The following is a 112,488-nucleotide window of genomic DNA, read 5'->3' as shown; positions in this document are numbered from 1 at the left end:
GGTGGTGCAGGCGGCGGAGCCAACCATGTACTGCACTTTGTAGGTGCCGGCTGCGTAGTGGTTGTTGACGTTGACGACGTACTCGCCGGCAGCCTTGATCTGGTCAGCGGTGACACCCGGGGTGACGGTACCGGTCGTGGAAGCGGCCACCGGAGCGACGCTGGCCAGAGCGGCAGCGGCGTTGCCGTTGTTCAGGAAGGCAGCGGTGTCGTTGACGAGCTGCTTCAGGAACTGCGGGTTGTGGGCGAAGGCCCCTTCGTCGCTGGTGCTGTAGGCAACGTTCCAGAGGAGCTTGATGTTGTAGTAAGCGCCGGCCAGGTCGGCGAAGTCAGCGCTCTTGCCGGTGAAGGCGGTGTTGGCGATGAGACGCTTGGCATCGGCCGGGTTGATGCTGTAGGACCCGCTCTTGTAGCTGAAGGTGATGATCGGGGTGCCGTACTTGTTGTTGCTGCTGGCCATGTACTGGGCCAGGGTGTAGACGGCGCCGACGAAGCGGTCTTTAGCCTCGTCCACGGCGGCAGCGTTGAAGCCGGCGGCGTGGCAGGTGGCGCAGACAGTCGGCAGGGTGCCGTCAGCTTTGGCCACTTCGAAGTTGTGCTGGCGGTAGGTAGCGCTGCCGTTGGAGCCGGTCTCGGTCTTGTTGTCCATGTGGCAGGTTACGCACGGACCGGAGGTGCCGGTGCCGGCGTAGGTCACGCCGATGGCGGCATGGCCGTTGGCGGCCGAGGTGTAGGTGCTGTACTTGTTGCCGAACTTGTAGCCCATCTTGCCGTCGAGGATGGCGGCCTGGTACACGCCGTGCGGAGCGCCCAGGGCGGAACCAGCGGTAACGGTAAGGGTGGTGTACTGGGCGAAGGTACCCAGGGTGGCGAACACGGAACCGTTGGTGGCGCCGTTGCGGCCGGCGTGGCAGGAGATGCAGACGTTGGAGTTCTTGAAGTCGCGGTAAGCTGCCGACTTGATGATCTTGCCGCTCAGCTTGGAGGAGTAGTTGTAGTAAGCGGTGTACGGCTTGTTGTAAGCGCGGATGGAAGCGGGGTTCCAGCCGTTGATGTTGCCTTCCGGAAGAGCCACTTCGGCTTCGCCGGAGATGGCGCCCTTGGTGGTCACGTGGCAGGCGCGGCAGGTGATGACCTCGCCGGTGGTGTCAGCGGTGTTCTGGAAGCCCCAGGCGCGCAGATCCTGGAAGTTGGAGTTGATGAAGTTCACGAAGCCGGTGGTGGTGTGGCAACGCACGCAGCCGTCGGAAGCGCTGTTGGACGGGTTCACGCTGGCGGAGGAGAAGCCTCTGTACTTGAAGTAGGAAGCGGATTTCCAGCGGCCGTACGGATCGGCGTGCATGGTCTCGGCGTACTCACCGTTGATCTGGTTGTTGTGGCCGTGGCAGTCGGTGCAGCTGTTGTTCGGGGTCACGTAGGAAGAAGATACGTTGACGTAGACAACGCGGGTACCGGAGTACCAGCCGGTGGTGGTGGAACCGACGTTGAACTGGGTGGTCCCTTTGTAGGCGGCCTGGTTGGCGGCGGTGCTGGTGTTGGTCGCCAGCTTGTTCATGGAGTGCGGAGCCTTCATGCTGTTGTCGGCGTTGAAGATGCTGTACTGGCCGACGTGGCACTTGTCGCAGGAACCGGCAGCGGTCTTGGCATGGGTGGTTGCGTCGTAAGCCGGGAACTCAGCCTTGGTGCTGTGGGAGTCGTGGCAGTCAACGCAGGTCACCTTCATCTCGAAGTACGGATCGAGGTAGTGAGCCGACTTCTTGAAGGACTCGGTCGGAGAACCGTGGTGCGAACCGGTGTGGCAGATCATGCAGGTGTTCGCAGCGGTCGGGGTGGCCGGGTTGTGGGCGATGTCGGAGGAGTAACGGTTGAAGGTACCGGCAGCGGCCAGCTGGCCGGAGTGGCAGGTGGCGCAGCCCGGCTGGTTGGTGCTGTTGAAGTGGCACTTCTGGGTGGCGCAGGTGGCCAGCTGGTCACCGACGACAGCGCTGTCGCCGTTGTTGCGGAGGTTGGTCCAGTGCGGGCTGGTCAGGAAGCCTTCCACGTTGGCGTCAGCGTGGCACTTGGAGCAGACCACGGTGGAGCCGATGGTCATGGTCTTCTTGTCGACGGTCTGGCTGGTCCAGGCACCCGGCATGGTCTCGTGGCAGCTCACGCAGTCGACGGCTTTACGCTTGTGGTTGGAGAGGTTCCACTGGGTAGCGGTCCTCTGCACGGAAGCGGAAGCGGACATATGGCAGGTGCTGGTGCAGCCCTGCATCTGGCCGGTGTTGTCGGTGCCGGCGCCGTAGGTAAGGGAGAGCGGGCCGGTTACGTTGGCGATGGTTACCACGACCGAACCTTTGAACGGTGCGGCGGTGTTGCCCTGGCTGTCAACCATGGAGATGGCGCCGTGGGCGGTGCCGGTCACGGTGATGCCGGTGACCATGTTGTAGGGAGCCATCGGGGCGACGATCAGCTTGACGTCGGTGCCGTAGGCGACTTTCGGGTTGACCGGAAGGATGCCGTTGGCGACCAGCGGGCTGCTGGTGTTGGTGGTCACCACGTTGACCTGCTTCTTGTAGTTGGCGGTCACGTTGAACACCTTGCCGGTGACGGAGGGGTCAACAGTGTAGGTACCACCGGTAGTGGGGAAGCTCGGCTGCAGCACGCTGTTGACGTACAGGCTCGACACGTAGAAGCCGGTGGCCGGGGTCACAGTGACCGGGATCGCGGTGGTGTCGGAGAAGTTGTACATCTTCATGCCGTAGCTGGCGACGGAGTGGCCAGCGGCAGAGATGGTCCCGCCAGCGCTGCCGTTCTGGATCTGCAGCTGCCAGGTCTTGGCGGCGGAGGTGGTGGCGTTGGCGCCCACGAAGCCGGCGAAGATCTTGACGGTGTGGTCCGGAGTCTTCAGGCTGTTGTAGGTGTAAGCGCCGGAAGCCGGCACGGTCTGGGCTACGTTGTCGACGGTGACGGTCGAAATCTTGTAGCCGGCGTCCGGGGTAACGGTAACGGGAACCACCGCTGCGGTGGTGAAGCTGGTGAAGCGGATGGCGCCGACACCGGAAAGTGCGGTGTTGTTGGCCACCTTTACGCTACCACCGAGGGTGGTAGTCTTGGTCTCTACCCAGTAGGTCGAGTAGGCGGTGGCAGCCCACGCCCATACGACCGCTACCAGGGTAAGACAGACCAATGTTGCCAGTCCTTTTCTCATTTTATCTATCCCCTTTTCATAATAAGTAAGATCTCGGGTCTTCTTGCTTGCCGCCTAGGCGGCACACCATTACTTCACGTGGCAGGAGAGGCAGATGAGCGAGTTGCTCTGCTTCGCGTACAGGAAGTAGTTCGGAGCGGTCACGGTCACGCCGAGCTGGGTCCTGGTCACGCCATCGGTGAAGCCGTCCTGGGTGGCGTTCTCTTTGTTGTGAACCTCGTGGCAGGTGGCGCAGGTCATGATGTTGGTGCCGTAGAGGTTGTCGACGATCTTCTTGCCGCCGGCAGCGCGGGTCACGGTGTTGTACACGCCCTGGGTGGTGCCGGTGGTGTCGATGTCGATGGCGTAGGTGTGATCGGAGGTCACGATCTCGGTGGACTTGGTGCCGTCGGCGTTAGCGAAGCCGTTGGTGGAGTTTGCGTTACGCCATGCGGCGATCTCGTTGTAGTCGAACCCGATCGGGTGGGTGGCGGTCAGGTCTTTGCCGAGGGCGGCGCGGCCCTGGCCGAAGCCGGTGTCCACGTTGGCGATGGAGGTGGTGCCGGTGGTGTTGCCCAGGGCGGAACCGTGCTCGTCGATGGCGATGGCGCCGTCATGGCAGCTCATGCAGAGACGGCTCGGGCCGGCCAGCGGGTCGGTGATGGTGAAGGTGCCGTTGTTGGAGTTGAGCGGAGTAGCCCAGGCGTACGGGGTGTAGGTGGTGGTGTCCGGAATGGTGTGGTTCCACAGCGGAAGGTTGTAGCCACCGTCGTTGGACTGCGCGTGGTGCGGGGTGTGGCAGAACACGCAGACTCGACCCATGGAGTCGGCGGTCGGGCCGACCACCTTGGTCATGTCGTGCAGGGAGCCGTTAACCCCGGTGCCGGCCGGAAGACCGGCGAGGGCGGTCCCCGCCGCGGCGAAGGAACCGAACACTGCCACTACTGCTAATACCTTTTTCATTCGTGCTTCTCCTTTGCATTAAATTGAATGCGATTGCATTCCTCCCTTGCGGGAAATCAAGAGTGAGAACCGTGTGAACCTGTCGTTCGGTGAAAAGACCGCTTTTGAGCCCCTCCTTCCTCCTTTTTTGTTTATGTACACAGCCAGACTGTCACTAAACCGCTTTCACACCCCCTATTGAGCAACTTGCGGACCCAAAGAGTGGCACGACACCGGCGCGTCTCTTCGTGAGCGCGAATATAATGTCAGCGTCACACCCCCGAATAGAGAGCTTCATCGATCATGCATACGAACGTCATTTCACCGTCATCTTGGTCGTAAAGCGCCTTCGATGGCCCAAAACGAAAAAGCCCGCCGGGGGTCCCCCCGGCGGGCTGTGAAGCTCTCTGGTCGCTAATTTTTCTTCAGTTGATACGATTTCGTAACCACTGCGGCAAATCGCCGCCAACCGTTCCCGCCAGAAAACCGGCCACGTTACCGCGCCGTAACACCGCGCGACAGGTGGCAGGAATTGCTAATCTTTTTTCAGTTTCTCCCAGAGCACCTTCCGGGAAAGACCGAGCATCTTGGCCGCCAGCGTCTTGCGTCCGCCGGCGTAGTCGACCACCTTTTCTATATAGCGCCGCTCGAACTGGGAGACCGCCTCCTTGAGCGGACGCCCCACGGTGAACGACTCGAAGGTGGTCCCGATCACCCCCGGGGTCTGGAGCTCGGCCGGGAGATGCTGCGGGGTGACCTTCCCCCCCGCATGGAGCAGCGAGATCCTCTCGGCGATGTTGCGAAGCTCGCGGACGTTGCCGGGGTAGCTGTACTGCACCAGCATGTCGAGGGCCTCGGCGGTCAATTCGGGAAGATCGCCCGGGGCGAACTGCTCGAGAAACCTCCTCAAAAGGAGCGGGATGTCCTCCCGGCGCTCGCGAAGCGGCGGGAGACGGACGAGCACCACGTTGATGCGGTACAAGAGGTCCTCGCGGAACTCCTTTTCCCGGGCCATCTCGGAAAGGTCGCGGTTGGTGGCGCAGACCAGGCGGAAGTCGATCTCCCGGAAGGCGGTGCTCCCCACCCGGGCCACCCCCTTCTCCTGGAGCACCCGCAAAAGCTTTCCCTGCAGCTCCAGCGGGAGCTCCCCGATCTCGTCGAGGAAGAGGGTCCCCCCCTCCGCCATCTCTATGTAGCCGGGGCGCCCCTTTTCGGCGCCGGTGTAGGCCCCCTTCTCCACCCCGAAGAGCTCGCTCTCGATGAGGGTGGCGGGGATGGCGGCGCAGTTCACCGGGACGAAGGGGCCGCTGCCGCGGGGGCTTTGCCGGTGGATGGCCTCGGCGACCCGTTCCTTGCCGGTGCCGCTTTCCCCCTGCAAGAGGACCGAGGTGTTGGTGTGGGCGACCCTGGCGGCCATCTCCAGGGCGGCCAGCATGGCGGGGCTTCGGGTGATGATGTCGGAGAAGGCCTCCGGGAGCTCGTAGTGCTGGACCTCCTTCCCCTTCTTACGGAGCTCGGCGAAGCTGTCGAGCCTCAGGAAGAGGACCTCCATGGCGAACGGCTTGGTGAGGAAATCGAAGGCCCCCATCTTCATGGCGGTCACCGCGTCGTCGATGGTGCCGTAGCCGGTCATCACCAGCGAGCCGCAGTGCGGCTGGCGGGCCAGTATCTGCCGCAAGAGGTCGAGGCCGTTGACGTCGGGAAGCTTGATGTCCTGGATCACCAGGTCGAAGCTCTCCTCGCCGATGGCGGTCAGGGCGTCGGCCCCGGAGACCGCCAGCCTCACCTCGTGCCCCGCTCCCGCCAGTACCGACCTGAGCGCGCCCCCGAAGAGAGGATCGTCCTCCACCACCAATAGTTTCATGCTGCTCATCGCGCTCAACTCCTTTTCTCTTTCGTGTGCTCGACGGGAATGGTGACGGTGAAGACCGTCTCCCCCTTGCTGCTCGCCACCGTGATCTCCCCGTGGTGAAGATCGACGATGTTCTTGCAGACGGCCAGCCCGATGCCGGTCCCGGTCCCGGCCGGCTTGGTGGTATAGAATATTTCGAAGACCTTGTCCAGCTCCCCCTCGGGGATCCCCTCCCCCCGGTCCAGCACGGTCAGGCGGTACCCCTCCGGGGAGAGCGACGCGGCAAGCTCGATCACCCCGTCGGCCGGGGAGGCCACGGTGGCGTTGAGCACCAGGTTCAAGACCACCTGGTGGAGCTTCCCCTTGTCGATCTCGAGAGGGACCGGCGGCTGGCAAAGATCGCGGGCGACCAGCTCCACCCGGTACTTCTTGGTGGCCATGGTGGCGAAGGCGACCGCCTCGGAGAAGAAGAGGTCGCTGGGGACCGGGGCCAGCTCGAGGCTCCCCTTCCTGCTGAAGTCGGTCAGCTGGCGGAGGATCTTCTGGATCCTCTCCATCCCTCCCTTGAGCACCACGGCGCTCTCCTTCCCCTCGGGGGGAAGCTTCCCCTCCACCTCGTAGAGCGCAGCGGACATGGCGGCCAGGGGATTGCCGATCTCGTGGGCCACCCCGGCGACGATCTCCCCGATGGTGGCCATCTTCTCCTTGTGGATGAGCTGGCTCAACGCGCGCTCCCGCTCAAGCTCGCTGTGCCCCAGCCGCTCCACCATCCGCTGGAAGCTCGTCTGGAGAGCGCCGATCTCGTCGCGGCGGGGGGGAAAGCCGACGGGGGTGAGGGCTCCCAGGTCGATATCGGCCATGGCGGTCGCCAGCCGCACGATCGGGCGCGCCATGGCGGCCCCGATGGCGTAAAGGACGACCGATGAGGCAAGCGAGAGCGCCACGGCGAAGAGCACGATATCGAAGGTGAACGTCCTGAATTCCCGCTCGATCCTCGCGCAGGAAAAACCGACCCTCAACGCCCCCCAACTCTTGTTGCCGATCCTCAAGGGAATCCCCATGTCGAGGATGTTTTCCCCTGCAGTGTCGACCGTGTAGGCGCTGACGAAGACCTTCCCCCCGATGGCCTCTCTGGTCACCGGGTCACGGTAGACGACTCCGAGCTCTTCCACCCGGTTGTGGCTCAGGACCTTGCCGTCCTGGTCGGTAATGAAGGCAAAGACGACGGGAAAGTCGGGGTTTCTGATCACCTCCTCGACGTAGTTGTCCAAAAGGCCCGGCGCGGCCTCCATCTCCTTGAGGATCATGGTGTTGATGACCGGTCTTTGCAAGGAGGTGAGAAGAAGCCGCCCCTCGGCTTCCAGGGTGTGGTAGAGGTGTCGCCTCTCCTTGACCACCACGTGCCCTCCCCAGAGGAAAGAGAAGGCCAGCACCAGCATCACCGAGGCGATAACGAACTTGGTCTTGATGCTGTGCAAGGGGATCACCGATGGCACTCCAACCCGCATCCGTACGGTTTCCTGGAGAAGAGGGAGAGGACATTGGCGTACTCGCCCCTGGTGGCGGGCACGAAGCCGTTGACGAATTCGCGGTCCAGGCTCTTTAACACCCTGCGGTGCTGGGGGGTATCGGGCTTGAGCTTGACCAGGGCGCCGGTCACTGCGGAGATCACTTCCTTGGGTGTTCCCGGCCGGGCCAGCAGGGGGACCGAGGGAAGCTCGTCGGAGCAGGCGACGATGCGGACTCCCCTCTTCACGTTGTGCAGTGCGGTAGCCTCCCTGACGAAGCCGGCATCGTATTCACCCCTCAAAACGGCCGCCAGGGTCTCCCCGTGGGTCTTGTGGGTGCCAACAGACCTGAAGTCCGACTTCTTCATCCCCTGCTGGCTGAGAAACCGCCACGCGTAGAGGCTGCCGGAGATCGAGTGCCGATAGGCGAACGCCACCCGCTTGCCCCGCAGGTCTTGCAACGAACGTATGTGGGACTCCCAGGGGACCACCAGGCAGGAGCGGTACACCGGCCGCCCCTGGTCGTTGAGAGGCTTTACGAAGGGGATCAGGCCGTAGCCGAGGATAGCCTTGGCCAGCCCGCCATCGCCCACCGAGGCAATCTCCACCTTCCCCTCCTTGAGGAGCCGGGCGGTCTCCAGGTAATCTTCTCCCAGCACCAACTGGAAGCGGTAGGGGGTGTTGTCGGTGAGGTAATCCATGAGGGGCTGGTACTTCTCGTACATGGTGATCGGCTGCGAGTAGAGGGTGGCTCCGAAACGAACCAGCGGCTTTTCGGCATGGCAGGGGGCGACCGACAGGGCAAACACGCCGGTTAGCAGGAGGAACAAGAAAACGGGAAACCGCCTTATCATTTAATTACCCTTAATTTCTGCAAAATAATGAATCCAACAAAGTGAGACACCGTTCACGCGATCTGACGTTACGCCAGGGTAACGTTGTGGCGATTTAGCAGACACCTCACCACCCCGTGAGGAGGGCACCTCCACCCTGCCGACGGTTGTCCAACCGTTGGGGCAGGGAGGGTTTCCTCCCGGTTCAAGGACGAACGCGGACCATATCACTGCAATGTTGAAGCCAGTTTCCAGAGGGCGGAGAGTTTACGGCAGCCCCTGGAGCCGGTTGAGCCCCCGCGGCGAGGAAGCGGGGGCAACTTCCCTCTCGACAAAATGAGCCGTTTGCAATATATTCGCGTACTGTATACAATTCGGGCCGCCCGGGCAGCGCCCCGGTGGCGCATCCACCGCCAGCGACACCTACTTATAACATCATTTATCATCCCACCAAAAGGAGAAGAGAAACGATGGCAACTCCCGAATTCAAGTACCAGGAAGCCTTCCCGCTCGGGCCGGACACCACGGAATACCGCCTTATCCCCGACTCCAAGAAGTACGTGAGCGTCGCGAGCTTCGAGGGGCAGGAGATCCTCAAGGTCGCTCCTGAGGCGCTGACCGTCGCGGCCAACACCGCCATGAAGGACCTCTCCTTCAAGCTGCGCCGCGAGCACAACGAGCAGGTCGCCAAGATCCTTTCCGACCCGGAAGCTTCCATGAACGACAAGGGCGTCGCCCTCGCCTTCTTAAGGAACGCCGAAGTCGCCGCGCAGCTCGAGCTCCCGATCTGCCAGGACACCGGCACCGCCATCGTGATGGGCAAGAAGGGGCAGGCCGTCTGGACCGGCGCCAACGACGAGGAGTACCTCTCCAAGGGGGTCTACAAGACCTACACCGAGGAGAACCTCCGCTACTCCCAGACCGTCGCGCTCGACATGTACAAGGAGATCAACACCGGCACCAACCTTCCGGCCCAGATCGACCTCTACGCCACCAAGGGGGCCGAGTACAAGTTCCTCTTCATGGCCAAGGGGGGCGGAAGCGCCAACAAGACCTATCTCTACCAGGAGACCAAGGCGCTCCTTAACCCGGACAGCCTCGTCAAGTTCCTGGTGGCCAAGATGAAGACGCTCGGCACCGCGGCCTGCCCGCCGTACCACCTGGCCTTCGTCATCGGCGGCACCAGCGCCGAGACCTGCCTGAAGACCGTCAAGCTCGCCAGCGCCAAGTACCTCGACGCCCTCCCCACCACCGGCAACGAGCACGGCCAGGCCTTCCGCGACGTGGAGCTCGAGGCGAAGCTCCTCGAGGAAGCCCAGAAGAGCGGCATCGGCGCCCAGTTCGGCGGGAAGTACTTCGCCCACGACGTCCGCATCGTCCGCCTCCCGCGCCACGGCGCCTCCTGCCCGGTCGGCATGGGGGTCTCCTGCTCCGCCGACCGCAACATCAAGGCGAAGATCAACAAGGAAGGGATCTGGGTCGAGCAGATGGACGAGAACCCGGGACGCCTGATCCCCGAGCAGTACCGCGGCAAGCACGGGCACGGCGTGAGGATCAACTTGAACCAGCCGATGAAGGATATCCTGGCCGAGCTCACCAAGCACCCGGTCTCCACCCCGCTGCTCCTCTCCGGCACCATCGTGGTCGGCCGCGACATCGCCCACGCGAAGTTCAAGGAGATCCTCGACTCCGGCAAGCCGCTTCCCGATTACCTGAAGAACCACCCGATCTACTACGCCGGCCCGGCCAAGACCCCGAAAGGGAAGCCCTCCGGATCCTTCGGCCCCACCACCGCCGGCCGCATGGACTCCTACGTCGACCTCCTGCAGGCTAACGGCGGCTCCATGGTGATGATCGCCAAGGGTAACCGCAGCCAGCAGGTCACCGACGCCTGCAAGAAGCACGGCGGCTTCTACCTGGGCTCCATCGGCGGCCCGGCCGCCGTCCTGGCCGAGGAGAACATCAAGAAAGTCGAGTGCATCGACTTCCCCGAGCTCGGCATGGAAGCGGTGTGGAAGATCGAAGTCGAAGACTTCCCCGCCTTCATCCTGGTCGACGACAAAGGCAACGACTTCTTCAAGCAGTTAGGCCTCTAAGGGTCAGCCTTCGCAGCAACACGCAAAAAAGCCCCCGGCGCTTCGGCTCCGGGGGCTTTTTATTTTCCTACGTTGACCGGCAGGCAGCCTTGTTATAACATAAAGCATAACTACGTGGAGGTTTATCATGCGCGCAACCGTGACCCAGATTGGCAATTCGACCGGACTTATCCTTCCTAAGGAAGCTGCAGCCCGCCTCAAGGTCAAAAAGGGGGATACCGTCTTTTTAACCGAAACTCCCGATGGCTACAGCGTTACCCCATATGATCCCGAATTTGAAGCCCAGATGGAATCGGCCAAGCGCGGCATGTCGAAATATCGCAACGCCCTCAGGGAACTGGCCAAGTGACATGGTGCTGGCTTCTGGAGGGGGTCGTCCTTGCCCTGCACGATGAGCAGCTAGCCGAGCATGGCGGGAGTTCGGGTCTTCGAGACCGGGGATTAGTGGCATCCGCGTTGGCCCGGGCAAAAAATCGGTCAGCGTATGAGGAGCCTTCCGTTTTCGACCTGGCTGCCGCCTATGCCAATGGCATCATTCGGAACCACCCCTTCGTAGACGGCAACAAGCGCACCGGATTCCTCGCGGCTTACGTCTTTCTCGACCTGAACGGATGGGACCTGGTGGCTTCTGAAGCTGATACGGTTGCCGTTGTGCTGGCTTTGGCTGCGGGGGATATCGAGGAGACCGCTTTTGCGGATTGGCTTGAGACGAATTCAGTGCCCCAAAGGGGCTAGCAACTTCTACATCTCAAACGGCGGCATCAACCCAAAAGCCCCCGATGCATAAGGCATCGAGGGCTTTTTAGTACGTTCTGGAAGTGCTGCTACATGTACACCATGACCCGGAAGGCCATGCGGGAGTCCATGGTGGTGAAGGGGATGGTGACCCCCTTGCACTGGACGCTCATGCTCCCGTCCGCGGAGCCGGGAGGGGGAGGGGGGAATTCGTCGATGGGGCGGATGCGGCCGGAGACCACCAGCGGGAACCCGAGCGCCACGCTCCCGTACTGCTCGTGGTACTTGGTCTTGAAGACCCCGGCGATGTTGTTGGTGATCTCCCCCATCGCGTCGTTGATCGACTCCTCGTCGGCCTCCTCGATCATCAGGAGATCCTTGGCGATCTGCTCCGCCGACGCCTTTTCGCAGGAGAACAGGATGTAGCCGACCCGGTCCCCCGCCACCCCGACGATACCCACCACATCGCTTCGCAAAGGGTTGATCTTCTTCTCGACTTTTCCGGCGAAGACATCTATCCCCATGTAGCTCTTGAAGGTATCCTGGGTGGCCGACATGATAGTGAACATGATTTCTTCGAAGGTGATGCTGGCCAAGATGCCCTCCCTCTGATCCCAAGCGGGATCCCTCTCCTAGTGATGTTGTTCTTCCTGGTTGACATTGGAAATCAGAGAAACTGTGCCGGGTTGTCCGCGCAGACGATCCCTTCCAGCACGTCCAAAAGCTTCTCGTTGAAGGCTTCCTTCATCTCCTGCTTCATGAGCCCGACGGCGATCGACGAGGAAAGCGCCTTGCGGCAGGTGCGGTCGATGGTAAGGGTGCAGTAGACGTCGCAGATGGCCGCCGCCTGGGCACTGCGGGCGATGGAGGGTCCCTTCAGCCCGTGCGGGTACCCTTTGCCGTTGTTGCGTTCGTGGTGGTAGCGGACGATCCCCAGCGAGATGTCCGAGATCTTGGTGTTGGCCTTCAGGTACTGGTAGCCGTCCTCGGGGTGCCTGCGGTACGCCTCCATCTCGGCCGGGGTGAGCTTCCCCTCCTTGTTGAGGATCTCCTGGGAGACGAAGATCTTGCCGAAGTCGTGCAAGAGGGTCCCGATACCGACGTCGATCATCTCGTCGTGGGAGAGGAGGTACGCCTCGCGGTGGAGCAAGACGCAAAGGGCGGCCACCTGGAGGCTGTGCACGAAGGTGTAGTAGTTGTGCGACATCACGTTTTCCAGCGAATTGAGGCACTCCGGGTCGCTGGAGAGGTACTTCAGCAGGTTCTCGACGAGCTTCTTGCTGCGGGTGAAGTCGCTCACCTTCTCGGGATGCTCGAAGAGGTCGCCGACGAAGTTGATCGAGGTCTGGTAGATGATCTTCCCCTTGGTCGCCGCCTGCAGGGTGTCGTCCTTGAGGACCCGCTCGGCATTGGTCTCCATGTAGGTGGTGATCGCCTCCAGATCCTCGGGGCTTACGAAGAGCACCTCCACGTTGTTCCCCAGCAGGCGGGTCGCATCCTGCTGGGTGAAGTTTCTGCCGTGGCTTTTGTAAAGAATGTATTTATCGCCGCTGCGGATGTACAGGGCGACATCGGGGAAGACTTCAGGCTGAATACTCTCAATGTTTACGGGGACATACATTTCACCCATAGCCACCTCCGTCGCGCCGGCCGGCTTCGTCGCCCCCGGCATGACAGGTATAGATATCGGCATAAGAGCCGAGATCTTAAGCGTTTATCGGCGAAATCATACAGAAGGCGTATCAGATGCCGGTCAACTCCTCGATCTTGAGTTCGAGATCGTCGCCGTTCACGCGGACGACCTTGCCATCCTCATCCTCGGTCCGGATCACCCCCTCGTCGATCCACACCCTGAGCCGCTCCTCCTCTACGCCGAACTTGGCTACCGCTTCGCCGATGGTGTACCAGGTCTTGCTTACCAGCATGGCTCCCCCCTTGAGCGGTCCGCCTCGACCGCCACCGTATGGATACGCTGAGAAAGCCGGCTTTCACATGAGTAAAAGAACGGCCCTCCCTCATGGATGGATGGTATCGCTGTTACCATTCATGTCAAGGGAATCGGCGGAATAAATCCAAGGATCACGCGGATTTGGAACGGGTGAGGCAGGTGGCCTGGAAGGGGAAAACGCAAAAAGCCCCCGGAAAACGGGGGCTTTAATGAGTACATCGGGTGCGAGGGTGGGCGCTACTTCTTCAGGTACCTGTCGAGGGTCTTCTGGAAGCTCTTCTCGTTGAAGCCGCGTATCACCTCGGCGTCGTCGCCGATGACGATCACCGGCACCCCCTGGCTCTTGTACTTGCCGGTCAGCAGGTGGTAGGCCTCGGTGTCGATCTCGACGTCCCGGTTGATGAAGGGGATGTTGTTCCTGGTGAAGTACTCCTTGGCCTGTTTGCAGTGCGGGCACCAGGAGACCGAGTAGAGCACGATCTTCGGATAGCTCTGCTGGCCGGGACGGGCGGGGAGCGGAGTTTGGGAGAGGGTATTGCCGCCGTCGGCGGCCGCGAGAGCCCCGCGCGGATGGTCGGCCTGGCGGCTCACCACCTTGCCTCCCGGCGCTCCACCGTCGGCGGCCAGCGCACAGACCGACATTACAAGCGAAAGGACCAGCGGTGTCACGGATACGAAGCGCATGATTATATCTCCTACCGGGCCTTTTTGGCCTTGGCCCCCGGAAGAGCCAGCTGGCGGCGGACGAGGTTGAAGGTAAGCACCTTCGGGTTACCCGGACGCCGTACCTTGAGCATGACGGGAGTTCCCGCCTTCCCCCGCAGCCGGTGCTCGACCATCTCCTGGAAATTGCTTCCCTGGGTGGCCGCCCCGTCGATGTGGGTGATGACGTCGTTCACGTGGATGCCGGCTTGCTGGGCAGGACCGCCCTGCACCAGTTGCCTTACCACGATGGTACCATCGGCCCGGGGAGCCCCGTCAATACCGACGCCGCCGAAGTAGACGGAGGAGTTGACTCCCCAGCAGGGGGCGACAGCCAGGAAAAGGAGCACGCCCATGGCGAAAAAGGTCTTCATCATGGGTGGTAAAGGTATACGAGGGTATGAATGGTGTCAACTATGGTTTTGGCCAGCAGGCAGTTTCCGTGCTATATATAATGAATCCAAACGCATACGGAGTTGCCACTATGACAGCAAGGATCAAGGTAAAGCAGGCGCTCGAGAACGGGCGGCCCGGCCAGGAGCTGCTGGTGAAGGGTTGGGTGCGCAGCGTCAGGACCGGAAAGGGGGTCACCTTCATCGCCCTCAACGACGGTTCCTGCCAGTCGGGGATCCAGGTGGTCGTCGAGCCGGACCTTCCCAACTTCGACGAGGTAGGCCGGATGGGGACCGGGAGCGCCATTGCGGTACACGGCCTCCTCCAGGAATCGCCCGCGGCCGGGCAGGCCATGGAGCTGAAAGCGCGGCAGGTCGCGATCGTCGGGGATGCCGACCAGGATTACCCGATGCAGAAGAAGCGGCACAGCTTCGAGTATCTTAGGACCATCGCCCACCTGAGGGTGCGAAGCAACACCTTCGGCGCCGTCTTCCGGGTCCGTAGCGCACTCGCCCAGGAGGTGCACCGTTTCTTCGCCGAACGAGGCTTTCTCTACGTCCATACCCCCATCATCACCGCCAACGACTGCGAGGGGGCCGGCGAGCTCTTCCGCGTCACCACCCTCGATCTCGCCAACCCTCCCCGCGTCGGCGGCCAGGTCGACTTCGGCGAAGACTTCTTCGGCCGCGCCACCGGGCTCACGGTGAGCGGCCAGCTCGAAGGGGAGATCTTCGCCCAGGCCTTCTCGGACATCTACACCTTCGGCCCCACCTTCCGGGCCGAGAACTCCAACACCTCCCGCCATGCCGCCGAATTCTGGATGATCGAGCCGGAGATGGCCTTCGCCGATCTCTCCGACGACGCCGACCTGGCGGAAGCGTTTTTGAAGAGGCTCTGCACCTACGCCCTCGACAGCTGCGACGAGGACATGCGGTTCTTCAACGCCCAGATCGACAAGGGGCTCATCGAAAGGATCGAGGGGGTCGCCACCGCGAACTTCGCCCGCATGACCTACACCGAGGCGATCGAGCGGCTCATGAAGGCGACCGTCTCCTTCCAGTTTCCGGTGGAGTGGGGACTCGATCTGCAGTCGGAACACGAGCGCTACCTGACCGAACAGGTGGTGGGGGGTCCCGTCTTCGTCACCGATTACCCCAAGGGGATCAAGGCCTTCTACATGCGGATGAACGACGACAACCGGACCGTGGCGGCCATGGACCTGCTGGTCCCGAAGGTTGGGGAGATCATAGGCGGGAGCCAGCGCGAGGAGCGGCTCGACCGGCTGACCGGGCGGATGGCGGAGAACGGTATCGATCCCGAAAGCCTCTCCTGGTACCTCGACACGAGGAGGTGGGGCTCCACTCCCCACGCCGGTTTCGGGCTCGGTTTCGAACGGCTCATCATGTACCTGACCGGCATGGAGAACATCCGGGACGTCATCCCCTTCCCGAGAACGCCTAAGCACGCGGAATTCTAAATCCTTCCGCGCGTTTCCTGGAGGGATTCAAAGGCAAGCCCCCTTGAGCGCTACGCGAAATAGCTGTTTCACCCGGCCATTTAGCGTAGCGCTTTTTTTACCCGCCTCACATCCCACCGCAATAGTTAATCATTTCCAAGATCACCATTGTCACATTGACCCTCCATCCGCTCCCCCCGGCAACTCCAGTCGTGGCCAACATCCGTATCATGTTAACGATATGGAGCCAGACCAAGGGATAGCGGCGGGGATAGCTCAGGGCAATATGCGAATTTATCGATACAGCAGCTGCGCCGGTGGCACGCATCGAGCAAACAGGATGTCCCAATCCCCCTTAGTCGCACCTCATCTTCAAGCAGTACTCGGTACCGGCATATCTGTACATTCCCCCCGGCTTCTCCGCTGGCGGGGCTGCAATTTATTGTATTTTCAGGCAGGGGCTCATGGACACGTTCAGGAACAATCGAGGCAGGGCGGATGCCGCCCTGACCGCACTCGCCGCCGATGGCTGCTTCAGCATGGCGTTCACCTACCACCTGCTGACGCGCCAGTCATCCGGGCTCACCCTGGTGGATTTTTTGGCGATGGCCTTCATCCTGTGCGTGCTGGGCACCGCCTGCTGGATCATCCACCACGACCACTGGCACCGCGAAGCCGGCCACAAGCTCAAGGTGAAGACCCTGCGGATCAGGGAGCTCGAGGCGGGCGCCGCCATCGAGTTCGACGGCAAGCAGTACCGGGTGGACGACGTCGACCGCAGCCGGGGCGAGATCAGGATCACGCGGGTCGGCCGCCCCGGAAACATCATCGTCCAGATCGAAGGACAAAGCTGAGATATGAATAAGGAAAGGCCCCGGACAGCCAAGCTGTTCGGGGCCTTTTTAGTATCTACTCCCTCGCCCCTAAAGGGGAGAGGGGCAGCAACCTCTATCCCCTCGCCCCTTTAGGGGAGAGGGGCAGGGGTGAGGGAGGTTTTATCGAAGGCGCGAGTTCCTACTCCTCTTCCTTCGGCCAGTAGCTCCCGCCGACCAGGACGGCGGTGATCTTACCTATCTTCACCTTGGTGGTCATCTTGACCGGAATCCGCAGGGCGTCGTCGGTGATCCAGACCGTCACGTCGCCGGTGCGGGCGAAGAACCCCTCCGACCTCAGAAGCGGCTTCACCACCAGGCACTTGAATTTCCCCAGCGGTGTCTTGATCTCCTCACGCTTCACGATCTGGACTTCGGTCTTCCAAAGTTTCTTGCAGTCGTAGATATCGATGAATATCGATTTCCCCACCGTGAGATCCATCCCCCGCACGGCATAGATGCAGGAGAGGCTGTCAAAGGTTCTCGCGCTGATGGGATCGACTTTCTCGGTCTTCTTCAGGAAGTCCTTGGTCTCGACTTTCAACTGCGGAATGTCGAAAACCGCCTCCTTGTTGGTGTGGAAGCGCCCCTCGTTGATCTTCTCCCGGTAGATCTTGGGAACCACCGGGTAGTCGGAGCCTCCCCCCTTCTTCAGTATCGCTTCGGCGCGGTCGTTGACCGGGAAGAAAGGGTTCAGCCACTTGGCCGACTTGGTGGTGGACACGATGTGGACTTCGTCCCCCTTGTAGTTCACTTCCTGTACGGCGGTGGCGGCGGAGAGACCGGTCCAGCTGACGTCGTAGACGAGCCGTTCCGGTGTCGGAGAAAGGGCGGAAGCCGACGACGCGGACAGAGGAAGCAGAAAGAGGGTGCAAATGGCCAGCAGAGCGAATGTTTTCATCCGTACAGATTAGCTAAACCGGCCGTTGCTTTTCAAGGGGAAAATTAAAGATCAGGCGCCGCCGCTCTTAGTAATCATGACGACCCCGACGGCGACCAGCACGGTACCGGCCCAGCGAAGGGGGCTCACCACCTCGTGGAGGAAATACTGGGAGAGGAAGGCGACCAGGATGTAGTTGAGCGCCTGCATGGGAAGGGCGACCGAAAGATCCTCCCAGGAGAGGACGGCGAGCCAGAGGAAGAAGAAGACGGCCAGCATGCAGGTGCCGAAGACGAGCTTCGGCGAGGTGAGCGCCTGCAGGGCCACGTTGAGGATACCCTTGAGGTTCATGGTGGAGATGTCACCCACCTCCTTCATGCCACGGGCCAGCAGCAGATCCCCGATGGTCCCGGCCGTGACGGCCAGCAGCATGACGACGACGGTTTTAAGCATAGTTTTTAACCTCTCCACGGTAGTTTCTAAGCCGGATGCCGAGTTGGGCGAGCTTGCCGGTCACCTTGCTGCTGGTGAGGGCGGCCAGTTCGTCGTCGTGGCGGTAGGTGGGCATCCAGCGGTCCAGCTCTGCGCAGGGGCGGCAGCCGGGATGGAAATAGATCTCGGTCAGTCCCTCCCCCACGCTGTTCAGGGCGTTCAGTAGGTACTCTTCCGTCATCCGCCCGGAATTGAGAAGCCCCTTCACCTCTCCGGCATAGCGGATGCCGAGCCGGTCGAGCTGGGGGCGGCAGCGTTTGGCGAGCGACGCGAAGATGAAAGCGTCGGCGCATTTTCCGACCATCCGCTGGCGGTCCACCGCGAGGTTGGCGGACAGGTTCTCGCGCGACAGGCGGAAGGTGGAGATCCCGTACTTGGGCATGAGCTCGCACAGGATGTCGAAGACCACCGGGTGCATGTGGATGTTGAGGTGCCCGTCCACGTGGGAGAGCTCGATGCCGGCCTCGCGGCACTTGAGGATCTGCCCCTCGATCTCCCGGTAGAGCTTCTTCCTGAGCGGCTTGAGGAAGTAGTAGCGCATGCCGGCAAAGACCGGGTCGTTTTCGAAGGCGCCGTTGGCATCGGCGAGGGCGGGAAGGCCCTGCGCGGCGGTTACCGCCCTCCCCTGCACCAGGGTGATATGGAGCCCCACCTGCAGCCCGGGGTTCTCCTTGGCAAGTAAGACGGCCTCTTCGAAGGCCATCCCCCCCGGCATGAGCGAGGTGGAGGTGAGGATCCCCTCCTGCCAGGCGCGGATGATCCCCTTGTTGGCCCCGCTGGAAAGCCCGAAGTCGTCGGCGTTTATGATCAGCTCTTTCATGCGCTCCGCCCCTACATCTTGAGCTCTTTGCGCTTCTTCATGTACTCGAAGTACTGCGCCCCTTCCTTGAGGAGCTTCTTCCTGGTCTCGGAATCGACGATCATCTTGAAGATGCTGCGGGCGATGTACTTGGGACGGAAGTAGAACTTCTTGTAGAACATCTCGACGGCGTCGAAGATCTCCTGGTTGGAGAGCCCCGGGTAGTTGATCACGCACTTTTGATGTCCGGTGGCATCGAGGAAGCTGTCCGAGGCGATCCACCCCTCTTTCTTGGCCAGGGCGTAGAACTCGGTGCCGGGGTAGGGAGAGGCCAGCGAGACCTGGATGGAATCGAGGTCGAGCTTGATCGCGTAGTCGATGGTCTCCTTGATGGTCTCCTTGGTCTCACCGGGGAGCCCCATGATGAAGGCGCCGTGGATGGTGATCCCGAGCTTCTTGCAGTTCTTGGTGAACTCGATGGCCTGGGCCTTGGTGACCCCCTTCTTGATGTTCTTGAGGATCTGCTCGTTGCCGGACTCGTAGCCGACGATCACGTGATGGAGACCGGCGTCCCGCATCTCCTTCAGCGTCTCGTAGTCGCAGTTGGCGCGGGCGTTGATGACCCAGGAGACGTTCAAGGGCTTGATCAGGCGGGCGACGGCGATGGCGTGCTTCTTGTCGGCCGAGAAGGTGTCGTCGTCGAAGGAGATGTCCTTCACCTGGGGGAGGTTCTCCTTGATCCAGCGGACCTCCTCGTAGACGTTCTCGGGGCTCCTGGTCCTCATCTTGTGGCCGGAATAGGTCTGGGGCCAGAGGCAGAAGACGCAGCGGGCCGGGCAGCCGCGGCTCGTGTAGATCGAGACGTAGGGATGCTTTATGTGCGGGATGATGTACTCCTCGATCGGGAGGTCCCGCTTGTAGATCTGGCTGGAGAACGGCAGGCTGTCCAGGTCGGTCAGGATGGGACGCTCCTTGGTGTGGGTCACCTGGCCGTTTTTCAGGAAGCTGATCCCTTCCACCTCTTCCCAGGGCTTCCCTTCGCAGAGCTCCTTCACCGCGTAGTCGAACTCGCCGCGGCAGACGATGTCGACCGCGCCGTCGGCGAAGCGAAGGCTCTCCTCGGGAAGGATGGTGACGTGGGGGCCGGTCAATACGGTCACCGTCGAGGGCTTGCCCGCCTTGATCTTGCGGGCGGTCTCCACGTCGATGGCAAGGGTCGGGGTGGAGGTGTACATCACCACCAGGTCGTAATCCTTGGCGATCTCCAGGCAGGCGGCGAGATCGAGCCTCTGCACCGGAGCGTCAACCACCCGCGATCCCGGGATCATGCCGGCCGGGTAGGTCAGCCAGGTGGGAAACCAGAAGGAGGTTACCTCACGGGATGCCTGGTAACGGGCGCCGGCGCCTCCGTCGAAATCCTCGAAGGTGGGTGGATTGAGAAACAGCGGTTTCATTCTATTTATCCCTCCAGGGGTTGGACTTAGCGGAAAAAACAATCCGTCACAATAGAGCCTGACGTTTTTTTTGTCAAGGCCAAAGCCCCGCTCTGTTTAGCGTTGCGGCCGACCGTTAGCGTCTGCTACAGTTGCCCTTCGCGCAGATACTCCCGCTCGCCTTAGCCGAGAGCGTACCCGAAGGGCGCCCCTTAAATCCCCTCGCCCCTTTAGGGGAGAGGGTGCCCGAAGGGCGGGTGAGGGCGATTTTCGAAACCCGCAGAAAGGATACCCCTGACCTTGCCGACCTCTACCACCCCCCTATGCCTCGGCCTCGTTGCCGCCATGCCCCAGGAGGTAGCCGCCCTGCGCGCCCGCATCCCCGCCCTTCGTAAGGAGCGCGCCGGAAGCCTCAACCTCTTTCGCGGCGACTTCGCCGGCGCCTCCATCGTCCTGGCGGAATCCGGCATGGGCCCCGCCCACGCTGAGGAAGCAACCGAGCAACTCATCCGGCTCGCCTCCCCTGCCGCGATCCTGAACTACGGTTTCGGTGGCGGTGTAGTCCCCGGTCTGAAAGTAGGGGACCTGGTCCTCGCCGAACGGGTGATGATGATAGGAAAGGAAGAAGCCACCGAAGGCCCCTCCCCTGCCCCCCGATTGACGCAAGTCGTGGCCGGTGCCTCGTCGCCGCAGGGGAAACCTTTCAAGACCGGGACCTTCCTGACCGCTGCCTCCATCATGAACAAGAAGGAAGTCGGAGCCGCCTACTGCTCCGGGATTGATAACCCGGTACTGGAGATGGAAACCGCCGCCGTTCTCCGTGCTGCCGCACGGGCCGGGGTGCCGGTCGTGGCGGTGAGGGGAATCAGCGACGCGGCCGAAGAAGAGCTGGGATTCTCCCTGGATGAATTCTGCGACGCGGATCTCAACCTGCGGATCCCGCGCGTGCTCGCCTGTGTCGCCAAGAAGCCGTGGATCATCCCGCAACTGTTGCGCCTTTCGGCCAACACCAACCGGGCCGGAAAGCTCCTTGCCGAAGGAGTCGAACGCGCACTGAAGGTGCTGGCAGAGGAGCTGTTGGAGAAGTAAGCCAGTCACCCGTCTATCGACAAAACCGATTTCCGCCATGCGCATAATTAATATTAACCATTAGACATTCCCCACCACCGTCTGTTAGAATCCGCCTTCATTGAATCCCCTACATCTCTCCCCGGAGTTTCCCATCTACGTCGCCGGCATAGACATAGGCTCGCGCAGCGTCGAGTTCGTGGTGATGAACGCGGACACCTTCGAGGTGACCGAGCGTTTTCGCGGCGCCACCTCCATTGATCTTGCCTCCCAGCTTGCGGAGATCCGCGCAAACTATCAATGGGACGCCATCGCTTCCACCGGGTACGGCCGCTTCCTTTCTCAGAAAGTGCTTGGTGGCGAGGCGGCCACCGAAATCAAGGCGTATGCGACCGCCGCCCATCATTTCCACCGCGAGATCGGGACCGTGATAGATCTCGGCGGCCAGGACACCAAGGTACTCTCCATCGACCGCAACAACGGTCAGCTCCTGAAATTCGAGATGAACGACAAGTGCTCGGCCGGGACGGGAAAGTTCTTCGAGATGATGGCGGCAACGCTGGGGCTCACCCTCGATGAGCTGGTGGCCGCTGCCTTGAGGGGTGAGCGCTCCTTCGAGATCAACAGCACCTGCACCGTGTTCGCCGAATCCGAGGTCATCTCCCTTTTGACCTCCGGGAAATCGGTGGAAGACATCGCCCGTGCCGTGCACGAGTCGCTGCTGGTGAAGCTCGTCTCCCTCCTCTCCAGGATCCTGACCGCCGACTCGACCTCCGTCCTCTTCGTAGGGGGAGGCGCCAGGAACAATACGCTGGTGAAGTTCCTGGCCGACGCCCTCGCCAAAGAGGTGATCGTCCCGGAGTATCCCGACTTTTTCGGCGCGTACGGCGCCGCCATGGTAGCGAAAAACAGCCTGATGCGGCTTCGATAAGGAGGATGTAATGGACAACCTGACCCCGCTTTTCAACGACGACTTCACCGATCTGCCCCTGAAGAGGGCCCTCGCCCAGGTGCTCAAGAGCCGCGAAGCCGGCGCGAAGGTCGTGGGGGCCTACTGCTCCTATGCGCCTGTTGAGCTCGTGTGGGCCATGGGGGGAGTCCCCGCCGTACTCTGCGCCTTCTCCAACGCCTCGATCCCCAAGGCGGAGGAGACCCTCCCGGTCAACCTCTGCCCGCTCATCAAGTCGAGCTACGGTTTCATCGAACTGAAGACCTGCCCCTTCTTCGAGGTCACCGACGCCGTCGTCGGGGAGACCACCTGCGACGGTAAAAAGAAGATGTTCGAGCTCATCGAAAAGAAGCGCCCGCTGCATGTCCTCGACCTTCCCCAGTGCCCGACCAGGGAGGGAGCCGTCGAGTACTGGCGCCACTCGATCAACGGGTTCAAGAAGTTCCTGGAGACGAGTTTCGATACCGTCATAGGCAACGACGCCCTCGAAGGCGCCATCCGGGACACCAACAGGAAAAATGCCCTGGTGGAGAAGATCCTGGCCTTCGGCAGCCAGCGCCCCGCGGTCATCACCTGGCAGGAGATGTACGACGTCACCACCTATGCCATGGTGTCCAACGGGGCAGAGACCGTCGCCAAACTGGAGGAGATCGTTGCCATCCTGACCGAGCGGCGCGAGAAGAGGCTCTTCACCTCGCCGGAGGGGGCCAAACGCGTACTGGTAACCGGATGTCCGGTGGGCGGGGACGTCTTGAAGGTGCTGAAACTGGTGGACGATGAAGGGGCCGCCATTATCGGCCTGGACAGCTGCACCGGGCTCAAGGCGTTCGCGGGAAGGATAGAGGAAGGAAGCGGGGACCCGCTCATGGCAATCGCCAAGCGCTACCTGAAAATCCCTTGCGCCTGCATGACGCCCAACACGGGGAGGATGGAGGTCCTCAAGGAGCAGGTCGATCTCCTCAAACCGGACCTCGTCATCGACCTGGTACTGCAGTCCTGCCACACTTACAACGTCGAGGCGGTGAAAGTAGAGTCCCTGGTCCGCAACGACCTGGGCACCAACTACCTCAAGATCGTCACCGATTTCTCCTCCCAGGACCTGGGCCAGCTCAAGACCCGCATCGGTGCCGCCTTGGAGATGTGCTAGCCGATTCCTTTCCGCTTGACTCCGCATCCTCCCCTGAAATACTTTCCATAGTATTCCAGGGGAGGAAATGGCGCTGATCCTTCGCCCGCCCCAGCCCCTCTTCCGAATTTTCCCCTCACCTCTCTTTGACCGGACGAAAATACCCTTCGCCACGCGACGGATGCTATACGGCGGGACGCGGATACCATTCGCTGGGCGACGGATGCCATCCGGCGAGACGCGGATACCTTTCGCCGCGCGACGGATGCCATCCGGCGGGACGCGGATACCATTCGCTGCGCGGCGGATGCCATCCGGCGAGACGCGGATACCTTTCGCCGTGCGGCGGATGCTATCCGGCGAGACGCGGATACCTTTTGCTGCGCGGCGGATGCTATCCGGCCAGACGCGGATACCATTCGCTGCGCGGCGGATGCTATCCGGCGAGACGCGGATACCCTTCGCTGCGCGGCGGATGCTATCCGGCGAGACGCGGATACCTTTCGCTGCGCGACGGATGCCATCCGGCGAGACGCGGATACCATTCGCTGCGCGGCGGATGCCATCCGGCGAAACCCGGATACCTTTCGTTGCGCAACTTGCCCGATGTTGGATAGGGAAGACCGGGACTACCTGAAGATTTAGTGACGGGTGCGAAAGAAAATGGAGAAGAGGCCGGCCCCCGGTAACCGGGGAACCGGCAGTCGATAACTGCGCTGGCGGAATGCTATGTAACGATGATCCCGACGGGGTCGCTCCAGGGTCCGGTCTCGTTGTGGCCAATACTCCTCCCCCTGAAGTAGTACCAATTTGCCCTGTCCAGATTGCTGATGACTGTACGGACCTTGGTGCAGTATGCGTGATCAGCGTACGATTCGTCCCCCTGCGGTTCCCCCTTGCAGAACTGCAGCTGGTAAGAACCGGCCACGGGATCTTTATCCCAGGACACGGTCACCTCTCCTTTACCCGGTCCATTCTTCACCCTGAGAACCAAGGCAATGGCGCTGATCATCCTGTTCAAGCTCCTCTTGAGCTTGTCCTTCATCTGGTACCCGTTGTTGTGGAGCCACGAGTCGTCTTTTGATTGCCGAGCCCTGAGCACCATGTAGTCGGCGTTGATCATGATGTCCTCGACTGCGGCCGCACGGGCCTCCTCCAGTTCCTTGGTGGTAGAGACCTTCAGGGCAGCAGCATTCTCCAATTCCTTCGCGATCCTCTGTTTGTGCTGCCTGAATTCGGGCGCCCCCGGAACCCAGCCATCTTTCTCGACGCTGATCTTGGGATGAGCATCCTGCAAGGTGGCGGTATCCTCCAGGTACAACATCAGGTCCATTGGGCTCATCTCCCTGTGGTTCATGACGAATCTGTCGGACGCGTTCATGTCGTGTCTCCCCCTTTATGCTTATGATCCGCGCGTGACACCAATGACGACGGTGCCGAAGCAGCAACGTTAGTTTATATTAATCAGCATTGGAGAGATGTCAAGGGGAAGGTGGGCATGGGGACGCAGTTAGAGACCTAGCAGTTGCGACAACGGCCGCTGGTGAGCGGCCTGCTCCGCCAGCGTGTTAAGTCTTTTGTGCAACAACATAAACATGCTTTTCCGGATACTGGTCCAACTCCAGGTGCATTACGGTCAGCCCGTTGTTTATCAGCGCCGTCAGATTGCCGTTAATACCGATCGAGCTGTAGTAGAACTCTTCCTCATGCCACCGGTCCGTATGCGCACCAGTCCCATTACCGAATGTGTAGATAAGGACGCCGTTATTTTTCAGCAACTTGCACAGTTTGTCTATTACATGATGGTGCATGTTCAAAGGCAGATGGAAGATGCTATCCCAGGCGATGATGAAATCGAATATTCTGTCAGTTTCCCACGTACAGATATCCTGCAGTAGAAAAGAAGCGTCTGGATTGTTTCTACGCGCCAGATTGATCATTTCTTCAGACACATCCAGGCCTGTTACAGTAAACCCCTTCTCCTCCAGTCTCCGAACAATTCTCCCACCTGTGCCGCAGCCGACATCAAGAGCCACCCCGCCCTCGGAGGCAAATTTGAGTGCCACATCAAGCTGTCTCATCCCATAACGGGAATCCTGATGCTGCTCGTGCCACCATTGGGCAATCTTGTCATATTTGCTGCCGAGTTCCTGGGGGTTCATATCGAGTTCCTTAACGCCTGTAGGGTGACCGGCGTAGGGCGGGGACGGCGTCCGGGGCGTACTTGATATTTGAGATTTGTACCGGCCTGTCTTGGCCCGCGGGCATACTTGGGGGGGGGACGACGCGGATTTCGACTTGGGCCGGCGTCTTGCGAACCAATTGCTTGAGAAACGGCAGGAGGGATCAGTCGAAGCTTTCGGAGAAGCGTGCGGAGATTTCGCCTTTGAGGTAGGCGTCGGCTTCTTCGGCGGTGCGGTAGCTCAGGATGCGCTCGACGACTTCGCGGGCGGCCTCCATGGTGCAGCGCCTGAGGATCTTCTTGACGCGGGAGATGGAGCCGGCATTCATGGAGAGCTCGTCAAACCCCATCCCCAGAAGGACCGGCAGGAATTCGGGCTCGCCGGCCATCTCGCCGCAGATGCAGGCCTCGATCCCGGCATGATGGGCGGCATCCACCACCCGCTTCAGGGAACGGAGCACGGCCGGGTGAAGCGGTTCGTACAGCGAGGAGAGATGCTCGTTGGTACGGTCGATGGCCAGGGTGTACTGGATGAGGTCGTTGGTACCCACGCTGAAGAAATCGACCTCGGCGGCCAAGAGGTCGGCGATCATCACCGCCGACGGGATCTCGATCATGATCCCGACCTTGATCTCCTCGTCGAAGGGATGCACGCCCCTGAGCTCCTTCTTGGCCTCCTCGAAGAGGGCCTTGGCCGCCCGCACCTCGGCGATGCCTGAGACCATCGGGAAGAAGAGGCGGACCTTGCCGTAGGCGCTCGCGCGCAGGATCGCCTTGAGCTGTGCCTTGAACGCCTGCGGGTTCCTGAGCGAAAGCCTGATGGCCCTGACACCCAAGGCGGGGTTCATCTCGTCGCAGACGTTGAGATCGTTCAGGAACTTGTCGCCCCCGATGTCGAGGGTCCTGATGGTGACCGGGTGGGGCGCCATCTGCTTGACGATGGCGGAGTAGGCCTGGAACTGCTCCTCCTCGGTGGGAAGGTGGTCGCGGTTTAAGAAGAGCATCTCGGTGCGGTAGAGGCCGACCCCTTCCCCTCCGTGCTTCTTGAGGGAGGCGACCTCCTCGACCAGCTCGATGTTCCCCTTGAGCCGCATCCGGTGGCCGTCCAGGGTGACGGCGGGGAGGTCCCGCAGCTTCAAAAGCTCGCGCTCGATGTACTCGTAGCGGTGCTTGCGGTTCAGGTAATCGCGGAACTGCTCGGCGGTAGGGTTGACGATGACGACGCCGGCGGTGCCGTCGATGATGACCCGGTCGCCGTCGGCCACCTCGGCGGTGATCCGCTCCGACCCCACCACGGCGGGGATCTCAAAGGCGCGGGCCAGGATGGTGGAATGGGAGGTCTTCCCGCCGAGCTCGGTCACGAAACCGATCACCTGGGACCTGTCGATCTGGAGGATGTCGGCCGGCGAGAGGTCGTGGGCGGCCACGATGACCCGGCCGTCACCGGCCCGGGTTATCGGCTCCTGCCGCTCCCCCAACATGGTCCTCAGTACCCGCTCGACCACCGTCTCGATGTCGTTGCCGCGCTCCCGGAGGTAGTCGTCCTCGACGGTGTTGAAGAACGACTTGACGCGGTTGAGCGTCCTCTTGAGAGCCCCCTCCGCGTTGATCCCGAGCTCTTGGATGTAGTGGGTGGTCTCGCCGACCAGCGTGTTGTCGTCCAAAAGGAGCAGGTGGGCGTCGATCACGCAGAGGTGCTCGGGGCCGTGGGTGGCGGCCAGCTGGTTCCTCAGGGTGGCGAGGTCGTGCTTCGCGCGCTCGATCGCCTTGGCGAGCCGGGCCAACTCCCCCGGGATCTCGTCGGCCCGCACCGGGTGCTCGGCCACCTGCACGCGGCGGCGGTCGGTGATCCGCACCCGGCCGATGGCGATGCCACCGGAGGCGCCGATCCCCTTCAGCTCTTTGGTATCACTCCTCTCCGAACCCATTGCGAATCAGTTCCCCGATGGTGGCGAAGGCCTCGGCATCGTCCGGACCCTCCACCTTGAGCACGACGGTACTCCCCTTCCCCGCCGCGAGCATCATGATCCCCATGATGCTCTTGCCGTTGACCTCCACCCCCTCCCGCTCGATGCGGATCTCGGAGGCGAAGCGGGTCGCGGTCTTCACCAGGAGCGCAGAGGCCCTGGCGTGGAGACCGAGCTTGTTGGGAATGACGAATTCACCTTCGATCATATATCTCTCTCCGGCGGGCGCGCCGCCTCGTATCACTTTTTAAGGTAGTCTCCGGCCACCAGGATGCCCTCCCGGCCGCTCTCCAAAAGCTTGACGGCCAGGTCGTGGACCTGGACACGGCTGCGGTCCTGGGTGAAGCGGATCAGCATGGGGAGATTCACGCCGGTCACCACCTCGACCTTCCCTTCCGCGAGGAAGGAGAGGCTCATGTTGGAGGGGGTCCCCCCGAACATGTCGGTCATTATGATGGCCCCGTCGCCGGAGACCCGGGCAACCGCCTCCTTGATGGAGTCCATGACGGTGGCTGCCGATGCCTGGGGGTCGATCCCCACCGCCTCGGCAAGCTCCAGCTTGCCCACGATCATCTCCGCGGCGGCCACCAACTCGTTGGCCACCCCGGCGTGCGCTACCACGACCAGTCCTATCATCTTCTATCCCTTCTCGATGTCCCTGTGGGTTATTTTGATGTTCACGTTTCTCTGCCTGAAGTACTGGTACAGCTCCTGGGCGATGGCCACCGAGCGGTGGCGCCCCCCCGTGCAGCCGATCGATACCGACAGGTACGACTTACCCTCCCGGCGGTAACCGGGAAGAAGAAATTCCAGCATGTTCCGGAAGCGCTCCAAAAAGACCACGGTCTCCTCGTGCCCCAGAACGAAGTCCCTCACCCCCTGGTCGAGCCCGGAAAAGGGTCTCAGCGCCGGGACGAAGTAGGGGTTGGGGAGAAAGCGGACGTCCATCACCAGGTCGCTCTCCAGGGGAAGGCCGTAGCGGTAGCCGAAGGACTGGAGGTTCACCTGCATCTCCATCCCCTTCTCGCTCCCCATCACCGTGGAGATCACCACCTCTTTAAGGCGGTGGACGTTCATCTCCGAGGTGTCGAAGATGTTGGTGGCGATCCTTCTCAAGCCCGCCAGCTGGTCGCGTTCGAAGCGGATCCCCTCGGGAACCGTCCCCCCCTCGAGGGCGGGGTGGCGCCTCCTCGTCTCGGAGAAGCGCCGGATCAGCACCTCGTCGGTCGCCTCGAAGAAGAAGATCTTCAGGGTATGGCCGGCCTTGGTGATGCTCTTGAAGACCTCGTCGTACCCCTTGATGAAGTCGCGGCTCCGGATGTCCATCACCATCGCCACGTCCTTCACGCTCTCGCGCGAGTTCTCCACCAGCTCGATGAAGGTGGAGGCGAGCGAGACCGGGAGGTTGTCGAGGCAGAAGAACCCCTCGTCCTCTAAGGCCCGGACGGCGGTGGACTTGCCGGACCCGGAGAGCCCGGTGATGATCACGATGCGCATGCTATTCGACCTCGTTGCCGAGCGGCCTGAACTCCATGCGGGCCAAAAGCTTCTCGTGGAACTCGCGGGCGGAGTGGTACCCCATCCCCTTCAAGAGGAAGTTCCTGGCCGCCACCTCGATGATCGAGGTGAGGTTTCTCCCCGGGCGGACCGGGATCTTCAGGTGGGGGAGGTCGACGCCTAAGATGGTCTTCACCTGGTCGTCGATCCCCAGACGCTCGTACTCCTGGTTGGCGTCCCATTCAACCAGCTCCAGCACCATGTCGATGATCTTCTTCTCGCGGATCGAGGAGACCCCGTAGAGGTCCTTGATGTTGATGATCCCGAGTCCCCGGATCTCCATATGGTGCTGGATGGATTCTCCGGCCTGCCCCACCAGGGCGGCCGGCATCTTCTTCTTGATGTGGACCACGTCGTCGGCCACCAGACGGTGCCCGCGGATCACCAGGTCGAGGGCGCACTCGCTCTTGCCTATGCCGCTTTTGCCCAACAGCAAAACGCCCACCCCGAGGACGTCCACCAGGACGCCGTGGATGTGCGTCGAAGGAAGCAGGCTCTCCTCGAGGAACTTGGTGATGAGCGAGATGAAGGTCGAGGACTGGTGATGGGTCACCAAAAGCGGGATCCCGGCCGCCTGGGCCGACTCCTTGATGAAGGAGGGGGGATCGAGACCCTTGGTGACGATGAAGCAGGCTATCGGGTAGGAGCAGAGCTTCTCGATATGGCGGCGCCCCAGCTCTTCGGGGACCTGCGAGAGATAGGAGATCTCGGTGTTGCCCAGCACCTGGACGCGGTCGGGATGGAGGTGTTCGGTGTAGCCGGTCAGCGCCAGCCCCGGTTTCTGGATGCGGGAGGAGAAGAGCCGGTTGCCCAACCCCGCCTCTCCCCCGATGAGCTGGAGATCCAGCCCGTAGGCCTTGTCTTCCAGGAGATCCTTGATGCTCAGGCTCATTATCGTCACTGCATAAGACCTTTCAGGGAGCCGGTGGTCCGGTGAGGGGAAAGGGGGCGCGCCCGGCGCGCCCCCCTTGCGTGAGTTAGGGATTCTCGGTGGCGATCACGCCGTAGTTGCCGTCTTTCCTGCGGTAGACGACGCTGATGGTCTCGGTGGCGGCCTCGGTGTAGACCAGGAAGTCCTTGTGGAGGAGCTCCATCTGCATGACGGCCTCTTCGACCGACATCGGCTTCATCGAGAAGCTCTTGGTCTTGATGATGACCGGTTCCTTGCTCTCGTCGATGCTCTTGGCTTCGACGATGGACTTCTGGACGTTGCGCTCACGGGCCTCGGAGGGCTTGTGGGCCTTGATCCGCTCCTTGAAACGGCGGAGCTGGCGCTCGATCTTGTCGGCGACCGCGTCGAGGGAGGCGTACATGTCGTTCGATTCTTCAGCGGCCTTGATGGTGATCCCCTTGGCCGTGATGGTGACTTCGGCCAGGTGGCGGATCTTTTCGACGGTAAGGAATACCTGGACGACGATCGGCTCGTCTATATATTTCTTAACCCTCTCCAGCTTTTCCTCGGCATACCCTTTCAGGGCGTCGCTGGGCTCCATGTGCCTGAATGTGGTGGTTATCTGCATACCTCGTACCTCCCTGTATTGTAATACACGCCGTGATCCCCGCGGATTCGGGGAGCGGCGTCAGAAATGCTTTTTGCGCTCCGAGGACGACCCGATCCGGAGCATCTCGCGGTACTTGGTAACGGTCCTTCTCGCAATGACGATGTTGTGGGTACTGAGGAGCTCGGCCAGGCGCTGGTCGCTGTAGGGGCGCTTGGGATCCTCCGCATCCACCAGTTCCTTGATCTTGCTCTTGACGCTTTCGGAGGCGATGAAATCACCCTCGCCGGTGGAGATGCCGGAGTTGAAGAAGTATTTCAGCTCGAAGAGACCCTGGGGGGTCTGCATGTACTTGTTGGTGGTGACGCGGCTGATGGTCGACTCGTGCATCCCGATGTCCTCGGCGATGTCTCTAAGGACCAGAGGCTTTAGGTACTCGATGCCGCGGTCCAGGAAGTCGCGCTGGAACTTGACCAGGGACTTGGCCACCTTGAAGATGGTGCGCTGGCGCTGCTGGATGCTCTTGATGAGCCAGATGGCGGAGCGCATCTTCTCGCCGATGTACTCCTCGGCCTGCTTGTCGACCGAGCGGCTGCTCTTGGCGTCGGGGGCGTAGAGCGGGTTGATCCTCAGGTTGGGCATCCCCTCGTCGTTCAGGACCACCACGTACTCGTCGCCCACCTTGTGGACGAAGATGTCGGCCGAGATGTACTGGACGTCGTCGGAGCCGAAGAGCCGCCCGGGCTTGGGATCGAGCTCCGCGATGATCCGGGAGGCGGCCAGGATGTCGTTCACGTCCACCCCGAGCACCTTGGCGGCCTGCTTGTAGCGCCGGGCCTCCAGGTCCTTCAGGTGGTCGCGCAAAAGCGCCTCCACCAGCGTCCCCCCCATCCCGAGGCTTTGCACCTGGAGGAGGAGGCATTCGCGGAGATCGCGGGAACCGACCCCTACCGGGTCGAACTCCTGGATCCTCTTGAGGACCGACTGGGCCAGGGGGACCAGCACGCTTTCGGCGAAGGCATCGGCCGCCTCCTGCAGCTTCTCCTCGGGGGCGTCGGCGGCAAGCCCCGACCACTCCAGCACCTCCTCGGTGAAGGGAGGGACCCGGACGCAGGCGGCGGCCACGTCCTCGAGGCTCGCGCGGAGGTAGCCGTCCTCGTCGATGTTGCCGATGATCTCGGCCCCCACCACGGTCTCCCGCTCGGTGAGCCGGGTCAGTGAGAGCTGCCAGATGAGATGGTCGAAGAGGGTGGATTTCTTGGTTAACAGGTTCTCGAAGGAGGGGCGGTCCTCGTCGTCGTAGTACTGCTCCCCGGAGGAGTAGTTGTAGCCGTCGATGTAGGAGTCCCAGTCGGTCTCGCGGGTCTCCTCGCCCGCCCTCACCTCCTGGAAGTCGTTGGCGGGGCTTTCGGGCTCCAGCTCCTTCTCTCTGATCTCCAGCTGTTCCGGCTCCCGGATCTCCTCCTGGTCCAAAACCTCGTCAAGTACGGGATTTTCCTCCAGCTCCTGGCGTACTACATCCTGGAGTTCCAGCCGGGAAAGTTGAAGGAGTTTGATGGCCTGCTGCAGCTGGGGGGTCATCACCAACTGCTGACTCAATTTCATCTGCTGGCGCATCTCTATGGCCATAAGTCCTCTTTGACTGCCGAATGGATCTGAATTTCAGGTGCGGGGGACCGGATCGCGAGCCCGGAAGGCCGCCGGAAGCCCTCTGACAGCTATTATAGCCCTGCCGGAGGCGCTTAGCGAGCCGGGTTAACTCTTAGAGACGGAACTTCTCCCCCAGGTAGATCTCGCGCGCCTTCTTGCTCTGCGAGATCTGCAGCGGGTCGCCGCATTCCAGCACTTCCCCCGCGCTCATGATGTAGGCCTTGTCGCAGACCCCCAAGGTCTCCCGGACGTTGTGGTCCGAGATCAGGACGCCGAGCCCCTTTTCCTTGAGCTCGGTGATGATGTTCTGGATGTCGATCACCGCGATGGGATCGATGCCGGCGAACGGCTCGTCCAACAGGATGAAGGCCGGGTTGGTGGCCAGCGCCCGGGCGATCTCCACCCGCCGCCTTTCGCCCCCGGAAAGCGCGTACCCCTTGCTGTTGGCGATGTGCTCGACCCGGAATTCCCCGAGGAGCTCCTCGACCCGCTCCCGTCTCCTCGTGGGGGAAAGGGGCATGGTCTCCAGAACCGCCATCAGGTTGTCGCGGACGGAGAGCTTGCGAAAGACCGAGGGCTCCTGCGGCAGGTAGCTGATGCCGCGCCGGGCCCGCAGGTACATCGGGAGCTGGGTGATTTCCTCCTCGTCGAAGAGGACCCGGCCGCTATCGGGGCGGGCGAGCCCGACCACCATGTAGAAGGTGGTGGTCTTGCCGGCGCCGTTGGGGCCCAGAAGCCCCACCACCTCGCCGGAGGAGACGTGGAGGTCGACGCCGTTCACCACCCGGCGCTTGTCGAAACCCTTGACGAGCCCTTCGGTCCGGAGCGTGCTACGGTTTTTTGCCGACATTCTGCTCCCCGGGGTGAATCACCACCTCCACCCTTCTCCCCTGCCCGCCGCGCGCCACGCTCCGCTGCTGGTCGAGGTAGTAGGTGATCTCGCTGCCGGTCACCACGTCGTTCCCCTGCACCACCTTGGGGGACTGGTCGAGCACGATGGTCCGCTCCTTGGGATGGTAGACGGCGTGGCCGCCGGTCGCCTGCCGGTTTCCCTGCAGCATCCGGACGTTGCCGTAGGCCTCCACCTTGGAGAGCTCCTTGCCGTCACCCGAGTAGGTGATCACCAGCCGGTCCGCGTAGAGGGTCATGTCGCCCTGGCGGGCCACCACCTTACCCTCGAAGACCGCGGTCTTTTTCTCATTATCGGCATTGAGGGTGTCGGACTTGATAGTCAGCGGCTCTTTTGTGGCCGCCGGCGCCGCCCAAAGATGCGAGGCCGTCAGCATCAGGACCACAACCATCAGGAAAAAGGATCGCATCATTTCCCCCTCCCCGGCCGGTAGACCGCCTTGACCTCGCTCAAAAGCCGCAGCTTGCGGCTTTGTGTCAGTAACTCCATTCCCACCCCTTCAAGTTCCAGCCCCTGGTCCACCAGCCGGACCCGGTCCTCGCTTTTGATGAGCGAGCGGGCGGCCACGTAGCTGACACTGGGGGCGAAGAACTCAAGTCCTTTGCTGCTGGTCCCGTGGACCTCTCCGGTGAGGGTGAGATCCCGGGTCGAGTTGTTGTAATCGGCGCGCTGGGCGGTGACCAGCAGTTCTCCGGTCCGCTCGTTGCCGGCGACCGCGAAACGCACCCCGGTGAGCGAGGTGGTGTCGGCCTTCTTGTTGTACTCGGCGCGGTCGGCGGTGAGATCCCACCGCTTCTTCCCTTCCTTGGTCTCGGTGTAGTGGACCTTCTGCAGGGAGATGTCGACCTGCACCGGGAGCTTGGCAACCTTGACGCCGGGGAGGTCGTTTGCGCGCAATTTGAAGAGAATGAAGGCGATCATGAAAAGGGTGGCCAAAACCGAGACCACCGCGACAAATCGCCTGATTTTATTGAGTTTATCCATATTTTTGCCGAAGTATACCATCATCAAAAAGGGGTGTAAAGTCTGTTCTTCCGAGGATGGCACGATTTGGCACAAAGATTGAAGAAGGGGCTCCCGCCCTCGTGCAGCTCCCCCCTCTCTCTCCAGGAGAGAAGACCTCCCTCACCCTAACCCTCTCCCGGAGGAAGAGGGTATTTTGGGCGGGGAGGGGATCGGTTCCGTGATGGCTAGGCGAGCTGGGAGAGGTACCACTCGTAGGTGCTCTTCAGCCCCTCCTCCAGTTCCACCTGGTGGCGCCAGCCGAGCTCGTGGATGCGCGAGACGTCGCAGAGCTTTCGGGGGGTGCCGTCCGGCTTGGATGCGTCGAAGCGGATATCGCCCCGGTAGCCGACCACCTCGCCGATCTTCAGCGCCAGCTCCTTGATGGTCAACTCGACGCCGGAGCCGATGTTGACCGGCTCGTTCCCCTCGTAGTTCTGCATGAGGAAGACCGAGGCCCGGGCGACGTCGTCCACGTGGACGAACTCGCGGTAGGGGGTGCCGCTCCCCCAGACCACCACCTCGGGCTCGCCGGCCACCTTCGCCTCGTGGAACTTCCGCAAAAGCGCGGGAAGGACGTGGGAGGTGGTCAGGTCGAAGTTGTCGTTGGGGCCGTAGAGGTTGGTCGGCATGGCGCTGATGAAGCGGGTGCCGTACTGCCGGTTGTAAGACTGGCACATCTTGATCCCGGCGATCTTGGCGATGGCGTACGGCTCGTTGGTCGGCTCCAGCGGCCCGGTCAGCAGGTACTCCTCCTTGATCGGCTGGGGCGCCATCTTCGGGTAGATGCAGGTGCTCCCCAAAAGGAGAAGCTTCCTTACCCCGTTCAGGTAGGCGCTGTGGACCACGTTGTTCTGGATCATCAGGTTGTCGTAGATGAAGTCGGCCGGGTAGCTGTTGTTGGCGACGATCCCTCCCACCTTGGCGGCGGCCACCAGCACGTAATCGGGGCGCTCGGCGGCGAAGAAGGCGGCGGTGGCGGCCTGATCGCGCAGGTCAAGCTCCTTGCTCGTCCTCACCACCAGGTTACCGTACCCCTGCCCCTCCAGTTCACGCACGATGGCGGAGCCTACCAGCCCCCGGTGCCCGGCAACGAAGATCTTTCCTCCCTTATCCATTGGCCCGCATCTCCCTTTCGGCAAGCGCCAGGTCGGCGTCGGTCATCATCTCCACCAGCCCCTGGAAGGTGGTTTTCGGCTCCCACTTGAGGAGCCGCTTGGCCTTGGCGGGATCGCCGAGCAGCAGGTCGACCTCGGCCGGACGGAAGTAGCGGGGATCGATCTCGATCACCACCTTGCCGGTCTTGATGTCGATCCCCTTCTCGTGCACCCCTTCACCCTGCCACTCGAGGTGCATCCCGAGGCGGCCGAAGACCAGCTCGGCGAACTCGCGGACACTGTGGGTCTCGCCGGTGGCGACCACGTAGTCGTCGGCGGTCTCCTGCTGGAGCATGAGCCACATCGCCTCGACGTAATCGCCGGCAAAGCCCCAGTCCCTCTTGGCGTCAAGGTTCCCGAGGTAGAGGCAATTCTGGAGCCCCAGTTTGATCCTGGCCGCCGCGCGGGTGATCTTCCTCGTCACGAAGGTCTCGCCGCGGCGGGGAGACTCGTGGTTGAAGAGGATCCCGTTGCAGGCGAAGAGGTCGTAGCTCTCCCGGTAGTTCAGCGTGATGTAGTAGGCGTAGGCCTTGGCGGCTGCGTACGGGGAGCGGGGATAGAAGGGGGTAGTTTCCTTCTGCGGAGTCTCCACCACCTTTCCGTACAGCTCCGAAGAGGAAGCCTGGTAGAAGCGGGGGGAAATGCCGGTTTCCCGGATACCCTCGAGGATCCTTACCGCGCCGAGGGCGTCGACCTCGCCGGTGTATTCGGGGACGTCGAAAGAGACCCTGACGTGGCTCTGGGCGCCGAGGTTGTAGATCTCGTCCGGGCGCACCTCGCGCAGGATGCGGTTGATGGAGCTTGCGTCGTTCAGGTCACCATAGTGGAGAAAGAGCTTGGTCCCCTCCTCGTGCGGGTCGCGGTAGATGTGGTCGATGCGTCCGGTGTTGAAGGAGGAGGAGCGGCGGATCATGCCGTGAACCTGGTATCCCTTGGAGAGAAGCAGTTCGGCGAGATAGGAGCCGTCCTGCCCGGTGATGCCGGTGATGAGTGCTTTTTTCATGGTGCCTCCGGTGGCGGTCGAAATTGGATCTAACGGCAAAGTATAGGTCGGCTAGGTCGGCTCGTAATTGGCAAGTATCTTGTCTATGATGCGGCTGGTGGAGCGTCCGTCGACGAACTGGACGAGTTCCACCCGTCCGCCGCCCGCCTCCACCACCTCGCGCCCCACCACTCCGTCAAGGGTGTAGTCGCCCCCCTTGACCAGGATGTCCGGGCGAAGCGCCTCGATGACGGTGAGCGGGGTGTCCTCGTCGAAGATCACCACGTAGTCGATGCAGTCCAGGGCGGCCAGGATGTGGGCCCGCTCCGACTGCTCGATGAGCGGGCGCTTCTCCCCTTTGAGGCGGCGGACCGAGGCGTCCGAGTTGAGCCCCACGACGAGGAGATCCCCCAGCGAGCGCGCCTTCTGCAGGTACTTGACGTGCCCCACGTGGAGAAGGTCGAAGCAGCCGTTGGTGAAGACCACTTTCTTCCCGCGCCCGCGCTCGGCGGTCACCAGGTGGGCCAGCACGTCGAGGTTCTTGATCTTGGTGTCGCTGTCCGTCTGGCCGTGACCGACCTCGGCGACGATCTCGGCCGGGGAGACGGTGGAGGTCCCGAGTTTGCCGACCGCGATGCCGGCCGCGACGTTGGCGACCCAGGAGGCGTCGCCCATGGAGAGGCCGCAGGCGAGCCCCAGCGAGAGGACCGAGATGACGGTGTCGCCGGCGCCGGTCACGTCGAAGACCTCGCGGGCGACGGTCGGGATGTGGACCGCTTCACCCTTGGCCGGGAAGAGCGACATCCCCGCCTCGCTGCGGGTGATCAGGAGCGCGTCGAGCTCCAGCTTCCCAAGGAGAACATCGGCTGCCTGTTCCAGGGTTCCCTGGTCGGTGATGGCGATGCCGGAGGCGATCTCGGCTTCCTTGCGGTTGGGGGTGAGGAGGGTCGCGCCGGTGTATTTCTGGTAGTCGCTCCCCTTGGGGTCGACCACCACCGGGATACCGAGCGTCCGGCCGGCCTGGCAGATCACCGAGAGGACCGCCGGGGTGAGCACCCCTTTCAGGTAGTCGGAGACCACGATGACGTCGAAGTTGGAGCAGCAGGAGAGGAGGTAGCCGGTCATGAGCGACTCGGCCTCCGGCCCCACCGCAGACTTGGTCTCGCGGTCGATGCGGACGATCTGCTGATGGGCGGCGATGACGCGGGTCTTCTTGCTGGTCTTTCTGGCGGGGTCTTCGAAGAGCCCCTCCAGCCCGATGTTCTTCTCCTCGAAGGCGCGGCGCAAAAGCGCCCCGTTTTCGTCGGCGCCGATCACCGAGCAGACCGATACGCTGCACCCGAGCGCGGCGAGGTTGTTAACCACGTTACCGGCGCCGCCAAGGCGAAGGTCCTCGCGGGTCACCTCCACCACCTGGACCGGGGCCTCGGGCGAGATCCGTTCCGCCTTCCCCCAGAGGTACTCGTCCAGCATCAGGTCGCCGATCACCAGCGCCCGTACCGAAGAAGCTTTGTCTAAAAAGGATTCGACTTCTCTTCTATCCATGAAAAAACCTCGAAAACAAGTACTTTACCCTCGCCCCTTCAGGGGAGAGGGTGGCCGGAGGCCGGGTGAGGGTGCTTTTTGTCGGCCGGACAACCTCCCTCACCCCTGCCCCTCTCCCCTAAAGGGGCGAGGGGATATGGACTTCGCACGCAACGTGACATTGTAACAGATCGCTGTGCCAACACTAACAACGTCTGTTACTTTTTTACTCTATCGAGAATCCCTGCGGCTAAAAGCGGAATCAGTATTTCGTGGTGGCCGGTGACAGTGTAGCCGCGGCTTTCTCCGGAGGTCGGACGCTTGACCACATTGGTGAGCGGCCGGTAGTGCTGCTGCATGTCGAAGTTGGCGGTGGTGAAGTGATCAACATGGTGCCCCAGGTTCTGCGCGATGGAGAGCGCCTTCAGGAATACCTCGGGAAGGAGCACGGCGCTCCCGATGTTCAGATACACGCCACCTTCGCCGAGCTCGGAGACGACCGAGGTGAAGATCCTGAAGTCGGTGTAGCTCGCCTCCCCGATGACGGCGCCGTCGGCGCTCGGGTGCTGATGGGTGATGTCGGTCCCGATCGCCACGTGGACGGTGACCGGGATCCCGTTCTTCACGCAGGTGGCCATCAGGCTCTGCTCGCGGTAGGGGAGCTCCCGCTCAAGGATCATCCTCCCGAGAGACTCGCCGTAGCCAAGCCCTTTCTCTACGCCGGCCTTGAGGGCTTCGTTGATCTCTTTCCCGGTCTCCTCGGCCATCCCGAAGTTCCCTGCATGGAGCACCGCCCCGACGTCCTCGCTGGTGGCACCGATCAGGGCGATCTCGAAGTCATGGATGGAGCCGGAGCCGTTCAGGGCCACCGCGGTCACCACGTCCGCCTCGATGAGCGCCTTCAGGACCGGCTGGAGCCCGCACTTGATGACGTGGCCACCCATGGCCATCACCACCGGCTTTCCCTTCTCGCGGGCAGCCACCACCGAGTCGATCACCTTGTTGAGCGACTGCGCGCCCAGCTGGTTCGGCATGGCGGCCAGGAGGTCGGAGACGGTCATCCCCCCCCGCACTTCCCCGGCGAAGTCATCCTGCACGTTCACCTTGTTGTTGCGGGTCGCGATCGGGTAGGTGGTGACCCCGGAAAAATCTAGCGGTGCGTATTTCATAAGTCAAATCCTTTCCTTATCAGCTGGACGATTAGGGATTACAACCCCATCCTCACCCTGTCCCACCCCTTGAAGGGGAGGAGTTATCCCCTCGCCCCTTTAGGGGAGAGGGTGGCCGAAGGCCGGGTGAGGGTGGTTTTCTCGGCCGAACAACCGCCCTCCCCCCTGTCCCCTTTTCGCAAATCACGCGTAGGTCGCGTTGAATGGCTTCACCGTGAAACGCGACGATCGATCTTGGCCACCGGCTGAAGATGTCGCGTTTCGTTCCTCAACGCGACCTACGACTCTCACCCTGTCCCCCCCCTGAAGGGGAGGAGTTATCCCCTCGCCCCTTTAGGGGAGAGGGTGGCCGAAGGCCGGGTGAGGGTGGTTTTTCTCGGCCGAACAAACTCCCTCACCCCTGCCCCTCTCCCCTAAAGGGGCGAGGGAATAGAGGAGCGGCTAGAGTCCCTCGTACGCCTTGTAGAGGTACTGCAGATACGCCTGGGTGTCCTTCAGGGAGTCGGCGTCCTGGGCGGCGCTCCGCCCCGGGTTGGTCCGCAGGATGACCTTCTTCGCCACGTGGTCGTAGACGGTCGTCTGCTCGGCGGTCCTCAGCGCGAAACCGGTGTGGAAGTTGTAATAGGCATAGTTCTGCCGGTTCTTGTTGAAGAGGTTGTTGCTCCAGCGGAACTGCTCGTACGGGAGCCCGAGCTGGGCCAAGAGCGTCGCCGCGATGTCCGACTGCGAGGCGGTCTTGGTGAAGCGGGTCCCGCGGTACTCCTTCTTCAGCACCTCCCCGTAGAGAAGGAGCGGGATCCGGTAACGCCCCGGCTCGTAGTTGTTCCGGTTGAGCGGCAGCGGATGCCCGTGGTCGGCCACGAACACGAAGAGGGTGTTGGCGTACCACGGCTCCTTCCTGGCCCGCTCGAAGAAGGCCCTGAGGCTCTGGTCCGAGTAATGGACGGCGTTCTTGAACTTCACCGCCTCGGTGTTGCCGGGGTAAACCGGCGCCATCGGGACCTCGAACGGCTCGTGGCTGCTCAGGGTGAAGAGCGCGCTGAAGAAGGGGGTCCTTTCGGTCTTCAAGTCGTCGATCACCCGGTTGAAGAGCACGCCGTCCTGCGCCCCCCACTTGGAATCCATGTCCTTCTTGTCGAAGGACTCCCTATCGACGATCTTCTCGAACCCGGAGTGGTGCAAGAGGGCGATCATGTCGTCGAAGCGGTCGTCACCGCCGTAATGGAACTGGGTCGCGTACCCCGCCTGCTTGAGGGAGCCCCCCAGGGTGGGAAGCCGCTCCATCTTCATCGGGTGGGAGAGGATGGTCCCGTCCGGGTTGGAGGGATACCCCTGCAACACGGCGGGGAAACCGAAGGAGCTCCGGTAACCGTTGGCGTAGAAGTCGGTGCAGAGAAGCCCGCCGGCGGCCAGCTCGTCGAAGAAGGGAGCGATCCCCTTCTCGGCCCCGAGCGCACCGATCAGGTCGGCGGTCCAGCTCTCCATGATGAACAGCACGATGTTCGGGCGCTTGGTGGTCAGCACCTCCTCGGTGTCGTTGGGGACTCCTTTGCCGAACAGGCGGTCCACCCGCTGCTGCGCCTCGGCGTCCGCGAGGTAGACGTAGTTGTTCCCCTTCTTCTTCAGGTAGTACTTGATGTCGTAGATGAGGTTCCAGCTGGCGTTCAGGGCCGCGTGGTTCGCGAAGGTGTTGCTCGAGAAGTAGACGAAGCTGGGGTTCATGGCCGCCACCCCGACGCTTCCGCGGATCCCCAGGAAGATTACCCCGGCAAAGAGGACGAAGAGGGGAAGCCGCACGAGCGACCGCTGCGGGGTCCGGTGGATGGGAAGCCCGGTGCAGAAGAGCCGGTACAAAAAGCCCCCGCACCACCCGAGGATCACCGCCGCCACAACGAGCAGGAAAACGGGCGACGACGCCGCGGAGGCGTAAGCCTCGCGGGGATGCTGGAGGTAGACGAGCGCCTGTGCGTTGAGTTTGGTCCCCCAGGACTGGTAGATCTGCAGGTCGGAGATGGTCACCACCGCCACCACGGCGCTCATCAGGTAGCTGTACCACTTGATGAATTTAGCCGCCCCCCGGAAGGGGAAGAGGGAGTTGGCGAACCAGGTGAGGTACGGAATGATGGAGAGGTAACCGGCGGCGGAGAGGTCCGCGTAGGCGCCGTAGGCGAGCGTGCCGGCCAGGGTCGAGGCACCGAGGCCGGCGGCCTTTGCTTCATGGTAGCCGAGGAAGGCCAGTCGGCAGATGAGGAAGTAGGTGAGCCAGAAAAGGAGGTACCTGAAAACGAAAGAAGGGAAATCCTTGACCGGCCCGGATTTCCCGGTTGCTGCCACTTTTGTACTGACGTGCGACATCTTGCTCCTTACCTAACCGGATTAGCCACTATTTCCTACTCGGCCAACGCTCCCTCCCCTTTCAAGGGGAGGGTCGGGGTGAGGATGGGGGAAGGAGCTGGTAAAGGCACCCCATCCTCATCCTGTCCTTCTCCTTGAAGGAGAAGGTACCTATTTGCTGCTAACACTGTTCAAATACACCTGAGTTTGCTTACTTCCCGTAGTACTCGCGGTACCACTTGACGAACTTGCCGACCCCCTCCTCGATGGAGGTGGACGGCTTGAAACCGACATCCCTCATGAGATCGTCGACATCGGCGTAGGTGGCCGGAACGTCCCCCGGCTGGATGGGGAGGAGGTTCTTCTGGGCCGTCTTGCCGAGGGCATTCTCGAGCACCTCGATGAAGCGCATGAGCTCCACCGGGGAGTTGTTGCCGATGTTGTAGATCCGGTAGGGGGCGTAGCTGGTCCCGGGGTCCGGGCTCTTCCCGCTCCAGGCCGGGTTGCCGGCCGGGATCCGTTCCATCACCCGCATCACCCCTTCGACGATGTCGTCGACGTAGGTGAAGTCGCGCTGCATCTTGCCGTTGTTGAAGACGTCGATGCTCTTTCCCTCCAGGATGGCCTTGGTGAAGAGGAAGAGCGCCATGTCGGGGCGGCCCCACGGTCCGTAGACGGTGAAGAACCTGAGACCGGTGGTCGGCAGCCCGTAGAGGCTCGAGTAGGTGTGGGCCATCAGCTCGTTGGCCTTCTTGGTGGCGGCGTAGAGCGAGACGGGATGGTCCACGTTGTGGTGCACCGAGAACGGCATCTCGGTGTTGGCGCCGTAGACCGAGCTGGAGGAGGCGTAGACCAGGTGCTTCACCTTGTTGTGACGGCACCCCTCCAGGATGTTGATGAAGCCGGTGATGTTACTCTCGGTGTAGGCGTGAGGGTTCACCAGCGAGTAGCGGACGCCGGCCTGGGCGGCGAGGTTCACCACCGTCTGGAACTGCTCCTTCGCGAAGAGATCCGCCATCGCCTCGCGGTCGGCGAGATCCATCTTCACGAAACGGAAGCCGGGAAGCGGGGTGAGCTGGGAGAGCCGCGCCTCCTTGAGCCTCACGTCATAGTAGTCGTTGATGTTGTCGAGGCCGACGACCTCCACACCCCGGCCCAGAAGCCGCTTCGACAGGTGAAATCCGATGAAACCGGCGGCGCCTGTTACCAGAACCTTTCCCATAGAACCCCCTCGTCAATAAAATAAGATCGAAACGTACCGACAAACGATAGCACAGCGAGAGTTTTTCCGCCTACTTTTTAAGACCGGCAATCACCTCGACAATCCGCGGGGCGGCCATGCCGTCCCCGTAGGGATTGTGGGCGAGGCTCATGGCGCGCCAGGCCTCCTCGTCATCCAGCAGAAGCGACGTCTCGGCCACGATCCGCTCGCGGTCGGTGCCGACCAGCTTCACGGTCCCCGCCTCCACCGCCTCCGGCCGCTCGGTGGTCTGCCGCATCACCAGCACCGGTTTCCCCAAAGACGGCGCCTCCTCCTGCACGCCACCGGAATCGGTGATGATCAGGTGGGCCCGGTTCATGAGGTAGACGAAGGGGAGGTAATCGACCGGCTCGATGAGATGGACGTTGGCAAGGGTGCCGCCGCCCAGGATGCGCCGCACCGGTTCCTGGACGTTCGGGTTGAGATGCACCGGGTAGAGGATCTCCACGTCCGGGTGGGTGGTGGCGAGCTCGGCCAGCGCCCGGCAGATCTCCTCGAAACCGGCGCCGAAGTTCTCCCGGCGATGCCCGGTGACCAGGACGAGCCTCTTTTCCGGGTCGAGGAAGCCGAAGGTCTCCTCGAATTCCCGGTTAAGGAGGGGATCGTTCTCGATCTTGTGGGAGACCGACAGGAGCGCATCGACCACCGTGTTGCCGGTCACGTAGATCGAGCTCTCGGCGATCCCTTCCCGCAGGAGGTTTCGGCGCGACGTCTCGGTAGGGGCGAAATGCAGATCCGCCACCGCCCCGGTCACCCGGCGGTTGATCTCCTCGGGGAAGGGGGCGAACTTGTCCTGGGTCCTAAGCCCGGCCTCCACGTGACCTACCGGGGTGCGGAAGTAGAAGGAGGCGATGGAGGCGGCCATGGTGGTGGAGGTGTCGCCGTGCACGAGGACCAGGTCGGGGCGCTCCTTCTCGAGCACCGGCTTCAACCCCTGGAGGACCCGGCAGGTGACGTCGAAGAGGTCCTGGCCCGGCTTCATGATGTCCAGGTCGTAGTCCGGCCTGATGTCGAAAAGCGAGAGCACCTGGTCGAGCATCTGGCGGTGCTGCGCGGTCACGCAGACCACGCTCCGGATGGTTTCGGGGTGCTTTTCCAACTCCTTGACGACGGGGGCCATCTTGATGGCCTCCGGGCGGGTGCCGAAGACGGAGAGAACGGTAATCATGACTGGCGCGCCCTCACCACGTACTGAAAGACCAGCGATTCCTTGATGCGGTTGAACATCATCACGTTCAACAGCTTGATGTTCCATCCGCCGTCAATCTTGCGGGAGATCGCCTCGACGGACATGCCGTTACCGGTGAAGAGCTCCTCGACCCCCGGCAGGGTGAAGAAACGGAGATGGGTCCGGTCGAGAATGCCGGCATTGCCGTAGCGCCACTGTCCTTTCATCAATCCCCGCACTATGCGGTGGAAGCCGACGTTCGGGAGACTCGCCACGATGCAGCCGCCCGGTGCCAGCAAGGCCTTGAGCTTGCCGACCATAGCCCACGGATCGACCAGGTGCTCGAGGACGTCAGCGCAGATGATGCAGTCGAACTGGCCGGGCCGAAAGGGGAGCTCCACCTGCTCGATGTTTCCCTCAACCACCTCGTCCAGCACCGTGCGGGCCTGGGTGGCGGCGTCGTGGAAGATCTCGATGCCGCAGACTTCCTGGACCCCGGTCTGCTTGAGGTGGGCACCCAGGGCTCCAGAGCCGCATCCGACGTCCAAGACCGAACGGCAGCCCGCCGGGATCATCTCCAGGATCTCCGGCCGCAGAAGCCCGTAGTAATCGTCCCTCATACACCCTCCGTCAGATCGACACGGCAGCCGGCGAGCTTCCGCTTGAGTGATTTCAACTGGTAATCGAAGCGAAGCCGCTTCAGGACCCCCCGCGGCCGCAGGAGCTCCGCCTTCTTGAGACGGTTTTCCACCCGGTAGAGGGTCGTTTGGTCCCCTCCCGCCGCCAGCCGCTGTAGAGCCTGCGCGATCAGCTCGAGGTGGCGGTCCCGCGGATGGGTGGTGCGGTAGCGCCGGATGCCGAACTTCCTCTCCAACAGCTTCCGGTTGGCCTTGAGAAGCTTCTTGGTGGTGTCCGGCATGGCGCTGAACGAACCGCTCCCTCGGTGGTAGATGAAGACGTTTTCGTTGAGGAGCAGGGAGAACCCCGCCCGGCGGACCCGCAGGCAGTAGTCGTCGTCCTCGTAGAAGCCGAGTCCGTAGGCCTCATCCAGCACCCCTACCCGCTCCACCACGTCACGCCGGGTGGCCACGCAGAAAAAGCAGAGTCTCTCCATGGGAACGGATTCGCTTCGTCCCGCCCCAACCCAAAGCGCGCCCTGGCCGAGGATCTCCCTGGGGGGAGCGCTCTCGACCCACACTTCCTGCTCGTTGCCGGTGGCGTTGGACACCGGGCCGACGAGCCCTACGGAGGGGTCCTCACGTAGCGGCCTGAGAAGCTCGGTCAGCCACCCCCGGCCCACCTGGGTGTCGTTGTTCAAAAGCACCAGGAACTCCCCGGTGGCCAGCTTCAGTCCGTCGTTGTTCCCGCCGGCGAACCCGCGGTTCTCGCGGTTGAGGATCGGCTTGAGGCGCGGCTCGCGGCCGGCCAGCTCCCGAAGGTAGGCAGGGGTGCCGTCCGAGGAGTTGTTGTCGACCACGATCACCTCGTAGTCGGGATAATCGGTGGAGGCGAAGACGCTCTCCAGGCACGGCGCGGTGGTCTCGGAGAGCGAGTTGTAACTCACCAGGATGATGCTGGCCCGCCCCGGAATCAGCGTCGTTTCAGCCACAGAGTTCTCCATGTGCGCCTTTTCTTGGGGACCAGATCGAGCTCCCGGTCCCAGTTCGATTGACGTATCACGCCGAGGTAGTCTTCCGCCAATACCGCCTCGGTCACTCCCAGGGCAACACTCTCCTCGTACTGCTCCTTGTAGTGGAACACCTTGAAAAGAGGTTCGATCGGAACGAGGCGGATGGGGGCATAGGCGAGGATCGCCTCGCCGTACCAGAGCATCTCGCCGGGGGACAGCCCGATCAGGTCGGCGAAACTGAGGTTCCGGGGTTCGGCGTAGTTATTCGCAAGCGACTCCCAGACCGCCGCCGAGCAGATGGTCGGGATCGGGCCGTAGTTGTAGTGGCGCCCCGGGCGATTGAAGAAGCTCTGGGCCTTCACCCGGTCCTTCACGTAGTGCTCCCTGATCTTCTTCATTCCCTTGCGGGCGGCGAATTCCAGGAGATCCTTCCCCTCGTGCATAACGGTGTACGGGGTGTCGGGGTCCAGCATGAAGTCGGCGATCCCGAAGTCACGGATAAAGTAGCAATCGGAGTCGAGCATCAGGTAGTTCTTGCAGAGCTTGAGCCGCCAGAACTCGGACTTGACGATCTGCTGCATCAGCCCCCCCGAAAGCTCCTCCATGAGCTTCACGGAGTGGCGCGGGTTGGCCGAGAGGATCTCCTCGTCTGCGATGAGCGTGACGGAAAGCCCCTCCAGCTTCTCCCTGAAGAGCGGCAGGTCGGCCTCAGGCGCCGAGATGTAGAAGGTGAGCCCCTCCCGGTTGAAGCGCGCCACGCTCTCGGCCAGCACGCGGGCGCGGAGGACGTCGTTTCGGTAGGACTTGCAGTAAAGGACGAAGGTATCCATCGCCGCTACCTCCCGATGACGCTTTCGCCGAGCGCCACGATCCTGTCCACCGCATCCTCCACCGTGAAGGCGTAGGCCTCCTCGCGGTCGGGAAGCTCGTTACGCTGCCAGCGGGCCACCGTCTCGGCGAGCGCCGCCGTCACCCCGTCCACGTCCTTGGCGTTCACCGCCTGCAGCCCCCGCTCGGCGAAGATCCGCTCCAGCTGCGGATTGCGCCAAACCAGGCCGAGGATCGGCCGCTTGGTCCAGAGGTACTCGAAGAATTTGGAGGGGATGTACTCCTCGCAAAACGGGTCGCTGCCGTGGAGAAGGAGGAGCAGGTCCGAGCGCCGCATCGCCTCCAGCACCTGCTGGCGGCCGCTCTTGCCGGTGACCGGGTCGGCCTCCAACCGGCCGTGCTCGACGATGACGCCGGGGAGCGGGAAGCGCTCCAGCGCCTTCCTGGAGATGGGATCGAGCCGGGAGCCGAATACGTCGATCTGGATCAAGTCGCGGTACTCGGGCCGGCGCTCGAACAGCTTGTGGAGCGCCTCGATCACGACCGCCATGTTGCGGGTCTCGGCCAGCGAGCCGAAATGGCCGATGTGGAGCTTCTCCCTTTTGGCGTACACGGTATCGCCGAAGTCCGGCTGCCCCACGCCGGGAATGATCATCACCCCCCGCTCGCCTAACTCAGGGTTACGCTCCTTGGCGCGGGCAAGCGCCCCCTCGGTGAACCACCAGGCCGCCGAGACATGCCGGCTGATGAGCCTCTCCAGCCAGGCGGCCCAGCGGTAGGCCATGCGGGAGCCGCGCCAGTCCCCGTGGATCATCGGGTCGTGGAGCTCCGCGATCCAGGGAATCCCGAACTTCCTGGCCAGGAGGTAACCGGCCAGGTGGGCCGAATTGGCGCCGCCGGTGGAATAGATCAGCTCCGGACGATGGGTCTTCAAAAGCTCGGCACCCTTGACGTAGGCCATCACGAACCAGGACCACTGGCTCTCGAGCTGGATGAAGGCCCGCTCCAGGATGAAGAAGGGGAGAATGCCGACGGCGACCAGCGACTTCACCACCTTGTAGGCCACCTGGTTCTTGAAGTGCTTCTTCAGGATGTGGCGCAGGTCGAACTTGAGCCCCGCCGGGGAGATGGCGGGGACCTGGTGATGCTCGACCACCTGGTCGCGCACGCCGGTCTGGGCGCTCACCACCACCGGGGTGATCCCGTGCCTGATCAGGAAGGGGATCTTGTCGGTGATGGTCAGACTGGCCGCCCTGCCGTCCATGTTGAAGGCGTGGGAAATCACCAGCCACGTGCGGCCGGTCGTTTTGTCTTTGCTGCTATCGGTCAAGAGTTACTCCTCGGGGGAAATGTTCGGGGCCGCGCCATCGGCAAATAACGGTTCCAGCAGCCGTACCGCCTCCAGCACCTCGTCGACGGTGACCGCGATCAGGCAGGGACTCTCCTTTTGCCCCGTGTCGTCGCAACCCGCCAGCCCGCACGGCACGCACGGCATATCCTTCTGCATCACGATGCAGTGGCCGCTCCCGGGCTCGGCCGGGGTCCCCCACCGCTGGTCGATCCCTCCCCGGTTGTCCCAGGGGAACCAGCGCTTGGTGAAGGTGGGGCCGTAGAGGGCGACCATGGGGACTCCGACGCTGGCCGCCAGGTGGCTGATAGCGGTGTCGAGCCCGAGGTAGAGCGAGGCCCGGGACAGGAGGAAGGTCAGCTGGCTTAAGTTGAGCTCCCCCTCGACGAGCATCGGCTTGGTCTTGCAGAGGGCGGCCAGGCGGACGAGCTCCTCCTTCTCGGCCGGACTCGGCGAGCAGCTCCAGACCGGGGTGAGGCCGTAGCGCTCGTGGACCGCATCGGAAAGCTCGGCAAAGCGCTCGGAGCGCCAGTACTTGTAGATCCAGCGTGCGAACGGATGCACCACGAAGAAACGCCCCGAGATCCCGCGCTCACCGAGAAGCTGGAGCACCTTGGCCTCGTCCTCGGCGCTCCAGCAGACCTTGACCTCCAGGCGGCTGGCCGCAATGCCCAGGGTCTCGGCGATGAGGGCACAGGTGCGCGCCGTGTGCGTCTCGGTCGGCAAAAGGAGCGCCCGTTCCAAAAGGAGCTTCTTCCAGAAGTCCTTGCCGGGGGCGTTGCCGTCATAGAAGCCGACCCGCATCCGTTTCCCCGCCAAGAGCACCGCCAGGTTCCCCCGGTCGGAGGCGTTCAGGTTGATGGCGAGGTCGTAACGGCGGAAGATCGTCCCGAGGTACCCGCCGCCGCGCTTTCCCTTCTCGCGGTAGAGCACCTTCCGGACCCGCGGGTCCCGCTCCAGGTACTCGCCGGTGCCGCGGTCCACCAGCAGGTCGATGGCGGCGTCGGGATAGGCTTCGTGCAAAAGCCCGATGAGCGGCGTGGTGAGGATCACGTCGCCGATCAGGCGGATGTTCACGATCAGTATGCTCTTGGGGGCCGGGGTCATCATGCGAGAAGCTCACGGGCGTGGGAGAGGACGTCCTCCTCCCTCAGCTCCCGGATGGAAAAGTCGTTCTTGTCCAGGCTCTCCTCCCGGACTACCGAGCTCGATTTCATGATCCGGCATTTGGCCCCGGGGTAGATCCGGTGGGCCGGGGTCGGTCCGAAGAGCACCACGCAGGGGACGTTGTTGGCCCAGGCGATGTGGGTCGGTCCGGTATCCCCGCCGATCACCAGGTCGGCCTGGCTGATGGCGGCCTTCAACTGGTTGATGGTGAGCTTCGGCAAGATGGAGACGTTCGGGGAGCGCTCGGCCAGCCAGCAGGCGGTCTCGTACTCCGTTTTACTCCCGTGGCAGACCAGCACGTTCTCCCCCAGCCGCTCCGCTACCACCGCGAACTTCTCCTTCGGGTAGTTGCGCGATTCCCAGGTGGAGCCGACCACCAGGATCACGTTCTTCTTCTCCTTTACGAAGAACTTCCGGGAGGCGTCCAGGTCCTCCTCGCCGTAGAAGAGAAAGGGCTCCTTCTCCGTCAATTCCCGCTCGTCGAAGATGATGTCGAGGGCCGAGGCGGCCAGCTTGGTGTAGCGAAGGACCGTGTTCATCTCCAGCGGGAGCGAAAAGGTCCGGTCGTAGCAGAAGGTCGCCAACGGCTCCTTGGCGACGTCGCGGGCGAAGCCGGCAGTCTTCTTGCCGATTCGGCGGGCGATCAGGGCCGACTTCAGCATCCCGTGGAGGTCGATCACCATGTCGAAAGGTCCACTGTCGGCGATCTGCCGGTATTCGCCCTTCAGCTTCTCCCACGAGAAGGAACGCTTGAGCCCCTTCAGCTCCACCTTCACCACCCGGTCGAGATCCTTCTGGTGGTCGAGGATGTCGGCGAACTTGCTGTCGGCGAACCAGGTGATGGAGGAGCCGGGAAGATGGCGCCGGATCACCTGGAGGCAGGCCATGCAGAAGATGATGTCTCCCAGCGAGGAGAGTCGAACAATGGCGATTCTCACCTCTCCCCCCCTTTCCCCTGGCCGCTTCGTCCGGCGCGGTTGAGCTCCCTGAGTTTCACGTACTTGGCGAAGGTGCTGGTGGCATTGGCCACCGAGACCACCAGCCCTTCCGCGCCATCGAGGAAGCCGAGCCTGACGAGGTAGGTCTTCACGAAGGCGGCGGTCGGCCGCACGGTCAGGTCGTACCAGGACGCCACCTTGCCCCGTTCGGCGAGCTGGCGGGCGGAGAGGTCCGTGTAGCGGTTCATCTTGACCATGAGGTCGGCCAGCCCGACGAAGGAGTAGTGCAAGAGGTGCCCGTTGAGGCGCCCGATGGGGCCATCTACCGCCACCGACTCGTGGACCATCTGCTCGCCGAAACGGGCCCTTTTCCGGTCGAAGAGGCGGGTGGTGCGGTCGGGATACCAGCCGCAGTGGCGGATCTCCTTGTCTCCCAGGAAGGTCCGCCGCGGCACCTGGTAGGCAGCGGCCAGCTCGGCCCCGGAGCCAAGGAGCTCCTCGATCTCGCGGCGCAGCTCGGCGGTCACCCGCTCGTCGCAGTCGACGTTCAAGACCCAGTCGTGGCCGGCAAGCTCCACCGCCGCCTGCTTCTGCGGTCCGAAGCCTCTCCACGGGATGTCGAAGACCCGGTCGGTATAGCGGCGGGCGATCTCCCTGGTCGCATCGCTGCTCCCGGAATCGACCACCACGATCTCGTCGGCGAAGGAGAGGCTCTCCAGGCACTGCGCGATCCGGTTTTCCTCGTTGCAGGCGATCAGGATCGCAGTGAACGGGCGGCGCTCGCTCATCCCCGCCCCCCGTTGCCGCCGCCGACCAACAGTTCGCGCAGGTGCCCCGCACTGTGCTCACGCTGCAGGGCGATGCCGGCCTGGTGCGCCCGCTCGTGGTAGCCGGGGTAATCGGCAAGGATGGTGTCCACCGCGTTAAGGAGCTCTTCCGGCGCAGGCTTCGCGATTGCCACCCCCGCCTGGAAGCGCTCCACCACCCGCGCCATCCAGGTCCCGGCCAGCGTCACCACCGGAGCGCCCATGGAAAGGGCGTCGAGGGTCACCCCGCTGATGCGGTCGGCGAAATCGACCGGGTTGTACGGCTGCAGGCAGATCGCGCCGCGGAAGGTGTCGAAGTAGGCTCCCTGCGAAAGTGTCTCGGGGGTGAGCCGCAGGCTCGGATAGGCGAGGCCGGACAGGCGCTCGAGGTCGCCCTTGGTCTCGTCGTCGTACTTGTCGTAGTGGGCCGCCGAAGTCTGCATGGAGACCGGGAGATCCCTCCCCCGCGCGCGCAGCAGGGCGACCAGGTCCACCACCCGCCCGAACCCCTTGTCGGAGCGGGCCGCGCCGGCAAACAGGAGGTGCCGGAAGGGAGCGGGCTGCGGCGCCTCACCCTTGCGCGGAGTAATCGGGTACGGGACCACGTGGCAGTGGCGGAAGCCGCACCCGGCGAAGACGTCGACCACGCTCCTGGTGGGGCCCATGATCACCAGCTCCGGATGCTTCACGGCCATTTTCCGGAAGAAGGCGAGCTTCGCCTCGTCGGCGCGCACCCAGTGGAAAAAGAGGAAGAGCCGTCCGGGGGGAATCGGTCCGCGGGCCGCCTTATCGACCAGCGCGAGATCGACGCGGCCGGCGGTGGCGATGAAGACACGGCTCCCTGTCCCCAAAAGCCGCCGCAGCAGGAAGAACTCCTGCACCCTGCGGACCCGCCGGAAGAAATGACGGCGAACGGTGACCCCGGCGCTTTCGGAGAGCTCGGCGCCGCGACCGCCCCAGACGGTGATCTCCGCCGAGGCCCCGGGGGCGTCCACGACGCTCTCGAGGAAACTCCGGCAGTGACCGGCTTCGCTCGACAGGGTCGGTTCGATGATATGGAGCGCGTTCGTTTTGTCAGGCAAGCAGTCTCTCCACCGCGGCCAAGATCGCCTCCACCTTGATGCTGTCGCGGCACTGGGCATCCTTGTCGCAGCTGGTCCTGAAACAGCGGGTGCAGTGCATCGGTGACTGGATGACCACGTGGTTGGCCCCCCGGGGACCGCTCGACTTGCCGTCGCTCGCCCGGTAGAAGGAGACCGTCGGGGTCCCGACCGCGGCCGCGAGGTGCACGGGGCCGGTGTCGCCGCCGACCACCAGGTCGACCTTTTTCATCAGGGCGGTGAGCCCCTTCAGGGTGTAGCGGTCGAGCACCCGGGCGCCGGGTCCGATGCCGGCCGCGATCCGGGTGACCGCCTCCCGCTCGGTTTCGTTTCCCCAGGGAAAGAGGATGGTGGAATCGGGGAAGGAGGAAAGGACCTCCTGGCCGAGGGTGATCCAGCTCTTCTCGCTCCAGAACTTGGTCTGCCAGGTGGTGCCGTACTGGAAGAGGAAGACCAGCCCGTCCGATAAAGTCGCCAGGAGCACCTCGGCGCGGTCGTCGTCCTCGGCGGAGGTCTCGATGCTCGAGGTGAGGGTCATGCTCCGGAAGTCTTTGGCGAAGGGGACGCTGACCAGCCGCAGGTACTTTTCGGTGACGTGGTAGTCCTGTCTCCTGAGCGGAATGCGGCGGGTGGTGAAGAGGGCGTTGGCCGACTCCTGCAGGTCTACTTTTTCGAAGCCGATCCGGTCCGGGCAGCCGGTGCACCAGGTGATGATGCCGCTCTTGAGGTTCCCCTGGATGTCGAAGACCAGGTCGTAGTTCCGCTCCCGCAGGACCCCCTTCAGCGCACCGATCTCGCGCCAGGTCTCGCGGGCGAACGGCTTCTTGCGCCAGGCCTTGGTCCGCACCACGTGGAGCTGGTCCAAAAGGGGATTTCCTTCCAGGATTTCCTTGAACTGCTCCTCAACCACCCAGTCGATCTCGATTCCTGAACTGGCCTGCTTCAGGTAGTCGAGCACCGGCAGTGAGTTGATTATGTCCCCCAAGGCGGACGCCTTGACTATCAGTACGCGCATATGAATATCGAAACCTGTTCTAGGTTCTAGGTTCTAGGTTCTAGGTTCTAGGTTCTACGTTCTACGTTATTCATCACCCCCTCGCCCCTTCAGGGGGTGGCCGAAGACTCTCAACTTTTATACCCTCGCCCCTTTAGGGGAGAGGGTGGCCGAAGGCCGGGTGAGGGCAGGTTTCACCGCTCGTTGCGCTCCGCCCGCTCCCGGACCCGCCGCGCCGCGGCGACCACATCCCCGGCGGTGACCGCCGTCATGCAGCGATGGTCGGTGGGACATTCCCGCAACAGGCACGGGGCACAGTCGGTATCCTTGCGAACCACCACGCTGTTGTCGGAGAAGGGATAGGTGGTCCGGTGATCGGTCGAGCCGAAGATCGCCACCAGGGGGACGTGAAAGGCCGCCGCGATGTGCATCGGTCCCGAGTCGTTACTGATGAAGAAGTTGCAGCGGGCGATCAGCGCCATCAGCTCCCGAAGGGTGGTGGTTCCCGCCACGTTCAGACATCTCCCGCCGAGATCCTTCTCGATGGCACCGGCTATCTCCGCCTCGGACGGTCCTCCCAGCACCAGGATCTTGGCGTTCCACTCCCTCGCCAGGGCGGCCGCGGCCGCGGCGAAGCGGTCGGGATACCAGCGCTTGGCGGAGCCGTAAGCGGCGCCGGGATTGACCCCGATCAGGAAGTCGCCGGGGGCGATGCCGGCCGCGGCAAGCCTCTTCGCCGCCGCTCCCTGCTCTTCCTCGCTGACGCAGAGGAGCTGCCGGTTGGCGCTCCCCACGATACCGAAATACTCCAGCATCCGGAGGTAATTCTCCGTGTGGTGCAGCTCGCTTCCCAGCGGCCGGTGGTCGTAGCCGTGGGTGAGGAGGAATCCCCTGCCGTCGCTCTTGTTCCCCATCCGCCGGGGGATCCTCGCCAGCCAGGTGATCAGCGCCGCGTCGAAGGCGCTCTGGAGGAGGATGGCCAGGTCGAAGCGGTGGCTGCGGAGCTCGGACGCCATCTTGAGCTTGCCGGCGAAACCCGCGTGGCGCCCCTTCTTGTCGTAGACGAGGACCTCGTCCACCCACTCGTGCGCCGAAAAGAGACCGGCCACCTGCGGGGTCGCCAGCACCGTTATCCGGGCCTTGGGAAAGCTCTCGCGGATGGCCAGCAGGGCCGGGGTGTTCATCACGGCGTCGCCGATCCAGTTGGTAACCCGGACCAGGACCCGTTCAATCTTTGCGTGCTCGAGGGATCTTCTCACGACCGCTCTTTTTCCGCCTCGCCCGGGAGCAGGACCGGGATCCCCTCACGCACGGCAAACCGCAGCGAACAGGCGGGGCAGCGGAGGTGATCGTCACCTTCGGTGAGGGCACCGTGACAGTTCGGGCAGGCAAGTATTTCTAGTAAGGCTTTGGAGATTGCCATTGTCGTTCCAGTTAATCAGCGGGGGCACTGGCTTGAGAGAGAAGCCTATTGACAGGAAACTCCCATGAAAATTGCCACAGTGGCCGGATTACACATATCAGCGCATTCTGCCACAGTTGCACCGCTTTATTAAAGCAGTTTTTTCACAGCCTGATCCAGCGGCGACCAATCGTCGCTCGTCAAATTGAGCTGTGCAACCAGCACGGGAGCCAGTGAGGCGGCATGGCCTGCCAGCTTGATAGCGTCCTTCTCGGTAGTGATGAGTACCGAGGAACGGGAGGCGTCTTTGAGCCTCTTGATGGCAGCCAGCTCCTCCTCGCCGTAGGAGGTGTGATCGGGGAAGGAAAGGGCGGCGATGAGCCGCACGCCGCGGGATTCCAAGAGGTCGAAGAAGGCGGCGGGATCGGCGATCCCGGAGAAGGCGGTTATCCGGTTACCCTTAAGCGAGTCGAAATCCACCCGCTCGCCCCCCTCCAGGGGAACCATGCCGGTGAGGGTGTGATTCGTCCAGATCTTCGGCCGGTCCGGGAAGAGGTCGGGGCGAAGCTCTCCGCAGCGGGTGTAGACCACCAGGTCCGCGCGGCGGCAGGCCCCCTTCCACTCCCTAAGGAAACCGGCGGGAAGGGTGTGGCCGTCGGCAAAGGGCCTGGCCGCGTCCACGAGGAGCAGGTTTAAGTCCCGCTTTAGCCGCAGATGCTGGAAACCGTCGTCCAGGATGAAGACGTCGGGGTTGAGCTCCTTCATGGCCAGCTGACCGGCCCGGTGGCGGTTGGAGCCGATCACCACCATCAGCCCCGGCACCTTCCTGGCCAACTGACACGGCTCGTCCCCCGCCTCTTCCGGTGTGGAGAGAATATTCTTTCCGTCGGAGACGATCCTGACCGTCCCCTCGGCCGTCCCGCCATATCCGCGGGAGAGCACCGCCACCCGCAGCCCCTTCCCGATGAGCATGGAGGCCAGGTGGGCGGTCATCGGGGTCTTGCCGGTTCCCCCCAGGGTGACGTTTCCGACCGAGATCACCGGGCGGGGAAGCCGGTAGGAGCGCAGAAGGCCGACCCGGTAAGCGAGGGCCCGCACGGAAAGGAGCGCCCCGTAGGGAACGGCGGCGAGCCGCAGGGCGCCCAGCAGCAGGCGGTCTTTGGTCCCCTGGCGCTGGCCGGAGACGAGTTCCTTGAAATAGACGGAGAGATCAGCCACGTGCCCTCCCTTGGGCGGCTTCGCCACTGGCCCGCTCGTTCAGGCAGCGGTCGACCGCCGCCAGGTGGCGCTCGGTGGCACCGGAGTTGTCCTGGAGAATCTTGAGGCCCTGGGCGCCGAGGGTCTCCCGGAGCCCGGCGTCCCTGGCGAGCTTCACCACCTGCTCGGAGAGCGCGTTTGCGTCGGCGACCTTGAGGGCGGCGCCGTAGGAAAGAAAGCCGGCGGCTATCTCGCGGAAGTTCTCCATGTGGGGACCGAACAGCACGGGAACGCCGCAGGAGGCCGGCTCCAGCGGGTTGTGGCCACCGGTCGGGACCAGGCTCCCCCCCATGTAGACCAGGTCCGAGACGGAGAAGATCTTCATCAACTCGCCGACCGTGTCGAGCAGGAGGATCTCGCCGGGACGGGCGACCGGCTCGCCGGAGACGAGGGCGCTGCGGAACCGGAAGGAGAGTCCCCGCTTGCGGATCAGTTCGGCCACCCCGGCTGCCCGCTCGGGATGCCGCGGAACCAGCACCAGGAAGTTATCCCCTCCCGCGGCTAAAAGCGCCTGGTAGGCGTCGAGGACCAACTCCTCCTCGCCCGGGTGCGTACTCGCACCGGTGAAGACGAAGGTGCCGGCGGGAATCCGGTATTCCGCCTTGAGCGCGGCCGACTGGGTGGCGGAGACTTCCCGCAGGGGGATCTCGTACTTGAGGTTACCGGCCACCGCCACCTTTTCGGCGGGAGCCCCGATGGCGATGATGCGGCTGGCGTCCTGGGCGGTCTGCATGCAGAGGTGGGAGAACTTGCGGAGGACGGGAGCGAAGAACCAGGAAAGGCGCTGGTAGCGTCCGAAGGAGCGGTCGGAGATGCGGCCGTTGGCGAGCACCACCGGGATCCCGAGGCGGGCGGCGTGGTGGTTGAAGTTCGGCCAGATCTCGGTCTCCATGATCACCACCACCCGGGGCTTGAGGCGCTCGAGCATGGTGGCGACCGCGAAGGGGTAGTCGAAGGGGAAGTAGATGCAGAGGTCGGGGACCCCGCTCTTGAGGGCGACGGAGCGGCCGGTCTCGGTGCCGTTGGAAAGGACCACCCGCTTGTCGGGGTAGCGGGCCTTGAGCGCCTTCAGGAGGGGAAGGACGGCGATGGTCTCCCCCACCGAAACCGCATGGACCAGGAGCACCTCGGCGCCCCGGACCCGCTCGAGGTCGGACGCGGGAATGAAGCCGAAGCGCTCGGCGAAGGCCATTCTCCTTCCGCGGCTGACCGAGCGGTAGGCGTGGTAAAGGGCGATGACCGGTAAGAGCAGCCAGAGGAGCAGGTTGTAGAAGAATCGGATCATCCGGTTGAACCCTTCATCATTTTCACCCCCTCAGGCCGTGCGCAACCTTCCCTCACCCCTGCCCCTTGTGAACTCATCCCCTCTCCCTCCGGGAGAGGGTGGCCGAAGGCCGGGTGAGGGTAGATTTAGGGAACTTCCCTCACCCCTGCCCCTCTCCCGGAGGGCGAGGGGAAACGGTTGGAGGGGAGGGTGCCCGAAGGGCCTGCCGCACTATACCCTCGCCCCTTTAGGGGAGAGGGTGCCCGAAGGGCGGGTGAGGGAGGTTTTGATTTCGCCCGCCCCTTTTGAAGACCTATCGAGGCGATGGTGCAACTAGTTACTCAGCCGTACCTTCCTCGGCCACCACCTCTGCCGTACCCGCCGCCACCGGCGCGACTTCCTCATCGATCCCCAAGAGGTGGTAGAGCGCGATCCCGGTCAGGTAGACGATCCCCCCCGCCCACAGGACGTCGCTGGGGAAATGCCCCCCCTGCGCCATGCGGGCAACCCCCATGAAGAGGCCGTACCCGATCCCTCCCGCCAGCGCCAGCCGAGCCTTGGCGGGCGAGCGGCGCCTGAGAAGGAAATAGGGAAACATCAGGTAGAAGGCCGCCGAGGAGTGCCCGGAGGGAAACGAGTGCCCGGTGCCGGATTCGCCCCGTTCCCAGACCTGGTGATAGGAAGCCATCTCTTTCCCGTTGAAGATCTGCAGCTGGGTCGGCCGCGGCCTTCCCCAATGATCCTTGAAGACCGTGTTGACCAGGAGCCCCGGACCGATGACCAGCAAGAGCACCACGAACAGCGCCCGCTTGCGGTAGACCGCCCACCGGGCCTTGATGTATCCGGCCAGGAAGACTGCCAGCGCCACCCCGCCGCAGATGTAGGCGGGGGAGACCCCGTGCCGGTACAGGAACCGCCAGGGGTTGAGGTCCCTCCCGATCCAGATCCCGTTCTGGTAGAAACTGCTCTCGATCCGGATGTCGAGGCCGGTCATCGCGATGAGGGCGGTGCCGATTACCAGCAACGCCACCGGCACCAAGAAATCCTGCAGTTTTTCCTTACTCACCTGCCGCCTCCCATCCCTGCGTCTGCGGCATCCGTTCAGGTGCCCTTTTCCATTTCTTGTGAATCCAGTACCACTGCGACGGATGCTCGACCACGTAGGCCGCGATGAAGCCGTGCAGAGCGCTGACGTCCTCGTAGGTCGCCAGCTCGGGATCGGGATTTTGCGAGGGGTGATACTCCGGGCCTATGGTGACGATGTGGGTGTCCCCCTCCCGGTGGATGAAGGCGGGGAGCATCGGCGTGCCGGCCTTGCGCCCGATCAGGGTGGCGATCCGTCCCGCCCAGGCAGGTCGGCCGAGGAACTCGATCAGTACCCCCTCTTCGGGAGTCACCGCCTGGTCGACCAGGAGCCCAACCACCCCCTGCTTCTTAAAGAGCGAGAACATCCCGCGGATGGCCCCCTCCTTGTAGATGACCCCGTTGCCGTAGGCCTTGCGGATCCTTTCCAGGACGGCGTTCAGGTGCCGGTTGTCCTGCCGCCTGGCCACCACCGACGCCTCGTGGTAACGGGTGCCGAAGGCGAGCGCGAAGAGCTCCCAGTTGCCGGAATGGGCGGTGATGAAGACCACCCCTTTCCCCTTCTTCATCGCCTCGTGATAGTGCTCGATCCCGCGAAACTCTACCGCATCGATCAGGTCGCGCCCGCGGCCGTGGTAGATCCGGCAGTCCTCTACCACGCTGCGGCCGAGGTTCTCGAAGGTCTCGCGGGCGATCTCCTCCGGGGTGCCACCCGCCCAGCCGGGCTGGCGCTCCAGGTAGGGGAGCGCCTTCTCGATGTTGTCGATGGCGATCTCGCGCCTTCTCTTGAGGATCCGGTAGAAGAACCTCCCGAGCCCGCGCCCGAACCCCATCGCGTACCGGTGCGGGATGCGCGAGACGGCCCAGGAGACGGAGAGAAACAGCGCGGTTTCCAGGTACCAGCGGATCTCTTTCACGACGCTTCCCCCACCGTGCTAGGCCCGGAATTGCATGCCGTGCAGCCTGCTGTAGAGGCCGTCGTTGTCCAGCAGGGACTGGTGGTCGCCGACCTCGGCAATGGTGCCGTTCTCCAGTACCACGATGCGGTCGGCGTGGGTGATGGTGGAGAGGCGGTGGGCGATCACGAAGGTGGTGCGGTTTTCCATCAGGTTGTTGAGGGCCGCCTGCACCATCTGCTCGCTCTCGGTGTCGAGCGCGCTGGTGGCCTCGTCGAGGATCAGGATGGGAGCGTCCTTGAGGATCGCGCGCGCGATGCAGATCCGCTGGCGCTGCCCGCCGGAGAGCCTCACCCCGCGGTCGCCGATCGAGGTCTGGTACCCCTCGGGAAGCTGCAAGATGAAGTCGTGGGCGAAGGCCGCGCGGGCGGCCTTTTCCACCGCCTCGTCGGTGGCGTGTTCGTTGCCGTAGCGGATGTTGTTGGCGATGGTGTCGTTGAAGAGGATGGTCTCCTGGTCCACCAGGGCCACCTCGTTCATGAGACTCTTCAGGGTCACCGTCCTGATGTCGTGCCCGTCCACCAGCACGGCTCCTTCGGTCGGATCGTAGAAGCGGGTGATGAGCGACACCAGGGTAGTCTTGCCCCCACCCGACGGCCCGACCAGCGCCACCACTTCACCCTTGTTCGCCTTGAGGTCGATGCCGCGCAGCACCCAGTCGTTCTCGTAGCGGAAGGAGAGGTTGCGGAACTCCACCTCGCCGCTCACCCGTCCAAGTTCGACCGCTCCGGGGGCGTCGGCGATGTCCGGGACCTCGTCGATGATCTCGAAGACACGCTCGGCGGCCCCGAGTGCGCGCTGCATGACGTTGAATGAGTTTATGAGGCTCTTGACCGGGCGGTAGACCAGGATCATCCCGGTCAGGAAGGAGAAGAACTCGGAGGCGGTCATCTCGCCGTGCATGACGCTGCTCCCGCCGACCCAGATGACGGCCGCCACCCCGAAGGAGGAGATGAACTCGGTCAACGGCCCGGAGGTCCCCTCGTACCTCATGCTCTTGCGCATGAAATGGTAGAACTCCCGATTGGCCTCCTTGAACTGGTCGAGCTTCCTGTCCTCCAGGCCGAAGGCCTTGATCACCTTGATGCCGGAGAAGGTCTCCTGCAGGATGGCGGCCAGATCCCCCATCTTCCCCTGCCCTTGCCGGGCCATGTTCTTCATGAGCTTGCCGAGACGGGAGGCGGGGTAGACGGTCAGCGGGAGGACCAGGAAGGTGATGAGGGCGAGCTTCCAGTTGCGGTAGAAGACGATGCCAAGCAGCGCCACCGCAGAGAAACCATCGCGGAAGAGGCCGGTGATGACGCTCCCGACCCCGTCCTGCATCAGGTTTACGTCGGTCATGACGCGCGACATGAGCGACCCGGTCGGGTGTCGATGGAAAAAGCCGATGCTCAGCCGGAGGTTCTTCCGGTAGATGTCGTTCCTGACATCCTGGACGGCAAGCTGGCCGGCGGTCCGGATAAAGTAGTCGTTGGTGAAACGGCAGATCCCGCGGATGGCGTACAGGATCACCACCCCGATGGGGAGGAGCACGAAGATGTGCCGGTCCTGACCGGAGAAGATCCTTTTGAGGACCGGCTCCACCAGGTAGGTGATGGCGCCGTCGATGCCGCCGACCCCGAGAGAGCCGATGGCGGCCAGGATGATCCGCCACAGGTACGGGCGGCAATATTCAACGAGACGAGAGAACTTCCCCATATATCCTTAGCTTCCTTGCGTGTTGTCCAACATGTTGAAGGCGACCCGGGCCAGCCGGTCCAGGGCGCCGCCGCTGCCGAGTTTCACCCTCACCTCGGCGAGTTCGCCGGCCATGGTCTCCGCATAGGCGCGGTCGTCCAGGATCCTCTCGATCTCCCCCACGATGACGGGAGGTTCCGCCTCGTGCTGGATCAGCTCCCGGACGATCCGTTTCCCGGAGATGATGTTGCATAGGCCAATGTGGTCCACCTTGATGACCCGTTTCCCGATCTCGTAACTCAACGGGGCCACCTTGTAGATCAGCACCATCGGTACCCCCACCAGGGCGAGCTCGAGAGTGACCGTGCCGGAGACCGCGATGGCGGCGTCGCAGGCGCTCATCACCTCGTGGTTCCTTCCGGAAACCACCGCCACCGGGAAGTCCACCGTTGCCAGGTAGGGGGCGAGGTCCTCGCTGCGCAAGGAGGAGGCGAGCGGGAGCACGAACTGGAGGTCGCGGCGGCGCGCCTTCAGGAGTGCGGCCGACTGGAGGACGGTTGGGAGGAGTTTCTTGATGACCGAGCGGCGGCTCCCCGGGAAGAGCCCGATGGTGGTGCGGCCGGGATCGAGCCCCAAGGCGCTCCGCGCTTCCCCCCGTTCCGACGCCGGCGCGACCATGTCCAGAAGCGGGTGCCCCACGAAGGAGACCGGGATGTTGGCCTTCTCGTAGAAGGGGACCTCGAAGGGGAAAAGGACGGCCATCATGTCGACCACCTTGCCGATCCCCTTGACCCGGCCGCTTCTCCAGGCCCAGACGGTGGGGCTGACGAAGTGGAGCACCTTGACGCCGGCGCGTTTGGCCACCTTGGCGAGCCGCAGGTTGAAATCGGGATAGTCGATGAAGACGACGAGCTTGGGGCGCTCGGCGAGGATCCTGCGTTCCAGGATCTTGAATCCCCTGACGATGGTGGGAAGGTGCCCGACCACTTCGACGAGCCCCATCACCGCCATGGTGTTGGCATCCACCAGGGTCTCCACCCCGGCGCGCCGCATGCCGTCCCCCCCCATGCCGACGAAGCGAAGCGAAGGGTCGAGAGCGCGCAGACGCTCCACCAGGATGGCGCCGTACATGTCGCCCGAAGCCTCACCGGCCACCACCATCACTGTCCGAGCAGTTTCCAAAAAAGCGTTACCTTTGCCCGCCGGGGGCTCATAAGAATAATCTAAAAAAGGAACCGGCGTGTTAAAGCAGATCGAGGCCAAGGCCGGGGCGGGAAGTTCCCGCCGCCGGACCTTAGCCTCATTGTCGTTGCCATGGGAAAGTCGCCACAGGTCCCCTCCCCTTCAAGGGGAGGGACAGGGTGAGGATGGGGTTCCCCAGCCAACCGCTACCGCCCGGGTATCCCCCGCTTGGCGTTCTCGATGAAGGAGATGAAGTTCACCACCTCCGGCAGCTGCGGGACCTCGTTCTTCATCCGCTCCACCGCCTCGTTGAGTTTCAGCCCCGAGAAGGTCAGGATGCGGTAGGCCTTCTTCAGCGCGGAGACCGTCTCCTCAGAGAAGCCCCGCCTTTTCAGGCCGATCAGGTTGAGGCCGCGCAGGGAGGTATCCCTCCCCTCGCCGGTCACGATGGTGTAGGGGGGGATGTCGTTACCGACCATGGCGCCGCCGCCGATCATGACGCTCTCCCCGACCGTGCAGAACTGGTGGATCGCGCAGAGCCCTCCCAGGATGGCGTAGTCCTGGACGGTGACGTGCCCGGCCAGGGTGGCCGAGTTGGCCATCACCACGTGGGAGCCGATGTGGCAGTCGTGGGCCACGTGGCAGTAGGCCATGAAGAGGTTGCCGTCCCCTACCGTGGTCTCGCCGTCGCCGGTGACCGTCCCCAGGTGCAGGGTGGCGAACTCCCGGATGGTGTTGCCGTTGCCGATCTTCAGGTAGGTCTCCTCCCCCTTGTACTTCAGGTCCTGGGGAACGGCACCCACCGAGGCCATCTGGAAGATGGTGTTGTTTTCGCCGATCTCGGTCCACCCTTCGATGACCGCGTGGGGGCCGACCTTGGTCCCTCTCCCGATCTTCACGTTGGGACCGATCACCGCGTAGGGGCCGATTTCGACGTCTTCGGCGATCTGGGCGCCCGGATACACGATTGCAGTGCTGTGGATCATACTGTTGTTCTCCCGCCAGGCCTACTTGTCGGCCAGGGTAGCCTTGAGCTCGGCCTCGGTGACCAGGGTGTCGCCCACGTAGGTCTTCCCGGCCACGCTCCAGATACCGCGCTTGTTAAAGATGGTCTCGACCTCGATCCTGAGGGTGTCGCCCGGCTTGACCGGCTTTCTGAAACGGGCGTTGTCGATGGCCATGAAGTAGCTCACCTTCTCGTTGGCACCGTCGCCCGAGGCGAGGTAGGCCATGATGGCGGCCACCTGGGCCATGGCCTCGATGATCAGCACCCCCGGCATGACCGGGTGCCCCGGGAAGTGTCCCTGGAAAAAGGGCTCGTTCATGGTGACGTTCTTGATCGCCACACACCGCTTCCCAGCCTCCAGTTCGAGGACCTTGTCCACCATCAGGAACGGGTAACGGTGCGGCAGGATCTCCATTATTTGGACTGTATCGAGCATGCCGACTCCTAGATGTAGTTTCGCGCCTGCGACCGTCGGGTCCGGCGCGCTATCAATGAATTGAAGGTTGGCCCGGAAAGGCTACTCCTCCCCCTCCGCCGGGGCGCTCCCCGTGAGGGCCGCCACCATCTTCTCCAGTTCGGCGATCCGCTCCTCCAGCTGGTTGACCGTCTTCCTGAACTCGGGGAGCTTCGGCACCAGGCCGGAGACCCGCAGCCACTCGCGGTGCGGGATGGCCGGGATGCCGCTCATGATCTGGCCGGCATCGATGGAGTTGTGGACCCCCGACTTGGCGGCGATCATGGCGTTGTCGCCGATCCTGATATGGCCGGCCACCCCGACCTGCCCACCCATGGTGACGTGGTTCCCCACCTTGGTGCTCCCGGAGATGCCGACCTGGGAGACGATCATGCAGTTCTCACCGATGATGCAGTTGTGGCCGATCTGCACGAGGTTGTCGATCTTGGTCCCCTTGCCGATGCGGGTCACCTCGAGGGCGGCCCGGTCGATCACCGTGTTGGAGCCGATCTCGACGTCGTCCTCGATGACCACGATGCCGATCTGGGGGATCTTGTACCAGGAGTCGCCGTCGGGGGCGTAGCCGAAGCCGTCGCTCCCGATCACCGTCCCGTCGTGGATGATGACGCGGTTTCCGATCCGGCAGCGCTCGCGCACGCTCACGTTGGCCCGGATGGTGACGTCGTTTCCGACGGTAACCCCGGGGTAGAGCACCACGCCGGGATAGAGGGTGACCCGGTCGCCGAGGGTGACCCCGGGAGCGACGCAGGCGCCCGGATAGATGGTCACCCCCTCACCCATCTTGACCCCGTCCGCCACGAAGGCGCCGGGAAGGACCCCGAGGGGCGCGGCCGGAGCCGTGTAGAAGAGGGTGAGGAGCTTGGCGAAGGCTAAGTACGGGTTGGGATGGAAGATGGCGTGGTGGCCGTGGGCGTTCCCCCCCACCGGGAGGAGCACTGCCGAGGCCTTGGTGGTGGCCACCTTGGCGGCGTACTTCGGATTGGCCAGGAAGGTCAGCTGCCCCTCCCCGGCGTCGTCCAAGGTCGCCAGCCCGCCGATCTGGGTCTCGGGGTCGCCGGAAACGGTCCCCCCGAGGTACTGGGCGATCTCTGCGAGAGACTTTTTCATGCTACTTCTTTCTGGAGGCGTTGAAGGCCTTCAACACTTCGTCGGTGAGGTCGGCGGAGGGATCGAGGTAGATGATGGTCTCGCTCCTGACCAGGATGGCGGTATAGCCGCGGGAGCGGCCGTACTCCTGGGCCACCTTGACGATCTCGTCCACGATCTTGCTGGTGTACTCGTCGTTTTTCCCCTGGAGGTCCTCCTGGGCGTCCTTCAGGAAGCGCTGGTACTCCTTGAGGCGCTGCTGGTAGTCGCGCTCCTTGGCGCTTCTGGCGGACTCGTTGAGGACGATCCCCTGGCTCTCCAGCTCTCCCTTGAGCTTCTTGAGATCGGCCTCCTTGGCGGTCTTGTCGGCCTCGTACTTGGCAGCCTTCTGGCTAAGCTGCTCCTTGGCCTCCTTCCCCGCGTCCGACATCAGAAGGACCTTCTGGATGTCGACGGTCCCGATCTTGGAACCATCGGCAGCCAGGGAGGTGAGGGGAAGTGCGAGTAACAGCAGTAATGCGAAAATCAGATGTTTCATGACCTGCTCCTTGCTGGGGTATTAGAACATAGTTCCGATGGAAAATTCCAGCTTTCCGCTGGCACTGTCGATTCCGGGACGCGGGTTGATCGGGATGCCGTACTCGAGCCGCAAAGGGCCGATCGGGGAGAACCAGCGAACCCCCGCACCGTAGCTGGTGAGGACTTTGCTGAAGGTGTCCTTGATGGTGTCCTTCGAGTTGCCGGCATCGAAGAAGACGACCGCCTTGAGGCCGGCCTCCTTGAGGAGCGGGAAGGTCCACTCCAGGTTCGCCACCGCCTCGACGTTGCCCCCCAGGTAGACGAAGTCCTGGCCGGTGGTTCCCACCCCGAGTCCGTCCGTGAGGGAAACCGCGGTCACCTGCCTGGTCGTGCAGACCGTGCGGGAGGCAAAGCCGCGCAGGGAGTTGATCCCGCCCAGGTAGAACTTCTCGTCGATCGGCACGTCCTTGGAGGTGTAGGTCTGGATGTAGCCGAGCGACGCCCTCACCGAGGCCACCGTCGACCACCCCGTCGGCATGAAGAGGGTGTGGTCGGTGATGTAGCGGATGAAGTGGTTGGTCCCCCCGATACCGGCGAACTCCACGGAGAGGGAGTCCATCATCCCCGAGGAGGGATCGATGCGGTAGTCGGTGGTGTTGCGGTTGAGGCTCGCCGTGATGGAGCTCGTGGTGGTATGGGTGTCCGGCGGGAGCACCGAGCCGGAGTGGATACTCTCCAAAAGCGCCTGGGACTCGTCCAGGATCTCCTTCTCCTCGTACTTGTAGATCCAGAAAGTCCCCAGGTTGTCGGAGATCGGGTAGCCGGCCTTGATGTCGCCGCCGGTGGCCCTCCTCGTGTAGTCGACGTACTGGCGCTCGTTGCGGTAGACGTCGGCACCCACGTTCCACTTGCTGTCCAGGAAGTACGGGTCGGTCAGGCCGAGGTTGTAGGTCTTGGACTTGGAACCGAAGGCCACCGAGGCGGTCGCCTTGAGCCCTAAGCCGAGCCAGTTGGCCTGCTGTACGGAGCCCTGGCCGATGACGCCGTCGAGCGAGCTGTAGCCGGCGCCCACGCTGAAGGTACCGGTCGGCTTTTCCTTCACATCCACGTTGATGTCGAGCCTGTCGGGGGCGGAACCCTTGGCGGTGACCAGGTTGGCCTCCTCGAAGTAGCCGGTGTTCATCAGGTTCTGCTTGCTCCGCTTGAGGCCGGTGGAGCTGTAAAGCTCGCCCTCGTCGACCCTCATCTCGCGGCGGATCACCTTGTCGCGGGTCTTGGTGTTCCCGGCGATGTTCACGTGGTCGATGTGGACGAGGTGCCCCTTCTCCATGTCGAAGGTGATGTCCATGGTCTTCGTGTCGGGATGGACGCTCGTGAGCGGGGAGGCGTTTGCGAAGGCGTACCCCTTGTCGGCGTAGAAGTCGGTCAGGGCGATGACGTCGTTTCGCAGGCCGCTCCGGCTGAAGATCTCGCCGCTTTTCTCCTTGAGCTTCTTCATCAGCTGGTCGGAGCTCTCCAGGAGCTCGCCCTTCACGCCCAGGGTGCCGATCTTGTACTGCTCCCCCTCGGTGATGCCGATGAAGACCTTGAGCCCCTTCTTGTCAGGCAGGAGCTCGACTCTGGGCTCCCCCACCTTGACGTTGATGTAGCCGTTGTTCATGTAGAGGTCGGCGATCAGCGCCTGGTCGTTTTTGAGCACCTCTTCCTTGTAGGTACCGGCCCCGGTCAGCCAGGAGAGCCACCACTTCTCGCCGGTCTCCATGGTCTTCTTGAGCTTGCGGTCGGTGAAGGCATGGTTGCCGTCGAAGACGATCTGCTGGATGAGGACCTTCTCCCCCTCCTTGATCTTTACCACCACGTCGAGCTCGGTGTCGGAGCGCTTGGTGGTGGTGATGTCCACCTCGGCGAGGTAGTACCCTTCGTCGGTGTAGAGCTTCTTCACCTTCTTGACGCTCTTTTGGAGCTCCTTGTAGGAGTAGATCGCGTTCGGCTTGATCTCGAGGGCGCCCTTTACCTTGTCGACGCTCAGCTCCTTGGCCCCCTCGACCTTGATGTCGCGGACGATCGGCTTTTCCTGGACCAGGTACTCGAGCGTCAGCCCGCCCGGTACGGTCTCCACCTGGGCGGTGACGTCGCGGAAGTAGCCGAGCTTGTAGATGGCCCGCACGTCGGCGTCCACCTTGTCGCGGTCGAGCTGGTCGCCGGCCTGGACCCGCACCGCCTGCATGATGGCGGGGATCTCGATCCGGCGGTTGCCCTTGATCTTCACCGACTTGATGAGGGCGCTTTCCGCCGCCAGTTCCGTGGCCGGCGCGCTTGAGGGGGCGGCCGGAGCCGGGGCCTTGTCGGCCGGGGCCTGGTTGGAGGCGGGAGTGGCAGGCACGGAGGAACCGGCGGCCTGGGCGGCGGACGACTTCTCCGCCTCGGCCCACGAGGTGGCCGAAGAGGCCAGCACGGTTACGGCGAGCATGGCTGAAGAGATTATACGGAGCAAAGTTCCCCCAGAAAAACCAAACGTTGCAATGGCAAAAAAACTACTCGCGCCGCAGCAGGATTGCCGTCAGCGCTCCTCGACGATCCGCCCGTCCACCAGCCGGATGATCCGCTGCATCCCGGCGGCCAGCTGCTCGTTGTGGGTCACGATCACCAGGGAGATCCCGGTGCTCTGCTGGATCGAATAGAGGAGCGTGTGGACCTCCTCGCTGGTCTTCATGTCCAGGTTGCCGGTGGGCTCGTCGGCCAAAAGCAGGCGCGGCGAGCGGACCAGGGCGCGGGCGATGGCCACCCGCTGCTGCTCGCCGCCGGAGAGCTCGCCGGGACGGTGGGTGATCCGGTGGGAGAGCCCCACCTCCCCCAAGAGCTCCTTGGCCCTCGGCTCGGCCGCGGCACGCTTCTCGCCGCCGATCAGCATCGGCATCATGACGTTCTCGAGCGCCGTGAATTCCGGCAGCAGGTGGTGAAACTGGAAAACGAAACCGATGGAGCGGTTTCTGAAGGCGGCCAGCGGCTGGTCGGAGAGGTTGAAGATCTCCTGGCCGTCGAAGGTGACCTTCCCGGAGGTCGGCCGGTCGATGGTCCCCATCACGTGGAGAAGGGTGCTCTTGCCGGCCCCCGAAGGCCCGACCAGGGCGATGGTGTCGCCCCCCTTCACGTCGAGATCGATCCCCTTGAGGACCTCGACCTTGGCCCCGTTGCCGTAGGACTTGTAGAGGTCCCTGACCTCGAGGAGGTTACTCATAGCGCAGCGCCTCCGCCGGGGCCATCCGCGAGGCGGCCCACGAAGGGTAGAGGGTGGCGACGAACGAGATGACGATCGCGGTCACGCTGATCAAAAGGACGTCGGAAGGGATGACCTTGGACGGGAAGTGGTCCAGGTAGTAGATGTCCTTGCTGAAGAGCTCGAAGCCGGTCACCTTCTGGATGACCGTGACGATCGGCTCCAGGTTGAGCGCCACCAAAAGCCCCCCGAGCACGCCGATCGCCGTTCCCAACACCCCGATGATGACCCCCTCGAAGATGAAGATCCTCATGATGCTGCGGCTGGTCGCCCCCATCGACTTGAGGATGGCGATGTCGCGGGTCTTCTCCATGACCACCATGAAGAGCGTGGAGGCGATCCCGAAGGCGGCCACCAGCACGATCAGGGTGAGGATGATGAACATGACGCTCTTCTCGGTCTTGAGCGCGAAGAGGATGTTCTTGTTCATCTGCATCCAGTCCCGGGCGTGGTAGGGGGGGCCGAGCTCCTGGTCGATCCTGGCGGAGAGCTGGCCGGTCTTGTAGACGTCGCGCACCCTGAGCTGGATGCCGGTCACCACGTCCCCTATCCCCAGAAACTGCTGCGCCTCGCCGAGCGAGACGTAGGCCAGGGTGGAGTCGTACTCGAACATACCGGTGTTGAAGATCCCGACCACCTTGAAGCGGCGCATCTTGGGCATCATCCCGAGCGGCGTTATGTTCCCCATCGGCGAGATGACGTCGATGGAATCGCCCACGAAGAGCCCGAGGTTCTTGGCGAGCTCCTTGCCGATCACGAGCCCCGGCGTCTTGGCGGTCATGTCGTCCAGGGCGGAGAGGCTCCCCTCCACCATGGACTTGTGGAGGTTCGTTACCTTGGCGTCGGTGGGAACTTCGATCCCCCGGAGCACCACGCCGGAGACGTTCTTGCCGGAGGAGAGCATAACCTGGTTATAGATGAAGGGGGTGGCGGCGACCACGCCGTCCATCGACTCCACCTTCTTCAGGAGCTTCTGGTAATCCTCCATCGGCCCCTCGCTGTTGAGGATCACGATGTGGGCGTTGGTCCCCAGGATCTTGTCCTTGAGGTCCTCCTCGAAGCCGGTCATCACCGCCAAGACGATGATGAGTGCCATGACGCCAAGCGCCACGCCGGCCACCGAGATGAGGGTGATCAGCGAGATGAAGGTCGATTTGCGCTTGGCCTTGAGGTATCTAAGCCCTATGAAGAGCTCGAAGGGCATCTACTTTGCCTCTTTGCGCAGTTGCGGGAACAGGATGACGTCGCGGATGGACGGGGAGTCGGTCAGGAGCATGACCAGGCGGTCGATGCCGATCCCCTCGCCGGCGGTCGGCGGCAGCCCGTACTCAAGCGCCCGGATGTAGTCCTCGTCCATGAAGTGGGCCTCCTCGTCACCCTTGGCCTTGGCGGCCACCTGGGCGAGGAAGCGCTCCTTCTGGTCGCGCGGGTCGTTCAGCTCCGAGAAGGCGTTGGCCATCTCGCGGCCGGCGCAGAAGAATTCGAACCGGTCGACGTACTCCGGGTCGTGGTCGTTCTTACGGGAGAGCGGGGAGACCTCGGTCGGGTACGAGGTGATGAAGGTCGGCTGCATCAGCTTGGGCTCGGCGACCTCCTCGAAGATCTCGGTGATCAGCTTGCCGTAGCCGATGTCCTCGGTGAGGTCGAGGCCGATCTTCTTCGCGTAGGCATAGGCGAGGTCGCGGTCCTCGAGCGACTTGGCGTCGATGTCGCCGAAGTGGACGATGGCCTCCTTGACGGTGAAGCGCTGCCAGGGGCGCTGGAAGCTGATCGGCTGGCCGCCGTAGGTGAAGTCGAGGGTCCCGAGGACTTCCTGGGCCACGTGGCAAAGGAGCTCCTCGGTGAAGTTCATCAGGTCCTCGAAGGTGGCGTAGGCCTGGTAGAACTCCATCATGGTGAACTCGGGGTTGTGGCGGACGGAGATCCCCTCGTTCCTGAAGTTGCGGTTGATTTCGAAGACCCGCTCGAGGCCGCCGACCACCAGCCTCTTCAAATACAGTTCCGGGGCGATCCTCAGGTAGAGCTGCATGTCGAGCGCGTTGTGGTGGGTGATGAACGGCTTGGCGGTGGCGCCGCCGGGGATCGGCTGCATCATCGGGGTCTCGACCTCGAGGAAGTCGTGACGGGTCATGAATTCGCGGATGAGGGAGACGATGCGGGAGCGCTTGAAGAAGACCTCGCGCACGTCGGGGCTCACGATGAGGTCCACGTAGCGCTGGCGGTAGCGGGTCTCGACGTCGGTGAGGCCGTGGAACTTCTCCGGAAGCGGCAGAAGCGACTTGGTCAACAGGCGGACGGTGTCGCAGTTGACGGTGAGCTCCCCTTTCTGGGTGCGGAAGGGGTGGCCGGAGACGCCGATGATGTCGCCGATGTCGTAGTTCTCGAACTCGGCGAACAGCTCCTCGCCGAGGGCGTCCTTTTTCAGGTAGAGCTGGACGCGCCCTTTGCGGTCCTGGAGCTGAACGAAGGCGGCCTTGCCGAAGGAGCGGCGGGCCAGGATGCGGCCGGCCAGGACGAACCGCTGCGGGTTCTCCTCGATGACTTCCTTTTCGCCGTAGGTGTCACGGACATCGGCCGAGGTGTGCTCGGGTCTGAAATCGTTGGGATACGGGTTGATTCCCGCCTCCCAGAGTGCATCGACTTTGCGCCTTCTCTGCAACAGCAGTTCGCTCAACTCTTCCATATTTTCTTTCAACCTTTCTTCGGTATCTGGGCTGTGGAACAATCCGTCAAATTAGCCCAACAGTTTTAGCCAGTCAAGGGAAAAGGGGCTGAAACCGCCCTCCGCGCGAGGAGAGCGGCGCCCCTTTTTCCGGAGGCAAAATCACCACCCGCACGAGGTGGGGATCTCTTTACTGAGGCATGGGAATTGCCATCGGCTCCAGCAGGTAGGCGACGGCGTTGTTCGGCACCGGCAGGCCGAGCTGGCCCCAGCCGTAGTCCCCCCATCCGTACCAGGTGTTGCCGATCTTCGCGAGCGAGGTGTCACCCACGGCGAGGATATCGGTGACACCCGGGAAGTTGGCGTCTGCAACGGCATTAATCGTCGTGGCCGGCACGGCATAGGTGATGTTCAGCTCGTTGGTGCCGGTCCCGAGCTGCCCCTTGAGGTTGTATCCCCAGGCGTAAACCTTCCCCTTGTCGGTGCGGGCAAGAACGAACATGGTGCCGGCGGAGATCTGGACAACCTTGCCCATGGTGGCTGTGTTGGCAGGGTCGTTCAGCTGCCTCCCGTCCGCGGTCACCACGTGGACAGGTACGTACACCGGATCCCTGGTGGGGGTCGCGACTTTGTTCCCCAGCTGGCCATAACCGTTGAAGCCCCAACCGAGGACGTCACCGTTGTCGAGCAGAACCAGGCTGTAGCTTCCCGCCGCCGCTATTCTATACGGAATCCCGGCGACATCGCTCGGAAGAGCGACCGGCTTCGGGGTCGGTTCGAAGGTGGGTGCCGCCGCCGGTGCGACCGGGCCTTGCCCCGCCTGGCCGTAATTATTGTAGCCCCAGGCGTAGATGGTCATCTTATCGCTGCTCAAGGCCAGGGAGTGCCCGCCCCCCGCGGCGATCGCGCCGATACCGGAGAGGGTGGTTCCTGCCCCCCCCACTCCAAGCACGGGGGAAGGGGTGAGCGTCGGGTTGACGGAGGTGGAGGTGCTGTTACCCAACTCTCCATAGGTGTTATCCCCCCACGACCACACGGTATCGCCCTTAAGGGCCAGCGAGTGCACCCACCCCGCCGCCACCGCGGTCACCGGAGAGTCGGTCCCCGCAGAGTGCATGACGATCGGCAACGGCCGTGCGCTGTACGCGGTGATCCCGGTGTCCGGCACGGTCGTACCCACCCCGAGCCGGCTCTGGAAGTTGCTCCCCCAGGACCAGACCGTGTAGTTGTGGAAGGCGAGCGAGTGGTTGGCGCCGGCGGAATACCCGGAGACCGTGGTCATCCCGGTCGCCGTGGTCACCTGGTGAAAGGAGGATGACCCGTTGAGAGACCCGTCGCCCAGCTGACCGTACGCGTTGTAACCGCTGGCGACCAGGGTGCTGTGGTTCCCGAAGAGGATGGTGTGAGCGTAGAAGATGGTCTCGGTGAGGGGGATGGTCTGGGTGGACGAGCTCCCGCACCCGGTGAGGGGAAGGGAGACCAGCGCCGCAAACGCCAAGAGCAGGGCGCTTTTTATGATTTTCATGTAGGTCGGCCTCATTGGGTTAAATATCAGCGGATTTAACTATACCTAGGAGAGAAAGTCAAGGAGGGACTGGTCCATTCGACAGTTGACACTCGACACCCCTTCAAGGTAAGAATAACAATTCATTTCAAAACTTTACGGAGGCTGCGAGTCGGCATGGCAATCGAACCAAACAAGGTTATCTACTCCATGATCGGAGTGAGCAAGTTCTACGACAAGAAACCGGTCCTCAAGGATATCTATCTCTCCTATTTCTACGGCGCCAAGATCGGCGTTCTCGGCCTCAACGGCTCGGGCAAGAGCTCCCTTTTGAGGATCCTGGCCGGCGAGGACAAGGAGTTCAACGGCAAGACCATCCTCTCCCCCGGCTACACGGTCGGGATCCTGCACCAGGAGCCGCGGCTCGACGAGAGCAAGACGGTACGCCAGTGCGTGGAGGAGGGGGTCCAGGAAGTGGTGGACCTCGTTAACGAATTCAACGAGATCAACATGAAGTTCGGCGAGGAGATGACCGACGCGGAGATGGAGAAGCTCTGCGACCGCCAGGCGAAGGTTCAGGAGAAGCTCGACCACCTGGACGCCTGGGATCTCGACAGCCGGCTTGAGATGGCGATGGACGCCCTGCGCTGCCCGCCGGGCGACACGCCGGTCAACGTGCTGTCGGGCGGCGAGAAGCGCCGCGTCGCGCTCTGCCGCCTGCTTTTGCAGAAGCCGGACATCCTGCTCCTCGACGAGCCGACCAACCACCTGGATGCTGAGTCGGTGGCCTGGCTCGAGCAGCATCTGCAACGCTACGCCGGCACCATCATCGCCGTCACCCACGACCGCTACTTCCTCGACAACGTGGCCGGCTGGATCCTGGAGCTGGACCGCGGTCAGGGGATCCCCTGGCAGGGGAACTACTCCTCCTGGCTCGAGCAGAAGCAGGCCCGCCTGGCCCAGGAGGAGAAAGCCGAGAGCGAGCGTCAGAAGACCCTCAAGCGCGAGCTCGAGTGGATCAACATGTCCCCGAAAGGGCGCCACGCCAAAGGAAAGGCGCGCATTACCTCCTACGAGGAACTCCTCAACACCGAGAGCGAGAAGCATGCGAAGGAGCTGGAGATCTACATTCCGCCCGGGCCGCGTCTGGGGGGCGTGGTGGTCGAGGCGGACAACGTCAGCAAGGGGTACGGAGACAAGCTCCTCGTGGAGGGGATGTCCTTCAGGCTGCCGCCCGGCGGCATCGTAGGGGTGATCGGCCCCAACGGCGCCGGGAAAACCACCCTCTTCCGGATGATCACCGGAGAGGAGCAGGCCGACTCCGGCAGCTTCAAGATCGGCGAGACCGTGAAGCTCGCCTACGTCGACCAGAGCCGTGATGCATTGGATCCCAACCAGACCATCTGGGAGGCGATCTCCGGCGGGCAGGAGCAACTGCAGCTCGGCAAGCAGCTGGTCAACTCCCGCGCCTACGTGGCCCGCTTCAACTTCTCCGGCACCGACCAGCAGAAGAAGGTGGGGATGCTCTCCGGCGGCGAGCGAAACCGCGTCCACCTGGCCAAGATGCTCAAAGAGGGCGGCAACGTCGTCCTCCTCGACGAACCGACCAACGACCTCGACGTGAACACCATGCGGGCCTTGGAAGAGGCCCTGGAGAACTTCGCCGGCTGCGCCGTGGTCATCTCCCACGACCGCTGGTTCCTGGACAGGATCGCCACCCACATCCTCGCCTTCGAGGGGGACAGCAAGGTGGTCTGGTTCGAGGGGAACTACTCCGAGTACGAGGAAGACCGTCACGCCCGTCTCGGCACCGCCGCCGACCAACCCCACCGCATCCGTTACCGCCAGCTGACCAGGGTGTAATCAGGTCACGAGATAACCGGCAATTGAAAAAGGGGCGCCCCAACAGGCGTCCCTTTTTTGTTTGCTACTTTTACCCTCGCCCTTCAGGAGCGAGGGGTGGCCGCAGGCTATTTCAATATATCCCTCGCCAGGAGAGAGGGTGGCCGAAGGCCTTCTCTATACATACCCTCGCCCCTTTAGGGGAGAGGGTGGCCGAAGGCCGGGTGAGGGAGGTTTTGAGCCCCAACGAGCCGGAGAAAGCCGGGAGGTCCAGGGTGAGGATGGGGTTACCTTACCCTGTCTTCCGCCCAATCCCATAGATCACCTCATAGGTCGCCGGGATGCCGCTCTCGTCCCCGAACTTCCTCCGATAGGTCTCCATCATCTCCAGCATCACCCGCCGCTCCGACAGCCCCTTCCTCGCCACCGGCGCCGTCGTATTGGCCCCGATCCGCTTGATCGAGCGGAGAAGATCGGGAACGTCCGCATGCCGTTCCACCTCCAGGTCCGAGAAGACGTTGACCGCCGAGAACCCCGCTTTCTCCAGGGCGGAGCGGACATCCTCGGTGGTAAAGAAGTCGAGGCTGCGGTCGGGGCCACCGGTAAGCGACGCCCGGTACGATTCGCGCAGCTCAAACAGGGTCTTCTCCCCGAAGAGGGCGAAGCAGAAGAGCCCCCCCGGCAGAAGAACGCGGTTCATCTCGGTGAACGCACCGTCGAGAGTGGAGAGCCACTGGAAGGTCGAGGTCGAGACGGCCAGGTCGAACGAGGCGGTGGCGAAGGGAAGCCTTTCCGCGTCGGCGTTCACCAGATTCACCCTACGGTGGGCAAGAGCGGCAAGGGCGGTCTGGCACATCCCGAAGGCGAGATCCGCCCCGACCGCCAGCGCATCCGGATAGAGCTCTGCCAGCCGGCCGAGAAGCTTTCCGGTCCCGGAGCCGACATCCAGCAAACGCCCGGGGTGAAGCGCTTCCGCGTCCACCATGGCGGCAATCCGGTCGACCACCCGCGGCTGCACCTGCGCATGGCGGTCGTACTCGCCCGCATGGCGGTGAAAGGAACCCCGCACCTTGTCCCTGTCGATAGTGGCGACCATCTAGCTCCCTTGCTCCCCGGAGCTCCGCAGGAAGGTCCGAACGATTTCGTTGAAGCGCTCCGGCTGCGTCATGAAAGGCGCGTGCCCGCACCCCGGCATGATCTCCAGGGTCGCGTGCGGCATCCTTTCGGCCATGAAGGTGGAGGCCGAAGCGGGGCAGATGGCGTCCTGCTCTCCGTGCACGAGCAGGATCGGCCGGTCCACTGCCGAAAGGCCCATCCTTAGGTCCGCCGTGGAAAGAATCTTGAGCGCCTCGGCGGCCGCCCCCTGGTCCGGAGATTTCCCGTTCATGACGATCTCGTGCACGATCCGCTGATAGCGTGCCTTCTCCATCTCCCCTTCCACGAACATCCCTTTGAAGAAATCCCCCATCGTTTTGGAGTAGTCCCGGCGCAACCTGAGCCCCAACCCCTTCACCTCTTTGGGGGCCTGCCCGTAGGGATACCCCTCCTCGGTGGTGAAGCGCGGGGTGCCCCCCACCAGCACCATCGACGAAAGGCGTGGGCGCAGTCTGGTAAAGGCTTGCAGGGAGACCTGCACGCCAAGCGACCAACCGATCAGCACCGCATCCTGCAGCTGCCGGGCCTCGAAGAAAGCGACCAGGTCGGCTGCAAAGTCCTCCAGTGCGTACCCGGGAGCGGTCGAGGAATGTCCATGCCCCCGCTGGTCCAGGAAGATCAGGCGGCCGCAGTCGGCGAGCTCCCGCTGGAACTGCCAGACCCGTCCGGACATGGCCCAGCCGTGCACGAAGACGATGGGGCGCCCACCGCCGATTTCCTCGTAGTTGATCGTTACCTGTGGAAGTTCAATGAAAGGCATCTTGCTCCTGGCTTAATCCAGACTCAACCCCATCCTCACCCTGCCCCTCCCCTTGAAGGGGAGGGAACTCCCCCCCGGCCTCTTCCCTCAACTTCCCTCAACTTCCAAACACACCCACCCCTTCAAGGGGAGGGCTGGGGTGAGGATGGGGTCACTCCGAGCTCCCTGCCGACGGCGATGATAGCGTCAGCCGCCTGTTCCAGTTCGGCAGACTCATGGGTGGCCATAATGGTGCAGCGCAGCCGGCAGCTTCCCTGGGGGACGGTTGGGGGGCGGATCCCCTGGACGAAGATCCCCTGCTCCAGGAGGCGGCGGGTGAATTCCATGGTGGCCTCGGCCGGCCCCACCCGGATGGGGACGATCTGCGTCTCGCTCCCCATGGTGTCGAAGTCGGCGGCTTCAATACGTTGCTTGAAGAGCTCCACGTTCTCCCACAGGCGCGCCCTCAGGCGTCCCCCCTCCGGGGAATCCACCAGCTCGACCGCCGCCAGCGAGGCGGCCAGCACCGCGGGGGGAAGGGACGTGGAGAAGATGAAGCTGCGGGATTTATTGACAAGGTACTCCCGGATTTCCCGGGAGACGCCGGCATAAGCGCCAAAGCTGCCGAAGGCCTTCCCGAGGGTCCCCATCTGGATGTCGACACCGTCCATGACGCCTAGAAGCTCGGCGCTGCCGCGGCCCGTCTCCCCGAGCACGCCGCAGCCGTGGGCATCGTCCACCATCAGCAGCGCATCGTAGCGCCTGGCCAGTTCGACCAGTTTCTTCAACGGGGCGATGTCGCCGTCCATGCTGAAGACGCCGTCGGTGACGATCAGCCTCCTCCCCTTCCCTCCCCTTTCCTCCAAGAGACGCTCCAGGGCCGCCATGTCGCAGTGGGGATAGCGGTAAAAGGAGGCGCGGGAAAGGAGGGCGCCGTCCACGATGCTCGCGTGGTTCAGGCGGTCGGAGAAGATGGCGTCGCCGCGGCCGACCAGGGCGGAGACGATCCCCGTGTTGGCGGCATAACCGGAGTTGAAGAGGAGCGCGGTCTCGGTCCGTTTGAAGGCGGCGATCCGCGCCTCGAGAATCTCGTGGAGCTCCATGGTCCCCGAGACCAGCCGCGACGCACCGCTTCCCGCCCCGAGGCTGGCCCCCTCGGCGGCGGCCCTTTTCAGCAGCGGATGATCGGTAAGCCCGAGGTAGTTGTTGGAGCAGAGAAGAAGAACGTCCCTCCCGCCCAGCTCCACCCGGCTCCCTTGCGCGCCCCGGATAACCCGCAAATCGCGGTAAAGACCCTCGGCCCGCAGCGATTCAAGCTCTTCTGCGTATATCCCCATGACCCCTCCTCGGCCTGATCGATGAGGCCGGACCTCTGTTATTAACACAGGCCGGGCACCCCGTCAACCTGCCGAACCCAAGCGGTTAACAACGTGACGACTAGAGGGAAGAGGAGACCAGGTCGATGACGGTGATTTCGGGGGGAGCCAGGACGCGGACCGGAGGCCCCCAGGTGCCGGTGCCGCGGCTTACGTAGAGAAACGAGCCGTCGCCGGCCTTGGAAAGGCCCATCTTCACCGGATACGCCAGGTGGGTGAGGAGGTTGAAGGGGAAGAGTTGCCCCTTGTGCACGTGGCCGGAGAGCTGCAGGTCGAAGAGCCCCACCGCCTCCCTCTCCACAGCCGGGCGGTGCTTGAGGAGGACGGTGTAGCGTTGGGGAGCATGCCCGCGAAGAAGGAGGTGATCGGTGGCGCCTTTGCCGCCACGGGAAAGGGCAGGATCATCGACACCGGCGACGGTAAGGCAATCGCCGACCTCGACCGACTCCTCGCGCAGCAGCCGGAAACCGGCGTGCTCGGTGAAGGAGGAGGAGGGTACGGCCCCGGCGAAGGCCTCGTGGTTGCCCAGCACGGCATACTTGCCGAGCGGCGGCTTGATCCGCGCGAGCTCCCGGTCCAGGAAACGGAGGCCGTCTTTTTGTCCGTCCACGAGGTCACCGGTGCTGACCACCAGGTCGGGCTGCAACCGTTCGATCTCCGCGAGCATCCGCTCGAGCCTCTCCCGGCCGACCATCAGCCCGAGGTGAACGTCGGAGATCTGAACGATCCGGATCTTTTGCCCCGCGGGGATCTTGCCGCTGGCTAGGGTCACCCTCTCGATCTTCAGCGAGCGGGCCTCGAAATAACCGTACACGGTGGAGGCCAGGGCGATGGCAGCCGAAGCCGCGACCACCGCCGTTCCGGGGATCACCAGCGGGTGCCCCCAAAGCCAGCCGGCGAGGGCCAGCACTCCGGCCAGCAGGTCCATGGCCACGGAGGCGCTCAGGAAAAGGAAGAAAAAGCCCATCCAGAGATAGCCGAGGTAGCCGGCCACCTTGGCCGCCGTCTCGCAGCCGAAACGCTCCAGCATCCTCACCAGGATGGGGGCGAGCACCATGAGCAGGGCGAAAAGCGCGACCAGGGCGGGAAACGGGGGGGACAGGTGGAAGGTGTGCACCGTCCGGGAGAGCAGGTAAAGGTGGGCACCGCCATAGATGCAGAAGTAAATTGCCAGAAACAGGAGCATTAACCGTCACCTCGGAAGAGATGCGGTCACTTTAACACACGCGCGGCCGGCAGGCGATGTAAACAACATGACCTGGCGCCACGCCACGGCCTGCTGCCGGATAAGCGCCCGTTTCGGTCCGGCGGCCTTCCAGGCCGGGGCGACGAGATAGCGATCTCGCCATGCCAATCCGTTCACAATGCTCACCCGGCCAGGGTGGTGGCCGGGATCGAGGCGGGGGCGCGGACGGCCTCCGCGTAGAGGGGGGCGGGACGGAAAGGCAACGCCAATACCTCGCCCAGCGTCACCTGCCGGGGATCCTGGCAATCCGGTACCCCGAGGGTCACCGCGTCCTGCGGCACGTTGAGCCGGATGGTGCCGTGGATGTAGTCCGGCCAGCTGAAGATGGTCGACCAGTTGGAGTCGGTCTCGGCACGGACGATGGAGTGGTGGATCCCGTGCATGCGCGGGGTGACGATCAAACGGCAGAGCAGCCGCTCGACCGGGAGGGGAAGCCGCAGGTTGGAGTGATGGAACATGATGGCAAGGAGGGTGAGGGTCTGCCAAAGGGCCAGGGAAAACGGCGAAATCCCGAGCAGGGCGATTTGGGCGGCCCGCCAGGGGACCGACAGGATCAACTCGCCGGAATGGAAGCGGAGAGCGGTGCTGGCGTCGAGGTCCAGGTCGACGTGGTGGGGCTTGTGAAAGCGCCAAAGGAGCGGGACCTTGTGGGTCAGGTAGTGCCAGATGAAAAGGGTGTAGTCGAGCAGGATCACGGAGAGGACGACCTCCGCCGCCACCGGGAGCCTCATCAACTTCAAAAGCCCGAACTGGCGTCGCTCCACCGCCAGGGCGAGCCGGGTCACCACCGGCTTCTCGGCCAGCGAAACGGTCGCCCCCGCCATGAGGGCGACCGCCCCGTTTCTGACGTCCCTGGCCAGCTTTTCCTGTCGATTCCTTCTCAGGGGGCGGGCGAGTTCAAGGCAGGTAACGGCGGCGAAGGTTCCGAAAATCAGGGTGGCGTTGAGCCAGCCGGGAAGTTGTCCGGTCATGGTGCGTGATCTGCGCGACACGAGGAACTCCTTTCGTTATTAACCTGGCGGGGCGGTGAACGAATTCGGCGGCGGTCCAGGCGAGGTAGTTTCCCATCCCCTTCGCGCCCGGCGGCCACGTGCCCCCATTGTAGCTTCCCGCCCCCCGCTGTCAATTCGGGGTGCTTTGGCGAAGGGCTCCCGGGATCTCCCCTTCTTGACCATGGAAACCGCCGCCTTACAATTAGAATGTTCTCAACACCACCCACAATTTCACCGTCAGCGACCGGAGCTTTCGTTCCAGATGAAACGAGGAGGGCGCCATGCCGATGATCGTCAAGACCGTGCAGATCCTGGTACATGCCGAATACGAGACGCTCTGGAAGTTACTGCTGGACCGGCTGGAGAATCCCGGGCGCTACCTGCCGGGGGTCACCGAGGCGCGGATAACCGAGAGGACGGATGAATGGGTGGTCAGGGACCTGAAACTGCACGGCGAGGACGTGAAGGAGAGAATCCTGGTGCGACCCTGCGACGGCGAGTTGCGGCACGAACTGATCGAGCACCCTCAGTTCAACGGCTTCATCGTCACCAAGATCGTGCGGACCGCGCGGCAGAGCCCGGTGGCGCCTCTTTACCTGGAATACGACCTCGACCTGCAGACCCGCTCGTTCAAGGTGCAGGGGGCGGTGCCGGGAGAGGCGGAGATCATGGCCGGGATCCACACCGAGATGCAACGGCTGAAATCGCGGGCCGAAGAGATGGACAGCCGGGGGTGATCCGCGGCAAGCCGGAGGAGACGATGAGATCGACCACGTTCGCCTGTCTCGCTTTCCTGCTCGTCGCCCCCGGATGGGAGCCGGCGGCCTGGGGTGAGGCCCCCAAATGGGTCCTGATCGACGAGAACCAGGGATCGAGCTATTTCTTTAACGCGGGGGAGGCCAAGCCGCCGAAGGCGGGCCTCGTCCAGGTAACGACCCGGGTGGTCTACACGGACGAGGGGAAGCGGGAGGCGCTGAAGATGCTGGCGACCGACGGCAAGCTCGCCAACCTGTACGAGACGCGGTACCACCACGAGATCGACTGCGACGACATGGAGAGCCGCCTCCTCGACGTGACCCACCTGGACCGGCAGGGGGGGACTCTCCGTTACACCAACGTGTCGCAGCTGACCGACTGGGAACCGGTCGCCCCCCAGGCACGCATGAGCCTGGTGGCGGCCCTCGCCTGCCGCTAGCGCCCGTTACCTCTCTCGGCGGTACTCCTGCCTGAGCAGAAGATCCATGATGACCAAGGCTGCCATGCTCTCCACGATCGGGACCGCCCGGGGGACCACGCACGGGTCGTGGCGTCCCTGGGCCTGGAGGACGGTCTCGCTCCCGTCGAAAGCCGCCGTCTGCTGGCTTAACCCGATGGTGGCGGGAGGCTTGAAGGCGACCCGGAAGTAGATCGCTTCCCCGTTGGAGATCCCCCCCTGAACGCCGCCGCTGTAGTTGGTCGCGGTCCCCAGGCGCTCCCCCTTCCGAACGAAGGGATCGTTGTGGCGGCTCCCCCTCATGGCGCTCCCGGCGAACCCGGAGCCGATCTCGAACCCCTTGGTGGCCGGAATGGAAAGCATGGCGTGGGCCAGGAGGGCCTCCAGCTTGTCGAAGACCGGCTCCCCCAGCCCGACCGGGACGTTGCGGCAGACGCACCCCACCACCCCGCCCACCGAATCCTTGTTGTCCCTCACCTGCGAGATCAGCTCGATCATCGACTGGGCCGCCTTGGGATCCGGACAACGGACCGGTGAGGCATCCACCAGCGCCCGCTCGATCCTCGCCAGGTCGACCGCCCCCCCGGCTATCCCGCCGACGGAGTCCACCCAGGCCACGATCTCCACACCGTGCCGCTGGCAAAGGAACTTCTCCGCGATGGCCCCGGCCGCCACCCGGCCGATGGTCTCCCGCGCGCTCGACCTCCCGCCGCCGCTGGCCGCTCGCCGGCCGTACTTCTCCTGGTAGGTGAAGTCGGCATGGGACGGCCGCGGGACGGCGGACATCTCCTGGTAATCCCCGGGGCGCTGGTCGAGGTTACGGACCATGAGGGCGATGGGGGTCCCCAGGGTGAAGCCGTTTTCCACCCCGGAGAGGATGGTCACCGCGTCCTCCTCGTTTCTCGGGGTGGTCAGGGTGCTCTGGCCGGGGCGGCGGCGGTTTAGCTGCGGCTGGATATCCTCCTCGCTCAGGGCGAGGCCGGCGGGACAGCCGTCGACCACCGCGCCGACCGCCTGGCAGTGGCTTTCTCCGAAGGTGGATACCCGGTACAGGGTGCCGAAGAGCGATGACATGATGGGGTTCCTTTGTGGGGGTGCTGAAGGGTTAGAAACGCCGGGCGACCAGGACCACCAGCGAACGGGCGGTCAGCAGGTAGCGATCCTCCTGCACCGCGGGGGCATCACCCCAATGGACGATGTCCTCCGGGGAGGGGAGCGCCGTGTCGATCCAGCGGTACCACGCCTGGCCGGGGAGCCGGTCCGGTGAAGGGAGGTGGAAGCAGAGCGGCCGCCAGTAGGCGTTGATCATGAAGTGAAAGACCACCCGGCGGCTCATGCTCCAGGCGGTGAGGGCGAGGCTGTGCGATTCGTGGCTCCAGTCGGGGGATCCGAGCCTGACGCCGTGCCACTCGAGGCGGGCCTGGCCAAGCAGCCGGTTGAGCACCTTGTCGGCCATGGCCGGGTCGCTGTGCCGTATCTTGGTGGTGATCAGTTCGCGGGTGAAGCGGAGGACGTCCGCGTGCCGCTGCACGTCGCCCCAGTCGAACCAGCCGATCTCGTTGTCCTGGCAATAGGCGTTGTTGTTGCCGAGCTGGGTGCGCCGGACCTCGTCCCCCATCAGGATCATGGGGGTTCCCAGGGCCAGCAGGGTGACCGCCAGGAAGTTCTTCACCTGCCGGTTCCTCAGGGATTCGATGGCGGGATCCTTGCTCGGCCCCTCGTATCCGCAGTTCCAGCTCAGGTTGTGATCCGAGCCGTCCCGGTTGTCCTCGCCGTTGGCCTCGTTGTGCTTGCGGGTGTAGGAGACCAGGTCGTTCAGGGTGAAGCCGTCGTGGCAGGTGACGAAGTTGATGCTCTGCTCGGGCTCGCGCTCCTGGTGCCCGTAGATGTCGGGGCTCGCCAAAAGCCTCGCCGCGAAACGGGAGACGACCCCGTTGTCCCCCTTCAAAAAGCGCCGGACGTCGTCGCGGAACTCCCCGTTCCATTCCTTCCAGCTGTCGCCGATGAAGCTCCCCACCTGGTAGAGCCCCCCGGCGTCCCACGCCTCGGCGATCAGCTTGATGCCGGCCAGCGCCGGGTCGGATTCGATGTCCCAGAGGATGGGGGGGTTCTTGAGCGGCCTCCCCTCACCGTCGCGGGAAAGGATGGAGGCAAGGTCGAAGCGGAAGCCGTCGACGTGCATCTCCTTGACCCAGAAGTGGAGGCTGTCGATGATGAGCCGGCGCACCACGTGGTGGTTGGCGTTCATGGTGTTGCCGCAGCCGGTGTAGTTGAGGTAGTTGCCGTCGGGGTCGAGGGAATAGTAGACGTCGTTGGCGAAGCCGCGGAAACAGACGGTGGGGCCGTTGTGGTCCCCCTCGGTGGTGTGGTTGAAGACGACGTCGAGGATGACCTCGATGCCGGCCTTGTGCAGTGCCTTCACCATGTCGCGAAACTCGTCCAGGGGCCCCAGGGGGTCCTGCCGGGAACTGTAGGCGGCATGGGGGGCGAAGAAGGAGACCGGACTGTAGCCCCAGAAGTTGTGCAGCCCGTTGGGGGCGTCCTCGCGGTCGAACTGGAAGACCGGCAGGAGCTCCACCGCGGTGACGCCGAGCTCCACGAGGTAGGGGATCTTTTCGATGAGGCCGGCGTAGGTTCCCCGTTTCTCCTCGCGCACCCCGGAGGAGGGATGCCTGGTGAAGCCGGCCACGTGCATCTCGTAGATGACGGTGGCCGAGTAGGAGCGCTTGAGCGGGACGTCCCCCTCCCAGTCGTATCCCCTCGGGTCGGCGACCACGCTCTTCATCGCCCAGGCCATGTTGTCGCCCGGCACGCAGGCGAGACTCCGGTCGTACCCTTTTGGCACGGCGACCGCGCGGCCGTAGGGGTCGATCAGGAGCTTGCCGGGATCGAAGCGAAGCCCCCGCTGGGGGACGAAGGGGCCAGCCACCCGGTAGCCGTAGAGCTGGCCGGGGCCCACCTCGGGAACGAAGATGTGCCAGTAGTGGTAGGTGCGGTTGCGCCGGGGATCGAGGGTGATGATCCGGGAGGGGACCCCGTCATCGGGGTCATCGAAAAGGAGGAGTTCGACGGCGGTGCAGTCCCGGGCGAAAACACTGAAGTTGACGCCGCCGGGAAAGACGGTGGCGCCCAGCGGGGAGCTGTTTCCACGGTGCAGCTCACAGTACTTGTGGCCGGATCTGTCAGTCACTATAGCCATAGAGCACGGTTTCCAGGTACGGCTGAGTGAGAGGTCGGTTTCAGGGATAGATTCACTGAGAACTATAGACCATCGGACATCTTAGTCAAATTGAGAACGGCGCTATCTTCTCACTCTGCGGATTCGAGGGAGTGGTGGGTGGAGGATGGCCGCCTCCAGGCAAGGAGCAGACCCGCGGCGGCGAGCAGGGTGCAAAGCCAGGCCAGCCAGTCGCCGAACCGGAGGTAGACCGTGCGCCCGCTCATGAGGGGAACCCGGTCCTCGATGGACTCCCGGGTCCAGACCCCGGTGCGGCTGACGATCCGGCCGACCGGGTCGACGAAGGCCGAGATCCCGGTGTTGGTCACCCGCACCAGCGGGCGGCGGTGCTCGATGGAGCGGAAGCTCGCCAGAGCGAGGTGCTCCATCGGCTCGGTCGAGTTCCCGTACCAGGAGTCGTTGGTGAGGTTGAACATGACCTGGGGGACGCGGTGCTCCCCGCCCCCCTTCATGAGACGGCGGATACGGGAGGGGAAGATGTCCTCGTAGCAGATGCTGACCGAGAGGGGATGGTTGCCGAGCATGAGAGGGGCGTTGCTGGTCCCGGCGGTGAACTTCGCGGTGTAGGGGAGCCAGGAGTAGAGGACGGGGAAGAGATCACCGAGCGGTACGTACTCGCCGAAGGGGACCAGGACGCTCTTGTCGTAGGTGCCGAGGATCTTTCCCGCGGCGTCGGTGAGCAGGGCCGAGTTGGAGACCTGCATCTCCTTGCCGACCTGCTGCTGCACGATGCAGGCCCCCACCAGCATGGGGGTGCCGGTGGCGCCCAAAAGGGCGGGGGGAATGCTCCCTTCCCGGCTCGACATCCTCAGGCCGCAGATCCCTTCCGGCCAGACGATCAGGTCGAGGGGGCCGGACGCCGCCAGCGAGCGGGACATCTCCTGGTGTTCGCGCACCCGGGCGTCGGGGTCGGAAAGATTCTCGGCCCCGCCGCGGTTGGTCTGCACCAGGCCGACCTTCAGCTTGGTCGCGGCGGCGGCCTCACGGTCGACGGTGCCGATGCGCCAGCTGCCATAGGCTACCACCAGCGCCAGTACGAGGACGAGGGTGGCGGCGCTCCTGACGGGGAAGGTGCGCCTTTCGGCGAGGGAAACGAGGAGGTGGTAGACGGTGGCGTTGATGTAGACCACCAGGAAACTGACCCCGAGGACCCCGGTGAGATCGGCAATCTGGGTCAGGCGGGGAAGGAGGTACTGGCTGGCGCCCAGGTAGTTGGGGAATATCTCGGGCCAGACGAATTCGGCTACCGTCCAGCAGACCGGGGCGACCCAGACCACGCTCCAGCCGGTCCGGCCGGTGATGAGCCGGGTACTCCAGGCCCAGGCGGCGAAGACGATGCCGTTGGCCATGGCCAAAAGCACAAGTCCCAGCACCCCGACCGGCAAAGGCGCCCCGGCGAACTGCCGGAACATCCCCACGATCCAGTAGAACCCCCCGAGGTGCGCCACCGTCCCCGCCACCCACCCGAGGAGAAAGGCCCGCTTCGGCCGCTGCCCGCGGATCGCCCAGAGGACCGGCACCAGCGCGATCCACTCAAGGTAGAACTGGTCGAATCCGGCGTAGCCGGCGAAGAAGAGGACACCGCCCACCAGGGCGGCCAGCCAGGGAAGGAGCGGGGAGTTCGATCTGGGATCAGCGTTCACGGCGATTCCTTTGGGTGGCGTTAACGACGGGATGGGAGGATTGGGAAGATAGCACAGGCGGCCCACAAACTCAATTCACCAAGGGGTTGCGAAAAGGCGCCCCGAAGAGCGCCCCTGGCGGAGGTCAGCCTACCCTCTTACTTGGGCGGAGGGGGCTGGTAGTCGGGTGGAACCGGGTAGGAGGGTGCCGAACGCGTACGCGCCCGCACGCCGGGGACCTGGTTCCCCTTGGCGTACATGCACTGGACGTAACCGATGTCGTAGCGGCGCTGGGCCTCGTCGCCGGAGTAGCGCCCCGAGCCGGACCCGGCGGCGGTCCCCACCAAAAGGCCGCTGCCGCCTCCGATGGCGGCGCCGGCCCCCGGGTTTCCCGCCGCGGCGCCCAGGGCGGCACCCGCGCCGGCACCGACCAGGGTCCCCACCGCCGCCCCTTTGACCGTGGAGCTGCCGGCGGCCTCACCGGGAGACATCCCGATACGCTCCCCTGCCCACTGGCGGCAGAGGGCGTCGTCAGTCATGAACTGGTCGAACGACTTGCCCGCAGCCGGCAGGACCATCACGCTCGGCCCGGTGGGCATCGTCTCACACCCCGCCGCCAACAGGAGGGCGAGCAGGGTCAGCACCTTGATGGTCGTCTTTTCCATGGCAGACCTCCTTCTACTCGGGTGGCGTCTCCGGTGGCGTGGCCGGGGTGGGAGCCACCCTCATCCAGCCGCCGGGGCAGCGTTTCACATACGGGTAGTAGCCGTTGGACTCCTTGCAGTAGTACCAGTATCCCTGCGGTTCCTCCGGTGCGCTCGGCTGCATGATGTACTCCTGGGGTTGCGGCTGCTGGATGATCACCGAGGGGGAGGAGTAGTAGGGATAGGCGTAGTACGGGTAGAAAGGATAGAAGAAGGGGTCCCAGAACCAGGGGCCACCGATGAAGACGCCCCCGCGGAAGTGGCCGCCGTGATGATACCCGCCGCCGCGGAATCCACCGCCGCGCGCGATGTGGCCTCCCCCACCCCGTCCCACGAATGCTCCGTGTCCGCCACGCTGCGCATAGGCCGAGTCGTCGAGTGGTGCTGACAGGCAGCAGGCGAGAACCATGAGCGGCAACAACAAGACGATGAAGAGCTTGTGTTTCATGGCCACCCCCCTTTGAGACTGAAGTTTTATTCTTACCGTTAGTATACGCCCTTAGGGGGGGTAACGGGAATGGGTGGCGGCCTGCGGAGCGGCGCAGCGACCGAGGCGGCCGGGGCCTCCGCCTGCCGGATCAACCGGTACGGCTGCGGTCGGCCAGGAAGCGGTAGAGAGGGGTGGGCATGATGGTGCGGGCCACGATGCGGGAGAGGTAGGCGGCCACCAGGAAGGGGATGATGAGGACGTGTTCGTCGGTCATCTCCATGACGATGATGACGGCGGTGAGGGGGGCCTGGACGACGCCGGAGAAAAAGCCGACCATGCCGAGCAGGGCACAGGCCTTGAAGTTGGCCAGGTGGCAGATCTTGGCCAGCGACAAACCGATGGCGGCACCGATGGAAAGGCAGGGGGAGAAAATCCCGCCGGCCATTCCTGAAAGGTAGGAGAGCACGGTGGAGAAAAACTTCTCAGGTGCGAAAAGGAGCGGCCACCCACCGACGCTCTCGCTCTCCAGGTAGTGCTTGGTGATCTCATAGCCGGACCCCCCCGTAGTCCCGTGGCTGAAGAAGTTGACGGCCGAGCAGAGGATGCCGCAGTACAATGCCTTGCGCCACGGCTCTTTCGGGAGGGCGAAGATTTCCGGGTGGGCCAAAAGGCGGGCGAAGGCTCCGCCGGCCACCCCGCCGACCACCGCGAGTGCCAAGGTCTCCGGGAAGAGGATCGGGCTCTGCGGGTGAAGGCTCGGGTGGCCGAAATAGAGGTAGTTGCCGGCCATGGCCATGGCGGCGATACCGGAGACGATCACCGCCAGCATGATCATTTCCCGGAACTCCCCGAGGATCCCTTCCGTCACCTCCTCGATCGCGAAGGCGATGCCGGCCAGGGGGGCGTTGAAGGCCGCGGCCACCCCGGCGGCGGCACCGGCGGTCAGGAAGGTGCGGAAGTCGACCTCGGGGACCCTTTTGCGGAGAAACCGCCCGAAGGCGGCGAATACCGATGCCGAGATCTGCACCGTGGGGCCCTCGCGGCCGATGGAGGCCCCCGCCAGCGTGCCGACGGCGCTGGAGAGGACCTTCACTACCGCCGTTCTTAACGACACGAGCGAACTTATCCACGGGGGGGGATCGTCCTTCCCCGCCTCCTGGGCCCGGTCGATGGCCTCCAGGACCTGGGGTATGCCGCTGCCGCGGGCGTCGGGGCCGAACCGCTGGACCAGCAGGGTGGCGACCACGAAAAGCAGCGGGGTCCCCGCCGCCATGAGGTAGGGATGGCCGGCAAAGAGAGCGAAGTACCCCTTCTGCATGAGGCCCACCAGGCGCGCAAAAAGAACCGCGGCCTCTCCTACCAAGGCGGCCGCGGTCCAGATCATCACCTGCATGTATGTCTTACGTCTCAATCCCATGGTTCGATAGCTTCCCTGCCAGGGACCGCCACGGGCAAGCCGGCTCGATGCCGAGCCGGCTGCCGTACGATCCTACCGCACCACCAGTTCGTCGCGGCGGTTCTTGGTCCAGGCCGCCTCGTCGTGACCGGGATCGGCCGGCTTCTCCTTGCCGTAGCTGATCACCGAGAGACGTTCAGCGGGGATACCGAGGGAGGTCAGGTACTTCTTGGCGGCCTGGGCACGCTTCTCACCGAGGGCCAGGTTGTAGTCGTCAGAGCCGCGCTCGTCGCAGTTCCCCTGGATCTGGACCTTCACCCCGGAGTCCTTCCTGATCAGCTCGGCGTCCTTGGCAAGGCGCTCGCGGGCTTCCTTGGAAAGGGAGGCGGAGTCGAAGTCGAAGTAGACCTTTTCGAGCCCGGCCTTCAGCTCGGCCGCCTCGCGCTGGGATGCGGCGGCAGCATTTGCCGCCTGGACGGCTTGGGCGGCCTGTCCTGCCGCGGCGGCGTCCGGCTGGACGTTCTCCGGCTTCACACGGGAGGTGTCCCGGCTGGCGTCGGCCGCCGCGGTCGGGGCCGGAGCCGGCGGGGCGGGCGCCTTGGCGACCGTGGCGGACGGAGCGATCGGCTCCTCCTTCTTTACCGTTTCCTGCTTGGCACAGCCCCCGGCGAAGGTGAGAAAACCGGCCAAGGCTACCAGAGCTAACATCTGCTTCTTCATTACTGCCTCCTCGACTTCCAGCGCGTTTGAATGGTTCGTCCCCCAGTCTCTGCTTGACGCGGTAATTTGGGACGGATATAATTTGTGCCACTAATTATCTGGCACGCTAATAAGTTTGTCAAGCGGCTTCAGGAGGTCTTGTGCGAAAAAAAAAGCGGCAGGAGATAGAGGAAGCCATCAACGACCTCCGGCGGATCTACCAGGCCATCAACCAGTACTCCCGCACCGCAGAGAGGGAGACCGATCTCACCGGACCACAGCTTTGGGCCCTGCAGTTGTTATTCACGGCGGCCCCGATGCGGCTCTCCGAGCTGGCCGCAGGAATGTACCTGCGCCCCGCCACCGTGGTGGGGATCGTGGACCGGCTGGAGGCGAAGGGGCTGGTGACGCGGACCCGCTCGCTGGAGGACCGGCGCGCGGTGGACCTGGCGCTCACCCCGAGGGGGCAGGAGATGGTGGCCAATGCGCCGCAGGCGGCCCAGACCATGCTCCTCAAGGGGCTCGAGGCGCTTGGCGAACCGGAGCTGGAGCTGGTGGTGGAAGGGATGAAGCTCATGGTCCGGATCCTGGGGGCCGAGGGACTCATCCCGCAGCCGCTCGGCCTCGGGTGACGCTGCTCCGTTGACTTCAGGAGAGGCAGTGGCAAACTCGGCGGTCTACACCGGGCCCCACGACAGCAACACCCTGCTCGGGGCGGAGCCGCGGATGAACTACCCGGGAAAAACGGAAGGGAACTGGCTCTGGAGGTTCCAGGAAGGTGAGTACCGCCGGCACCCGGGACGGCTGGCCGACATGGCGACGAGGTACGGCCGGTCTCGTTGATTGTTCGGGAAGGGATTCCCTCCCCCCGGGCGGGGGGAGGGAGACAAAAACCTACTTGGCGCCGACCTTCGCCGCGGTGCTCTTGGCTAGCTCGAGGTGTTCTTCCAGGGTCGGCAGGGTCTTGTCGATCCACTGTTTAAGGGCAGGATCCTTGGCCTTCTTGGAAGCGGCCTTGAACTTGGCGACATCCTTCTTATGGTCCTTCACCATGGCGTGCATGTACTTCTTGTCGAATTCCGCCCCCGTATACTTGGAGAGCTTGTCGACCATGGCCTTGTCCTTGCGCTCCATCTGGGCAGGGAGCTGAAGGTTGTTCTGGGCCGCCAGCGCCTTGAGCTCGGCACCGGCCTTGGTGTGGTCGGTCTCCATCCGCTTGCCGAAGTCCTTGACCTCCTGCGCGGAACCGTTGGCCTGGGCCATCTTGCCGAGTTCGGCCTCCATATCACCGCCGCTGGCCGCATCCTTGATGAAGGCCTTTTCCGATGACGTCAACTTGTCGGCGCCCTGGGCGGTAAGCACCATGCCGCCGAACACCAACAGGGATACCACGGCCATCAATCCGACTACCTTTCTCATCGCAACCTCCTTGACGACCCTCTTTTATTTGAAAAATTTAACCATCAAAAGATACCCACGACCGTGCGAATGTCAACGGCCTCCTTGATTTTAATCCTTGTCGCCCATGAACGGCAACGCCCGTCCTTCTTCGCGGTCCCGCGCCGTCCCGCCATGACAGGGGACCCATGGCGGAGGTTGTCGCCAAGCCACGGTCACCGGTAGAGGCGCTGCTCGTCGGTGTAGTAGGTGATCTTGGAATTGATCTCTTCCTTGATGATGGGATGCCCGGTGGGGGAGAGCCTGCGTCCGGAAAGGTGGACGTCGAGGAAATCGCGCATCTCCCCCGAGATCGCGTCCGGCGTTCTCCTTTTGAGCTCGTCGATGGCGTGGCGCAGGACCACAGGAATCGCCTCGACCAGCGCGTCGACACCTTCCGGAGGTACCTTGCCCGCCAGCGACCTGGGGGAGATCCTCGCCTTCCAGAGGATCTCGTCCGAGTAGGCGTTGCCGATCCCCTTGATGATCTTCTGGTCGATCATCAGCGTCTTGACCGGCACCCGCGGCCGCTGCCGGAAGACCGTCTGCAGGTACTCGCGGGTCACCGCCAGGCCGTCCGGCACCCGTTCATCGACCCGCGGATTCAGATTCACCGTCGCCAGGCGCTTGGGATCGGTCACCGCCAGGGCAGTGGCATCCTTGAAGGAAAGGGCCAGGATGAGGGAGGGGAGTTGGAGGACATGCTCGTCATCGGAGAACTGGAAGCCCCCCTTCAGCATGAGGTGAACGAAGAGGGCGGTGCCGTTATCCATGCGGAAGGAGATCTCCTTCCCGGCCCGCTCAACGGCGGCGACGCGCCTGGAGACCAGGGAGAGGGAGAGTTCCTCGGGAGCGACGTTCAGCCGCTTGCCTCGAAATTCGGCCGCCGCGACCACCTTGCCGGTGACCACCTTGGCGAGGTTCTCCGCAAAAACTGTGAGATCGGGAAGTTCCGGCATGGCCCCCTCCTTGATAACGTGGCGCTCGCTCCCCTTCCTGGCGAAGCGGTAACTCGTACATGAACTATACCGGCAGCTGCCGCCCATGCCAGCGCGAGGGCGACCGCTAACGGGGCGGCCTGGGAGGATATCACCGTGGGGCGCTCTCCACCGTGAACCGCGGGGCTGGTTGCTAATGTATTTTTCTATGTTTCCCTGTAGGAATCAACGCATCGACAACCGGAAGGAGGGAACGGCATGACAGCAGAATGCCTGGTGAAATTAGGAAGGGCCATCTGTTTTTCCGTGGTGTTCGTCATGACCTGCGTTTCGACCGGCGGGTGCGAAAGCCGCGGTGGAGGGGCCGCAGAAGTCATCGGATTCCCCCAGTCGTTCGCAGACCTGGCGGAACGGGTCAAGCCGGCGGTGGTGAACATCAGCACCACCAGCAAGGTCAAGGTTCCCGGCACACCCTTTAGGCACTCTTTCGAGGGGCAGGATGACCAGGGGCTCAGGGATTTCTTCCGGCACTTTTTCGGCAACCTTCCCGACCGTGAGATGAAGCAGCAGAGCCTCGGATCCGGGTTCATCATCGACCCCGACGGCCACATCATCACCAACAACCACATGGTCGAGGGGGCGGATGAGATCAAGGTGAAGTTGTCGGATGGCCGCGAGTTCAAGGCCAAGGTCATCGGCAGGGACGCCAAGACCGATCTGGCGCTGATCAGGATAAGCTCGCCGGTCTCCAAGCTCCCGGTGCTGGTGCTGGGCGACTCGGACAAGATGCGGGTGGGAGACTGGGTGCTCGCGGTGGGGATCCCCTTCGGGCTCGAGCACACGGTCACCCAGGGGATCATCAGCGCCACCGGACGGGTGATCGGCAGCGGTCCCTACGACAACTTCCTCCAGACCGATGCCCCCATCAATCCGGGCAACAGCGGCGGGCCGCTGGTCAACCTCAAGGGGGAAGTGATCGGCATCAACACCGCCATCGTATCGGGGGGGCAGGGGCTCGGCTTCGCCATACCGAGCTCGCTCGCCAAATCGGTGATCGCCCAGCTCAGGGAAAAGGGAAAGGTGGTGCGCGGCTTTATCGGGGTCTCCATCCAGACCGTCACCCCGGACCTTGCCAAGTCCTTCGGTCTTCCCGATCCGAGGGGAGCCCTCATCGGCGACGTCACCCCGGACGGACCGGCCGACCGGGCGGGGCTCAAGCAGGGAGACGTCATCGTCACCTTCAACGGAGTCAAGGTGAAAGACGCCAACGACCTTCCCCGGCTGGTGGCCGAGACCCCGGTCGGCAAGAGCGTCCAGGTGACGGTGGTCAGAAACGGGAAAGAGGAGCGGCACACGGTGAAGGTGGCCGAATTGACCGAGGAGAAGGAGAAGAGCCAGGCGCCCGGCAGGCAGGCGCCGGAGCAGAGCCTGGGGATGGAACTTGAGGAGCTGACCCCGGAAATCCGGAGTCACCTGGGGATCTCGGAGAAGCGGGGACTGGTGGTGACCGGCGTCGACGATGGGAGCCAGGCGGAGGAGGCGGGAATCCAGGAAGGGGATGTGCTCGTGGAGGCCAACCGCCGGCCGGTAGGAACGGTAGCCGAACTGAACGACGCCCTCGCCAAGGCCAAAGGGCGCCCGGTGCTCCTCCTGGTGAAACGAGGTAAGGAAAGCTTCTTCGCCACCCTCGAAGGCGAATAACCACCTACCCTCGCCCCCCCCTCTACTTACTCTCCGTCTCCGCCACGAACTCCCTGAAACTCGTCTCCAGCTCCGCCAGCAGTTCCGGCACCCCGCTCAACTCGCCTTCCTTCCCTTTACCCTCGATGGAAGCGGCCAGCGAGCGTATCCTCTCTGCCGAGATGTTGGCGGCAGCTCCCTTGATGGCGTGCGCCTGGCTCCGTACCTTGAAGGGATCCCCCTCCCCCACCGCCTCCCGCAGGGCCTCCAGGTGGGAGGAGGCGGAGCCCTTGAACATCCCGAGGAAGGTTTCCACCATCTCCTCGGCGCCGCCCAGCCGCTCGATGAGTTCGGCGCGGTCGAAGACGGCAAGAGCGCGGGGAGCGGCTTCGCCTTCGCCGGCGGTGGCCCCTTCGCCGGCGGTGGAAGGCTCCCGGCCGACGACGGCCGCCACCGTCGAGGCACCCTCTGAAGGGGCCATCTCCTGCGGCGGCGCGGCGTTCCCCGCAGCGGGGGCAGCGCTGGCCGCCGCTTCGCCCGGTTCCGGAACCATCTTTTTGAGGACGCTCAGCAACTCGGCAGGTCGGGCCGGTTTGGAGAGATAGTCATCGGCCCCCGCCAGCAGGCATTTCTCCCGGTCCCCCTTCAGGGCGTAGGCGGTCATGGCGACGACAGGGGTCTTCACCCCCAGGCTCCTTAGCGCCCGGATCGCACCGTACCCGTCCAGGACCGGCATCTGCATGTCCATGAAGATGATGTCGAAGGACCTGGCCCGGCAGGCATCCACCGCCTGCTGGCCGTCGCAGACCTCGGTCACCCGGTGTCCCTGCCGCTCGACGATGACCCGCACGATCTCGCGGTTGATGTCCACGTCGTCGGCCACCAGGACACGCAGCCCTTTTCGCCCTTCCTGGTCGGCGGGATCGGCCGCCGAGGTCACCCCGGAGGCCGCGGCGCCCATCAAAACCGAGACGATCGCCTCCCGGAGCTCCTCATGAATGACCGGTTTGGGGAGGTATCCCTGGATCTTCAGCTCCCGACAGCGCCTGGCGTCCCCCCGCGTACCGGCACTCGGCATGATCACGATGGAAATGGCGTCGTAGGCCTTCTCCTCCCGCATCTTCCGCGCGAGCTCCCACCCGTCGGCGTCGGGCATCCGGAGGTCGGTCAGCAAAAGACGGGGCAGGGCCGACTCCTCCCGCATCCGTTGCAAGGCAACGAGCGCCGCCTCGGTACCCTCCGCCACCGTCACCGACATCCCCCAGCGGGTGAGGAAGGCGGTCAGCAGGTCCCGGTTGATGGAGAGATCGTCCACCACCAGCACCGGGACCCCCTGGAGGTCCCGGTCGGGGATCTCGGGAAGGGGCTCCCCGTGCAGCTTGGCGAGAGTGGTGAAGGTGAAGCAGCTCCCCGCTCCCGGCTCGCTGCTGACGGAGATCTCCCCCCCCATCAGGTTCACCAGCCGCCGGCAGATGGCGAGCCCGAGCCCGGTCCCGCCGAAGCGCTTGGTGGTGGAGGCATCCCCCTGCTCGAAGGCGTCGAAGATCTTGGCCTGCACGTCCGGGGCGATCCCCACCCCCTGGTCGACGACCTGGAAACGAAGCAGCACGGCGTCCCCGCGGTTTTCCTCCACCTCCACCAGGATCTTTATGATCCCCCGCTCGGCGAACTTGACCGCATTCCCCACCAGGTTGATGAGCACCTGGCGAAGCCGCAGCGAATCCCCCACCAGCGCGTCCGGCACCTCGGGGTCGGCGTAGAAGGCCACCTCGAGCCCCTTCTGGGACGCCCGCGCGGATACGCTTCTCAGCGTCTGGCCGAGCATGCTCCGGAGCATGAAAGGAGCCTCGTCCAGGTCGATCCTCCCCGCCTCGATCTTGGAGAAGTCGAGGATGTCGTTGATGATCTCCATCAGGTTCTCGGCCGATATCTTCATGGAGCGGAGATAGGTCTGCTGCTCGGAGCTCAGCTCGGTCTCCTGGAGGAGATCGGTCATGCCGACTATGCCGTTCATCGGGGTGCGGATCTCGTGGCTCATGTTGGCCACGAACTCGCTCTTGGCGCGGTTGGCCGCCTCCGCCCGGTGCTTGAGCTCGATGCTGAGAGCGAGGTCCGCCTCACGCTGGCGGATCCCCTTGATGATGACCGCAAGGCCGGCCAGCAGGGCCCCGATGCAGACGAAGGCGATGACGGCGATCCCCTTGACGGTCCGGTACCAGTTGGCGAGGAAGAGGTCCTCGGTAACCGTCATCCCAACGATCAGCGGGTAACGCGGGACCACGCGGGCGGCGCCCAGCCTGGCCACGTTGCGCCCCCCCTCGGAGAAGCGGGGGCCCGCCGTGTACATGACGTCGCTGTCCTTTTTCTCCTTGTGGACGATGGCGTAGGTGGTGCCGGTGGTGTTGACCTTGCCGATCAGGGCGTCCTTGCGCGGCCAGCGGGTCAAAACCGAGAAGTCGTCGCGGTAGAGGGTGATCGCCGCGTCGGAGCCGAGGTTGGCACCCAGCCGCTCGTAGAACTTGGTGAAGACGTCCACCGAGATGCCGACCAGCACCAGCCCCAGCATCTCTCCGCGCGAGTTGTCGATCCGGCGGCTGATGTAGAAGACCCACTTGCCGTTCCCCTTGTTGCGGACCGCGATGCCGATGAAATCGTCCGCGTCTCCGCGGGACTGGGCCTTGAAGTAATCGCGGTCGGAGAGGTTGATGGGGGGCGGGGGAAGAGACCGGGTGAAGTTGAGGACGTCGCCGTTGTCGGCCACGATGGTGGCCACATCGACCTGCGGGAGGTTCTCGGTCTTGTCCTTTAACAGGGTGAAAAATTCCTGGGTGGCCATCCGCTTGCGGAAGGTCGCCTCGTCGTCCGCCCCCGCCAGCCGCACCCTTTCCGCGATGACGTCGAGGGCGATGTAGGAGGAGGCCATGGTCTGGTAGACATGCTCGGAGAGAAACAGCGAGTTGTTGCTCATCTGCTTGCGCCAGACCTTGATCTCCTGCTCGCGAAGCACCAGGCCGGCGATCACGGCCAGGACCACGATGGCCATGACCGAAAGCGCCCCGAAGGCTATGGTGATCTGGCTCCCCTGGAACCGCCGCACGTGTATTTGCATGCTCCCCCCGATGAAGATGGGACCGCTCCCGTAGCCCGCCGGCGGGGACGCCTGCGCGATACGTTAATGAGGAGGTCGCTTCATCTTATCGTCGGGAGCACGGCAATCTTGAGAAGAATGCTGGTGGCACGTGAGAATGAATGCCCGGTGGCACCGCGGCGCCGGGTGGAAGGGCCCCCCTCGCGGGAAAGCCGCAATTGACATGCGGGCCCTCATCTGGTAGGTTCATGAACCGCCCGCAGCACGGCAACGGCGCCCCGCGCGCCCCTACCAGCTCTTCCCACCGTCCCGGCTGCCCGCAAAGAACGCATCCCTGGAGCCTTCCATGCACAAGAAACTGTTCATCCCCGGCCCTATCGAAGTTGCCCCCGAGATTCTCGAAGCCATGGCGACCCCCATGATCGGTCACCGGATGCCCGAGTACGCCCGCCTGCACCAGGGGGTGACCACCAAGCTGAAGCGCCTTATGTTCACCGAGGACCGGGTCTTCCTCTCGACCTCGAGCGCCTTCGGCGCCATGGAAGGGGCGGTCCGCAACCTGGTGGGAAAACGCTGCGCGAACTTCTGCAACGGCGCCTTCTCCGACAAGTGGCACAACGTCACCCTCGCCTGCGGCAAGGAGGCCGACGCCTTCAAGGTACCCTGGGGGGAGCCGATCACCCCGGAGCTCGTGGAGAGCGCCCTCTCCACCGGCAAGTACGACGCCATCACCCTCATCCACAACGAGACCTCCACCGGGGTAATGTCGCCGCTCCCCGAGATCGCCCAGGTGCTCAAGAAGTACCCGGAGGTGGTCTCCATCGTCGACACCGTCTCCTCGATGAGCGCGCTCAAGATTCCGGTCGCCGAACTCGGGATCGACTGCTGCGTCTTCGGGGTCCAGAAGGCCTTCGCCCTTCCGCCGGGACTGGCGGTCTTCACCGCCAGCCAGAAGGCGCTCGACCGCGCCAAGACCGTCCCGGGACGCGGCTACTACTTCGACTTCCTCGAGTTCGCCGCCGCCGACGAGAAGGACAACACCCCCTCCACCCCGTGCATCTCGCTCATCTACGCGCTCGACCGCCAGTTGGACCGGATGTTCGCCGAAGGGCTCGACAGGCGCTGGACCCGGCACCGGGAACTGGCGGCCTTCGTGCGGGGCTGGGTGGCCGAGCACGGTTTCGGCTTCCTTCCCGCCGAGCCGTACCGCTCGCTGACCCTCACCTGCGCGACCAACTCGCGCGAGATCGACCTGGCGCAGCTCAAGAAGCGGCTGGGCGAGCGCGGGTACGCCTTCGACGACGGCTACGGGAAACTCAAGGGGAAAACCTTCCGGGTGGCCCACATGGGTGACATGCAGCTGGAAGACCTGAAGGGAATCACCTCCGAGATGGAGGCGATCCTCAAGGAGATGTAGGAGGGGGGGAGGGAAAACCTCCCCCCGGCCGACTACCCTTTGGTGAAGACCTGTTTGCCGGCGCCGCACAGCGGGCAGAGCCAGTCGTCGGGGAGCTCGGTGAAGGGGGTGCCGGCGGGGATCCCGTGGTCGGGGTCGCCGCGTTCCGGATCGTAAACGTAGTGGCAGATGGTGCAGATGTAGAGTTCCATGGCGGCTCCTTTCTCATCATGAAGCGGCGGTTGCTGGTCCACCAAAAACCGTTTTGATGCCGTTGATCTTCATCGCAGCGGAACTCTCAAAACGGAGGCTGCTCACCGTCAATACCACCGTAAGTCGGCTCATAGCCTGAGTTAGCTGCGAAAGACACTGTATCGGCATCGACGTGAACGTCAATTTAAGGCTTGATTTTGACGGCCGTTGTGTTACTTTGTCATAATTAAAAATTGAGGGTCCAAGGAGATACATCGATGCTCAATGAGGTCTTAAGGTGCATGAGTCTCAGCAAGCACGGCCGAGACTGCGATCAAGTCCCGCCCGACGGCACCTTCAAGTCATTGAGCATTTCGTCACTCAGGACGAGGGGCTCCCGAAGTATCTCCCCACACCACACGTTCAACACATCCCGCATACCGTATCACAAAGATCCCCTGTAGCAAGCAACCAGCCCAGAGAATCATCCAGCACCGGATAGTGGTACACCGCTCGATCCGGCCGGCTTCCCTTCGCTTTTGCGACCCGCCAAGAACCGACTCTTGCGGAAGCCATAGCTGGCAGGGGGTACTACCCCCAAAAATCGGTGACTGCAAGGAATTGAATTCAACCGCGCGAGGCTAACGGCTGTTTCCTCAAACGTTCACATAATTTGAGTTCGAAATCCTACATCAAAAGGAGGGAGTGGACATGAGTTACGAGGTTAAGAACAAGCAGTTACTGAAATGGGTAGAAGAAATGGCGGCCATGTGCCAGCCCGACAACATCTACTGGTGCGACGGTTCCGAGGAAGAATACGACCGTCTGTGCAATGAGCTGGTCCAGGCCGGCACCTTTCGTAAACTGAACCCCGAGAAGCGCCCGAACAGCTACCTCGCCTGGTCCGATCCCGGTGACGTGGCCCGCGTCGAGGACCGCACCTTCATCTGCAGCCTCTCCAAAGCCGACGCAGGCCCGACCAACAACTGGATGAGCCCGAAGGAGATGAAGAAGACCCTGACCGGCCTGTTCACCGGCTGCATGAAGGGGCGCACCATGTACGTCATCCCCTTCAGCATGGGTCCCCTGGGCTCCAACATCGCCAAGATCGGCGTGGAGATCTCCGACTCCGCCTACGTCGCCGTCAACATGAAGATCATGACCCGCATGGGTAAGAAGGTCGTCGACATCCTCGGCGAGAACGGCGAGTTCGTCCCCTGCCTGCACTCGGTCGGCGCCCCGCTCGCCCCGGGCCAGAAAGACGTCCCCTGGCCGTGCAACAAGGAGAAGTACATCGTTCACTTCCCGGAGGAGCGCACCATCTGGTCCTTCGGTTCCGGCTACGGCGGCAACGCCCTCTTGGGCAAGAAGTGCCTCGCCCTGAGGATCGCCTCCAAGATCGCCAAGGACGAAGGGTGGCTTGCCGAGCATATGCTGATCCTCGGCATCGAGTCCCCGGCCGGCGAGAAGACCTACCTCGGCGCCGCCTTCCCGAGCGCCTGCGGCAAGACCAACCTGGCCATGCTGGTTCCGCCCAAGGCTCTCCAGGAAGAGGGGTGGAAGGTTTCCACCGTCGGCGACGACATCGCCTGGATCAAGCCCGGCGCCGACGGCCAGCTCTACGCCATCAACCCGGAAGCGGGCTTCTTCGGCGTGGCCCCCGGCACCTCCTTCAAATCCAACCCGAACGCCATGCACTCCTGCTCCAAGGACTCCATCTTCACCAACGTTGCGCTCACCCCGGACGGCGACGTCTGGTGGGAGGGGATGACCGACGAGGCCCCCGAGAAGCTGACCGACTGGCAGGGGAACGAGTGGACCAAGGGTTGCGGCCGTAACGCCGCCCACCCGAACTCCCGCTTCACCTCCCCGGCGGCCAACTGCCCCTCCATCGACCCGGAGTGGGAAAACCCCAAAGGGGTGCCGATGCGCGCCTTCGTGTTCGGCGGCCGCCGCAACAACGTGATCCCGCTCGTCTACCAGGCCTTCAACTGGAGCTACGGCGTCTACCTGGCCGCCACCATGGGTTCCGAGACCACCGCTGCCGCGGTCGGCGCCATCGGCAACGTCCGCCGCGACCCGTTCGCCATGCTTCCGTTCACCGGCTACCACATGGCCGATTACTTCAACCACTGGCTGCAGATCGGCCGCACCACCCCCAACCCGCCGCGCATCTTCTCCGTCAACTGGTTCCGTAAGGACGCCAACGGCAAGTTCCTCTGGCCGGGCTTTGGCGAAAACATGCGCATCCTGAAGTGGATCGTCGAGCGCTCCCAGGGTAAGAGCGCCGGCGCCGCCGTCGAGAGCCCGCTGGGGTGGATGCCGCGCTACGAAGCCCTCGACTGGACCGGTCTGGACAGCGTCAGCCGCGAACAGTTCAAAGAGCTCATGTCGATCGACCGCGACGTGTGGAAGGAAGAGATCCTCTCCCACGAAGAGCTCTTCGTGAAGATGTACGACCGTCTCCCGAAAGAGTTCCTCCACATCCGCGAACTGATCCTCTCCGGCCTCTGGCGCTCTCCGGAGCACTGGGAGCAGTACACCCCGGAAGAGGGCGAAGGTTACAACGACTAGTCGTTGACCAGAACCGTCACCATGAGAAGGCCCCGGTTTACCGCCGGGGCCTTTTTTTATGTGAGCTTTTCCCCTCGCCCCTTCAGGGGAGAGGGGGAGGGGTGAGGGTGGTGTTGGTTGTGGGGCTTGAGTGCGTCGGGCATTTTAATGGGGGAAGCGCAGCCAGAAGGCCCTGCCGGAGCGGCAGTTTGCGAAGTTTGCATAGTGGGTGGAAACTGATATCATTAAAGCAAAAGCAACTTCAGGAGGGACACCATGAAAGGGCCATACTCCGAGATTTGCGACCGGACCCAGAGAAGGGACGAGCGGCTCAAAGTGAGAAACCGGGCTACCGGCGAAGTCGGCCTGACCTACGGCTGCACGCTGGAGGGTGACACCGTCCAGGTGGAACTCATGGACGGCACCCTGGACAGCTGGCAGGAGGATGACTGCGAAGTCGTCTCCTGACGGATTCACGATTCCCACCCGACACCATACCGAAAGGGAGAGCCCCGCGAAAAACGGGGCTCTTTTTTTTGCCCGGTTCCCCTCCACACTCCTTGACACCTTCTTTACCTCCTATGCCCCTATCTTGACACCCTCTTTAGCCCCTTCGCGCTACCCTGAAGATAACCAAGAAGGACAACCGGAAGGGGGTGGCGCCATGAAAATCTTCCTGTACTCTCCGGAAAGCGGTTTCTACCAGGGCGAAGACTTCGCCGATGGCGGGACCGTCGCCAACAGACCGGTAGATCTCCCAGAGGGAGCCACCCACATAGCACCTCCCGTGGTCGGGCCGGGCCAAGTGCCGGTCTTCAGTGTGAACGAACAGTGCTGGAAAGTGCTTCCGCACCCCTCCCGGGTCAAAACGTCCACCGCCTGACCGGCCATGGACGACCGGGTGTGCATCTTGATCTCAGCCTGGTGCCCCCGACGCTAGTATAATAGTGGTGTCAGCATTGCAGCGCCCACCGCCGCCAGTAACGATCAAGAAAGGGGCCCTCATGGCACAGCAAGGACCTGCCGAGCAGGGCGGATTTTTGAGCCGCATCATGACGGCCGTCTTCGGCTCGCCGAAGTACCTTAAGGATCCCCATCTCTTCCACAAGATGTCTTTGATCCCGATCCTCGCCTGGGTAGGCTTGGGCGCCGACGGTCTCTCCTCCTCGTCCTATGGTCCCGAGGAGGCCTTCCGTGCCCTGGGAAACCACACCTACCTCGCGATCCTGCTCGGCTGCTTCACCGCGCTCACCGTCTTCATCATCTCCTACGCCTACTCGCGCATCATCGAACACTTCCCGCACGGGGGCGGCGGATACATCGTGGCCACCCACATGCTCGGCGAGAAGGCGGGGGTCATCTCGGGGAGCGCCCTCCTGGTCGACTACGTCCTGACCATCACCGTCTCGATCGCCTCCTGTGTCGACGCGCTCTTCAGTTACGTGCCGCAGCAGTTCCATCCCTACAAGGTGCAGGTTGCCTGCGTCCTGGCCGTTCTCCTGATCGTCCTCAACATCCGCGGCGTCAAGGAATCCATCGCCGTCATGGCCCCCATCTTCATGGTGTTCGTGGCCACCCACGTCTTCATGCTGGTCGACGGGATCTTCACCCACACCGATCGCTTCGGCCCGCTGACCCGTGATTTCCACGCCGGGCTCTCCCACGACCTCACCACCATCGGGGCCTTCGGCATCATGCTCCTCTTTCTCCGCGCCTACTCCCTGGGGGGCGGTACCTACACCGGTATCGAGGCGGTCTCCAACGGGCTGCAGATCATGAGGGAGCCGCGGGTTCAGACCGGGAAGCGTACCATGGTGTACATGGCAGTTTCCCTTGCCTTCACCGCGGGAGTGCTCTTTCTCTGTTATTCCCTGATCGGGATCCAGCCGGTGGAGGGGAAAACCCTCAACGCCGTGCTGGCCGATTCCCTTTTCGGGCACTGGCGGTTCGGAAACACCCTCGCCTTCGTGACCATCTTCTCCGAGGGGGCGCTCTTGCTGGTGGCCGCGCAGACCGGCTTCGTGGACGGCCCCCGGGTCATGTCCAACATGGCGGTGGACTCCTGGTTCCCCCACCGCTTTGCCGCGCTGTCGGTCCGGCTCACCATGCGTAACGGCATCGTCCTCATGGGAGCCGCCTCCATCGCGCTGCTGATCTACACCCGGGGGAGCGTCTCGCACCTGGTGGTCATGTACTCCATCAACGTATTCCTGACCTTCTCCCTGTCTCAGCTCGGGATGTCGCGCTTCTACATTCAAAGGCGGCACGAAGATCCGCAATGGATCCGCCATCTTCTCGTGCACCTGGTCGGCCTCATCCTCTGCGCCACCATTCTCGTCATCACTACCCTCGAGAAGTTCATGGAGGGAGGATGGCTCACCCTGCTGATCACCGCGGCGGTCATCGGCTGCTGCTACCTCATCAGGAGCCACTATCTCACGGTCCGCAAAGGGATGATGCAGCTCGACGAGACCTTGCTGGATTTCCCCACCACCGGGCCGGTCAACATGGATCCCCCCTCCCCGAGGGATTCGACCGCCATCCAGCTGGTCTCGAGCTACAGCGGGTTCGGCGTCCATACCCTCCTCTCGATCGTCACCTCTTTCCCGAAGGCGTACCAGAACATCATCTTCGTCTCGGTGGCGGTCATCGACTCGGGCTCCTTCAAGGGGGCGGAGGAGATGGAGGCGCTGGAAGCGAACGCCCGGCAGTCGCTGGAGAAGTATGTGGACCTCGCCCGGCGGCTGGGGTTCGCCTCCGATTACCGGCTCGAAGTGGGGACCGACGTGGTGGAAAGCGCGGTGCGGGTCTGCCGTCAGCTTGGGGAGGAATTCCCACGCTCCACCGTCTTCACCGGACAGCTCACCTTCCGGCTGGAGAAGTTCTACCACCGGATGCTGCACAACGAGACTTCCTTCTCGATCCAGCGCCGCCTCCAGTGGGACGGGCTGACCACGGTGATCCTCCCGATCCGGGTGACCATATAACGTTGACCACCTCCATCGGTCGGCGCCCGTTCCTTCGGGGAGCATCCGCAGGAGAATGCGCAGGAGAACGCAAGTAGCCTATGGTTCCCCCCTTTCGCAAAGGGGGGACAGGGGGGATTTTAGCAGAGCCGGCCCCGCCACCTCCTCCAGGTGCAGAATATAAGCTTGTCTTATCAGAGGCATCTGTTAAATTCGTGATGTTTTTAATCCAGAAAAAGGTAGCGTCCCCTGTGAGACGAGGCAGCCCGTTCACCAATCCCCCCTACGTGGGACCCTTCACCCGTTATCTCTTCGCCATCGCCCTGGTCGCGGTGACGACGGTTATCTGTGAGCAGGCCCGCCCGTACCTTTCGCCGGTCAACATGGTCATGCCCTACCTGCTGGCCGTAGTCCTGGCCGCCGTCTTCCTCGGCCGCCTCCCGGCCATGATCACCGCGTTGTTCGGGGTAGTCGCCTTCGACTTCTTCTTCGTCCCGCCGCGCTTTTCGCTCACCATCCACGACAAGGAATACCTGGTCACCTTCGTCACCCTCTTCACCGTCGGGGTCGTCATCAGCACCCTGGTGGCCAAGGTAAGGGAGAGCCTGGAGACCCTCAGGGTCCGGGAACACCAGACCTCCAGCCTCTACAACCTGAGCCGGGATCTCGCCGCGGCGGTGGATACCACAGCTGTTTTGTCAGCCGCCATCACCCACATCGAGCAGAGCCTGGATGCCCGAGTGATCGTCCTGACTCCTTCCGATGGGGGGCTATCCGCGGCGGCCGCCACCGAAGGGGTGGAACTTTCCGGCGAGGAGCTGGAGATCGCGACCTGGAGTTACCGCAGCCGGCGCATGGCCGGCCGAGGCACCGGCTCCTATCCGGAAAGCCCGTGGAGCTTTCTCCCCCTGAAGGCCCTGGCGGGGACGCTGGGGGTCCTCTGCATCCGTATCGACGACAGCCGACATCCCGAGGGGAGGCAGCTGCACCGCTTCATCAATTCCTTTGCGACCCAAACCTCTATGGCCCTGGAGCGCGTCCGGCTGATTGGCGAGGCACAGCAGGCCCAGCTTCTGAAGGCCAGGGAGAACCTCGAACGGGCGCTGCTCAATTCCATCTCCCATGATCTTAGAAGCCCGCTCGCCGCCATCACCGGCGTCCTCAGCACCCTTGCCGAGGAAGAAGACAAGCTCAGCGCGCCGAACCGGGCCGACCTTTTAGAGACCGCACGCGACCAGGCCGGCAGGCTCAACCGTTTCGTCGCCAACCTGCTCGACATGACCCGCCTGGAAGCCGGCGCTCTGCAACCTCGGCCGGAGCCGTGCGACATCCAGGACCTGATCGGCTGCGCGCTGGCCGCCGTGGAGCCGCGGCTGAGCGGGAGGGAGGTGTCGGTGAATCTGGAGCCCGACCTCCCCCTGGTCCCGCTGGACCTCGTGCTGATGATCCAGGTGATCGTCAACCTCCTGGAAAACGCGGGAAAGTACACGCCGGAGGGGAGCCAGATCGAGATATCGTCGCGGACCGAAGGAGACAGCCTCGTGATCGAGGTGAGCGACCGGGGGCCAGGCGTCCCCGAGCACGACCTGGGGAAGATCTTCGACAAATTCTATCGCACCCCGGTCCCGGAAGGCGCCGGAGGGACCGGGCTTGGGCTTTCCATCTGCAAGGGGATCGTCGAGGCCCATGGCGGATCAATCAGGGCAGAGAACCGGAAGGAGGGGGGACTCAAGGTGATCATCACCCTCCACCAGAGCTTGCCGGCAGGAGGTAGGCAACCATCATGAACACGGAACAGGGCAGCACGAATCTTCCCCGCATACTGGTGATCGACGACGAAGCAGCCATCCAGCGCTTCTTGAAGACCGCACTGGACACCGCAGACTTCTCCGTCCACCAGGCCGCCGATGCGCACTCCGGCCTTGCCGCCGCCGTGGCGGTGCGGCCGGACCTGATCCTCCTCGACCTGGGTCTGCCGGATCTCGACGGCATCGAGGTGATCAGGCGGATCAGGGAGTGGTCGCAGGTACCGATCATCGTGCTTTCGGTGAGGGAGCGGGAAGACGACAAGGTGAAGGCGCTCGACACGGGGGCCGACGACTACCTCACCAAGCCATTCGGGGTAGCCGAGCTTTTGGCGCGGGTGAAGGTTGCGCTGCGGAGATCGCTCCAGCAGGCGCCGGAGCCGGTGTTCCAGGTGGCAGACCTGGTAGTGGACCTTCCCCACCGGGTGGTAAACGTCCGGGGAGAACAGGTGGCGCTGACGCCGACCGAATACGACCTGTTGCGAATGCTGGTGGTCCATGCCGGCAAGGTGCTGACCCACAGCCAGATCCTGAAGCAGATCTGGGGGACCGCCTATCTCGAGCAGCCGCACGTCCTGCGGGTGAACATCAGCAATCTGAGGAAAAAGATCGAGCCCGATCCCTCCCGCCCCCGTTTCATCCTCACCGAGCCCGGCGTCGGCTACCGCATGAAAGGCCCGGACTGAAGAGCACCTCTGGTCCCCCCTTTGACAAAGTCGTAGGGTGGGCACCCCGTGCCCACGCGGTTCCGAAAGGAATGGTGGGCAAGGGACTGCCCACCTACACTGGGAGGAATTTTACCACCGCCGGCAGTTCCTGAAGATTACCCAATCGGGTCCCCTCCTCTTGAAGGAGGGACAGGGTGAGGATGGGGGGGGAGCCTGAGCGAGATGCTGGGGGGAGTCAATCCTTACTTTCCTTCGAGCCGCGCTCGATCAGCTTCTTAGTCAAAAGAACCAGCCCGATCTGCTGCGACCATTCCGACAAGAAATTGCTGACCACCGTCCCCCACCTGCTGTCCGGGTCCATGTTCAGAAAAAGCACTAGCCACCCGAGGGCGGTAAACAGCAGGAAGATGGTAAGCGAGTGCTCGTGAAGAAACTCCCGGACCGGGCCGCGGTAGACCTTCTTAGGCTGCCTGCTCTCCCTTGACCCTTTCTCGAAGAACCACTTGGTGGCGAGAATGGTTATGACCACCCCCATCCAATCCGCGATGGCGTTACCGAAGAACGAGCCGGGATGAGAGTGAGGATTGGAGAAAACGTAGAGGACGACCCAGAGGAGGAGAATCCCGCCTGCGACGAGACTGAGCGAATGTTCTTTCCACAGCGATGGAGCTCCAGCACCTTCCTTTCGGCGCATGTTGCCTCCAATCAAAATGCTACCTCTTATCGATAAAGTTCTCGGCGATGGGCCACCTTGACTATCCACACAGACAGTTCAAAGTCATGGATCGAGTAAATGACACCTTGCCTGATGCGGTATCTGTCCTGCCCCGAAAGCTTCTCGCTTCCCGGCGGTCGAGGGTTCGAACGAAGTCCTTCCATACGGACCATGATTTTCTGGAGATGTTGTTTTGGTATCCCCTCGAGATCCTTTATTGCAGAAGCTTTGAAAAAGAGGCTATATTCGGCCACGTTGTTTGAGGTCCTTGAGCACCTCCTCGAAAGAAGTGACCGGTTCATCCCGCCGTTCATCGAACGCTGCTAAATCAGCCGCGTCATCCGCCAAAGACAGACGTACAGCCTCATTGACCAATTCCGAAACGCTTCGGGAAGTGGCGGCAGCCTTAATGCGTAAAGCTTTATGCATCAGTGGATCAAAATAAACTTTTGCCCGTTTCGTCGTCGTTGCCATGCTGCTACCTCCTGTGGAAAGACCGTAACATCATGACATCATAACGTCAAGCCAGGCCTCGGCGGCAGGGTTTGCAGTTTTTTCACCTGCCTTACTTCCAAAAACTCGAGAGGATACCAATTCCCATGTCACCCGACTTCACCACCAATGCCTACGAGCAAGCAATAACCGTCTCCCCCGAAGATATCGACTTCTTCGAGCACGTTAATAACGTCGTCTACCTGCGTTGGGTACAGGAGGTATCGACGGCCCACTGGTGTGAACTGGCGAGTGAGCAACAGAGAGAGGCGCTCGGGTGGGTGGTAGTTCGCCACGAGATAGACTACTTCGCCTCGGCGAAACTGGATGATGAGCTAATCGGCCGGACCTGGGTAGGGCCGGCCCAGAAAAACCTCTTTGAGCGGCACGTGGAAATCCTGAGGGCCCGTGACCGGAAAGTCCTCGCCCGCGCCCGTTCCCTCTGGTGCCCGATCGACCTCCGTACCCACCGCCCCACCCGCGTCCCCCCCGACGTCCACGCCCTCTTCTCGGCCCCCGCACCGTGAACGATACGCACGTGTAATCTAGCTACTTGCTACCGGAGTCCGCAACTTGCTATTGAGGAGAGGCTTTCTGCTTGGGAGCGTTCGCCCCCTTCCTTCCGGGTCAATGCCCCCTTCACCCGGCGAAAGGTTGCAATCCGGCCCGCACAGGGTACACTGCCCTCAATGGTTAAAAATCTATAACAATCGGAGGTGCACCGTGTCCGATCAGATCAAGGACTATCTGCGGCTTGACACGAGGACGAGCCACCTGACCATCCCCCAAATGATCACCACCTTCATCACTACCGGTACGGGACTGAAGAAACACTCGTTCTTCGGTACCGAGGGAAACTGGCCTGCATGGCTGGAGGGAGCGGATCACTACTTATCGTATGCGGACAAGCTGCGCGTGCTTGATGCCGACTACCGGGCAGGGAACAAAACGAAGAAGACTGAGCTGGAACTCGTTAGGGAGCAAGCCGCCTTCAACTACCAGCTTGGCGGTCAATACATCACCATGAGGGCCTATGAACTGAGGAATCCTGCTCTCCTTTTGGACACCTTCCCTCTGAAAGCGACTGGAAACAAGGTGTCCCCTACCGCTGATGTCTACGGCGTCGACATCCATCTGACGGCAAAGAACGGCTCCAGTGGCCAGGCCATCCTGAGAGGCCATCACATGCCCAAAGGGGGGCCCTATCAGGTCCAGTTCTGCAAGGGTAATCCCGCCTCCGAGGACTCGTGGATAACCATGCCGGAGCATTACCTTACCTGCGGAAAGATCGTGGTGTCCAACCTGGATCCGGTGAGCATGTATTACTTCAGGATCAGGCACAACGGCCCGAATGGCCCCGGTCCCTGGTCCCAGCCCATCAGTCTTATCATCCACTGAAAAAAAGAGGCGCCTGCCGGTCTACCCCGCAGGCGTCTCTTTTTGTTAGCGCCACCTGCCGCTTTTAAAATCGCGATTTCCGCTTCGACACCGACAACGTAAGCTCCGAGAGTGCCGTTTCCACCTCAGCACAACGTCGCCGTCCATTTCGAGATCACGACGTCAATGTCTGCACCGACCGTCTTGTTTCACAGCCCGCCTTTTTCAACCTACCACCGGCGCCGCCGGTTTCGAGATCGCGATTTTCGCTTCCGAACCGATCGAGTTCTTCCTGAGATTGTGTCTTTCCCCCCGACACCGGCGCCCTCCGTCTCGGAATCGTGATTTCCGTGCCTGCACCGACGATCTTTTTTCTGAGACTCCCTTTTTCAGCCCGGCACCGTCACCGTCAGTTTCGAGTTGGCGATTTCCGTTCCAGCAACCGGCGATGTTTTTTCAGATATCACGATTTCCAACCCTGGACCGTCACCGTCACTTTGGCAATCACGATTTCTGTTCCATAAGCGACGTCATCTTGGGAGAAAAATCAACCCTCACCCGGCCTTCGGCCACCCTCACCCCTAAAGGGGCGAGGGTAGAATTGGTGCTCCCTCTCTGGAATGACCGAGCCAACTTTCGGTGGGCTTCGCACCGCCGATAACGCGTTGACATCTCATGGCTTAAAAGGTACAGGTACTATCAGGTTATACTGAGTACTACCGGAGGCTTTACATGCAGAGAAACGAACTTAAACCCATGGGTGTTAAGCTTCCACTGTCGGAAAGGGAACGTTTGAAGAAGCTGAGCCTGCAAAAGAAACGTTCGGCTCACTGGTTGGCCAAAGAGGCGATTAGCCAATACCTCGACCGGGAAGAGGCGGCTGAACGCTTCAAGCAGGAAACCCTTGACCGCTGGGAAGAGTACCGCACGACCGGAAAGAGCGTCTCGAACGACGCAGTGATGGAATGGATTGACACTTGGGGGACTGACGACGAAAAAGAGGCTCCTAAATGAGGGTGGAGTGGCTAACTGGAGCCCTTCTCGACCTCCAGCGGCTTCGGGAGTTCTTAATCCCCCTCAATACGGAAGCGGCTAAAAAGGCGATCGCCGCCATCAAGGCGGCGGTTCGGCTGCTGACGCCATACCCTTATGGCAAACCGGTAGAAGATTTGCCTGGGTACTTCGACATAGTCATCCCGTTCGGGTCCGCCGGTTATGTGCTGCGTTACCGTATTGAGGAACAGACCATCTTTATTGTCGCGGTAAAACATACCAGAGAAGTTGAGGGACCACGGGTAGATTGATGAGTGACGATGCGGGAGCGGGAGAATGGTGAGAACGAACCGCATGGGCACTGAGGCGCCCCCTATATGAAAAACGGCCGCCCTGATGGGGGCGGCCGTTTTTGTTGGCAGAGACTTATCGCTCGGAGGAGCTTAGATGATCTTGTTGAGGGAGTACTCCACGATCCCTTCGGCGCCGAGCTTGATGAGCTCGGGGACGATGCGGCGGACTTCTTTCTCGGGCATGATGCTCTCGATGGAGACCCAGTCGGAGTTGTAGAGGTTGGAGACGGTCGGGCGGTTGAGGCTCGGGATGATGTCGGTGATGGCGGCCACCTTGTTGCCGGGGGCGTTCATCTTGAGACCGACCATCCCTTCGGCACGCAGCGCCGACTGGAGCAGGGTGGCGATCTGCTGGATCTTCTCGCGCTTCCACGGATCATCCCAGGCAGCCTTGTTGGCAACCATAACGGGCACCGACTCCATCAGCTCGCAGACGATCCTGAGGCCGTTGGCCTTGATGGTGGATCCGGTCTCGGTCACTTCGACGATGGCGTCGCAGAGCCCCTCGACGACCTTGGCCTCGGTGGCCCCCCAGGAGAACTCGACGTTGACCGGGATGTTACGCTCGGCGAAGTAGCGCTTGGTGAAGCCGACCAGCTCGGTGGAGATGGTGGCTCCGTGCAGATCCTCGGGCCCCTTCACCTTGGAATCGCCGTTCACCACCAGCACCCAGCGGGCGGGGCGGCGGGAAACCTTGGAGTAAACCATGTCGCAGACTTCGACGACGTCGGAGTCGTTCTCGCGGATCCAGTCACGGCCGGCGATGCCGACGTCGATGGTCCCGCGCTCGACATATTTCCCCATCTCCTGCGGACGGATCAGGGAACATTTCATCTCGTCGTCATCCACCCCCGGGAAATAGCTGCGGGAGGAGATCGATATCTTCCAGCCGGCCTTCTTGAAAAGCTCGACGGTGGCGTCTTCCAGGCTTCCCTTCGGTATCCCCAGTTTCAGTAACTTTTCCATTGCATGTCCTCATTTGAAAGTGATCGGAGCCGGCCATCGACTCCGGTAGGCTTCACCGGCAACCGGACCATGCATGGACGCAGCCTCCCTGCCGCGATGGGCCTAAGGGCTGCGTCATCGGGCATGGGCGGTCTTGGATTATTTCTTGTAGACCTGCGCGGGATCGAAGAGTGGATTGGAGTGCTCCACCCACTCGCCCTCTTCGTATTTCACGTAGAAGCAGCTGCGGTTACCGGTGTGGCAGGCGGCGGGGCCGTTCTGTTTGACCTTGATGACCACGGTGTCGGCGTCGCAGTCGGTCAAGACCTCGATGACGTCCTGGGTGTTGCCCGACTCCTCCCCCTTCATCCAGTACTTGTTGCGGGTACGGCTGAAGAACCAGGTCTTCTTGTCTTTCAGCGTCAGGTTAAGCGTTTTCTCGTCCATGAAGGCGACCATGAGAATTTCGCCGCTTTCATAATCCTGGATGACCGCCGGAATCAGACCACCCATCTTCTCGAAATCGATTTTGATCATTTTCTCAATCCTTGCGCCTGCCGAATTCGGAACAAAAGTAGCCTTTAATACACTGTAGGGCGGTGCGGTGTCAATGGAATCCTCACCGCTGCCCATTGTACATTTCCCCCATCCTCACCCTGCCCCTCCCCTTGAAGGGGAGGGAACCTGGCGCAGAATTCATAGGAACGCTGGAGGCCTGCCCTTCCCCCTCCCCTTGCTCCTGACTTCAGTTGGCGTGGGCGCCGAGGGCGCGGCGGATTTTGTGGAAGATGGCGGGGACCATTTCTGCCTTGGTCTTGTCGCAAAGGGACCAGAAGGAGAAGGCTCCGACCGTCAGGGTCACGAGGGAGTTGATCACCAGGTGGATAGGGCCGGCGAGGAGGAAGGGGGTGACGAACACCGCCGCCGTGGTGAGCACGAAGATGGCGGCGATGCGAAGGTTGGCGCGGCTGAAGAAGAAGCCGTAGTTGTAGTGGTCCACCAGGAAGATGAGCCACCAGTAGGCGAGGTTCATGACGAAGAAGGCCATCCCGATGCCGGGAACGCCGAAGCGCTTCATGGCCAGCCAGGCGAGGGTCAGCAGTGTCAGGTTCGCGAAGAGCTCGGTCAGGAAGAAGAGCTTGCCGTTCCCCTTGGCCCTGAGCATGAATCCCATCGGCCAGGAAACCACCTGGAGCAGGACTCCCAGCACCTGCCACTTGAGGATCTCCGCCGCCAGGGTGAACTTGCTGGAATAAAAGATCACGATGACCAGCGGCGCGAAGGTCATGATGGCCAGGATGCCCGGCACCGCCAGCAAAAGCCCGATCTCGATCTGCTTGTTGATGAGGGTCGTGCAGGCCTCGTGGTCGTGGGAGGCCGCGGAAAGCCGCGGGTAAAAGTCGGTGAGCATGGCGTTGAGGATCACCCCCACGTACACAAGGGAAAGGGTGGTCGACGCATGGTAGGCCCCCGCGGCGGGAAGGCCCATCTCGCGGACGATCAGCACCCGCAAGAGGTACTGGGTCCCGGCGGACATTAGCGCCCCCGACATAAGGGCGAGCCCGAGCTTGAGAAGCGGCCGGGCGTCTGCCAGGATGCTCCTCCAACTCGTTGGGACTGCCGGGATCGAGATGCGGGAGCTGTACCACCAGGAGGCGAGAAAGGCGGTTGCCGAGACGATGATCAGATAGAGAACGATGCCGCGCTCACCGAGGAAGTAGATGGCGGGGACGCTCAGGATGGTGCCGAGCAAGGCGCCGCAGATGCTGACCTTGGCGAGATCGGCGATCCGCCGCATCCCCTGGATGAGCGCGGTCTGCCCGGCGGAGACCGCTCCGAAGAAGACGGTCAGCGATAAAAGGGCGACATCGACGGCGTGTCCGGTATGACCGAAGGTGAGGCTGCTGATTCCCGAGCGAAAGACGAGCATGATCGCCAGACCGGCGAGGCCGAAGAGTATCGCCATCCTCTGGACCGCCTTCACCGTCCGCGAGACCGCCACCGGGTCCCCCGAACCGAAGGCGCCGGCGATCTGCCGCACCCCGCTGTCTCCGACTCCCATCCCCGAGAGGGTGCCGACCACGTTGGTTATGGTGATGTAGATACCGGTGAGCCCCATCCCTGCCGGCCCGAGAAGAATGGCGATGACCTTGGTACGCACAATCCCCAACAAAGAGTTCACGATGGAAGAGGCCCCCATCACGAAGGTCGATTTGAGAATCTGCCGGTCGGTCTTTGCAGAGGTGTCGTCCATCAAACCCCATCCTCACCATGTCCCTCCCCTTGAAAGGGAGGGAACCTTTGCCTGACCTTCGCCCAAGATTCAAAATGGAACCTGATTAGCGCCAATCTTCCGCTGGAAGACAAGCGCGACATATTACGTCGTAGGTGGTTCATATAATCACGGCACATTCCATCCGAGGAGGCTGCCGTGAAGAATCGTTTCCAGTTCCAGTCAGG

The 112,488-nt window shown here is 63.0% G+C and carries 106 protein-coding genes (1 of these 106 only partly in view); 25 read left to right on the top strand and 81 right to left on the bottom strand.

What is annotated here, in order from left to right; genetic code table 11:
* From ACYVL5_RS06355 to ACYVL5_RS06335, 5 genes are all read right to left on the bottom strand, one after another.
* On the bottom strand, positions 1-3,192 hold the 5' portion of the coding sequence (locus ACYVL5_RS06355) for a multiheme c-type cytochrome (protein WP_460594716.1). Its footprint begins 1,539 nt before the window's first position; the window shows 3,192 of its 4,731 coding nt (coding positions 1-3,192); its start codon is at positions 3,190-3,192; the stop codon falls past the left edge of the window.
* A 69-nt stretch (positions 3,193-3,261) separates the two neighbouring features.
* Positions 3,262-4,134: a cytochrome C gene (locus ACYVL5_RS06350; RefSeq protein WP_460594715.1), complete on the bottom strand. Its 873-nt coding sequence runs from the start codon at positions 4,132-4,134 to the stop codon at positions 3,262-3,264.
* 514 nt (positions 4,135-4,648) lie between these two features.
* Complete coding sequence (locus tag ACYVL5_RS06345) at positions 4,649-5,986, bottom strand: sigma-54-dependent transcriptional regulator (protein WP_460594714.1); 1,338 nt, start codon at positions 5,984-5,986, stop codon at positions 4,649-4,651.
* Positions 5,987-5,991: 5 nt separating this feature from the next.
* On the bottom strand, positions 5,992-7,473 hold the full coding sequence (locus ACYVL5_RS06340; protein WP_460594713.1) for an ATP-binding protein: 1,482 nt from the start codon (positions 7,471-7,473) through the stop codon (positions 5,992-5,994).
* Complete coding sequence (locus tag ACYVL5_RS06335) at positions 7,449-8,303, bottom strand: type 2 periplasmic-binding domain-containing protein (RefSeq protein ID WP_460594712.1); 855 nt, start codon at positions 8,301-8,303, stop codon at positions 7,449-7,451. The genes ACYVL5_RS06340 and ACYVL5_RS06335 overlap by 25 nt, the downstream gene beginning before the upstream one ends.
* A 473-nt stretch (positions 8,304-8,776) precedes the next feature.
* Here ACYVL5_RS06335 and ACYVL5_RS06330 point away from each other — a divergent pair, with 473 nt between their 5' ends.
* The 3 genes from ACYVL5_RS06330 (at position 8,777) to ACYVL5_RS06320 (ending at position 11,137) form a co-directional block, all read left to right on the top strand.
* On the top strand, positions 8,777-10,402 hold the full coding sequence (locus ACYVL5_RS06330; RefSeq protein WP_460594711.1) for a fumarate hydratase: 1,626 nt from the start codon (positions 8,777-8,779) through the stop codon (positions 10,400-10,402).
* A gap of 127 nt (positions 10,403-10,529) precedes the next feature.
* Positions 10,530-10,751: an AbrB/MazE/SpoVT family DNA-binding domain-containing protein gene (locus ACYVL5_RS06325; RefSeq protein ID WP_460594710.1), complete on the top strand. Its 222-nt coding sequence runs from the start codon at positions 10,530-10,532 to the stop codon at positions 10,749-10,751.
* Positions 10,748-11,137 (top strand): type II toxin-antitoxin system death-on-curing family toxin, encoded by a 390-nt coding sequence (locus tag ACYVL5_RS06320; RefSeq protein WP_460594709.1) that lies wholly within the window; start codon positions 10,748-10,750, stop codon positions 11,135-11,137. The genes ACYVL5_RS06325 and ACYVL5_RS06320 overlap by 4 nt, the downstream gene beginning before the upstream one ends.
* Positions 11,138-11,226: 89 nt before the next feature.
* Here ACYVL5_RS06320 and ACYVL5_RS06315 read toward each other — a convergent pair whose 3' ends face one another.
* The 5 genes from ACYVL5_RS06315 to ACYVL5_RS06295 form a co-directional block, all read right to left on the bottom strand.
* The gene (locus ACYVL5_RS06315) at positions 11,227-11,733 is read right to left on the bottom strand and encodes a chemotaxis protein CheX (protein WP_460594708.1); all 507 of its coding nucleotides are present in this window, start codon (positions 11,731-11,733) and stop codon (positions 11,227-11,229) included.
* Positions 11,734-11,804: 71 nt separating this feature from the next.
* On the bottom strand, positions 11,805-12,767 hold the full coding sequence (locus ACYVL5_RS06310) for an HD-GYP domain-containing protein (RefSeq protein ID WP_460594707.1): 963 nt from the start codon (positions 12,765-12,767) through the stop codon (positions 11,805-11,807).
* A 112-nt stretch (positions 12,768-12,879) separates the two neighbouring features.
* Positions 12,880-13,062, bottom strand: a complete 183-nt coding sequence (locus ACYVL5_RS06305) for a MerR family transcriptional regulator (RefSeq protein ID WP_460594706.1) — start codon at positions 13,060-13,062, stop codon at positions 12,880-12,882.
* Positions 13,063-13,322: 260 nt separating this feature from the next.
* Complete coding sequence (locus tag ACYVL5_RS06300; protein ID WP_460594705.1) at positions 13,323-13,769, bottom strand: thioredoxin domain-containing protein; 447 nt, start codon at positions 13,767-13,769, stop codon at positions 13,323-13,325.
* An 11-nt stretch (positions 13,770-13,780) separates the two neighbouring features.
* Positions 13,781-14,164 (bottom strand): PDZ domain-containing protein, encoded by a 384-nt coding sequence (locus ACYVL5_RS06295; RefSeq protein WP_460594704.1) that lies wholly within the window; start codon positions 14,162-14,164, stop codon positions 13,781-13,783.
* 107 nt (positions 14,165-14,271) lie between these two features.
* Between ACYVL5_RS06295 and asnS the strand changes: the two genes are divergently transcribed.
* Together asnS and ACYVL5_RS06285 are read left to right on the top strand one after the other, a co-directional pair.
* Positions 14,272-15,657, top strand: coding sequence for an asparagine--tRNA ligase (gene asnS / locus ACYVL5_RS06290; protein WP_460594703.1), 1,386 nt, complete (start codon positions 14,272-14,274; stop codon positions 15,655-15,657).
* 443 nt (positions 15,658-16,100) lie between these two features.
* Complete coding sequence (locus tag ACYVL5_RS06285; protein WP_460594702.1) at positions 16,101-16,490, top strand: hypothetical protein; 390 nt, start codon at positions 16,101-16,103, stop codon at positions 16,488-16,490.
* A 160-nt stretch (positions 16,491-16,650) separates the two neighbouring features.
* Here ACYVL5_RS06285 and ACYVL5_RS06280 read toward each other — a convergent pair whose 3' ends face one another.
* From ACYVL5_RS06280 to hpnJ, 4 genes are read right to left on the bottom strand one after another with little or no spacing between them, the layout of a single operon-like run.
* On the bottom strand, positions 16,651-17,409 hold the full coding sequence (locus ACYVL5_RS06280) for a DUF3108 domain-containing protein (protein WP_460594701.1): 759 nt from the start codon (positions 17,407-17,409) through the stop codon (positions 16,651-16,653).
* A 51-nt stretch (positions 17,410-17,460) separates the two neighbouring features.
* Positions 17,461-17,841, bottom strand: a complete 381-nt coding sequence (locus ACYVL5_RS06275) for a DMT family transporter (RefSeq protein ID WP_460594700.1) — start codon at positions 17,839-17,841, stop codon at positions 17,461-17,463.
* Entirely contained in the window at positions 17,834-18,700 is an 867-nt protein-coding gene (hpnK, locus tag ACYVL5_RS06270; protein ID WP_460594699.1) for a hopanoid biosynthesis-associated protein HpnK, read from the bottom strand. Before hpnK ends, ACYVL5_RS06275 begins: the two co-directional genes overlap by 8 nt.
* Positions 18,701-18,711: 11 nt before the next feature.
* Positions 18,712-20,133, bottom strand: coding sequence for a hopanoid biosynthesis associated radical SAM protein HpnJ (hpnJ, locus tag ACYVL5_RS06265; protein WP_460594698.1), 1,422 nt, complete (start codon positions 20,131-20,133; stop codon positions 18,712-18,714).
* 279 nt (positions 20,134-20,412) lie between these two features.
* Here hpnJ and ACYVL5_RS06260 point away from each other — a divergent pair, with 279 nt between their 5' ends.
* The 3 genes from ACYVL5_RS06260 (at position 20,413) to ACYVL5_RS06250 (ending at position 23,276) form a co-directional block, all read left to right on the top strand.
* On the top strand, positions 20,413-21,201 hold the full coding sequence (locus ACYVL5_RS06260; protein WP_460594697.1) for a nucleoside phosphorylase-I family protein: 789 nt from the start codon (positions 20,413-20,415) through the stop codon (positions 21,199-21,201).
* Positions 21,202-21,301: 100 nt separating this feature from the next.
* Positions 21,302-22,111, top strand: a complete 810-nt coding sequence (locus ACYVL5_RS06255; RefSeq protein ID WP_460594696.1) for an acyl-CoA dehydratase activase — start codon at positions 21,302-21,304, stop codon at positions 22,109-22,111.
* 10 nt (positions 22,112-22,121) lie between these two features.
* The gene (locus ACYVL5_RS06250) at positions 22,122-23,276 is read left to right on the top strand and encodes a double-cubane-cluster-containing anaerobic reductase (RefSeq protein ID WP_460594695.1); all 1,155 of its coding nucleotides are present in this window, start codon (positions 22,122-22,124) and stop codon (positions 23,274-23,276) included.
* Positions 23,277-23,982: 706 nt separating this feature from the next.
* Here ACYVL5_RS06250 and ACYVL5_RS06245 read toward each other — a convergent pair.
* From ACYVL5_RS06245 to ACYVL5_RS06025, 45 genes are all read right to left on the bottom strand, one after another.
* Positions 23,983-24,636, bottom strand: coding sequence for a fibronectin type III domain-containing protein (locus tag ACYVL5_RS06245; protein ID WP_460594694.1), 654 nt, complete (start codon positions 24,634-24,636; stop codon positions 23,983-23,985).
* A 187-nt stretch (positions 24,637-24,823) separates the two neighbouring features.
* Complete coding sequence (locus ACYVL5_RS06240) at positions 24,824-25,417, bottom strand: class I SAM-dependent methyltransferase (protein ID WP_460594693.1); 594 nt, start codon at positions 25,415-25,417, stop codon at positions 24,824-24,826.
* A gap of 184 nt (positions 25,418-25,601) precedes the next feature.
* Positions 25,602-27,365 (bottom strand): phosphoenolpyruvate--protein phosphotransferase, encoded by a 1,764-nt coding sequence (ptsP, locus tag ACYVL5_RS06235; protein ID WP_460594692.1) that lies wholly within the window; start codon positions 27,363-27,365, stop codon positions 25,602-25,604.
* Entirely contained in the window at positions 27,346-27,612 is a 267-nt protein-coding gene (locus tag ACYVL5_RS06230; RefSeq protein ID WP_460594691.1) for an HPr family phosphocarrier protein, read from the bottom strand. The genes ptsP and ACYVL5_RS06230 overlap by 20 nt, the downstream gene beginning before the upstream one ends.
* A gap of 32 nt (positions 27,613-27,644) precedes the next feature.
* Positions 27,645-28,040 carry a PTS sugar transporter subunit IIA gene (locus tag ACYVL5_RS06225; RefSeq protein WP_250679346.1) on the bottom strand — a complete coding sequence of 132 codons (396 nt, stop codon included), beginning with the start codon at positions 28,038-28,040 and terminating at the stop codon, positions 27,645-27,647.
* A 3-nt stretch (positions 28,041-28,043) separates the two neighbouring features.
* On the bottom strand, positions 28,044-28,901 hold the full coding sequence (rapZ, locus tag ACYVL5_RS06220; protein ID WP_460594690.1) for a RapZ family nucleotide-binding protein: 858 nt from the start codon (positions 28,899-28,901) through the stop codon (positions 28,044-28,046).
* Position 28,902: 1 nt separating this feature from the next.
* On the bottom strand, positions 28,903-29,853 hold the full coding sequence (gene hprK, locus ACYVL5_RS06215) for an HPr kinase/phosphorylase (protein ID WP_460594689.1): 951 nt from the start codon (positions 29,851-29,853) through the stop codon (positions 28,903-28,905).
* Positions 29,854-29,938: 85 nt separating this feature from the next.
* Positions 29,939-30,481 (bottom strand): ribosome hibernation promotion factor, encoded by a 543-nt coding sequence (gene hpf, locus ACYVL5_RS06210; RefSeq protein ID WP_460594688.1) that lies wholly within the window; start codon positions 30,479-30,481, stop codon positions 29,939-29,941.
* Between the two features lie 60 nt (positions 30,482-30,541).
* The gene (gene rpoN / locus ACYVL5_RS06205; protein WP_460594687.1) at positions 30,542-32,089 is read right to left on the bottom strand and encodes an RNA polymerase factor sigma-54; all 1,548 of its coding nucleotides are present in this window, start codon (positions 32,087-32,089) and stop codon (positions 30,542-30,544) included.
* 133 nt (positions 32,090-32,222) lie between these two features.
* Positions 32,223-32,960: an LPS export ABC transporter ATP-binding protein gene (gene lptB / locus ACYVL5_RS06200; RefSeq protein WP_460594686.1), complete on the bottom strand. Its 738-nt coding sequence runs from the start codon at positions 32,958-32,960 to the stop codon at positions 32,223-32,225.
* Positions 32,941-33,432 (bottom strand): lipopolysaccharide transport periplasmic protein LptA, encoded by a 492-nt coding sequence (gene lptA / locus ACYVL5_RS06195; RefSeq protein ID WP_460594685.1) that lies wholly within the window; start codon positions 33,430-33,432, stop codon positions 32,941-32,943. Before lptA ends, lptB begins: the two co-directional genes overlap by 20 nt.
* Positions 33,429-34,004: an LPS export ABC transporter periplasmic protein LptC gene (lptC, locus tag ACYVL5_RS06190; RefSeq protein ID WP_460594684.1), complete on the bottom strand. Its 576-nt coding sequence runs from the start codon at positions 34,002-34,004 to the stop codon at positions 33,429-33,431. Before lptC ends, lptA begins: the two co-directional genes overlap by 4 nt.
* A gap of 206 nt (positions 34,005-34,210) precedes the next feature.
* Entirely contained in the window at positions 34,211-35,140 is a 930-nt protein-coding gene (fcl, locus tag ACYVL5_RS06185) for a GDP-L-fucose synthase family protein (RefSeq protein ID WP_460594683.1), read from the bottom strand.
* A complete protein-coding gene (gmd, locus tag ACYVL5_RS06180; RefSeq protein WP_460594682.1) occupies positions 35,133-36,182 on the bottom strand; it encodes a GDP-mannose 4,6-dehydratase in 1,050 nt (349 codons plus the stop codon). Before gmd ends, fcl begins: the two co-directional genes overlap by 8 nt.
* 51 nt (positions 36,183-36,233) lie before the next feature.
* Positions 36,234-37,706, bottom strand: a complete 1,473-nt coding sequence (gene hldE / locus ACYVL5_RS06175; protein WP_460594681.1) for a bifunctional HldE family protein — start codon at positions 37,704-37,706, stop codon at positions 36,234-36,236.
* Positions 37,707-37,903: 197 nt separating this feature from the next.
* Entirely contained in the window at positions 37,904-38,854 is a 951-nt protein-coding gene (locus ACYVL5_RS06170; protein WP_460594680.1) for a GSU2086 family protein, read from the bottom strand.
* Positions 38,855-39,295: 441 nt separating this feature from the next.
* The gene (locus tag ACYVL5_RS06165; RefSeq protein ID WP_460594679.1) at positions 39,296-41,209 is read right to left on the bottom strand and encodes an LTA synthase family protein; all 1,914 of its coding nucleotides are present in this window, start codon (positions 41,207-41,209) and stop codon (positions 39,296-39,298) included.
* 190 nt (positions 41,210-41,399) lie between these two features.
* Positions 41,400-42,410, bottom strand: coding sequence for an NAD-dependent epimerase (locus ACYVL5_RS06160; RefSeq protein WP_460594678.1), 1,011 nt, complete (start codon positions 42,408-42,410; stop codon positions 41,400-41,402).
* Positions 42,411-42,480: 70 nt separating this feature from the next.
* On the bottom strand, positions 42,481-43,617 hold the full coding sequence (wecB, locus tag ACYVL5_RS06155; protein WP_460594677.1) for a UDP-N-acetyl glucosamine 2-epimerase: 1,137 nt from the start codon (positions 43,615-43,617) through the stop codon (positions 42,481-42,483).
* Entirely contained in the window at positions 43,614-44,237 is a 624-nt protein-coding gene (locus ACYVL5_RS06150; protein ID WP_460594676.1) for a class I SAM-dependent methyltransferase, read from the bottom strand. Before ACYVL5_RS06150 ends, wecB begins: the two co-directional genes overlap by 4 nt.
* Positions 44,234-45,226 (bottom strand): glycosyltransferase family 2 protein, encoded by a 993-nt coding sequence (locus tag ACYVL5_RS06145; RefSeq protein ID WP_460594675.1) that lies wholly within the window; start codon positions 45,224-45,226, stop codon positions 44,234-44,236. The genes ACYVL5_RS06150 and ACYVL5_RS06145 overlap by 4 nt, the downstream gene beginning before the upstream one ends.
* Positions 45,208-46,077 (bottom strand): DUF6492 family protein, encoded by an 870-nt coding sequence (locus ACYVL5_RS06140; protein WP_460594674.1) that lies wholly within the window; start codon positions 46,075-46,077, stop codon positions 45,208-45,210. Before ACYVL5_RS06140 ends, ACYVL5_RS06145 begins: the two co-directional genes overlap by 19 nt.
* A gap of 5 nt (positions 46,078-46,082) precedes the next feature.
* The gene (locus ACYVL5_RS06135; protein ID WP_460594673.1) at positions 46,083-47,405 is read right to left on the bottom strand and encodes a glycosyltransferase family protein; all 1,323 of its coding nucleotides are present in this window, start codon (positions 47,403-47,405) and stop codon (positions 46,083-46,085) included.
* Between the two features lie 3 nt (positions 47,406-47,408).
* Complete coding sequence (locus ACYVL5_RS06130) at positions 47,409-48,533, bottom strand: glycosyltransferase family 9 protein (RefSeq protein ID WP_460594672.1); 1,125 nt, start codon at positions 48,531-48,533, stop codon at positions 47,409-47,411.
* Positions 48,530-49,528, bottom strand: coding sequence for a glycosyltransferase family 9 protein (waaC, locus tag ACYVL5_RS06125; protein WP_460594671.1), 999 nt, complete (start codon positions 49,526-49,528; stop codon positions 48,530-48,532). Before waaC (ACYVL5_RS06125) ends, ACYVL5_RS06130 begins: the two co-directional genes overlap by 4 nt.
* Positions 49,525-50,316 carry a glycosyltransferase family 2 protein gene (locus ACYVL5_RS06120; protein WP_460594670.1) on the bottom strand — a complete coding sequence of 264 codons (792 nt, stop codon included), beginning with the start codon at positions 50,314-50,316 and terminating at the stop codon, positions 49,525-49,527. Before ACYVL5_RS06120 ends, waaC (ACYVL5_RS06125) begins: the two co-directional genes overlap by 4 nt.
* Positions 50,313-51,416 carry a glycosyltransferase gene (locus ACYVL5_RS06115; protein ID WP_460594669.1) on the bottom strand — a complete coding sequence of 368 codons (1,104 nt, stop codon included), beginning with the start codon at positions 51,414-51,416 and terminating at the stop codon, positions 50,313-50,315. Before ACYVL5_RS06115 ends, ACYVL5_RS06120 begins: the two co-directional genes overlap by 4 nt.
* Positions 51,409-52,449, bottom strand: a complete 1,041-nt coding sequence (waaC, locus tag ACYVL5_RS06110; protein ID WP_460594668.1) for a glycosyltransferase family 9 protein — start codon at positions 52,447-52,449, stop codon at positions 51,409-51,411. Before waaC (ACYVL5_RS06110) ends, ACYVL5_RS06115 begins: the two co-directional genes overlap by 8 nt.
* 173 nt (positions 52,450-52,622) lie before the next feature.
* Complete coding sequence (gene waaF, locus ACYVL5_RS06105) at positions 52,623-53,687, bottom strand: glycosyltransferase family 9 protein (RefSeq protein WP_460594667.1); 1,065 nt, start codon at positions 53,685-53,687, stop codon at positions 52,623-52,625.
* The gene (locus ACYVL5_RS06100) at positions 53,684-53,851 is read right to left on the bottom strand and encodes a Trm112 family protein (RefSeq protein WP_460594666.1); all 168 of its coding nucleotides are present in this window, start codon (positions 53,849-53,851) and stop codon (positions 53,684-53,686) included. The genes waaF and ACYVL5_RS06100 overlap by 4 nt, the downstream gene beginning before the upstream one ends.
* A 129-nt stretch (positions 53,852-53,980) precedes the next feature.
* On the bottom strand, positions 53,981-55,048 hold the full coding sequence (gene lpxK, locus ACYVL5_RS06095) for a tetraacyldisaccharide 4'-kinase (RefSeq protein WP_460594665.1): 1,068 nt from the start codon (positions 55,046-55,048) through the stop codon (positions 53,981-53,983).
* Positions 55,041-56,372, bottom strand: a complete 1,332-nt coding sequence (locus ACYVL5_RS06090; protein WP_460594664.1) for a 3-deoxy-D-manno-octulosonic acid transferase — start codon at positions 56,370-56,372, stop codon at positions 55,041-55,043. Before ACYVL5_RS06090 ends, lpxK begins: the two co-directional genes overlap by 8 nt.
* Positions 56,373-56,688: 316 nt before the next feature.
* Entirely contained in the window at positions 56,689-57,417 is a 729-nt protein-coding gene (locus ACYVL5_RS06085; protein ID WP_460594663.1) for a phosphatase PAP2 family protein, read from the bottom strand.
* The gene (locus ACYVL5_RS06080) at positions 57,410-58,351 is read right to left on the bottom strand and encodes a lysophospholipid acyltransferase family protein (protein ID WP_460594662.1); all 942 of its coding nucleotides are present in this window, start codon (positions 58,349-58,351) and stop codon (positions 57,410-57,412) included. Before ACYVL5_RS06080 ends, ACYVL5_RS06085 begins: the two co-directional genes overlap by 8 nt.
* A gap of 18 nt (positions 58,352-58,369) precedes the next feature.
* A complete protein-coding gene (msbA, locus tag ACYVL5_RS06075; RefSeq protein WP_460594661.1) occupies positions 58,370-60,088 on the bottom strand; it encodes an ABC transporter ATP-binding protein in 1,719 nt (572 codons plus the stop codon).
* A 6-nt stretch (positions 60,089-60,094) separates the two neighbouring features.
* Positions 60,095-61,228 (bottom strand): lipid-A-disaccharide synthase, encoded by a 1,134-nt coding sequence (gene lpxB / locus ACYVL5_RS06070; protein ID WP_460594765.1) that lies wholly within the window; start codon positions 61,226-61,228, stop codon positions 60,095-60,097.
* 227 nt (positions 61,229-61,455) lie between these two features.
* Positions 61,456-62,235: an acyl-ACP--UDP-N-acetylglucosamine O-acyltransferase gene (gene lpxA, locus ACYVL5_RS06065; RefSeq protein WP_460594660.1), complete on the bottom strand. Its 780-nt coding sequence runs from the start codon at positions 62,233-62,235 to the stop codon at positions 61,456-61,458.
* A 21-nt stretch (positions 62,236-62,256) separates the two neighbouring features.
* Positions 62,257-62,691, bottom strand: coding sequence for a 3-hydroxyacyl-ACP dehydratase FabZ (fabZ, locus tag ACYVL5_RS06060; RefSeq protein ID WP_460594659.1), 435 nt, complete (start codon positions 62,689-62,691; stop codon positions 62,257-62,259).
* 81 nt (positions 62,692-62,772) lie between these two features.
* Positions 62,773-63,837 carry a UDP-3-O-(3-hydroxymyristoyl)glucosamine N-acyltransferase gene (gene lpxD / locus ACYVL5_RS06055; RefSeq protein ID WP_460594658.1) on the bottom strand — a complete coding sequence of 355 codons (1,065 nt, stop codon included), beginning with the start codon at positions 63,835-63,837 and terminating at the stop codon, positions 62,773-62,775.
* Between the two features lies 1 nt (position 63,838).
* The gene (locus ACYVL5_RS06050; RefSeq protein ID WP_460594657.1) at positions 63,839-64,354 is read right to left on the bottom strand and encodes an OmpH/Skp family outer membrane protein; all 516 of its coding nucleotides are present in this window, start codon (positions 64,352-64,354) and stop codon (positions 63,839-63,841) included.
* 21 nt (positions 64,355-64,375) lie between these two features.
* Positions 64,376-66,829 carry an outer membrane protein assembly factor BamA gene (gene bamA, locus ACYVL5_RS06045; protein WP_460594656.1) on the bottom strand — a complete coding sequence of 818 codons (2,454 nt, stop codon included), beginning with the start codon at positions 66,827-66,829 and terminating at the stop codon, positions 64,376-64,378.
* Positions 66,830-66,895: 66 nt separating this feature from the next.
* On the bottom strand, positions 66,896-67,573 hold the full coding sequence (locus tag ACYVL5_RS06040) for an ABC transporter ATP-binding protein (protein WP_460594655.1): 678 nt from the start codon (positions 67,571-67,573) through the stop codon (positions 66,896-66,898).
* A complete protein-coding gene (locus tag ACYVL5_RS06035; protein ID WP_460594654.1) occupies positions 67,566-68,816 on the bottom strand; it encodes an ABC transporter permease in 1,251 nt (416 codons plus the stop codon). The genes ACYVL5_RS06040 and ACYVL5_RS06035 overlap by 8 nt, the downstream gene beginning before the upstream one ends.
* A complete protein-coding gene (gene lysS / locus ACYVL5_RS06030) occupies positions 68,817-70,295 on the bottom strand; it encodes a lysine--tRNA ligase (RefSeq protein ID WP_460594653.1) in 1,479 nt (492 codons plus the stop codon).
* Positions 70,296-70,464: 169 nt separating this feature from the next.
* Entirely contained in the window at positions 70,465-71,799 is a 1,335-nt protein-coding gene (locus ACYVL5_RS06025; protein ID WP_460594652.1) for an RCC1 domain-containing protein, read from the bottom strand.
* A 156-nt stretch (positions 71,800-71,955) separates the two neighbouring features.
* Here ACYVL5_RS06025 and ettA point away from each other — a divergent pair, with 156 nt between their 5' ends.
* Positions 71,956-73,641 carry an ABC transporter ATP-binding protein gene (ettA, locus tag ACYVL5_RS06020; RefSeq protein WP_460594651.1) on the top strand — a complete coding sequence of 562 codons (1,686 nt, stop codon included), beginning with the start codon at positions 71,956-71,958 and terminating at the stop codon, positions 73,639-73,641.
* Positions 73,642-73,912: 271 nt separating this feature from the next.
* On the opposite strand, the gene bioC is transcribed toward ettA, so the two are convergent.
* The 5 genes from bioC to ACYVL5_RS05995 all read right to left on the bottom strand — a co-directional run bounded on the left by bioC (position 73,913) and on the right by ACYVL5_RS05995 (position 79,128).
* Positions 73,913-74,716, bottom strand: coding sequence for a methyltransferase domain-containing protein (gene bioC, locus ACYVL5_RS06015; protein WP_460594650.1), 804 nt, complete (start codon positions 74,714-74,716; stop codon positions 73,913-73,915).
* The gene (locus ACYVL5_RS06010) at positions 74,717-75,535 is read right to left on the bottom strand and encodes an alpha/beta fold hydrolase (RefSeq protein ID WP_460594649.1); all 819 of its coding nucleotides are present in this window, start codon (positions 75,533-75,535) and stop codon (positions 74,717-74,719) included. It lies immediately after the preceding gene.
* A 122-nt stretch (positions 75,536-75,657) separates the two neighbouring features.
* A complete protein-coding gene (gene bioF, locus ACYVL5_RS06005; protein ID WP_460594648.1) occupies positions 75,658-76,851 on the bottom strand; it encodes an aminotransferase class I/II-fold pyridoxal phosphate-dependent enzyme in 1,194 nt (397 codons plus the stop codon).
* Positions 76,852-76,951: 100 nt separating this feature from the next.
* Complete coding sequence (locus tag ACYVL5_RS06000) at positions 76,952-78,076, bottom strand: metallophosphoesterase (RefSeq protein ID WP_460594647.1); 1,125 nt, start codon at positions 78,074-78,076, stop codon at positions 76,952-76,954.
* Positions 78,077-78,258: 182 nt separating this feature from the next.
* Positions 78,259-79,128, bottom strand: a complete 870-nt coding sequence (locus ACYVL5_RS05995) for a sterol desaturase family protein (RefSeq protein WP_460594646.1) — start codon at positions 79,126-79,128, stop codon at positions 78,259-78,261.
* A 281-nt stretch (positions 79,129-79,409) separates the two neighbouring features.
* Here ACYVL5_RS05995 and ACYVL5_RS05990 point away from each other — a divergent pair, with 281 nt between their 5' ends.
* The gene (locus ACYVL5_RS05990; RefSeq protein WP_460594645.1) at positions 79,410-79,865 is read left to right on the top strand and encodes an SRPBCC family protein; all 456 of its coding nucleotides are present in this window, start codon (positions 79,410-79,412) and stop codon (positions 79,863-79,865) included.
* A 23-nt stretch (positions 79,866-79,888) separates the two neighbouring features.
* The gene (locus ACYVL5_RS05985; RefSeq protein ID WP_460594644.1) at positions 79,889-80,323 is read left to right on the top strand and encodes a surface-adhesin E family protein; all 435 of its coding nucleotides are present in this window, start codon (positions 79,889-79,891) and stop codon (positions 80,321-80,323) included.
* A 6-nt stretch (positions 80,324-80,329) separates the two neighbouring features.
* Here ACYVL5_RS05985 and aroC read toward each other — a convergent pair whose 3' ends face one another.
* The 7 genes from aroC to pal form a co-directional block, all read right to left on the bottom strand.
* A complete protein-coding gene (aroC, locus tag ACYVL5_RS05980) occupies positions 80,330-81,415 on the bottom strand; it encodes a chorismate synthase (protein WP_460594643.1) in 1,086 nt (361 codons plus the stop codon).
* Positions 81,416-81,446: 31 nt separating this feature from the next.
* The gene (gene glgX / locus ACYVL5_RS05975) at positions 81,447-83,540 is read right to left on the bottom strand and encodes a glycogen debranching protein (protein ID WP_460594642.1); all 2,094 of its coding nucleotides are present in this window, start codon (positions 83,538-83,540) and stop codon (positions 81,447-81,449) included.
* Between the two features lie 110 nt (positions 83,541-83,650).
* The gene (gene lnt, locus ACYVL5_RS05970) at positions 83,651-85,222 is read right to left on the bottom strand and encodes an apolipoprotein N-acyltransferase (protein ID WP_460594641.1); all 1,572 of its coding nucleotides are present in this window, start codon (positions 85,220-85,222) and stop codon (positions 83,651-83,653) included.
* Between the two features lie 137 nt (positions 85,223-85,359).
* On the bottom strand, positions 85,360-85,866 hold the full coding sequence (locus ACYVL5_RS05965; protein WP_460594640.1) for a glycine zipper family protein: 507 nt from the start codon (positions 85,864-85,866) through the stop codon (positions 85,360-85,362).
* Between the two features lie 13 nt (positions 85,867-85,879).
* Positions 85,880-86,353, bottom strand: coding sequence for a hypothetical protein (locus tag ACYVL5_RS05960; protein WP_460594639.1), 474 nt, complete (start codon positions 86,351-86,353; stop codon positions 85,880-85,882).
* Positions 86,354-86,483: 130 nt separating this feature from the next.
* On the bottom strand, positions 86,484-87,746 hold the full coding sequence (locus ACYVL5_RS05955) for a chloride channel protein (protein ID WP_460594638.1): 1,263 nt from the start codon (positions 87,744-87,746) through the stop codon (positions 86,484-86,486).
* Positions 87,747-87,824: 78 nt separating this feature from the next.
* Positions 87,825-88,451, bottom strand: coding sequence for a peptidoglycan-associated lipoprotein (gene pal, locus ACYVL5_RS05950; RefSeq protein ID WP_460594637.1), 627 nt, complete (start codon positions 88,449-88,451; stop codon positions 87,825-87,827).
* Positions 88,452-88,591: 140 nt separating this feature from the next.
* On the opposite strand from pal, the gene ACYVL5_RS05945 reads away from it, so the two are divergent.
* Both ACYVL5_RS05945 and ACYVL5_RS05940 read left to right on the top strand, forming a co-directional pair.
* Complete coding sequence (locus tag ACYVL5_RS05945; RefSeq protein WP_460594636.1) at positions 88,592-89,062, top strand: MarR family winged helix-turn-helix transcriptional regulator; 471 nt, start codon at positions 88,592-88,594, stop codon at positions 89,060-89,062.
* A gap of 28 nt (positions 89,063-89,090) precedes the next feature.
* A complete protein-coding gene (locus ACYVL5_RS05940; protein WP_460594635.1) occupies positions 89,091-89,273 on the top strand; it encodes a hypothetical protein in 183 nt (60 codons plus the stop codon).
* Positions 89,274-89,324: 51 nt separating this feature from the next.
* On the opposite strand, the gene ACYVL5_RS05935 is transcribed toward ACYVL5_RS05940, so the two are convergent.
* Positions 89,325-89,849 carry a DUF4142 domain-containing protein gene (locus ACYVL5_RS05935; RefSeq protein ID WP_460594634.1) on the bottom strand — a complete coding sequence of 175 codons (525 nt, stop codon included), beginning with the start codon at positions 89,847-89,849 and terminating at the stop codon, positions 89,325-89,327.
* A 194-nt stretch (positions 89,850-90,043) separates the two neighbouring features.
* Positions 90,044-90,826, bottom strand: coding sequence for an Fpg/Nei family DNA glycosylase (locus tag ACYVL5_RS05930; protein ID WP_460594633.1), 783 nt, complete (start codon positions 90,824-90,826; stop codon positions 90,044-90,046).
* Between the two features lie 237 nt (positions 90,827-91,063).
* On the opposite strand from ACYVL5_RS05930, the gene ACYVL5_RS05925 reads away from it, so the two are divergent.
* Positions 91,064-92,506, top strand: coding sequence for a DegQ family serine endoprotease (locus ACYVL5_RS05925; RefSeq protein WP_460594632.1), 1,443 nt, complete (start codon positions 91,064-91,066; stop codon positions 92,504-92,506).
* Positions 92,507-92,528: 22 nt separating this feature from the next.
* On the opposite strand, the gene ACYVL5_RS05920 is transcribed toward ACYVL5_RS05925, so the two are convergent.
* Complete coding sequence (locus tag ACYVL5_RS05920) at positions 92,529-95,594, bottom strand: hybrid sensor histidine kinase/response regulator (protein ID WP_460594631.1); 3,066 nt, start codon at positions 95,592-95,594, stop codon at positions 92,529-92,531.
* A gap of 325 nt (positions 95,595-95,919) precedes the next feature.
* Here ACYVL5_RS05920 and ACYVL5_RS05915 point away from each other — a divergent pair, with 325 nt between their 5' ends.
* Positions 95,920-96,990 carry a pyridoxal-phosphate-dependent aminotransferase family protein gene (locus ACYVL5_RS05915; protein WP_460594630.1) on the top strand — a complete coding sequence of 357 codons (1,071 nt, stop codon included), beginning with the start codon at positions 95,920-95,922 and terminating at the stop codon, positions 96,988-96,990.
* Positions 96,991-97,022: 32 nt separating this feature from the next.
* Here ACYVL5_RS05915 and ACYVL5_RS05910 read toward each other — a convergent pair whose 3' ends face one another.
* Complete coding sequence (locus ACYVL5_RS05910; RefSeq protein ID WP_460594629.1) at positions 97,023-97,181, bottom strand: rubredoxin; 159 nt, start codon at positions 97,179-97,181, stop codon at positions 97,023-97,025.
* A gap of 685 nt (positions 97,182-97,866) precedes the next feature.
* Between ACYVL5_RS05910 and ACYVL5_RS05905 the strand changes: the two genes are divergently transcribed.
* The 6 genes from ACYVL5_RS05905 (at position 97,867) to ACYVL5_RS05880 (ending at position 105,171) form a co-directional block, all read left to right on the top strand.
* Positions 97,867-99,735: a phosphoenolpyruvate carboxykinase (GTP) gene (locus ACYVL5_RS05905; RefSeq protein ID WP_460594628.1), complete on the top strand. Its 1,869-nt coding sequence runs from the start codon at positions 97,867-97,869 to the stop codon at positions 99,733-99,735.
* Between the two features lie 255 nt (positions 99,736-99,990).
* Positions 99,991-100,182 (top strand): hypothetical protein, encoded by a 192-nt coding sequence (locus tag ACYVL5_RS05900; protein WP_460594627.1) that lies wholly within the window; start codon positions 99,991-99,993, stop codon positions 100,180-100,182.
* A gap of 196 nt (positions 100,183-100,378) precedes the next feature.
* A complete protein-coding gene (locus ACYVL5_RS05895; RefSeq protein WP_460594626.1) occupies positions 100,379-100,597 on the top strand; it encodes a hypothetical protein in 219 nt (72 codons plus the stop codon).
* Between the two features lie 121 nt (positions 100,598-100,718).
* Positions 100,719-102,701: an APC family permease gene (locus tag ACYVL5_RS05890; RefSeq protein ID WP_460594625.1), complete on the top strand. Its 1,983-nt coding sequence runs from the start codon at positions 100,719-100,721 to the stop codon at positions 102,699-102,701.
* Between the two features lie 230 nt (positions 102,702-102,931).
* On the top strand, positions 102,932-104,467 hold the full coding sequence (locus ACYVL5_RS05885) for a DUF4118 domain-containing protein (RefSeq protein WP_460594624.1): 1,536 nt from the start codon (positions 102,932-102,934) through the stop codon (positions 104,465-104,467).
* Positions 104,464-105,171: a response regulator transcription factor KdpE gene (locus tag ACYVL5_RS05880; RefSeq protein WP_460594623.1), complete on the top strand. Its 708-nt coding sequence runs from the start codon at positions 104,464-104,466 to the stop codon at positions 105,169-105,171. Before ACYVL5_RS05885 ends, ACYVL5_RS05880 begins: the two co-directional genes overlap by 4 nt.
* A gap of 217 nt (positions 105,172-105,388) precedes the next feature.
* On the opposite strand, the gene ACYVL5_RS05875 is transcribed toward ACYVL5_RS05880, so the two are convergent.
* From ACYVL5_RS05875 to ACYVL5_RS05865, 3 genes are read right to left on the bottom strand one after another with little or no spacing between them, the layout of a single operon-like run.
* Positions 105,389-105,847: a hypothetical protein gene (locus tag ACYVL5_RS05875; RefSeq protein WP_460594622.1), complete on the bottom strand. Its 459-nt coding sequence runs from the start codon at positions 105,845-105,847 to the stop codon at positions 105,389-105,391.
* 26 nt (positions 105,848-105,873) lie between these two features.
* Positions 105,874-106,170 (bottom strand): type II toxin-antitoxin system RelE family toxin, encoded by a 297-nt coding sequence (locus ACYVL5_RS05870; protein ID WP_460594764.1) that lies wholly within the window; start codon positions 106,168-106,170, stop codon positions 105,874-105,876.
* A complete protein-coding gene (locus tag ACYVL5_RS05865; protein ID WP_460594621.1) occupies positions 106,109-106,342 on the bottom strand; it encodes a CopG family transcriptional regulator in 234 nt (77 codons plus the stop codon). Before ACYVL5_RS05865 ends, ACYVL5_RS05870 begins: the two co-directional genes overlap by 62 nt.
* A 125-nt stretch (positions 106,343-106,467) precedes the next feature.
* Here ACYVL5_RS05865 and ACYVL5_RS05860 point away from each other — a divergent pair, with 125 nt between their 5' ends.
* The 4 genes from ACYVL5_RS05860 to ACYVL5_RS05845 all read left to right on the top strand — a co-directional run bounded on the left by ACYVL5_RS05860 (position 106,468) and on the right by ACYVL5_RS05845 (position 109,041).
* A complete protein-coding gene (locus ACYVL5_RS05860; RefSeq protein WP_460594620.1) occupies positions 106,468-106,887 on the top strand; it encodes an acyl-CoA thioesterase in 420 nt (139 codons plus the stop codon).
* Between the two features lie 196 nt (positions 106,888-107,083).
* Positions 107,084-107,758, top strand: a complete 675-nt coding sequence (locus ACYVL5_RS05855; RefSeq protein ID WP_460594619.1) for a fibronectin type III domain-containing protein — start codon at positions 107,084-107,086, stop codon at positions 107,756-107,758.
* Positions 107,759-108,469: 711 nt separating this feature from the next.
* A complete protein-coding gene (locus ACYVL5_RS05850; protein WP_460594618.1) occupies positions 108,470-108,751 on the top strand; it encodes a CopG family ribbon-helix-helix protein in 282 nt (93 codons plus the stop codon).
* A complete protein-coding gene (locus tag ACYVL5_RS05845) occupies positions 108,748-109,041 on the top strand; it encodes a type II toxin-antitoxin system RelE/ParE family toxin (protein ID WP_460594617.1) in 294 nt (97 codons plus the stop codon). The genes ACYVL5_RS05850 and ACYVL5_RS05845 overlap by 4 nt, the downstream gene beginning before the upstream one ends.
* A gap of 132 nt (positions 109,042-109,173) precedes the next feature.
* Here ACYVL5_RS05845 and hisG read toward each other — a convergent pair whose 3' ends face one another.
* The 3 genes from hisG to ACYVL5_RS05830 all read right to left on the bottom strand — a co-directional run bounded on the left by hisG (position 109,174) and on the right by ACYVL5_RS05830 (position 112,282).
* Positions 109,174-110,049 carry an ATP phosphoribosyltransferase gene (gene hisG / locus ACYVL5_RS05840; protein ID WP_460594616.1) on the bottom strand — a complete coding sequence of 292 codons (876 nt, stop codon included), beginning with the start codon at positions 110,047-110,049 and terminating at the stop codon, positions 109,174-109,176.
* A gap of 138 nt (positions 110,050-110,187) precedes the next feature.
* A complete protein-coding gene (gene hisI / locus ACYVL5_RS05835; RefSeq protein ID WP_460594615.1) occupies positions 110,188-110,565 on the bottom strand; it encodes a phosphoribosyl-AMP cyclohydrolase in 378 nt (125 codons plus the stop codon).
* 208 nt (positions 110,566-110,773) lie between these two features.
* Positions 110,774-112,282: an O-antigen translocase gene (locus tag ACYVL5_RS05830; protein ID WP_460594614.1), complete on the bottom strand. Its 1,509-nt coding sequence runs from the start codon at positions 112,280-112,282 to the stop codon at positions 110,774-110,776.
* Positions 112,283-112,488: the final 206 nt, after the last annotated feature.

The sequence above is a fragment of the Geomonas sp. Red276 genome, from assembly GCF_054784495.1.
Note: the sequence above shows the minus strand (reverse complement) of the source record. Positions and strands in the feature narration are given on the sequence as shown.

What these genes read in the sequence shown, in the direction of transcription:
- ACYVL5_RS06225 (WP_250679346.1), bottom strand. Translation starts at nt 28,040, where the DNA reads ATGATAGGACTGGTCGTGGTAGCGCACGCCGGGGTGGCCAACGAGTTG.
- ACYVL5_RS06330 (WP_460594711.1), top strand. Translation starts at nt 8,777, where the DNA reads ATGGCAACTCCCGAATTCAAGTACCAGGAAGCCTTCCCGCTCGGGCCG.
- lpxD (WP_460594658.1), bottom strand. Translation starts at nt 63,837, where the DNA reads ATGAAAAAGTCTCTCGCAGAGATCGCCCAGTACCTCGGGGGGACCGTT.
- ACYVL5_RS06350 (WP_460594715.1), bottom strand. Translation starts at nt 4,134, where the DNA reads ATGAAAAAGGTATTAGCAGTAGTGGCAGTGTTCGGTTCCTTCGCCGCG.
- fcl (WP_460594683.1), bottom strand. Translation starts at nt 35,140, where the DNA reads ATGGATAAGGGAGGAAAGATCTTCGTTGCCGGGCACCGGGGGCTGGTA.
- ACYVL5_RS05900 (WP_460594627.1), top strand. Translation starts at nt 99,991, where the DNA reads ATGAAAGGGCCATACTCCGAGATTTGCGACCGGACCCAGAGAAGGGAC.
- gmd (WP_460594682.1), bottom strand. Translation starts at nt 36,182, where the DNA reads ATGAAAAAAGCACTCATCACCGGCATCACCGGGCAGGACGGCTCCTAT.
- ACYVL5_RS05850 (WP_460594618.1), top strand. Translation starts at nt 108,470, where the DNA reads ATGCAGAGAAACGAACTTAAACCCATGGGTGTTAAGCTTCCACTGTCG.
- wecB (WP_460594677.1), bottom strand. Translation starts at nt 43,617, where the DNA reads ATGATTACCGTTCTCTCCGTCTTCGGCACCCGCCCGGAGGCCATCAAG.
- ACYVL5_RS06295 (WP_460594704.1), bottom strand. Translation starts at nt 14,164, where the DNA reads ATGATGAAGACCTTTTTCGCCATGGGCGTGCTCCTTTTCCTGGCTGTC.
- hprK (WP_460594689.1), bottom strand. Translation starts at nt 29,853, where the DNA reads ATGAGCCTGAGCATCAAGGATCTCCTGGAAGACAAGGCCTACGGGCTG.
- ACYVL5_RS06230 (WP_460594691.1), bottom strand. Translation starts at nt 27,612, where the DNA reads ATGATCGAAGGTGAATTCGTCATTCCCAACAAGCTCGGTCTCCACGCC.
- ACYVL5_RS05965 (WP_460594640.1), bottom strand. Translation starts at nt 85,866, where the DNA reads ATGGAAAAGACGACCATCAAGGTGCTGACCCTGCTCGCCCTCCTGTTG.
- ACYVL5_RS06280 (WP_460594701.1), bottom strand. Translation starts at nt 17,409, where the DNA reads ATGAAAACATTCGCTCTGCTGGCCATTTGCACCCTCTTTCTGCTTCCT.
- pal (WP_460594637.1), bottom strand. Translation starts at nt 88,451, where the DNA reads ATGAAGAAGCAGATGTTAGCTCTGGTAGCCTTGGCCGGTTTTCTCACC.
- ACYVL5_RS05930 (WP_460594633.1), bottom strand. Translation starts at nt 90,826, where the DNA reads ATGCCGGAACTTCCCGATCTCACAGTTTTTGCGGAGAACCTCGCCAAG.
- ACYVL5_RS06240 (WP_460594693.1), bottom strand. Translation starts at nt 25,417, where the DNA reads ATGAACCCCCAGGAACTCGGCAGCAAATATGACAAGATTGCCCAATGG.
- waaC (WP_460594668.1), bottom strand. Translation starts at nt 52,449, where the DNA reads ATGCGCGTACTGATAGTCAAGGCGTCCGCCTTGGGGGACATAATCAAC.
- rapZ (WP_460594690.1), bottom strand. Translation starts at nt 28,901, where the DNA reads ATGCGCATCGTGATCATCACCGGGCTCTCCGGGTCCGGCAAGTCCACC.
- ptsP (WP_460594692.1), bottom strand. Translation starts at nt 27,365, where the DNA reads ATGGGTTCGGAGAGGAGTGATACCAAAGAGCTGAAGGGGATCGGCGCC.
- rpoN (WP_460594687.1), bottom strand. Translation starts at nt 32,089, where the DNA reads ATGGCCATAGAGATGCGCCAGCAGATGAAATTGAGTCAGCAGTTGGTG.
- ACYVL5_RS06140 (WP_460594674.1), bottom strand. Translation starts at nt 46,077, where the DNA reads ATGGATACCTTCGTCCTTTACTGCAAGTCCTACCGAAACGACGTCCTC.
- ACYVL5_RS05985 (WP_460594644.1), top strand. Translation starts at nt 79,889, where the DNA reads ATGAGATCGACCACGTTCGCCTGTCTCGCTTTCCTGCTCGTCGCCCCC.
- aroC (WP_460594643.1), bottom strand. Translation starts at nt 81,415, where the DNA reads ATGTCATCGCTCTTCGGCACCCTGTACCGGGTATCCACCTTCGGAGAA.
- ACYVL5_RS06010 (WP_460594649.1), bottom strand. Translation starts at nt 75,535, where the DNA reads ATGCCTTTCATTGAACTTCCACAGGTAACGATCAACTACGAGGAAATC.
- ACYVL5_RS05960 (WP_460594639.1), bottom strand. Translation starts at nt 86,353, where the DNA reads ATGAAACACAAGCTCTTCATCGTCTTGTTGTTGCCGCTCATGGTTCTC.
- ettA (WP_460594651.1), top strand. Translation starts at nt 71,956, where the DNA reads ATGGCAATCGAACCAAACAAGGTTATCTACTCCATGATCGGAGTGAGC.
- ACYVL5_RS06150 (WP_460594676.1), bottom strand. Translation starts at nt 44,237, where the DNA reads ATGAGGGACGATTACTACGGGCTTCTGCGGCCGGAGATCCTGGAGATG.
- ACYVL5_RS06160 (WP_460594678.1), bottom strand. Translation starts at nt 42,410, where the DNA reads ATGGGAAAGGTTCTGGTAACAGGCGCCGCCGGTTTCATCGGATTTCAC.
- glgX (WP_460594642.1), bottom strand. Translation starts at nt 83,540, where the DNA reads ATGGCTATAGTGACTGACAGATCCGGCCACAAGTACTGTGAGCTGCAC.
- ACYVL5_RS06100 (WP_460594666.1), bottom strand. Translation starts at nt 53,851, where the DNA reads ATGGCAATCTCCAAAGCCTTACTAGAAATACTTGCCTGCCCGAACTGT.
- ACYVL5_RS05830 (WP_460594614.1), bottom strand. Translation starts at nt 112,282, where the DNA reads ATGGACGACACCTCTGCAAAGACCGACCGGCAGATTCTCAAATCGACC.
- ACYVL5_RS06305 (WP_460594706.1), bottom strand. Translation starts at nt 13,062, where the DNA reads ATGCTGGTAAGCAAGACCTGGTACACCATCGGCGAAGCGGTAGCCAAG.
- hpf (WP_460594688.1), bottom strand. Translation starts at nt 30,481, where the DNA reads ATGCAGATAACCACCACATTCAGGCACATGGAGCCCAGCGACGCCCTG.
- ACYVL5_RS06000 (WP_460594647.1), bottom strand. Translation starts at nt 78,076, where the DNA reads ATGCTCCTGTTTCTGGCAATTTACTTCTGCATCTATGGCGGTGCCCAC.
- ACYVL5_RS06120 (WP_460594670.1), bottom strand. Translation starts at nt 50,316, where the DNA reads ATGAGCGAGCGCCGCCCGTTCACTGCGATCCTGATCGCCTGCAACGAG.
- ACYVL5_RS06325 (WP_460594710.1), top strand. Translation starts at nt 10,530, where the DNA reads ATGCGCGCAACCGTGACCCAGATTGGCAATTCGACCGGACTTATCCTT.
- ACYVL5_RS06040 (WP_460594655.1), bottom strand. Translation starts at nt 67,573, where the DNA reads ATGAGTAACCTCCTCGAGGTCAGGGACCTCTACAAGTCCTACGGCAAC.
- ACYVL5_RS06025 (WP_460594652.1), bottom strand. Translation starts at nt 71,799, where the DNA reads ATGAAAATCATAAAAAGCGCCCTGCTCTTGGCGTTTGCGGCGCTGGTC.
- ACYVL5_RS05935 (WP_460594634.1), bottom strand. Translation starts at nt 89,849, where the DNA reads ATGAGAAAGGTAGTCGGATTGATGGCCGTGGTATCCCTGTTGGTGTTC.
- bioC (WP_460594650.1), bottom strand. Translation starts at nt 74,716, where the DNA reads ATGGTCGCCACTATCGACAGGGACAAGGTGCGGGGTTCCTTTCACCGC.
- hpnK (WP_460594699.1), bottom strand. Translation starts at nt 18,700, where the DNA reads ATGAAAGAGCTGATCATAAACGCCGACGACTTCGGGCTTTCCAGCGGG.
- ACYVL5_RS06300 (WP_460594705.1), bottom strand. Translation starts at nt 13,769, where the DNA reads ATGCGCTTCGTATCCGTGACACCGCTGGTCCTTTCGCTTGTAATGTCG.
- ACYVL5_RS06345 (WP_460594714.1), bottom strand. Translation starts at nt 5,986, where the DNA reads ATGAGCAGCATGAAACTATTGGTGGTGGAGGACGATCCTCTCTTCGGG.
- hisI (WP_460594615.1), bottom strand. Translation starts at nt 110,565, where the DNA reads ATGATCAAAATCGATTTCGAGAAGATGGGTGGTCTGATTCCGGCGGTC.
- ACYVL5_RS06130 (WP_460594672.1), bottom strand. Translation starts at nt 48,533, where the DNA reads ATGATGACCCCGGCCCCCAAGAGCATACTGATCGTGAACATCCGCCTG.
- hisG (WP_460594616.1), bottom strand. Translation starts at nt 110,049, where the DNA reads ATGGAAAAGTTACTGAAACTGGGGATACCGAAGGGAAGCCTGGAAGAC.
- ACYVL5_RS06275 (WP_460594700.1), bottom strand. Translation starts at nt 17,841, where the DNA reads ATGCTTAAAACCGTCGTCGTCATGCTGCTGGCCGTCACGGCCGGGACC.
- bioF (WP_460594648.1), bottom strand. Translation starts at nt 76,851, where the DNA reads ATGGGGATATACGCAGAAGAGCTTGAATCGCTGCGGGCCGAGGGTCTT.
- hpnJ (WP_460594698.1), bottom strand. Translation starts at nt 20,133, where the DNA reads ATGAAACCGCTGTTTCTCAATCCACCCACCTTCGAGGATTTCGACGGA.
- ACYVL5_RS06310 (WP_460594707.1), bottom strand. Translation starts at nt 12,767, where the DNA reads ATGGGTGAAATGTATGTCCCCGTAAACATTGAGAGTATTCAGCCTGAA.
- ACYVL5_RS06165 (WP_460594679.1), bottom strand. Translation starts at nt 41,209, where the DNA reads ATGTCGCACGTCAGTACAAAAGTGGCAGCAACCGGGAAATCCGGGCCG.
- ACYVL5_RS05910 (WP_460594629.1), bottom strand. Translation starts at nt 97,181, where the DNA reads ATGGAACTCTACATCTGCACCATCTGCCACTACGTTTACGATCCGGAA.
- hldE (WP_460594681.1), bottom strand. Translation starts at nt 37,706, where the DNA reads ATGGATAGAAGAGAAGTCGAATCCTTTTTAGACAAAGCTTCTTCGGTA.
- lysS (WP_460594653.1), bottom strand. Translation starts at nt 70,295, where the DNA reads ATGGAAGAGTTGAGCGAACTGCTGTTGCAGAGAAGGCGCAAAGTCGAT.
- ACYVL5_RS06035 (WP_460594654.1), bottom strand. Translation starts at nt 68,816, where the DNA reads ATGCCCTTCGAGCTCTTCATAGGGCTTAGATACCTCAAGGCCAAGCGC.
- lptC (WP_460594684.1), bottom strand. Translation starts at nt 34,004, where the DNA reads ATGGATAAACTCAATAAAATCAGGCGATTTGTCGCGGTGGTCTCGGTT.
- asnS (WP_460594703.1), top strand. Translation starts at nt 14,272, where the DNA reads ATGACAGCAAGGATCAAGGTAAAGCAGGCGCTCGAGAACGGGCGGCCC.
- lptB (WP_460594686.1), bottom strand. Translation starts at nt 32,960, where the DNA reads ATGTCGGCAAAAAACCGTAGCACGCTCCGGACCGAAGGGCTCGTCAAG.
- lpxA (WP_460594660.1), bottom strand. Translation starts at nt 62,235, where the DNA reads ATGATCCACAGCACTGCAATCGTGTATCCGGGCGCCCAGATCGCCGAA.
- lptA (WP_460594685.1), bottom strand. Translation starts at nt 33,432, where the DNA reads ATGATGCGATCCTTTTTCCTGATGGTTGTGGTCCTGATGCTGACGGCC.
- ACYVL5_RS06170 (WP_460594680.1), bottom strand. Translation starts at nt 38,854, where the DNA reads ATGAAATACGCACCGCTAGATTTTTCCGGGGTCACCACCTACCCGATC.
- ACYVL5_RS05990 (WP_460594645.1), top strand. Translation starts at nt 79,410, where the DNA reads ATGCCGATGATCGTCAAGACCGTGCAGATCCTGGTACATGCCGAATAC.
- ACYVL5_RS05865 (WP_460594621.1), bottom strand. Translation starts at nt 106,342, where the DNA reads ATGGCAACGACGACGAAACGGGCAAAAGTTTATTTTGATCCACTGATG.
- msbA (WP_460594661.1), bottom strand. Translation starts at nt 60,088, where the DNA reads ATGGGGAAGTTCTCTCGTCTCGTTGAATATTGCCGCCCGTACCTGTGG.
- ACYVL5_RS06245 (WP_460594694.1), bottom strand. Translation starts at nt 24,636, where the DNA reads ATGAACGCGTCCGACAGATTCGTCATGAACCACAGGGAGATGAGCCCA.
- ACYVL5_RS05895 (WP_460594626.1), top strand. Translation starts at nt 100,379, where the DNA reads ATGAAAATCTTCCTGTACTCTCCGGAAAGCGGTTTCTACCAGGGCGAA.
- ACYVL5_RS05925 (WP_460594632.1), top strand. Translation starts at nt 91,064, where the DNA reads ATGACAGCAGAATGCCTGGTGAAATTAGGAAGGGCCATCTGTTTTTCC.
- ACYVL5_RS05845 (WP_460594617.1), top strand. Translation starts at nt 108,748, where the DNA reads ATGAGGGTGGAGTGGCTAACTGGAGCCCTTCTCGACCTCCAGCGGCTT.
- ACYVL5_RS05915 (WP_460594630.1), top strand. Translation starts at nt 95,920, where the DNA reads ATGCACAAGAAACTGTTCATCCCCGGCCCTATCGAAGTTGCCCCCGAG.
- fabZ (WP_460594659.1), bottom strand. Translation starts at nt 62,691, where the DNA reads ATGCTCGATACAGTCCAAATAATGGAGATCCTGCCGCACCGTTACCCG.
- ACYVL5_RS05870 (WP_460594764.1), bottom strand. Translation starts at nt 106,170, where the DNA reads ATGAACCGGTCACTTCTTTCGAGGAGGTGCTCAAGGACCTCAAACAAC.
- lpxB (WP_460594765.1), bottom strand. Translation starts at nt 61,228, where the DNA reads ATGGTGGTGGCCGGTGAGGCTTCGGGCGACATGTACGGCGCCATCCTG.
- ACYVL5_RS06340 (WP_460594713.1), bottom strand. Translation starts at nt 7,473, where the DNA reads ATGCGGGTTGGAGTGCCATCGGTGATCCCCTTGCACAGCATCAAGACC.
- ACYVL5_RS05920 (WP_460594631.1), bottom strand. Translation starts at nt 95,594, where the DNA reads ATGCAAATACACGTGCGGCGGTTCCAGGGGAGCCAGATCACCATAGCC.
- ACYVL5_RS05860 (WP_460594620.1), top strand. Translation starts at nt 106,468, where the DNA reads ATGTCACCCGACTTCACCACCAATGCCTACGAGCAAGCAATAACCGTC.
- ACYVL5_RS05890 (WP_460594625.1), top strand. Translation starts at nt 100,719, where the DNA reads ATGGCACAGCAAGGACCTGCCGAGCAGGGCGGATTTTTGAGCCGCATC.
- ACYVL5_RS06250 (WP_460594695.1), top strand. Translation starts at nt 22,122, where the DNA reads ATGGACAACCTGACCCCGCTTTTCAACGACGACTTCACCGATCTGCCC.
- ACYVL5_RS06090 (WP_460594664.1), bottom strand. Translation starts at nt 56,372, where the DNA reads ATGATCCGATTCTTCTACAACCTGCTCCTCTGGCTGCTCTTACCGGTC.
- ACYVL5_RS06050 (WP_460594657.1), bottom strand. Translation starts at nt 64,354, where the DNA reads ATGAAACATCTGATTTTCGCATTACTGCTGTTACTCGCACTTCCCCTC.
- ACYVL5_RS05880 (WP_460594623.1), top strand. Translation starts at nt 104,464, where the DNA reads ATGAACACGGAACAGGGCAGCACGAATCTTCCCCGCATACTGGTGATC.
- ACYVL5_RS05875 (WP_460594622.1), bottom strand. Translation starts at nt 105,847, where the DNA reads ATGCGCCGAAAGGAAGGTGCTGGAGCTCCATCGCTGTGGAAAGAACAT.
- ACYVL5_RS06285 (WP_460594702.1), top strand. Translation starts at nt 16,101, where the DNA reads ATGGACACGTTCAGGAACAATCGAGGCAGGGCGGATGCCGCCCTGACC.